General features: G+C 52.4%; 81 protein-coding genes (1 of these 81 running past the window's edge). 53 read left to right on the top strand and 28 right to left on the bottom strand.

Translation table 11 applies throughout. The features are described from left to right. On the bottom strand, positions 1-327 hold the 5' portion of the coding sequence (locus tag Pla144_RS06675) for a superoxide dismutase [Ni] (protein WP_146449274.1). 120 nt of this gene lie to the left of the window's left edge; only the first 327 of its 447 coding nucleotides appear in the window; the start codon lies at positions 325-327; the stop codon falls past the left edge of the window. Between the two features lie 115 nt (positions 328-442). Continuing rightward, a complete protein-coding gene (locus Pla144_RS06670) occupies positions 443-2131 on the bottom strand; it encodes a hypothetical protein (RefSeq protein ID WP_146449271.1) in 1689 nt (562 codons plus the stop codon). Positions 2132-2346: 215 nt separating this feature from the next. Between Pla144_RS06670 and Pla144_RS06665 the strand changes: the two genes are divergently transcribed. Next, on the top strand, positions 2347-3237 hold the full coding sequence (locus Pla144_RS06665; RefSeq protein ID WP_146449269.1) for a dienelactone hydrolase family protein: 891 nt from the start codon (positions 2347-2349) through the stop codon (positions 3235-3237). Positions 3238-3300: 63 nt separating this feature from the next. Here the strand turns inward: Pla144_RS06665 and Pla144_RS06660 are convergent, their stop codons facing one another. Together Pla144_RS06660 and Pla144_RS06655 are read right to left on the bottom strand one after the other, a co-directional pair. After that, positions 3301-6474 carry an efflux RND transporter permease subunit gene (locus Pla144_RS06660; RefSeq protein ID WP_146449267.1) on the bottom strand — a complete coding sequence of 1058 codons (3174 nt, stop codon included), beginning with the start codon at positions 6472-6474 and terminating at the stop codon, positions 3301-3303. 9 nt (positions 6475-6483) lie between these two features. Further along, complete coding sequence (locus Pla144_RS06655) at positions 6484-7728, bottom strand: efflux RND transporter periplasmic adaptor subunit (RefSeq protein WP_231936230.1); 1245 nt, start codon at positions 7726-7728, stop codon at positions 6484-6486. A gap of 431 nt (positions 7729-8159) precedes the next feature. Here Pla144_RS06655 and Pla144_RS06650 point away from each other — a divergent pair, with 431 nt between their 5' ends. From Pla144_RS06650 to Pla144_RS06635, 4 genes are all read left to right on the top strand, one after another. Further along, positions 8160-9767: an efflux transporter outer membrane subunit gene (locus Pla144_RS06650; protein WP_146449265.1), complete on the top strand. Its 1608-nt coding sequence runs from the start codon at positions 8160-8162 to the stop codon at positions 9765-9767. Between the two features lie 229 nt (positions 9768-9996). Further along, the gene (locus tag Pla144_RS06645; protein ID WP_197530443.1) at positions 9997-10467 is read left to right on the top strand and encodes a DinB family protein; all 471 of its coding nucleotides are present in this window, start codon (positions 9997-9999) and stop codon (positions 10465-10467) included. A gap of 63 nt (positions 10468-10530) precedes the next feature. Further along, positions 10531-11904: an arylsulfatase gene (locus Pla144_RS06640; protein ID WP_231936229.1), complete on the top strand. Its 1374-nt coding sequence runs from the start codon at positions 10531-10533 to the stop codon at positions 11902-11904. Positions 11905-11959: 55 nt separating this feature from the next. Further along, positions 11960-13981, top strand: coding sequence for a glycoside hydrolase family 97 protein (locus Pla144_RS06635; protein WP_146449258.1), 2022 nt, complete (start codon positions 11960-11962; stop codon positions 13979-13981). 96 nt (positions 13982-14077) lie between these two features. On the opposite strand, the gene Pla144_RS06630 is transcribed toward Pla144_RS06635, so the two are convergent. Together Pla144_RS06630 and Pla144_RS06625 are read right to left on the bottom strand one after the other, a co-directional pair. After that, the gene (locus Pla144_RS06630; protein WP_146449256.1) at positions 14078-14491 is read right to left on the bottom strand and encodes a diacylglycerol kinase family protein; all 414 of its coding nucleotides are present in this window, start codon (positions 14489-14491) and stop codon (positions 14078-14080) included. Then, positions 14488-17523: an LPS-assembly protein LptD gene (locus tag Pla144_RS06625; RefSeq protein WP_197530442.1), complete on the bottom strand. Its 3036-nt coding sequence runs from the start codon at positions 17521-17523 to the stop codon at positions 14488-14490. The genes Pla144_RS06630 and Pla144_RS06625 overlap by 4 nt, the downstream gene beginning before the upstream one ends. A gap of 475 nt (positions 17524-17998) precedes the next feature. Between Pla144_RS06625 and Pla144_RS06620 the strand changes: the two genes are divergently transcribed. Beyond that, on the top strand, positions 17999-20191 hold the full coding sequence (locus tag Pla144_RS06620) for an efflux RND transporter permease subunit (protein WP_146449251.1): 2193 nt from the start codon (positions 17999-18001) through the stop codon (positions 20189-20191). Positions 20192-20424: 233 nt separating this feature from the next. On the opposite strand, the gene Pla144_RS06615 is transcribed toward Pla144_RS06620, so the two are convergent. Beyond that, the gene (locus Pla144_RS06615; protein WP_146449249.1) at positions 20425-22785 is read right to left on the bottom strand and encodes a DUF4159 domain-containing protein; all 2361 of its coding nucleotides are present in this window, start codon (positions 22783-22785) and stop codon (positions 20425-20427) included. Between the two features lie 329 nt (positions 22786-23114). Here Pla144_RS06615 and Pla144_RS06610 point away from each other — a divergent pair, with 329 nt between their 5' ends. From Pla144_RS06610 to Pla144_RS06570, 9 genes are all read left to right on the top strand, one after another. Next, entirely contained in the window at positions 23115-24071 is a 957-nt protein-coding gene (locus Pla144_RS06610) for an AAA family ATPase (protein ID WP_391580964.1), read from the top strand. 6 nt (positions 24072-24077) lie between these two features. Beyond that, positions 24078-24563, top strand: coding sequence for a type II toxin-antitoxin system VapC family toxin (locus Pla144_RS06605; RefSeq protein WP_146449247.1), 486 nt, complete (start codon positions 24078-24080; stop codon positions 24561-24563). A 193-nt stretch (positions 24564-24756) separates the two neighbouring features. Then, positions 24757-25656 (top strand): DUF58 domain-containing protein, encoded by a 900-nt coding sequence (locus tag Pla144_RS06600; protein WP_146449245.1) that lies wholly within the window; start codon positions 24757-24759, stop codon positions 25654-25656. 3 nt (positions 25657-25659) lie between these two features. Then, entirely contained in the window at positions 25660-27798 is a 2139-nt protein-coding gene (locus Pla144_RS06595) for a vWA domain-containing protein (protein ID WP_146449243.1), read from the top strand. Then, positions 27795-30074, top strand: a complete 2280-nt coding sequence (locus Pla144_RS06590) for a glutamine amidotransferase (RefSeq protein ID WP_146449241.1) — start codon at positions 27795-27797, stop codon at positions 30072-30074. Before Pla144_RS06595 ends, Pla144_RS06590 begins: the two co-directional genes overlap by 4 nt. Positions 30075-30157: 83 nt before the next feature. After that, a complete protein-coding gene (locus Pla144_RS06585; RefSeq protein WP_197530440.1) occupies positions 30158-31468 on the top strand; it encodes an MBL fold metallo-hydrolase in 1311 nt (436 codons plus the stop codon). Positions 31469-31511: 43 nt separating this feature from the next. Continuing rightward, the gene (locus tag Pla144_RS06580; protein WP_146449237.1) at positions 31512-33083 is read left to right on the top strand and encodes a YcjF family protein; all 1572 of its coding nucleotides are present in this window, start codon (positions 31512-31514) and stop codon (positions 33081-33083) included. Continuing rightward, positions 33076-34434, top strand: a complete 1359-nt coding sequence (locus Pla144_RS06575) for a YcjF family protein (RefSeq protein ID WP_146449234.1) — start codon at positions 33076-33078, stop codon at positions 34432-34434. The genes Pla144_RS06580 and Pla144_RS06575 overlap by 8 nt, the downstream gene beginning before the upstream one ends. 299 nt (positions 34435-34733) lie before the next feature. Then, positions 34734-36305 (top strand): hypothetical protein, encoded by a 1572-nt coding sequence (locus tag Pla144_RS06570; protein WP_146449231.1) that lies wholly within the window; start codon positions 34734-34736, stop codon positions 36303-36305. Between the two features lie 273 nt (positions 36306-36578). Here Pla144_RS06570 and Pla144_RS06565 read toward each other — a convergent pair whose 3' ends face one another. Continuing rightward, positions 36579-36863 carry a DUF1678 family protein gene (locus Pla144_RS06565; protein WP_146449229.1) on the bottom strand — a complete coding sequence of 95 codons (285 nt, stop codon included), beginning with the start codon at positions 36861-36863 and terminating at the stop codon, positions 36579-36581. Positions 36864-37327: 464 nt separating this feature from the next. Then, positions 37328-39946, bottom strand: a complete 2619-nt coding sequence (locus tag Pla144_RS06560; RefSeq protein ID WP_146449227.1) for a sulfatase-like hydrolase/transferase — start codon at positions 39944-39946, stop codon at positions 37328-37330. Between the two features lie 932 nt (positions 39947-40878). Between Pla144_RS06560 and Pla144_RS06555 the strand changes: the two genes are divergently transcribed. From Pla144_RS06555 to Pla144_RS25475, 3 genes are all read left to right on the top strand, one after another. Continuing rightward, positions 40879-45534, top strand: a complete 4656-nt coding sequence (locus Pla144_RS06555; RefSeq protein WP_146449225.1) for a G8 domain-containing protein — start codon at positions 40879-40881, stop codon at positions 45532-45534. A 699-nt stretch (positions 45535-46233) separates the two neighbouring features. Beyond that, the gene (locus tag Pla144_RS06550) at positions 46234-49647 is read left to right on the top strand and encodes a sulfatase family protein (RefSeq protein WP_197530439.1); all 3414 of its coding nucleotides are present in this window, start codon (positions 46234-46236) and stop codon (positions 49645-49647) included. Positions 49648-49966: 319 nt separating this feature from the next. Further along, positions 49967-50047, top strand: a complete 81-nt coding sequence (locus tag Pla144_RS25475; RefSeq protein ID WP_391580963.1) for a PEP-CTERM sorting domain-containing protein — start codon at positions 49967-49969, stop codon at positions 50045-50047. 34 nt (positions 50048-50081) lie between these two features. Here Pla144_RS25475 and wbaP read toward each other — a convergent pair whose 3' ends face one another. Next, positions 50082-51557: an undecaprenyl-phosphate galactose phosphotransferase WbaP gene (gene wbaP / locus Pla144_RS06540; protein WP_197530437.1), complete on the bottom strand. Its 1476-nt coding sequence runs from the start codon at positions 51555-51557 to the stop codon at positions 50082-50084. A gap of 841 nt (positions 51558-52398) precedes the next feature. Between wbaP and Pla144_RS06535 the strand changes: the two genes are divergently transcribed. The 12 genes from Pla144_RS06535 to Pla144_RS06480 all read left to right on the top strand — a co-directional run bounded on the left by Pla144_RS06535 (position 52399) and on the right by Pla144_RS06480 (position 66304). Next, positions 52399-53904, top strand: a complete 1506-nt coding sequence (locus tag Pla144_RS06535; RefSeq protein ID WP_146449214.1) for a lipopolysaccharide biosynthesis protein — start codon at positions 52399-52401, stop codon at positions 53902-53904. Between the two features lie 37 nt (positions 53905-53941). Next, a complete protein-coding gene (locus Pla144_RS06530; RefSeq protein WP_146449211.1) occupies positions 53942-54862 on the top strand; it encodes a class I SAM-dependent methyltransferase in 921 nt (306 codons plus the stop codon). 111 nt (positions 54863-54973) lie between these two features. Next, positions 54974-56035: a glycosyltransferase family 4 protein gene (locus Pla144_RS06525; RefSeq protein WP_197530436.1), complete on the top strand. Its 1062-nt coding sequence runs from the start codon at positions 54974-54976 to the stop codon at positions 56033-56035. A 169-nt stretch (positions 56036-56204) separates the two neighbouring features. Continuing rightward, entirely contained in the window at positions 56205-57128 is a 924-nt protein-coding gene (locus Pla144_RS06520) for a class I SAM-dependent methyltransferase (RefSeq protein WP_197530435.1), read from the top strand. 470 nt (positions 57129-57598) lie between these two features. Next, positions 57599-58657 (top strand): NAD-dependent epimerase/dehydratase family protein, encoded by a 1059-nt coding sequence (locus Pla144_RS06515; protein ID WP_146449204.1) that lies wholly within the window; start codon positions 57599-57601, stop codon positions 58655-58657. A 129-nt stretch (positions 58658-58786) separates the two neighbouring features. After that, positions 58787-60109 (top strand): O-antigen ligase family protein, encoded by a 1323-nt coding sequence (locus tag Pla144_RS06510; protein WP_146449202.1) that lies wholly within the window; start codon positions 58787-58789, stop codon positions 60107-60109. Positions 60110-60220: 111 nt separating this feature from the next. Then, positions 60221-60952 carry an FkbM family methyltransferase gene (locus tag Pla144_RS06505; RefSeq protein WP_146449199.1) on the top strand — a complete coding sequence of 244 codons (732 nt, stop codon included), beginning with the start codon at positions 60221-60223 and terminating at the stop codon, positions 60950-60952. Between the two features lie 167 nt (positions 60953-61119). Then, positions 61120-61791, top strand: a complete 672-nt coding sequence (locus tag Pla144_RS06500) for a hypothetical protein (protein WP_146449197.1) — start codon at positions 61120-61122, stop codon at positions 61789-61791. A gap of 1 nt (position 61792) precedes the next feature. Then, positions 61793-62917, top strand: a complete 1125-nt coding sequence (locus Pla144_RS06495) for a glycosyltransferase family 4 protein (protein ID WP_146449194.1) — start codon at positions 61793-61795, stop codon at positions 62915-62917. Positions 62918-62982: 65 nt separating this feature from the next. Then, positions 62983-63876 carry a sulfotransferase domain-containing protein gene (locus Pla144_RS06490; RefSeq protein WP_146449192.1) on the top strand — a complete coding sequence of 298 codons (894 nt, stop codon included), beginning with the start codon at positions 62983-62985 and terminating at the stop codon, positions 63874-63876. A gap of 37 nt (positions 63877-63913) precedes the next feature. Then, positions 63914-65119 carry a glycosyltransferase family 4 protein gene (locus tag Pla144_RS06485; protein ID WP_146449189.1) on the top strand — a complete coding sequence of 402 codons (1206 nt, stop codon included), beginning with the start codon at positions 63914-63916 and terminating at the stop codon, positions 65117-65119. Positions 65120-65314: 195 nt separating this feature from the next. Beyond that, a complete protein-coding gene (locus Pla144_RS06480; RefSeq protein WP_146449187.1) occupies positions 65315-66304 on the top strand; it encodes an NAD-dependent epimerase/dehydratase family protein in 990 nt (329 codons plus the stop codon). Between the two features lie 83 nt (positions 66305-66387). Here Pla144_RS06480 and Pla144_RS06475 read toward each other — a convergent pair whose 3' ends face one another. Next, positions 66388-66837: a heavy-metal-associated domain-containing protein gene (locus Pla144_RS06475; RefSeq protein WP_146449185.1), complete on the bottom strand. Its 450-nt coding sequence runs from the start codon at positions 66835-66837 to the stop codon at positions 66388-66390. A 34-nt stretch (positions 66838-66871) separates the two neighbouring features. Beyond that, positions 66872-67633, bottom strand: a complete 762-nt coding sequence (locus Pla144_RS06470; protein ID WP_146449183.1) for a hypothetical protein — start codon at positions 67631-67633, stop codon at positions 66872-66874. A 292-nt stretch (positions 67634-67925) separates the two neighbouring features. Here Pla144_RS06470 and Pla144_RS06465 point away from each other — a divergent pair, with 292 nt between their 5' ends. The 6 genes from Pla144_RS06465 (at position 67926) to Pla144_RS06440 (ending at position 74240) form a co-directional block, all read left to right on the top strand. Next, the gene (locus tag Pla144_RS06465) at positions 67926-68738 is read left to right on the top strand and encodes a hypothetical protein (protein WP_146449181.1); all 813 of its coding nucleotides are present in this window, start codon (positions 67926-67928) and stop codon (positions 68736-68738) included. Between the two features lie 101 nt (positions 68739-68839). After that, the gene (locus Pla144_RS06460; RefSeq protein WP_146449179.1) at positions 68840-70240 is read left to right on the top strand and encodes an FHA domain-containing protein; all 1401 of its coding nucleotides are present in this window, start codon (positions 68840-68842) and stop codon (positions 70238-70240) included. A 48-nt stretch (positions 70241-70288) separates the two neighbouring features. After that, the gene (locus tag Pla144_RS06455) at positions 70289-72247 is read left to right on the top strand and encodes a serine/threonine-protein kinase (protein WP_146449177.1); all 1959 of its coding nucleotides are present in this window, start codon (positions 70289-70291) and stop codon (positions 72245-72247) included. 20 nt (positions 72248-72267) lie between these two features. Further along, positions 72268-73137, top strand: a complete 870-nt coding sequence (locus tag Pla144_RS06450; protein WP_197530434.1) for a hypothetical protein — start codon at positions 72268-72270, stop codon at positions 73135-73137. Between the two features lie 40 nt (positions 73138-73177). Continuing rightward, complete coding sequence (locus Pla144_RS06445; RefSeq protein WP_146449173.1) at positions 73178-73816, top strand: RNA polymerase sigma factor; 639 nt, start codon at positions 73178-73180, stop codon at positions 73814-73816. 7 nt (positions 73817-73823) lie between these two features. Further along, positions 73824-74240, top strand: a complete 417-nt coding sequence (locus Pla144_RS06440; RefSeq protein ID WP_146449169.1) for a hypothetical protein — start codon at positions 73824-73826, stop codon at positions 74238-74240. Positions 74241-74333: 93 nt separating this feature from the next. Here the strand turns inward: Pla144_RS06440 and Pla144_RS06435 are convergent, their stop codons facing one another. The 7 genes from Pla144_RS06435 to Pla144_RS06405 form a co-directional block, all read right to left on the bottom strand. Next, complete coding sequence (locus Pla144_RS06435; RefSeq protein WP_146449167.1) at positions 74334-75734, bottom strand: cytochrome b N-terminal domain-containing protein; 1401 nt, start codon at positions 75732-75734, stop codon at positions 74334-74336. A gap of 12 nt (positions 75735-75746) precedes the next feature. Beyond that, the gene (locus Pla144_RS06430; protein WP_146449165.1) at positions 75747-76286 is read right to left on the bottom strand and encodes a QcrA and Rieske domain-containing protein; all 540 of its coding nucleotides are present in this window, start codon (positions 76284-76286) and stop codon (positions 75747-75749) included. Next, a complete protein-coding gene (locus Pla144_RS06425; RefSeq protein WP_146449163.1) occupies positions 76283-76498 on the bottom strand; it encodes a hypothetical protein in 216 nt (71 codons plus the stop codon). Before Pla144_RS06425 ends, Pla144_RS06430 begins: the two co-directional genes overlap by 4 nt. Beyond that, complete coding sequence (locus Pla144_RS06420) at positions 76495-77313, bottom strand: cytochrome c oxidase assembly protein (RefSeq protein WP_197530433.1); 819 nt, start codon at positions 77311-77313, stop codon at positions 76495-76497. Before Pla144_RS06420 ends, Pla144_RS06425 begins: the two co-directional genes overlap by 4 nt. After that, on the bottom strand, positions 77310-79538 hold the full coding sequence (gene ctaD, locus Pla144_RS06415; RefSeq protein ID WP_146449159.1) for a cytochrome c oxidase subunit I: 2229 nt from the start codon (positions 79536-79538) through the stop codon (positions 77310-77312). The genes Pla144_RS06420 and ctaD overlap by 4 nt, the downstream gene beginning before the upstream one ends. Beyond that, positions 79535-80476 carry a cytochrome c oxidase subunit II gene (coxB, locus tag Pla144_RS06410; protein WP_146449156.1) on the bottom strand — a complete coding sequence of 314 codons (942 nt, stop codon included), beginning with the start codon at positions 80474-80476 and terminating at the stop codon, positions 79535-79537. Before coxB ends, ctaD begins: the two co-directional genes overlap by 4 nt. A gap of 438 nt (positions 80477-80914) precedes the next feature. Beyond that, complete coding sequence (locus Pla144_RS06405) at positions 80915-82105, bottom strand: AI-2E family transporter (RefSeq protein WP_197530432.1); 1191 nt, start codon at positions 82103-82105, stop codon at positions 80915-80917. 150 nt (positions 82106-82255) lie between these two features. Here Pla144_RS06405 and Pla144_RS06400 point away from each other — a divergent pair, with 150 nt between their 5' ends. Both Pla144_RS06400 and Pla144_RS06395 read left to right on the top strand, forming a co-directional pair. Beyond that, the gene (locus tag Pla144_RS06400; RefSeq protein ID WP_146449151.1) at positions 82256-83266 is read left to right on the top strand and encodes a glycosyltransferase family 2 protein; all 1011 of its coding nucleotides are present in this window, start codon (positions 82256-82258) and stop codon (positions 83264-83266) included. Then, entirely contained in the window at positions 83263-84786 is a 1524-nt protein-coding gene (locus Pla144_RS06395) for a hypothetical protein (protein ID WP_146449149.1), read from the top strand. Before Pla144_RS06400 ends, Pla144_RS06395 begins: the two co-directional genes overlap by 4 nt. A 39-nt stretch (positions 84787-84825) precedes the next feature. On the opposite strand, the gene Pla144_RS06390 is transcribed toward Pla144_RS06395, so the two are convergent. From Pla144_RS06390 to Pla144_RS06365, 6 genes are all read right to left on the bottom strand, one after another. Continuing rightward, positions 84826-85554, bottom strand: coding sequence for an RluA family pseudouridine synthase (locus Pla144_RS06390; RefSeq protein ID WP_197530431.1), 729 nt, complete (start codon positions 85552-85554; stop codon positions 84826-84828). A gap of 63 nt (positions 85555-85617) precedes the next feature. Beyond that, positions 85618-86406 carry an SDR family NAD(P)-dependent oxidoreductase gene (locus Pla144_RS06385; RefSeq protein WP_146449144.1) on the bottom strand — a complete coding sequence of 263 codons (789 nt, stop codon included), beginning with the start codon at positions 86404-86406 and terminating at the stop codon, positions 85618-85620. An 8-nt stretch (positions 86407-86414) separates the two neighbouring features. Next, positions 86415-87740: a GTPase HflX gene (gene hflX / locus Pla144_RS06380; protein WP_231936265.1), complete on the bottom strand. Its 1326-nt coding sequence runs from the start codon at positions 87738-87740 to the stop codon at positions 86415-86417. A gap of 275 nt (positions 87741-88015) precedes the next feature. Beyond that, complete coding sequence (locus Pla144_RS06375; protein WP_146449140.1) at positions 88016-93301, bottom strand: choice-of-anchor Q domain-containing protein; 5286 nt, start codon at positions 93299-93301, stop codon at positions 88016-88018. Next, the gene (locus Pla144_RS06370; RefSeq protein ID WP_146449138.1) at positions 93273-93497 is read right to left on the bottom strand and encodes a hypothetical protein; all 225 of its coding nucleotides are present in this window, start codon (positions 93495-93497) and stop codon (positions 93273-93275) included. Before Pla144_RS06370 ends, Pla144_RS06375 begins: the two co-directional genes overlap by 29 nt. Positions 93498-93712: 215 nt before the next feature. Continuing rightward, complete coding sequence (locus tag Pla144_RS06365; RefSeq protein WP_146449136.1) at positions 93713-95134, bottom strand: BBP7 family outer membrane beta-barrel protein; 1422 nt, start codon at positions 95132-95134, stop codon at positions 93713-93715. 937 nt (positions 95135-96071) lie between these two features. Between Pla144_RS06365 and Pla144_RS06360 the strand changes: the two genes are divergently transcribed. The 15 genes from Pla144_RS06360 to Pla144_RS06290 all read left to right on the top strand — a co-directional run bounded on the left by Pla144_RS06360 (position 96072) and on the right by Pla144_RS06290 (position 113255). Then, positions 96072-100994, top strand: coding sequence for a S8 family serine peptidase (locus Pla144_RS06360; protein ID WP_146449134.1), 4923 nt, complete (start codon positions 96072-96074; stop codon positions 100992-100994). A gap of 140 nt (positions 100995-101134) precedes the next feature. Further along, positions 101135-101707, top strand: coding sequence for an RNA polymerase sigma factor (locus tag Pla144_RS06355; RefSeq protein ID WP_197530430.1), 573 nt, complete (start codon positions 101135-101137; stop codon positions 101705-101707). Further along, positions 101694-102074 (top strand): hypothetical protein, encoded by a 381-nt coding sequence (locus Pla144_RS06350; protein WP_146449132.1) that lies wholly within the window; start codon positions 101694-101696, stop codon positions 102072-102074. The genes Pla144_RS06355 and Pla144_RS06350 overlap by 14 nt, the downstream gene beginning before the upstream one ends. Before the next feature lie 268 nt (positions 102075-102342). Then, positions 102343-102747, top strand: coding sequence for a GxxExxY protein (locus Pla144_RS06345; RefSeq protein ID WP_146449130.1), 405 nt, complete (start codon positions 102343-102345; stop codon positions 102745-102747). Between the two features lie 151 nt (positions 102748-102898). Further along, positions 102899-103900: a type II secretion system F family protein gene (locus Pla144_RS06340; protein WP_146449128.1), complete on the top strand. Its 1002-nt coding sequence runs from the start codon at positions 102899-102901 to the stop codon at positions 103898-103900. 11 nt (positions 103901-103911) lie between these two features. After that, entirely contained in the window at positions 103912-105105 is a 1194-nt protein-coding gene (locus Pla144_RS06335; protein WP_197530429.1) for a type II secretion system F family protein, read from the top strand. A 4-nt stretch (positions 105106-105109) separates the two neighbouring features. Continuing rightward, positions 105110-106216 carry a type II secretion system F family protein gene (locus Pla144_RS06330; RefSeq protein WP_146449124.1) on the top strand — a complete coding sequence of 369 codons (1107 nt, stop codon included), beginning with the start codon at positions 105110-105112 and terminating at the stop codon, positions 106214-106216. Then, the gene (locus Pla144_RS06325) at positions 106213-106701 is read left to right on the top strand and encodes a type II secretion system protein (protein ID WP_146449122.1); all 489 of its coding nucleotides are present in this window, start codon (positions 106213-106215) and stop codon (positions 106699-106701) included. The genes Pla144_RS06330 and Pla144_RS06325 overlap by 4 nt, the downstream gene beginning before the upstream one ends. Next, positions 106698-107204 (top strand): prepilin-type N-terminal cleavage/methylation domain-containing protein, encoded by a 507-nt coding sequence (locus tag Pla144_RS06320; RefSeq protein ID WP_146449120.1) that lies wholly within the window; start codon positions 106698-106700, stop codon positions 107202-107204. Before Pla144_RS06325 ends, Pla144_RS06320 begins: the two co-directional genes overlap by 4 nt. Continuing rightward, positions 107201-107629: a hypothetical protein gene (locus Pla144_RS06315; RefSeq protein WP_146449118.1), complete on the top strand. Its 429-nt coding sequence runs from the start codon at positions 107201-107203 to the stop codon at positions 107627-107629. The genes Pla144_RS06320 and Pla144_RS06315 overlap by 4 nt, the downstream gene beginning before the upstream one ends. A 4-nt stretch (positions 107630-107633) precedes the next feature. After that, positions 107634-108503: a DUF1559 domain-containing protein gene (locus Pla144_RS06310; protein WP_146449116.1), complete on the top strand. Its 870-nt coding sequence runs from the start codon at positions 107634-107636 to the stop codon at positions 108501-108503. A 164-nt stretch (positions 108504-108667) separates the two neighbouring features. After that, positions 108668-109219, top strand: a complete 552-nt coding sequence (locus tag Pla144_RS06305) for a hypothetical protein (protein ID WP_146449114.1) — start codon at positions 108668-108670, stop codon at positions 109217-109219. 19 nt (positions 109220-109238) lie between these two features. Beyond that, positions 109239-109550 carry a hypothetical protein gene (locus Pla144_RS06300; RefSeq protein ID WP_146449112.1) on the top strand — a complete coding sequence of 104 codons (312 nt, stop codon included), beginning with the start codon at positions 109239-109241 and terminating at the stop codon, positions 109548-109550. 408 nt (positions 109551-109958) lie between these two features. Beyond that, positions 109959-111737 (top strand): hemophore-related protein, encoded by a 1779-nt coding sequence (locus Pla144_RS06295; RefSeq protein ID WP_146449110.1) that lies wholly within the window; start codon positions 109959-109961, stop codon positions 111735-111737. 36 nt (positions 111738-111773) lie between these two features. After that, positions 111774-113255 (top strand): sulfatase family protein, encoded by a 1482-nt coding sequence (locus Pla144_RS06290; protein ID WP_146449108.1) that lies wholly within the window; start codon positions 111774-111776, stop codon positions 113253-113255. A 256-nt stretch (positions 113256-113511) separates the two neighbouring features. On the opposite strand, the gene Pla144_RS06285 is transcribed toward Pla144_RS06290, so the two are convergent. From Pla144_RS06285 to Pla144_RS06275, 3 genes are all read right to left on the bottom strand, one after another. Further along, positions 113512-114372, bottom strand: coding sequence for a PEP-CTERM sorting domain-containing protein (locus Pla144_RS06285; protein ID WP_146449106.1), 861 nt, complete (start codon positions 114370-114372; stop codon positions 113512-113514). Then, complete coding sequence (locus tag Pla144_RS06280) at positions 114330-114962, bottom strand: IS630 family transposase (RefSeq protein ID WP_146449104.1); 633 nt, start codon at positions 114960-114962, stop codon at positions 114330-114332. The genes Pla144_RS06285 and Pla144_RS06280 overlap by 43 nt, the downstream gene beginning before the upstream one ends. Then, positions 114890-115270 (bottom strand): IS630 transposase-related protein, encoded by a 381-nt coding sequence (locus Pla144_RS06275; protein WP_146449102.1) that lies wholly within the window; start codon positions 115268-115270, stop codon positions 114890-114892. The genes Pla144_RS06280 and Pla144_RS06275 overlap by 73 nt, the downstream gene beginning before the upstream one ends. Between the last annotated feature and the right edge of the window lie 73 nt (positions 115271-115343).

Genomic DNA, 115343 nt, shown 5'->3' with positions numbered 1-115343 from the left:
TGTGAGCTGTTCGACATAATTCTCTGCTTCAGGCTTGATCCGCTGCGCCATAAAGTATTGAGCAATCGTGTGCTGAATCTTCGTAGCGTGCTCTTCTTTAGTTGTAATCCAGCGCCCCATCTGATTGATATTGTTCGGATTGGGTGTCCCTGCCAGATCCTGAAGAGCATTAATTCCCTTGAGTATCGTTGTAGAGTCTTCCATCATCGCAGCAAATCGTGCCCCATCGTCAAATATTCCACACGGCACTTCACAATGGCCAAAGCTGCGCGACTGAGGAACAAGTGCAACGGCTACCAACAACGCACACGATAGAAATGTTTTCATGAGAATGGACTCCAAGGGGGTGAGATGGATCAACACATCGATCCTACATCTACATGTTAGGTGGGTCAATCGCCGATTGATTCGACTCGCGTTAGCCGCGACGCGCCTGACGAGTCTAACGAGGCGGAGCGGAACGCGTCCCTTTAGCCAAGCACATCCTCATCCCACCTACTACCATCAACGCAATCCAATGAACCCACCCACTCGGCTCAGGCACGGACAGAATGACCGCACTCCCATACTGAGCCTGCCAATCGGTCAGATCCCCTGCGGTAGGATTGCGCTGCCATACTAGAAAATCCCGGCCGTCCACATCTCGGTCCCCATCAAAATCTCCTGTGCCTGATCTCAGCATTTCCACTGCACCAACATCCGGCGAGACCCCACGTAGATTTCCCAGGATGTCGTCCAACGGTGCTTGCGCGGCAAGCGCATGGTCAACGCCTTCGCTACTCGCTGCCGGCACGCCATACTGCATCACGAGTTTCACAAACGCCTCGCGAATATTCATCGAGCCGTCGGCAAACATCCCCGTTGCCGGATTCCAGCGAGGCAAGGTCAACCCCGCTTGCGATGCCAAACCTGGATTGCCAGCGATTCGATTCGGGTCGTCGGTGTAGTTGATCGTTTCGCTCGCATCGGCTGGAATGTTGGCTCCCCCGTTGTAGTACTGATTGTTCACAAGGGTCCAATTGGTTACCTCACCCGGTGGGGAATCCGAAAAATCGTTTCCACTACCAAACGATGCCCCCATCGTTCCCGTCGGATCGGACCAGATGTTGTTATAGAAATGGATTTGCTCATTGGTCACCACCGAATTCTCCACGTTGACTCGCATCGCATATGCCAGAGCCGGTAGATCCCCTGCGATCGTGTTATTTCGGAACGTGATGTTTTCGCCACTCTTCACCCCCACGGCGGCTCGCATTACGTTCGTGGAATTGCCCAGCATAAGATTGTTTTCAAACATCACATTACGGGCTTCGATAAATGGTTTGGCATCCTCGCCGACCAGCACAAAATTCGACCCCGTACTTCCTTCCCAATTCAGAAACACGTTGCGCTGAACCGTCACGCGATCGGACCCCAGGAAGAAATCCTCGTTGTCGTTGCTGTCTTTTATGACGATGTAGCTGGAAGTATTGTTGCTTTTGGTCCTCCCTGAGCCCGCGAAATCATTGAAAAACACATTGTCGCTGATCGTGACATCCTCGACTGAATTCACGTCGATATGCTCGTCTGAGCCAGTCTGGTTGTAAAACATGTTTTGCTCGACAACCACATTGGTCACGCCATTGTTTACTTTTAAGAGGTCGTTGTTGTAGCTATCGTGAATCACATTGTTGCGCACGGTTAGATTGCCAACGCCATTGTTTCCGCCTCCCCCGTCGATATGAAATACTAACGGCGAAGCTCCCGGCCCCGAATGTGCGATGTCAAAACCCTCGAAAGTAATTCCGCTCGCCCCCCGGCCATTCACATATGCAACAACTGCCTGACTGGTGTGCCGCAACTGCGCCTGATAAGGCACCTCTGAGCGAACGGTCACTCCTTGCGCAAACGTACCAACCAAGGATTGCCGCCCTGTGTAGATCCCCGGACGCACCAGCACAGTGGCGCTGTCGAAATTTCCATCATGCAACTTCCCAAGTGCTCCCCCAATCGAAGCCCACGGGGTTGCCAAAGAGCCATCACCGGTAGCGTCATTCCCATTCGTCGCCACATAAAAAGTCTGAGCCAAGACGGTTGTCGAAAAGATTGCACTAAACAGCCAAGCTAGCCAAGCACGATGGATCCGATCCATGTCGCTTTCCTCCGAAAGAATTACCCCGTAGCTCCAAAGTAATGAATTAGAACAGTGGGGTCAAACTAAGACATTTTGCCACATCTGGATGCCAATCCTGGGGAGGTCAATTGCGTTCAGGCATCCAATTTCCTTATCATCGTGCAAGCGAACCAAAGAAGACTGAAAAAACCAGACAGACCCGCCGATCCCACTTATACTCTCGGAGATCCATCATGGAACGACGAACAGCCAATCAATTCGATCAAAGAGTTCTCGATCTCTACGACGACTACGCCCACGGACGGATGACACGCCGTGAATATATCGGGCGACTAAGCGCCTTTGCCGTCGGAGGCTTGACAGTCGAAATATTGCTTTCCAGCTTGAGTCCAAACTATGCATGGGCACAGCAGGTAAAGCCTGACGATCCTCGTATCAAAACGGAAACGATCACTTATTCATCTTCCGCGGGGGGTGGCGAAATCAAGGGACTGCTGGCACGGCCAAGCGAAGGAGAAACTTTTCCTGCGGTGTTAGTCATTCACGAAAACCGCGGCTTGAATCCTTACATCGAGGATGTTGCCCGACGCTTGGCAGTGGAAGGGTTTATGGCCCTTGCTCCCGATGCGCTGACTCCGCTCGGTGGCTATCCCGGCAACGACGACGAAGGCCGGGCGATGCAGGCCAAGCGTGACGGCGAGGAAATGACGGAAGATTTTATAGCCGCAGCGAAATGGCTTGACGAGCATGATATGTCAACAGGACAACTTGGAGTCGTTGGATTCTGTTTCGGGGGCAGTATGGTCTATCGACTTGCCGTTCGCATACCTGAGTTAGTCAACGCTGGCGTTCCATTCTATGGTCGTCAGCCAAAGCTTGCCGATGTTCCCACCATCCAGGCTCCGCTGCTGATTCACAACGCCGGTCTAGACAAGCGGATTCTTGATGGCACTGCTCCCTTTGAAGCAGCATTGACGGAGAACAAGAAGCCATTCGAGGCCTATGTCTACCAAGGGGTCAATCATGGCTTCCACAACGATACTACTCCTCGCTACGACGAAGATGCAGCAAACCTCGCCTGGAAACGTACGGTTGCATTCTTCAAGAAGCATCTCGCCTCGTAAAAAAGTCAATCGTAGTTTCGCAGGAATTAACACCCTGCAAATGGCCAAAAGGTTTCAATTCCGCTATTGCGGATTGGTAACTCGTTCGTTTGAGTTGTCTCGAAGGGGACGGAAGTACCAGTCTCTGAACTGCAAAAGAACCTTTTTCCAGTCATCTGCAATAAGCAGCGAGCAGGGGATTAAAAACAATGTCACAGTCGTTGCAAACATCACACCGAATGCCAGAGACACCGCCATAGGGATCAAGAACTGAGCTTGCAGTGATCGGTCCAGCAGCAGTGGCATCAATCCCGCAAAAGTAGTGATCGACGTGAGCATGATGGGACGAAACCGTCTGCTACCCGCTTCCAACGCTGCTTGGTAGAGTGTGGCGCCTTTGCTGCGGCGTTGATTTACGTAGTCGACCATTACCAATGTATCATTGACCGAGACGCCGGCCAGAGCCAGCATGCCGAAGATCGACAGATAAGAAGGAGTGATGTCTAATACGATATGGCCCAGCAGTGCACCAATTATCGCAAAGGGAACGGCCAACATGACAAAGAAGGGTTGCCCCAGCGACTTCAGTGCGATGGCAAGCAGACCGTAGAGTGTAAAGGCTAACAGCAGTGAGCCGAGTATGGTTTGCTTTCGAGTGTCTTCGGCTTCAGCGACGTAGCCAATGTATTGGAATGAAAGATTGTGCGGGCGGCATAACGCCTCGATACGAGGGGTAATCTCCTTGGCGATTGCCAAGACGTCGACCGTTTCGTCGACAGGCTGAGCACCACAGCGAAGTATCTCCGCGCCATCCTTGCGCTGGACCGAGGAGGGAGCCTTGGTAAACGCTATCTCTGCAACTGTGGAGAGCGGCACGTCGGCGCCACGCGGCGTGCGAATCCTCATCCGGTCCAGAGTATGGAGTGACTCGCGTTGCTCGCGCGGAAGACGAACCATCACGCGGATATCATCTATTCCCCGCTGCACACGTTGCGCTTCCTCTCCAAAGAATGCTTGTCGAATCTGCTGTGCTAAGAGTTGCTGCGTCAGGCCCAACTCGGCAGCCAGTGGCTTCATCGTCAGTTCCAACTCGTCTTGACCATAGTTGACGTTCGCCCAGGTGGAGCTGAAACCTTCATATTCATCGAGTATGGCTCGGATATCACGTGCGACTTCCGCTTTCTCTGGAGACATAGGACCGCGAAGTTCAATGTTGAGATTTTCGTTGTCAAAACCTCGGTCATTGCTCATGCCGGAATCCGCGCGCACCCTGAATTCAGACGCCTCGGAAATGGGACCGACAAGCTCCGTCAGACGGGTGACAAGTTCACTGTTCTTTGGCCCGGGTTCACTTCGCTCAGAAGGCGCCATGACTTCGAAAGCGATGGCTCCACGCGACTTGTCAAAATCCCGGTGAATCCTTTCTGCACCAACTATTTTCGAAATGCTCTGCACCAGTGATTCGCCACTACCTGGGTCAATGAATTCTTCTCTAAGTTGATGCAACGCCTTTTCGATCTTGTCCATGTATCTGGCGGTTACTGTCAAGGGAGTATCGTCTGGCATGTCTAGTTGCGCCGAAATCCGCTGCCGATCCACCGAAGGAAAAGCAATGAATTTCATGCGTCCGCTTACACCATAGCCTGCCATCAGTAATCCAATTGCGATAAATCCTGCGATCACCGATGCACGGTGTCGGACGGAAAATTCAAGCGTCGGCTGATAGAATCGTTCAATGAAGTATTCCAGACCGTTGGCAATTGAAGTCTGAAAGCGCGTAAATGCGTTCTGCCTCGGCACAGGTCGCAAGTGCTTCAGATGCGCGGGCAGGATTAGCTTCGATTCGATTAGCGAGAAGAACAACACTGGCGCAACCACAGGAGGCACCTGCCGAGCGAAATCGCCCCACATTCCTTCAAAAAACATCAATGGAAGGAACGCCACCATTGTGGTCAGGGCACCAAACGTCACGGGAGTCGCGACCTCGTGTGTTCCGTCTATCGCAGCTTCGAGTGGCGGCACGCCGTTTTTTATTTTAAGAAAGATGTTCTCGCCAGTCACAATCGCGTCGTCGACCACAATGCCCACGACAATAATGAATCCGAAAAGGCTCATCACGTTGGCCGTGATGCCAAACCATGGCATCATCATCACACCTCCAGCGAATCCGACCGGAATGCCTATGACGATCCAAAAGGCCAGCGCAGGACGAAGGAATAGTCCCAGCAGAAGCATCACAAGTACGCTTCCCTGAAGTAATGATTGGGTCAACGTACTCAGCCGCCCCCGTATGGAAATCGACTCATCGTCCCACACGAACAATTCGATGCCTTCGGGGAATTTTGAGCGAGACGTACGGACGTACTCGCGTACTTTGTTGGAGATGTTGATTGCACTTTCTTTACCGGTACGTAAGACCTCAACAAACAATGCAGGTTTGCCGTTGAACTCTACCGTTTTCTCCCCTTCCTCAAATCCATCGTTAATTGTGGCGATCTCGCCTAGGAGTACGTCTGCTCCGTTCGCAGCACGAATCGGCACTTCCTTAAAATCTCGCTCGGAATATGCCTGGCCGCGCGTACGAATAATGAACGTTCCGCTTTCGCTATCAATTGCGCCGGCAGGAAGATCGATCGAAAACTGGCGAATGGCATCAGCAAGGTCTTGAAAACTCAATCCATAGGAGAGTAATTTCCTGGAATCTACCTCGACAGAGATTTCGTAACGTCGATCCCCTTGTACCTGAGCCCGACTCACTCCCGGCAGTGCCAAAACATCTTCCTGAACACGCCGAGCTACTTCCCTAAGTTCATGGGGACTAAGTTTTCCCGTAACCGCAATACTCAAAACCTCCCACCAATTTGAAGAGTCGGGGATGGAAATTCGCGGTCGTTCCGTCTCGTCGGGGAAGGTGGTGATTGTATCGATACGGGCGGTGACATCATCCATTAAGATTCGCAGATCGGTTCCAGGCTCAGCATTGAGAAAGAATCGTGCTTCACCGCGCCAAGCCTGGCTATTGAATTCTTTGATTCCATCAACCCCTTCGAGCGCTTCTTCGATGGGAATCAAGATTGCTTGCTCGACATCTTTGGCGGTTGCGCCACGGTAGGTCATTTCTACCATGATCATGTCGAAACTGCGTTCGGGCGACACTTCCAGCGGAATGCGGAAAAGGGCCGTATAGACGCCAGCGATGAGTATCGCTAGCATCAAAAAGTTCGCAGCAATGCCGTTAATTGTGAACCAGCGGATCATAATACATCACTAATTGGCGGCGCTTTCCGAACCGTCTTCCGAAGTGGATTCGGCAATCGAGGCTGTCGGAGAGGTATCGGGTATGATTTCTACCTTCGCGCCTTTGGGTGTGAATACCATCGCAGTGGTCGCGAGCCACTTTCCTTTAGGGATAGCAGACCCAGGGACAATGACGTGCTTCGCATCGGACCAGATCGATTCTACAGAAAGGGGCAAAAGTGTCCTCTCTGTTTGGTCAACCAAGACGATCTTGTCTAATTGGCGAACTGCACCCCGCGGCAATGCGATAACGTCCTGCAAAACGGTTCCTTCGATCGCAGCGACGACTGGCTGCCCGATACGCAGCGGCGGATGGTTCGACTCCCGTCCAAAGGGATCATCAATGCGCGCAATGGCAAAAAGTTCGCGAGAGTTTTCGTCGAGGACACCTTCGGTGCGAACTAACTTTGCTCGCCACGTGACGCCGGAAGCTTCGTTGATGGCATCCTGCAAGATCACTTCGACGGGTGAATCGTCTGCAAACTCAGGTAGATTAAGATACTGAAGCTGCCGGCCGGATATTGGTAGTCTCACCTCCGCAAAATCAACCGAGAAGATCTCTCCTAAAGGTGAGTTAGGGCTTGTCATTTGTCCCAAACCGACTGATTTTGCTTGAACGCGACCGTCAAACGGTGCCAACACTTTGGTGCGTTTGAGGTCGAGCTTTGCTTGCTCCACTTGCGTTGCTGCCAGTTCTGCATCCGCCTCGGCTTGTTCTCGTGTAGCCGACGCTACTTCAACTTCCGCTTGGGAGACAGCATTCGATTTGATGAGTCGCAGCTTCCGTTCTTCGTTCAAGACGGCCAACTTTAAGGCCGATTTGGCAGCCGAAAGTCGCGACTCGGCGATGGAAAGTGCTGTGGCATAGTTTTGTTCGTCGATTTCAATAAGCGTTTCTCCCTTTGAGAAATAAGCTCCCGTCTCGAAGGACGGGCTTACCTTTGTCACGGCGCCTGCAATTTCGGCAGCCAAGGTAACTTGATTGTGCGCCTGCACGACTCCGTGAGTCTTGATAACGACCGGATAGTCGATCACCTCGAGTTCTTCAACTTTGGTACGGAGGGTTCGCTCATCCGCTGCGGGAGCTGGCTTTTCCTCAATCTGCACAGATAGTTTCGAGAAACCAATCCAACCACCGGCGAGGATTGCGCAAGGCAAGGCCGCGCGCAGGAGCAGACCGCCAGTTTGCCGCATTGTTCCGCTGGATGTCGCCATAAGAAATTAAATGAATTGATCGAGCCGGGGGGAGTTGCTCTGGTAAGCCAGCCACTGCCAAATGACCTTGAATTGGCAATTATACCCGGTCTTACGTCCCTCCGCTCCCCATCTTGGAGCCCATTTGCATTTCAATTGTGGTGAATTCAACCAAAATCGCCACGCCAAGCAGCAGTTTTGCCAATAAGGACAAAGCTCGTGGGAAGCCACTTTGAGTAGCGGAAATCCACGGACTCTCGAATCTACCTCCCGGCAATCCTTGGCGACTTTAACAATTCTGGCGGCAGAATAGATGTTTATTTGAGCTTAAAGTTAAGCTTTTCCGCCCCCGGCAACCAATCTGTACAGTTGATGCCGGAAATAACGAAGAATCTGAAGATGAGGAGTATTCCGAATGTAAAGGGTAGCGGTGCGTCCATGCGCACAAGCAAATGCAAATCGATCACGTCATTTTCACGTCAAAAGGCAGTCAACGTAGACGAGCCCGCCTCTATTGGTCGGTTGCGTGGATGACGCTGTTGTTCGCTGGTTGTACCAGTACCAGAAATTGGATTTCCAATGGATTCAAGGTGGGACCAGAGTACTGCACCCCTGGTGCCAGAATCTCCCAGGATTGGATCGATGCCGACGATCGACGCGTCATTAATGACCCGGTAGATCACGCAGCGTGGTGGACCACGTTTAACGACCCTGTGTTGAATCAATTGGTTGCTGAAGCCTATCGCCAAAACCTTACGCTAAGCGAGGCGGGAGCGCGTATTATGGAAGCGCGTGCCCTGCGAGCTATTGCCATCGGGACTGTCTTCCCTCAGCAACAGGACGTTACGGCGCGGTATTCCCACAACTTGGCAAGCGGAACTGGCTTCGACCGTCACTTTAGCATCTGGACCGGTCAATTCAACCTAGCCTGGGAAGTCGATTTCTGGGGCCGGTTCCGCCGCGCTGTTGAGGCAGCGGACGCCGATCTTGATGCGACCATCTTCAACTATGGCGACGTAGTCGTGACGCTGGTGGCTGATGTCGCTGCGACTTACATCGATATCCGAACCTTGCAAGTGCGTTTGGAGCTTGTCAAACGAAATGTGCAAATCCAGCGGAACACATACGATCTGACAGCGACTCGCTTCCAGGGAGGTGAGACGAGCGAGATTGATGTGCAACAGGCCAAGTCCAGTCTCGCGCAAACTGAGGGATTTGTTCCCCAACTGGAGATCGCTCTGCGGCAGGCGCAAAACCAGCTGTGCGTATTGCTCGGCATGCCCCCAGAAGACCTCGCTCAACGGCTTGGCGAAGGTGAGATTCCTGATGTGGAACCGAACATTGCCCTCGGCATTCCCGCCGAGACATTACTCAGAAGACCAGATGTCCGCCGCGCCGAGAGAGAATTGGCAGCGCAAAGCGAGCTGATTGGCATCGCCGAATCGGAACTGTACCCTCACATCAGCCTCACAGGCAACGTTGGCGTAACCGCGAATCAATTCGGCGACCTGTTCCGCGACGGTTCTTCTTTCGGATCTGTCGGCCCGATCTTCCGCTGGAACATCCTCAATTATGGTCGCATTCTTGGAAACGTTCGCGTCCAGGAAGCAAGGTTCCGGCAATTGCTTGCACGCTACCGGCAATCGGTACTCGTGGCGAACCTTGAGGCCGAAAATGCCATCGTCGAGTTTCTCAAATCACAAGAGCGATTTAAGTGGCAACTTGAGGCAGCCGAGGCAGCCGACAAGACGAACGACTTGATTACGCTGCAACTGGATGAAGGAGAAGTCGATTTCAATCGCGTGTTCAACGTGCAGAATTTCAAGACACAGCAAGAAGAAAATGCTGCCGTGGCCAAGGGCGAGGTTGCGCAAAGTGTGATAGCAATATATCGTTCACTGGGTGGGGGTTGGCCCTCTCCATTCTTAGGCGAGGCAATCCTCGAGTTTCACTCAGACGACAAACCAGAAGTTGCAGAAGAGGGCGAACCTCTGTTGGAAGAACTGCCAGCCCCGGACGATTTGCCAGAACTCCCCGCTGCTCTTGCACCCAAGCAGTAAGAACAAAAGTTTGCTTGCCTCTTCATAGCTGTCGTGCAACGCTCGACCGTTTCTCTCACAAGTGACACCTCTCCGCATGCCGGGCAGCCACCCTGGCCGTCAGTTGGAATCACAGGCTAGAAGCCCGCTCCACGTAGCTAGATTGCCAATCAGCACCCGAATCCCTTATCCTGAAGGAAGAATACAAAGACTATGCTCTTCCCCACATTCTAAAACGCGCCAGCAAGCAATGACCAACATACCCATTCTCATTCAGGCCTACTCAGCAGGCGCGCAGCTACTCCGCGATGCGGTGCGACCCACTTCCAACGCCGACTTAGACGCCAGACCCATCGAGGGGAAATGGTCTATTCGTGAGCTCGTGTGCCATCTTGCCGATTCAGAAATCGTCTACGCTGATCGTATGAAACGAGTCCTCGCTGAACAGGCCCCCACTTTCTTTGACGCCAATCCCAATTTGTTCGTCCCCGCGCTGCATTGCTCCCAACGCCAGTTGAAAACTGAAATAGCCGTAATTGAAACAATCCGAGCCCACATGCTCCCCATCCTCCAGTCCTGCGACTCGAGCGACTTCCATCGAACCGGCGTCCACTCTACCGATGGCAATGTAACACTCCAAACTCTTCTCGAACGCATCGTAGCCCACATCCCCCATCACATTGCATTCATCGAAGAGAAACTAGCCCTCCTAAAACCATAGATACTCGCCGAACTCTTTATCTTCGCTCATGCCTACCCAAGCTAAACTGTGAGGAATCCCATCGTGAAACTCTTGACCTTTATATTGCTCATCGTTCTGGCCAATTCGCTTCCTCTGCGCGCTTCGGAACCTCCCAACATCATTTTCATTCTTGCAGACGACTTGGGATATGGCGATTTGGGATGTTTTGGTCAGAAAAACTTTCAGACACCCCATCTAGACCAACTGGCGAGTGAGGGGATGCGTCTAACGAACCACTATGCTGGGTGCACTGTCTGTGCTCCATCACGTGGATGTTTGCATACGGGTTTACACACCGGGCATAGTTATCAACGTTTCAACGGCAAAATTGAATTGCGTCCCGACCCCCAAGATATCACTGTAGCACGCCTGCTAAAGTCTGCCGGCTATCACACGGCCTTGATTGGTAAGAGTGGACTCTCTGGCAACACAGCCAATGGCAAACTGCCGAATAAGAAAGGATTCGACCATTTCTTTGGGTATACCAGCCATGCTGCAGCCCACCGATACTATCCAGAGTGGCTGTGGCGCAATGGCGAGAAAATCACTTATCCTACGAACCACGGCAAAGAAGGCGGAGAGTACTCCGGGGATCTATTTTTGGCAGAGGCGCTCGACTATATCGAACAACATCGCGAGGGTCCGTTTTATCTCCATCTCTCTTTGCAGCAGCCTCATGCCGACTTGAGCGTGCCGCAAGAGTGGAAACAACCGTTCCTGGGTAAGTTTGAAGAAGTCCCCTTTAAAGGTGATCACTATCGCTCCGAGCAGCACCCCAAAGCAACCTTCGCAGGGATGGTGACTTACTTGGATCATTCCGTGGGACAAGTGATCGCCAAATTGAAAGAACTCGACATCGATAACAACACGCTTGTCATTTTCTCGAGCGACAATGGCCCCATGAGCGAAGGAGGTTGGCACAAGAACTATTTTGATTCAGACGGTCCTTTAAAAGGTGGCAAGCGAGATTTCTATGAAGGAGGAATCAGGGTCCCCACGATTGCCTGGTGGCCTGGAGCGATTGAAGCAGCCTCTGAATCAAACCACATCTCTGCTTTTTGGGACTTCTTGCCTACTGCTTGTGAACTGGCAGATGTAGCAACACCTCCTGGTCTGGATGGCATCAGCTATTTGCCGACTTTGCTTGGCCAACCGCAACCCGAACATAAATACTTGTACTGGGAGTTCTACGAACAGGGCGGCAAGCAAGCCGTCCGTTGGGGCAATTGGAAAGGCATCCGCCTGAACGTGAGTGCCGACCCCAACGGCCCCCTGGAAGTCTATGATCTTGAGAACGATCTGGCAGAGACCACAAATGTTGCTGATGCCAACCCCGACATCGCCAATCAACTCGCGAAGTTCATGGAAGAAGCACACGTTGACTCGGGATTGATCAGCTTCAAAAAGAAAAAATGATTTCTGATGATTGTCACCCCCTTTTGTTTCCTCTTACGCATTCAAAAACTTCGCCATGATCCTTCGCCACATTTTCTTCTTTCTAGGAATCGGGATTTACATCACATCGCTCACGGCATTGGCCGTCGGCGATGAGTCATCTCAGACGATCGTTGAATCTCCTGATGGCCGCAGCGCGATTCAGTTACACGCCAGTGGTGACGCGAAAAAGCCTTTGCAATACTCGATCATTCGCGACGGCAGGCCGCTCTTTGGTCCCTCTCCTTTGGGGCTGGTACTCAAATCCTCCGGCCCGCTCTCTGTCGGCGCAAAGCTCGACGCAGTGTCGCAAACCCATTGCGACGGGAGTTTTTCACTTCCGTGGGGTAAGACGAAATCGGTCATAGATCTTTACAACCAAGCCGAAGTGACAATCACCAGTGGCAACGGGATCCGCTGGAGTCTCGAGCTACGGGCATACAACGATGGCGTCGCCTTCCGCACGATCATTCCCTCACAAGATGCCTTATCAACCATTGAGATCCGTGGCGAAGCGACCGAATTCGCACCCGCCGGCAATCCAACGGCGCATTTCATGCCGCTCGAAAGTTTTACCTCCTCACACGAAGCCCTATACCAGCAGAAACCTCTTGCGGAATTGCCTGCTGAGACACTCTTCGATGTCCCACTCTTGTTGGTCTGGCCGAACGGCCAGGCGGCGGCGATTGCTGAGGCCGCCCTCTGGAATTATGCCGGCCTGTATCTGGAAAAGTCGGTCGATGAAATTCCCGGAGCGCTGTCGGTCAGGCTATCACCGCTGCCGGACCGCGAGAATCTCTGTGTCGTCGGCAAAGCCCCGCTTACCAGTCCGTGGCGCGTCGTGCAACTTGGAGACCATGCAGGCGAATTGATCGAAAGCAATTTACTCTTGTGTCTCAACGACCCTGCCAGTGAGGAATTGGGAGATTTCGCCTGGGCTTTACCTGGCAAAACGTCATTTCACTGGTGGGCCGATGAGTTTGAGAAAGACTATCAGCTCCCTTCCGATTCGACCGAATATCTGGAGCGGCATAAGCACTACATCGACTTCTGCGCGGAAAACAACATCGCCTATCACGCTGTCTCCGGAAATGGCCTTTCCTGGTACGTGCAGTCGTCGACCGACTACGGCAAGCCATCTGAAGATGCGGATGTCCGCCAGCCACGCCCAGGCATGCATTTGCCAGAGATTCTCGCCTATGCCAAAGAGCGCGGCGTAGGCATACGTCTCTGGGTGCATTGGCAACCGTTGAGCAAGAACCTTGAAGAAGCATTTACACTCTACCAGAACTGGGGAGTCCAAGGATTGATGGTCGACTTCCTCGACCGCGACGATCAAGAGATGGTCGACTTTACCGAGCAAATGATGGAGAGTGCCGCCCGCCACAAACTTCATATTCAGATCCACGGTTCCACGCACTACAGCGGCGAACAGCGGACCTTCCCAAACCTGTTCAATCGTGAAGGGGTATTAAATCTGGAGTACGTCAAGTGGAGCGATTTGTGGTCACCGGATCACACGGTCAACGTCGCATACACGCGTGCCCTGGCCGGTCCGGTGGATTATCACTCAGGCGGATTTCACTCTGTTGCGCGCTCCGAGTTCGAACCGCAATACTCAAACCCGGTGGTCCTAGGCACCCGCTGCCACCATTTGGCCACTTATGTGATATTCGAGAATCCCATGCCCATGGTCGCCGACAAGCCTTCCCGCTACGAGGGCCAAGCCGGTTTCGATTTTATCGTTGAAGTACCCACTACTTGGGACGAAACTCGCTTCGTCGCCGGCGAGCCCGGCGAGTATCTCGTACTAGCTCGCCGCAGTGGCGACACGTGGTATCTGGGCGGCATCACCGATTGGACCAGCCGTAAGTTAGAAGTCGCACTCGATTTCCTCGGCGACCGAACCTACGAAGCCCACCTCTACGTCGACGGCTCCCTGAAAGAAAACGAGCCGAACGCAATCACAGAAAAGCATCTTCCGGTCACCAGTGCGACTCCGCTCAAAGTTTCTCTTGCCCCCGGCGGCGGCTTTGTGGCAGTGCTCCGACCCAGATAGCATCAACCGCTATGAATCAGCACACAACATCCCAGTGGTACTCAGAGTCGAAATAAAAAAACACCTCAAGCGACTCTCGACCCTCATGGTTTTGGCTCAAGACATCATGGCCAACAGAGGTCGGCCCAGAACGATGACCCCCACCACGGCCGCACTGAGAGAGGCGGCTAAAACTGCACCGCTCGCGATATCCAGCGCATCGCGGATTTCCTGGTGTTCGGCTTGAGTGATTGCTCGGGCTAGGCGTTCAATGGCTGTATTGCACAACTCGGCTGTGATCACACCGGCTATGGAGAGCACCAGCAGACACCATTCGAGCCGCGAGATCCCGAGTTGCAGGCCGGTCATCAGAACGATCGCCGTGACAAATAAATGGACAAAGAAACTCACCTCGGCCCGCACCGCGACCTTGATTCCGCGAAAGGCATTGCCGAACTTTTGCAGCCAACTCCCCGACCGACGCGGGTCGGGAGCCGCTGCTTCATCGATTTCTGTTTCGTCATGCATCATTCGAGTCCAAACGCTCCTGCGGGGGGAACCTCGATCCCCGTGCGGCTGGTGAGGCTAAGCTTCGGCAAGAACCGTGGTTCGACCATGAACTGAAATCCAAAGTTATCTTGCCCTGTATTGGAATTGACTCCCGCGGTCACCAACAACGATTCGCCGATCCGCGTTGTCGAAAGGCTCTGTCCGATGTTACCCGTGTCGCTGAAGTCCATAGAGACACCCGCCGACGTGATCCACTTAGGACTCAGTCGATAATTGAAGCTGGCCAGGAGAGCGTTGCTCTCGATCGGCCCAGTGATCGAACGTACCCCTAGGTAGGTATTTCCCCGTGTGGGTCGATTGATGATCACGCCTCCAGCAATGGTGCGCAGCCCTTGCCCAAAGAAGTCGGCAGCCCCATCAGAGACGACCGTGAACCGATCCCCCAGATGCCAACGCAGATAGTAGTCAAACAAGCCGAAGTCCTGGCCAAAGTTGTCCCGATTGGCGTCGGGAAAGTAAGTGATATTCGAGTCGATCGTGAGCCAATCGATGATATGTTGTCGACCGGGACCGCCACGTTTGGTCTGCCATCGATGCCGCATCCCCGTTCGCACGGCCATCAGATCGTCAGCAATTTCGGTGGTGGGCGACGTGACCCATCCTTGGATGCCGGAACGAAATGCCCAGAAGCGAGCATCGGTCTTGTTGCCAGAAATCGTGGGAGTGAGCGCCGTTCCGTACAACCGACGATCCATTTCGATTATCGAGATGTCGTCCAGCGGATCGTACAGCGGCAATTCAGTGAAGTCGCGATTCGCATCGGCATAGGATGCTTCGACATCGAACACTACCTTATGAGACAAGCCATTGAGATTGAACAAGGTGTCACGGACGTTGGGATACACGGCCCAAAAAGGCACACTGGCTCGCACGCCTGTCTGGAAGTACGCCCGTTGCAAGCGATCCCCGGTGAAATCCTCGCCCCATTGGGCCAACTCACCAAGTGCGTAAGGTACGACTTTTACTCCTCCCACGCTAAATGGCAAATCAAGTTCCTGTCGTGTGACGAGTCGCTCTCCTTCGAGCGTGCCGGTGGCTTCCCAAGGCAGGCCGGGGATCACTTGTGATGCGAGCGTCGGATTCGTCGGAGGATCGTAGTAATTCAACTTGGCATAAGCGGCCTGGGAATGCTCGAACCACGTCAGATGATCCCCCAGTAGGGATTCACCAAGCCAATAGTGATCAGCACGTGGGAGCCATTCCGTCTCGGTGAAAAAGTCGTTCACCTGGACGTTCCCCTCAATCGAGAATGTCCGGTTGTCCACCAGACGTTTAGCCCGCAGACCCGAGGTCGGAATCGGATTCTCGTCCCACTCTTGTTCGTAGTATTCCTCCAGGAACGTTCGATCGCTGAGCCAACCCGTTCCGCCAGTGATGTCCCAACCACTGTTTAGGCGTTGACGATGTTGGCCAAACAAGCGGAATCGATAATCTTCTTCGGGGACTATGTCTCTCCTTCCAAATCCAAGGTTGTCAGATCCATTGTCAGAGATTCCCCAGAAATCATACGCTCCTTCGGCAGGCCCTTCGAATCCAAATAATTCATTGCGTTCGTAAGAGAAGTCGGTCCCGTAGCCAATTCCTCGCTTACTGAGATAGTCGAGGCTCAGTCCCCAATCGGTTCCAGCGGGTGCGTTGCGAATTCCGAAGAGTTGATAGGCATTAAAATCAACCATCGTTTGAAATCCAAACACCCGATCGTTGCCGAAGCTGATGTTGTCGATGAAGAAACTTGGTTTGCTCAGATCGGTTGCAATCGTGGGCCAGTAAAAGACGGGTATTCCACTCACATAGACGAAGTTCCCATTGCTTTCAGCCAACTGGCGATGTTCGGTGGTGACACTCCCAGTGCGAGGATCGAAGGACTGGGTTTGCAAGTCCTGGAACGTGATCTCCTCAGCACCAAAGGCATAGCTCGGTTCCTCTAGGCGGCTGGTGGTCACGAGGGCATCTGTGGCAGTGAAGCGGGCTTCGTCGAGTTGTCGAATCGCCGCCGCTCTCAAACGTACCAGGCCTTGGTATTCGAAACCTTCCGTCTGGGGAAGCGGAGTGAGCAATTCGGCATTGAGGATCACACCAACCTGCCGGCGCACGTCGTAGAACATGCGGTCCGCGTATACTACGCGATCCCCCTGGCGGAATTCGATGTTGCCCTCCATGTATATTTCAAGTGGCGTGTCTTGGTCCTGCGTCGATTGTCCGCCGTATCTCAGGTCTCCACCTGCGGTCCAGATCACTGCTCGATCGGTCGTAAGATCGATCGTTCCTACTGGGCCGAATGCTGCTGGAACCGAACTGCTAGAGAGTCCCTCGACCAAAACGCGGATACCACCAGAGGCGACAATTGCACTTTCTCCGTTCGAGAGTTTTCTAGATTCGATATCGGGGAGTACATCGCTACGCCCAAAAATTTCGACCCGCCGCATCCCCGAGGCGCTAGGAGGAACCAACACCGCCGGAGGCACGAATTCGGTGTACTGCGCCATCAGCAATTGCTCCTGACGTGCAGGATCGAACTGTACGAGTCCCCGCTGATAAATCTGCGGGGGGGCATTGGTGTACGGAACCGCCTGGGGCAACTTCATCTTCAGCGAAGCAGTAGTTTCCAATCGCTTAAACCAAGTGGGTAAGTTTTGCCGAGTTGACGCATTCCGCGAGGATATATTTTCTGTCGGGTCATCGACAACAACGTTCCCATCTGCTCCAGACTCAAAATAGGCGACCACTTTGGTAGCTCCAAGCTGTGCCTGGCTGCTGTCTATCCATAGCACGGCTTCCGGAGCGCGGGCATAGGTGAGCCCCTGGTTGATGTAGCAGTTACCGCGCAGATGCCAGACTTCGTAGTTTCCCTGTTGCCAATGACAACACCAATCGGCGGCAATTGTGACCGGTTCCGTGCTGACGCTGACAGCATGCTCAGCAGCTGAAGATACAGCAAGTATCGTGGGTGATAAACTTGCCAGAATGCAGGTAAAGAGAAAGACGAACCGCACCACTCGCGCGCAGAGCGAAACTGTCCGCTGAAGGCGGAGGAACTGCGAGCAACGCATTGTCGTGCGCGCGGTGTTCAGAGAGTTCTTCTTCCTGGCGTCGTGCTCGAGGGCTGGCTGCACCCAACAGCAAGTGGCGCATCGGGTTACGAAAAGTTACGACCCCCAAATTGGGGCGGCGGATTATAGGTGCCAGTCAACTAGAGGGTCAAGGCACCTTATGTCTCTGATAGCGTTTCCTAAGGTGTTGTAGCTAAACAAGTTACGATGACTCGCCTCGGCTAGGATACGCGCATTTCGCCCTTGCTTGACGAGAGCAGAGATTTGCCAGAATCCCGGTAACAGAAACTCGTTCATCACGCTTAGTCAAGCGAAGTGCTAGTTTCACGCTCCATCCGTGTTGTTGCCGTTCCCTCTCTCAAAGTCCATACTGCCGAATCCCATAGTTGGCCACACCCCTCCCAGGAAGAGCGATTGCATGATGGAGAATCTCTCGCAACGCTTTCTGGAATGGCTCATCGACAACCGATGGTGGCTGCTGGCACTGGCGATCCTCGGTGGCGCCGGGGGCGCCTACGTCAGCCGCGATCTTCGCATGGATCGCTCATTGGAACGGATGTTTGCTCCCGACGATCAGTTGCTCGCCCCCTACCGACAATTGCAGGAAGCCTTTGGTGAGCATCCTATTGTGCTGGCCATTTATCAGGATCCCGACCTGGCGACCCTTGCGGGACTTGAGCGAATTGGCAAGCTATCCACCTCTGCCCGCGAGATTCCTGGCATCGTGGCAGTGGTTTCGCTCCGTGACGTGCCGGGGTTGTTGGATGCCGAAGGGGAAGCAATCAAGACGGATGATCGCGCGCAGCGACTTCAAGAAGTCTTTGCAGGCTACACCCATAACGAAGCAATGGACTCGGTTGGCATCGTCTGTCTTTTGGGCGAATCGAAGCTCTCGACTGGTGAGACGGTCGATCAGTTGCGCTCTCTCATTCATGCCTATCCCGGCGGAATTCTAGTAGGCGAACCCGTGCTGCTCGGCGAAGCGTTCGATCTTTTGGAAGCAGATGGCAGACGGCTTAATACGTGGTGCCTGGGTTTGTTGCTCGCGACGATCTTCGCCTGCTTTCGCGAGCTGCGTTGGTTGGTGTTACCACTCGTTCTGGTGCAGGTGGCACTTGCGCTTACGCGTGGTTTGTTGGCCATGCTGGACTTGCAACTTAGCATGGTCAGCTCGATGCTCGCTGCAATCGTGACTGTGGTCGGCGTGGCGACAGTGATGCATGTTATCGTACGATATCGTGATGAACTCGCTGCGGGCTTCGTGCCTCGCGAAGCTTTGATGCGGGCCGGGCAAATACTGTTGGCACCGGTCTTCTTCGCGTGTCTTACCGATGCAGTTGGCTTCGCGTCGCTCATGATCTCTGATGTGAAGCCGGTCGTCGACTTCGGGCTGATGATGGCGATCGGTAGCCTAATGGTGCTGGTCGCAATCGCACTGACGGCGCCGGCAATCATCTTGTTTCGGGCAGGCAAACAGCAAATCCGGGGCAATCATCCGCAATCACGTCTCACGAGCCCTTTGCAAGCGATTTACGCTTGGAGTAGTCAACATCGATTGTTGCTCACGATGGTGACTTTGTTCGTTACCAACGGCGCCGTCATCGGTGCGACTAAACTCTTGCAGGAAACGGATTTCACCAAAAACTTTCGTCAGCAGAGCGAATTGGTTCAATCCTACGAGTTCGTTGATCAGGAGTTCGGTGGTGCAGGTGTGTGGGATATCCTCATTCCTGCCCCGAGGCAATTGGATAAAAAGTACCTCACGAAGATTCTCGATTTTGAGGCCAGGCTTCGCAAAGAAGCACCGGGACTCACCCAAGTGCTTTCGCTGGCCGATGCCCTGGATGCTGGGAGCGGAGGAATTCGCAAACTAAACTTCGGGGCCGACATGGCGATTCGTGCCGGGGCGGGTCTGTTACGTGGGAGGATGCCGGAATTCATGGGGGCGATTTACAACCCCCAGGCACCCCAAGACCAATGTTATCTCCGCATCATGCTTAGAGCTCCTGAGCGATTGGGTGCCCGACAAAAGGCGGAGCTAATCGCCCAGGTCCGCAAGGTGACGGCGGAGGAGTTCCCGCAGGCGCAGGCTACGGGCTTCTACGTGTTGCTCACCCAATTGATCGAGAGTTTGCTCCGCGATCAATGGACGACATTTGCCGCGGCGACCGTAGGTATTTTCGTCGTTATGGTACTGGCGTTTCGTAGCGTGCCATTGGCACTCGTCACGCTGATTCCGAATGTTCTTCCCGTGGTGTGGCTGTTCGGTGCGATGGGTTGGCTGGGCGTACCGATCAATATGGGAGCCGCCATGATCGCGGCCGTTTCGCTCGGCTTGTCCGTCGATGGGTCGATTCACTACGTCAAGTCGTACCAACGCTTGCGTGGACTTGGTGAACCCATCGAAGCGGCTTTGCAGTCGGTGCAAGCCACTGTAGGCCGCGCGGCTGTGCTGGGAACCCTTGCCCTGGTGATCGGTTTTACGACATTGGCAACCAGTAATTTCATACCGACTGTCTACTTCGGTACTTTGGTGAGTTTGTCGATGGTTGGCGGGCTCATTGGAAATCTGGTCGTGCTGCCGTTGCTGATTCGGGCGGTGGAGAGATAGTGGCTGGTGGCTGAAGGCTAGAGATTTGAGGTGGCACGTTCTTAAACGATTCTTCGGGAATAAGAAGCCTTGCCATCCTGGCATATCAGTAGTTTGAGGGATGTATCTGAAGCTGCGATTGAGGTTGCATGGATGAATTTCTCCACTGCATCGAGCCGGATTCGGCAGGCGCATAGCGGCTAACCAGCACTCATACAGAGTTGTGTTCCCGGCCGCCGAAGCAACCCAGGTCGTCATTCGGCATCGGGGCTTAGTGTGTACATCAACACATTGAGTCCAATCCTGGCGGCGTCTTCGCGAGTGTATCCGCGGCATTCCATGGCTTCGTGTTGCTCTAGGGCACAGCTGATGTCGTAGGGTGAAAATATTACTGCCCAGCGGCCTTCGATCTGGATACCCATCAGTTCGGGTTCGACTTCGCGAGTGCGGGTGGCTAGGGGTTCGTTGGCATTCCGTTCGACGGGGTCTCGCCGTTTGACTTTGCGGATGTCGTAACCGCCAGCCGTGTCGCGGAATAATGTGTCTGTCACCGGTATGCGCACGAGTTGGGCATCGGGGAGGACCTGTTTGATCTCACGCTCGAATGCGGCGGCAAACTGGGGGCTGGCGCAAATGCTGTCAGCAAAGAGTGTGCCACCGTTGGTGAGATACTCGCGCAAGGCTTGTTGTTCCCCTGGCGTGAAGCGGAAATCGTGGCGACCATGCATGAAGGCGAGAACGAAGCGTTTCAGGCTGGGGTCATCGGGTCGAACGGGGACCTCAGCCGTGGAGATCTGTAATTTGAGTTCCCCCTGTGCGGCGGTGCGGAGCAAATTCACGAGCGCTCCGGGGGCGTCATTGCAGCCCCCCCCATGTTGTAGTTTTGCAATTTGGATTGTGCCGCGACTGCCGACGGCCGCAAGTTCTGCTGGATCGATTGCAGCGACAAAGGAAGCTTCTTTGCCCTTGGGCTCGCGATTGGTGGCATATGCCAACACGTTTACCCCCACTGCCATGGCATCCGTTAGTCGTTTCTCAATCGTTTCGGGAAATTTCGGGCGCCCTGTGCGGCCATAGAGTTCCCAATAACAAGAAAGGTCGATCTCTGAAAACACAACGCAAGTGCGGCAACCATACTCGACGGTCCAGAGTCGCCCCACATAAGGCGATTCGGGGCGCACGAGTTCTTCTACCCGCCACAGGGGATGCTCTGGACCAGCACGGCGGAGAAGGTATTCCTTCTCAGGAAAGACTTTGTCTAGGTATTTGCGAAAACCTTCTTCAAAGCGACTGCCATCGAGACAACACGCCTCGGCAAATAGGAAGCCACCGCGATCGAGATAGTCGCGCATCTTCTGTTCGGTGCCTGCTAGTTCCGGCGATTTGCTCCCAGAGAGAAACAGCACCGGGGCTTGGAGCAGGTCGTCAACCGTGGCCGACTCGAGTTTCAGTATCTGCCAAGTCAGGTCGATGTCCCACAGTTTTTCGACACGAGCCGTAAGATTGGCCATGTCGTTCTCGTGGTTGTTCCAATCCTCTCCCGGACCATGGGACAGCTTGGCCATCAGAACAGGCCGACGACCCTTAGAGAGAAACAATAGAGCCATCGGAGTGGCGACGTGTGTGCTATCTTCCGCGGTGTTTTGCCCGACCCAATTGTGGCTAAATGGGTCTTGCTGACGGATGAGATACTCAGCTCCTTCGCGGTACCAATCGTGATCGCCAATGAAGCGACGCGCAGTGAGACGTCCCACGCGTTCCAAGCCATAGAGATAGTAGAAATGCCAAACCTGGCCCATGCCCCGCCGGCCGGGATTGCGTCGGACGGAGAAGTTCCGGCCCAACCAGGTAAGTGCCCGCTCCAGCGAATCATCTTCTTCGTGAGGCTGGCAACACTGTACCAGGCCATTTTTCACGTCGGCGTCGGCAGGTCGAGCACGCTCATTGCAAATCACTGTGGCACCGATACCTGCACAGGTCATACTGCCTAGTCCCTCATCCCAGCCGATCTTGTAGCCCCACGAACCGTCAGGATTTTGGGCTCCGCTCCAATACTCCGCGGCCCTCTTCCAAGTTTCAGGTTTAACCTGGGCACCTGCCCGTTCGGCTTCGTGTAGCGCGAGTACGGCGAACTGGGAATTGCTGTTGTCGCCATCACCAGAGGGATAGGACCAGGAGCCGTTTTCCAGTTGGATCGATTCGAGCCAGTTCACGTTTCGCTGGATAAGCAACTGATCGCGTTTCGGATCCGCCGCGCAAAAGGCCATCGTTTGCAGAGCGACACTATAGGTCTTGGTTGGTGGGATATCGCGCAGATAGGCAAGGGCAGACAGAATCTGTGGGTTATTGGGTTCAACACCTGAGTTCAACAACGCAATTGTACAAAGGGCCGTCACGCCGCCGGGATAAGGAGCTAAATCATTCCAGGTGCCACGGGCCTGGTTCTGTTCTTCTAGCAAATATTTCACGCCTCCATTGATCGACTCGCGGACTTGTTCGGCCGTGAGGGGCTCAGCGAGGTCGTCAAGAAACTGGGCATGGAGCGGACGCGGCGCTGACAACTGACCGACTACTATCAGTGTGAATATCAGCAAACTACGTCGATGTCGCATCATGCTTGACCCTTTGATGAAAAGAAATTGGCCCGACACATTCTATCGTAAGCTGCGATAACTGGGAAAACAATGAGGCGGGATTTCGAGCAGTATTTCTCGTGCATTGTCGGCCTGTGAGGGGGGCTATAGAATTGGGCGGAGCATTGTTCTCAGCAGCGATGAATTAATTTAGTCATTACCGTCCTTCCCGCGCAGGCGGGAATCCAGAGCTTGTACGTGCAAACTGGTTTCGCGCCTACGCGGGAATGACGAAAAATTCGATAAGGAAAAACTCAGTGACGCGTAACCTTGGGGATATTCTCAAAGACTTTCGTCAGCATCGACTGGTCATGCAGCAGGAGCTGCAAAAGGTGATCGTCGGCCAGGATGAGGTGATTGAACAGATTTTCGCGGCAATATTCACCCGCGGTCACTGCCTGCTAGAGGGTGTACCAGGTCTAGCGAAGACATTGATGGTCAGCACGCTGGCACAGATTTTGGATCTGGGATTCAAACGGATTCAGTTCACGCCCGACTTGATGCCGTCGGATATTACCGGCACGAACGTGCTGGAAGAAGATGAACACGGCCGACGGAGCTTTCGATTCGTCGAGGGTCCGGTCTTTACAAATATCCTCTTGGCCGACGAAATCAATCGAACGCCGCCAAAGACGCAGGCTGCTTTGCTCCAGGCAATGCAAGAGCGCGAGGTTACCATCGGGCAGACGACTTATGGCTTGCCCGATCCCTTCTTTACGATTGCCACGCAAAACCCGATTGAGCAGGAAGGAACTTATCCTCTCCCCGAGGCCCAGCTTGACCGGTTCATGTTCAATATTATCGTCAATTATCCATCAGCCGAGGAAGAGCAGAAGATCTTGGCCACAACCACGCGGCAAGAAAAACCGGAAGTGAACAAGATACTTTCCGCGCGGGCGATTTTGAACTTGCAGAAATTGGTCGGTTCAGTGGCCGTGAGTGAGTTGATTATTAAGTATGTCTCGTCACTTGTGCGGGCAACTCGCCCGAGCGACACATCGGCCCCCGACTTTGTTCGCGAGTTGGTCGATTGGGGTGCGGGACCGCGTGCAGGACAGTTCCTGATTCACGGTGGTAAAGCACTCGCTGCGATGGATGGGCGCTTTACCGTAGCAATTGAAGACGTGCAGAAAGTGGCGGTTCCTGTACTCCGCCATCGCATCAGCACCAACTTCCAAGCCCAGGCCGAAGGGATGACGACCGAGAAATTGATCTCACGGCTGATGGAATCGATCCCGGTGCCAGAGATGCCGAAGTACGCGGGGTAGAATTGCATGAAATCACAAGTCTACATCGAAACAACGATCATCAGTTACCTGACTGCCTGGCGAAGTCCGCAGCTCGTGATGGCAGCTCATCAACAAGCCACTCGCGAATGGTGGGATAACGAGCGGCAGAACTTCGAACTTTTCGTGTCAGAAGCTGTCCTTGAGGAAGCATCGGCAGGGGACAACGAGGCCGCACAGAAAAGAATGGATATAGCCCGAGAAATTCTTGAACTGCAAATCACTGATGAAATCCGCGATCTCGCCAAGGCCTTGCTAAAGCACGGTATGCTACCAGAGAAAGCGGCGATCGATGCTTTGCACATTGCCACGGCAACTCTAAACGGCATGGAGTACTTGTTGACGTGGAATTGCCGCCATATTGCCAACGCCACTCTGCAGAAATCAATGCGAGAAGTCTGCGAGAGCGCCGATCTGATTCTGCCAATACTTTGTACGCCACTAGAACTCAGGGGATCTTATGATGACGAATGACGATCCAATTATACAAGAAGTCCGTAAAGCGCGGGATGACTATGCCAAGAAATTCAACTACGACCTCGATGCCATATGTAAGGACCTGCAAGAAAAACAACAGCGGCCCGGTAAACAAGTGGTCTCTTTCCCTCCAAATCGACCGGCAAAAACATCAGGTTGATGGAAACGTCCCTGGATCCATTCAAATTTGATGTCTTCTACCGTTGAAAAATATCTGAAGCCTGAAGTTGTGCGGCATATCGCGCGGCTGGATTTACGCGCGCAGTTTATTATCAAAGGCTTCTTTCAAGGGATGCACGCTAGCCCGTTTCATGGGTTTTCGGTCGAGTTCAGCGAACATCGCAAGTATGTGCCGGGAGACAATCCTTCGGACATCGACTGGTTGGTTTATGCCAAAACCGATAAATACTATGTGAAGAAGTTTGAGGCCGAGACGAATCTCACCGGCTATCTGGTCATGGACTTGAGTGCATCGATGGCGTACAGCCACGAGCAGGAACTGACCAAGTTTGAATACTCGATCTGCCTGGCGGCGGCATTGTGCTATTTGATGATTCATCAGAACGATCCGGTTGGATTGGTCACGTTCGGCGAAAAAATCGTCGATTGCCTGCCACCGAAATCGAAACGGCAACAGATCGGCAACATTCTCTCGGTACTGGCGAATCTCACGCCGCACGACCAGACGAATGTAGCCCAGAGCATTATCCAGCTCGCAGCCATGCTGAAGCACAGTAGTCTCGTGATGATCTTCAGTGATTTACTGGTGGATCCCGAACCGGTAATCGCGGCACTCAGGCGACTGCGGCATGGAGGGCACGACGTGATTCTGTTTCATATCTTGGACCAAGCCGAGGTGTCGTTTCCTTTTGAGGGGTTGGTGGAACTGCGTGATCCAGAATCACAGGAGACTATCGAGGTGGATGCCGACGCCTATCGCGCGGATTACGTGGATGAAATCCGCCGGTTTCGTTCCCAGTATGAGAAAGAGTGTCGGCAGAGCGGCATCGACTATGTGCCGCTCGATACGGGGATGCCGTTCGATCGCGCGTTGACCGAGTATCTGATCAACCGGCGCAATTGGGGATAGACCATGGGATTCCTGACGCCTGCATTGCTTGCCGGAGCAGGATTGGTTGTCGTGCCGATCATTCTACATCTGGTGATGCGCCGTCAGCCGAAGCAGGTGACCTTTCCCGCATTGCAATTCGTCAAGCGACGGCAGCAAGCGAATCGACGGCGACTTAATTTCCGGCATTTGCTGTTGCTGGCACTACGCTGTCTGTTGATTGCGGGAATTGCAATGGCACTTGCACGACCCACCTTGCGCGGCAGTGGATTGCGTGGCAAGGAGGGAGCTCCGTTGGCGGTGGCTGTGGTGCTCGATAACTCACTTCGCATGCAATATGTCGAACGGAATCAAACGCGACTGGCGTCTGCTAGTGAGTTGGCACAGTCGTTGATTAAGCAACTCCCCGATGAATCGATGATCTCGGTTATCGACTTGAGTCATGCCACGAGCAACTTTGTGGCGGACAAAGGCACGGCCGAGTCGCGTCTTGCGAGCATGCCACTCGAGAGCAATCCCCGGCCATTGGCTGATGCAGTCCGGAATGCGATCGAATTAGTTGCTGAGCATGATGATCGTCGTCAGGAGGTCTTTGTATTCAGCGATTTGGCTGCGGCTGATTTTGACGAAGCTGCTTTGGCCACGATCAAGGAATCGCTCGACGAGGCCGCTGACGTACAGATTTATGTAGTGGACGTGGGGGCTGAGTACCCGCAGAATTTGTCGCTCTCCCCGTTAAAGCTTAATGCGGTCTACCTCGGTCCGGGGGAACAATTGCGTGTGGAAGCCGAAATTCAAAGTGTTGGATATGACGAAGAGCCCCTGCTGGAATTATTTCTCGAAGACTCGGCAAACAAGCTCGTGAAACGGGGCCAGCGAATTGTGGAGCTTTCTGCGACCGGCACTGGGCAAACAGAATTCGTCTTGGGTGACTTACCTTTGGGGACTCATCAGGGAGTCGTTAAATTGGCCGCCACTGATCCCTTGCAATTTGACAATCAGCGATATTTCACAGTTGAGGTGCGCCCTGGTGCAAAGGTGCTTCTGCTTGGGGAAACAGACGCGGATACACTGTTTCTGCGTGAGGCGCTCAGCCCATCGCTATTGGGTGAGAACGTGCAGAAGAGGTTTGACATTGTCAGCGATCGATTTGCTAATGCAGCCAAGATCGACTTCGCCGAATATGACGCTGTGTGCCTGCTTGATCCCCCACCACTCACAGACGAGGCCTGGAATCATCTGGCCGACTTCGTTCGCGCAGGGGGCGGAGTTGGAATCTTTCTCGGCAATCGAGCGACCCCTAGTGGTTTCAATACCTCTGCAGCTCAGCAGTTGATGCCGGGATTGCTAAAACTCCGTTCGCGGCAGGAGACGTGGTTTCGACCGAATCGGCTCGACCATTCTGCATTGTCCGCGTTGCGGAATTATGCCGAGGAGATTCCCTGGCAGATTTACCCCGTCTGGCGCTTTTGGCAGATTGACGACTTGGCGGGCGATTCCTACGTCGTGGCCCGATTTGCCAACAATCAACCTGCTCTCATTGAGCGACCTCTCGGCCAGGGAAGGGTGATGACACTCACGACGCCGGTTTCTGATCCATTGCAACCTGCAGGTCGAAATCCATGGAATCTGCTTCCCACGCATCCCGAACCGTGGCCGTTTGTCGCACTAGCGAACAATATCGTGGGCTATTTAGCCCACAACGAAGATCACGAACTCAACTACGCTGCCGGCGAAACAGTCAACTTGAACTTGTCAGCTCGGCAGCATGTGACCGATTTCGTGTTGCGAGAACCTGAGGGTGAGGGGATCCGCCGCACGCTTCCTCCTGGCGAAGACACGATTCGGATCAGCACCACGGAGCAGCTTGGCAACTATCGGGTCGCAGCTGGCGGCCGCGAGGGCACACTCGATGGGGGATTCAGCGTGAATGCCGCCGCTGAGTTGAGTCGGCTTGAGCGCGCCGATCCTCAGGTAATCGTGGCAGCTTTTCCAGCAGGGAGAGTCCATCTGGCCAGATCACTCGACGACGTGGAGAAGTACGTAGATGTCGGTCGTAGTGGGCGAGAGCTGTTTTCGTGGGCGATCATGTTTGTAGCGCTCGTATGGGGCAGCGAACACTTGCTTTCCAATCGCTTCTATCGTGAGGAGCGACCCGCATGACCAATTGGTCCGTCGATCCAGTGGGAGGGATGTGGGTCACGGCAGGAGTGGCTGCGCTGCTTCTACTGGCGCTGTTTGTGGGACCGCGAGGACGATCTCTGCCGCCGCGACGTCGCATGACCCTCCTTATCTTGCGAGGTCTTACCGCGTTGTTACTGCTGGTGGCCATGCTGCGGCCGACTTTGGTAACGACTATTGTGAATAAAGTGCCAGGCTCACTCTTGCTGCTGGCAGATAGCTCCCGCAGCATGTCGATTGAGGATTCGCTCGGCAACCAATCTCGCTGGGATGCTCTTAAAGAGTCACTAGCTTTGGCGGAGGATCAGTTCGCCGAACTGGCTGAAAGCTGGGACGTGAAGCTCTATCGTTTTGCCGAGGAAACGGATTTAGTGAAACGCGATGACTCAGGATTTCAGTTGCCCGAAACGGCCGATGGATCACAGACGGCGATGGGTTCTGCCATCGCTGATTTACTCGACCGCGAATCACAGCAACGAATTGTAGCGATGCTGGTACTCAGCGATGGTGCGCAACGGGCGTTCCCGCCACGAGACGAACCCCCGCAAGTTGCCGTTGCGAGGCTGGCGACGGATCGTATTCCACTTTATACATTCACCTATGGCAAGCCTTCGCTGGGATTGCAATCCGATCTGCGAATCGATGATCTGCTAGTGAATAATGTTCTGTTTGCCGAAGCTCCAGCGACCATCCAGGCAACCGTCACCGCCGACGGCTATGCCAACCAAACAGTCAAGGTTCAACTCTTATGGGAAAATGAAAAGGGAGAGATGGAGGTCGTCGCAACCGAGCCTTTGCAGATTTCCGCAAATAAGCGTCAGTATCCGGTAACCCTTACGCATACGCCCCAGTCACCCGGCGAGTTCAAAATTGCCGTTGCCGTGGATGCCCCGGCGGGTGAACTTGCGACGACGAATAATTCGCAGAGTTCATTCGTCACGGTGATGAAAGGAGGGGTCAACGTACTCTACTTGGTAGGCGCACAGCGAGTCGGTGGTGGCCCCGGGATCGAGCCGCGGTTTGTTCGCACGGCACTCGCCACCTATCCAGACCTTCATGTCCGCTACGAACTAATCAATTACCGCCGACAGCAGTACGATCTACGTGAACAGCTACGCGAGGGAAATTTTGATGTGTTCCTCGTTCAGAATGTCGACTATGCGGGGTTGAGCCGCGAGACTTGGGAGATGGTTGCCGACGAAGTCGGCCAAGGAGCGGGGCTGGCGATGCTGGGGGGCTTTCACAGTTTCGGCCCAGGCGGATTTCGCAATACACCGATGGATGACATTCTTCCGGTGATCATGGGACGTGCCGAGCGGCAGAATTTTGGCGAGCCTCCCCGTGCCGATATGCACTTGGCTGGTCCCGTACGAATGAAGCCTCTTCCAATGGGAACGAGTCTGCATCCGATCTTTCAGCTAGCCGACGAGGATTCCGCCAAGCTCGATTGGAGCAAGTTGCCACCGCTGGATGGGGCCAATCGATTCGATCCTCGAGGACTCAAGCCGAATGCGGCCGTGGTTGCCGAGGCTGACGATCCTCAGCGTTCGCCGCTAGTGGTCGTGGGGGCCTGGGGGAATGGCCGGACGGCTGCTGTGGCGTTTGACACTACCTGGCGGTGGCAGATGGAGGGGCACCCTGAATTGCAAGAGCGATTCTGGCGACAGCTGGTGCTGTGGCTTTCCCGCAAAGACGATACGGGCGGCGAGGCGGTCTGGGCGCATCTCGATCAGCGTCGGTATCAGCGTGGCAGCCGCGTTGAGTTTGCTGTCGGTGCTTCCGACGAGAAACGTGAACCAATCGCATCGGCTCAATTTCAAGTGGAAATCGAAAAGCCCGATGGGAGCGTCGCGACGGTACAAGTCACGCCACGTGGCAAGGAATTCGTCGGCAGCTTCGACGAGACAACATTGCCCGGTGACTATCGTCTCACCGTTTCGGCCACATCAGGTCAAGATTATCTTGGTACCACTGAGGCCCGCTTCACGATCCCGGATCGTGACATGGAACTCGATCAACCCGCCGCGGAACCGACCTTCATGGCTTCTTTGGCCAACCTGACCTCTGACTCGGGGGGGGCAGGTCTCGCACCTGAGGAGTTGCCCGACTTGCTGGAACGCCTGCAAGAACGCTTCGAAGAATTCGAGGAAGAGGTTTCTACCCAGCAAAGCCTGTGGGATAGTTGGCCCATGCTTACGGCATTAGTAGGACTGCTGAGCACCGAATGGTTTTTACGGAAGCGCTGGGGGTTGGTGTAAGCGACATAGGTGCTGCCGCTGCGTCAGCAATTCCTGTAGACTGGTGTCTCGTCAAGACCACAACTGAATTCAGAGAAATCCAAATGCGAACCATTGCCTTGACCTCGTTGTTCTGGCTATGTCTTGGCCTCCCTTGGTCACAAGCCGAACCGGGCAAACCCGTTGCCGTGCGATGGTGGGGTCAGGCAATGGTCTCAATCGAGACCTATTGGAACTTCAATATTGTCATTGATCCCTTTAGCTTGAGTATAGGCTACGAAGATCCTGGTCTCTCGGCTGATTTGGTCCTGATTACGCACAATCATCCCGATCACAACAATCCCGACATTATCAAGGGAGAGCCAATGCTTGTTCGTGGCTTGAGGGAATCTGGAGAGTACGCTGGGATCTATCAGGTTCTAGATCGTTTTCCCAATCAACAGGATAATCGCTGGACAGATGCAAGGTTGAGAATGGCCCGTTCTCCTCACTCGGTTATCGTTACCAGCATTCCCGCTTGGCATGACGACGAGCAGGGCGCAAAGCGCGGGGCCGATACGATGTTTCTCATCGAAGTCGATGGAGTACGGATTGCTCATTGCGGTGACATTGGTCAGTCCCAGTTTACCGGTGGTCAGCTCAAGGCCATGGGTAAGGTAGACGTGCTGCTGATCCCCGTGGGAGGGACTTATACGGTCGACGGTGCTCAAGCGGCCGTGCTTGTGGAACAAGTCAAGCCCAGGATCGTAGTGCCCATCCATTTCAAGACCAAGGCGCTCAAAATCGATCTGGCCGGTGTCGAGCCGTTCCTTGCTGCGTTGGGGTCAGCCTACGAAGTTGTTCGCCCCGTGGGCAATACACTCGCTGTAAGTGCAAATAATGAAAATGTAGAATCCCCAAAAAATCGTGTCGTGGTATTAAATTATCTCCCGTGGGAAATGCCTGAGGAACTTTCTGAACTTTTCGATCTCAAAGAGGCTGCTAGCGCAGCAACGCAGGATGTCTTCGCACCTCTTAGTGCCAACCAGATGAACTTTCGCCCGTCCAACGGCACGCATACACCGCGCTGGAACGCCGAGCATATGATGGGGCGTGAATTAGGTTTCTTTACCGAGATTTTCTCCAAAGTTGACCCAGCAATTGCGAAGATCGACTTGAACCCAGCTCAGATGCCTCCTGATTACGAAGCTTCTCATCCAGACTGGAACGGCGCTGAGGAGGCCCGCCAAATCGAGCGAGTTTCGGCTCTTACTCGGCGATTTGCGTATTTGCTGGCCGAGTTGCCTCTGGACGATCAAGCCCCCGGCAGCCGCTGGACACCGCGTAAATTGCTCGAACAAATGGCCCGACATTACGGCGAGCATACGGAAAATGTAAAGCTGAAATTCGAACTTACTGACTGGCCGCAAGAGTAGTGACTATGCTGGAACTAGGCACTATTTCCTAAACATTAAGCCCATGAAATTTCCCCGAGGAATGACACTGCTGGTAATCATCTATCTCGCTATCGCGGGATATGTGCTCGTGGCTTGGCTGCCGACAATTGTTGGCGGGTACCGTACGATTTCTGATTCCTATCCGATACTGGGATACGTCTATCTGGCAGTCGTCGGGATTGGTGCTGCGGTCCTGCTGGGTGCTTCAGTTTACCTATTCCTAAAACTTTGGCGCAACTCTCGCAATAAACACCGCACCCGCGAACGGCGTCAACAAAACCCTAGTGAACTTAATAGCTCTCAGCAGCAGGCCGAGTTGCGGGAGAATATCAGCACCAGCCAGAATTTTGCCCTCGACGAAGGGGTCTCCGCTGAATTGCGGGCCGAGATTGAACGGGCGCTAGATGCGATTGAGAAGAAACATGCCGAGTGTCGGCTGGAGATTGTCGCCTTTGGCACGATATCGAGTGGGAAGTCGACACTGCTCAATGCTCTTGCGGGTCGAGAGGTATTTGCCTCGGACATCGTGGGAGGGACCACCTCCGTGCGGAGCGAGGTCCCCTGGCCGGGGAGCGAGCAGGTTGTGTTGGTCGATACACCGGGACTTGCCGAGGTCCGTGGCGAGGAGCGAGCCACCGTCGCAGCTTTGGCCGCCAAGAATGCCGATCTCGTGCTTTTAGTCGTTGATGGACCGCTCAAGTCCTATGAAGTCGATCTCGTAAAACATCTCCACGAGATGGAAAAGCGAATTATCGTCTGTCTGAACAAGGAAGATTGGTACGATACCGACGACGAGGTGCATCTCGCCTTGCAGATTTCCCAGCAACTGCCGGGCATCGAAGCAGATGATGTGGTAGCCGTTCGGGCGGCGACTGTCATGCGAGAGCGTATTCGCGTGACTTCGAATGGCGAAGAAATCGCCGAAGAAGTCGAGATGCCACCCAATGTGGCCCCGCTGGCTGAGCGACTCATGCAAATTGTTCAGAAAGACGGGCGACAGTTGCTGCTGGCGAACCTCCTGCTGCAATCGCGAGGAATTGTCGACGAATCAAAGGAGCGTGTGCGGGCGGTCCTCGATATACGGGCCAACGAAATTATCACGCGATACATGTGGGCTGCTGGTGGGGCGGCGGGAATCAATCCGTTTCCCCTTCTTGATCTCGCCGGCGGAAGCGCGATCACGATCAAAATGGTGATCGAACTGGCTCACGTCTACAAGCAACCTATCGACGCTGATGGCGTGGTGAAGATGCTCGAACAACTGGGCAAGAATCTCGTGGCGATGGTCGGGGCCACCGCCGCATCCCCCGCAGTTGCCGCAGCGATTGGCTCGGCCTTGAAAACCGTACCCGGCATCGGCACGGTTGCCGGAGGACTCGTGCAAGGAATTGTGCAGGCCCTGGTCACACGGTGGATCGGCAACGTTTTTGTGGAATACTACCGCCGCGACATGCAGGCTCCCCCCGGGGGAATGGCCGAACTCGCGCGGGACCAATGGCAGTTGCTCACTCGACCCGAAGCCTTGCGTAAACTAATTCAGCATGGCCGCAACGAGCTATCAAAATCCTTTAGCGGCGAGAGTGACCATGAATAACTCGCCCAATCCCCGCGATTCGCTCGTCACCAAGGAGGTCGACTATCAGGCAGCTGTGACCTCGGTCCGCAGGGCCATCGAAAAATATCAGGGCTGCACCGAAGGCGAACGCCGGGTGCTGGCAAGTGACTTCGACGAACTGCAGCAGATGGCCGAGAAGCTGGAAGCCGGCCGGGTGGATATTGTCGTCTTCGGTGAAATCAGCACGGGTAAGTCGGCACTGATCAATGCCTTGGTGGGGGACACCATCACCCAGGTCAACGTGCAGGGGGGGTGGACTCAGGATGTTTGGCAAGTCCCCTGGGAGGGAATTGGCTACTCTGTGCCGGGGCTGGCCAACTCGCAGGTCATGCTGGTCGACACACCTGGCCTCAATGAAGTGGACGGCAGCGCACACTCTGAGATTGCTCGTTCCGCAGCTGCACGGGCTGACTTGGTACTTTTTGTCACAGACTCGGATCTCAACGATACTGAGTACTCGGCGCTGCTGGAACTGGCTGCCAGCCATAAACCAATCATCCTGGTGCTCAATAAAGCAGACCTGTACTCCCGCCATGACCTACAGCAACTGTTGGAGTTGTTCCGGGGACGGCGGCTTGTAAACGTCGTCGATCCAGAAAACGTGGTCGTCACGCAGGCCGATCCCCGCGAGATGGAATACGTAATTGAGTCGGCCGACGGCAGCACCCGCACCGAGTGGCGAAAACCACAGCCCAAGACGAGCGAACTAAAGGAACGGATTTTGAATGTCCTCAATGCGGAGGGCAAAGCACTCATTGCGCTCAACGCCGCGATGTTTGCTGCCGACAAGGGCGATCGGATGGGTGCGATCCGTATCAAGTTGCGCGAAGCCGAAGCGTCAAAGATAATCTGGAGTTTCGCCGTTACTAAGTCGCTTGCTGTTGCGCTTAATCCTGTGCCAGCGGTCGATGTCCTCGGCGGAACTGCCATCGATGCCACCATGGTCGCAACACTGGGCAAGATCTATGGCATGAACATTACGACCTCGAATGCGCGGGCGCTGGTTACTTCGATCCTCAAGGCCGCCGGCTGGGTGATGCTCAGCGAGGCAGTGGTGAGTTACGCCTCAAGCGTATTCAAGGCACTCACGGTAGGAGTTGGCACACTGGCGACAGCACTCCCTCAGGGTGCCGCAGCGGGTTACGGTTCCTACATTGTCGGCCAGGCAGCCCGCTACTACTTCCAACACGGCGCAAGTTGGGGCGATGAATCTCCCAAGCAGGTGATCACCCAAATCCTGGCCAACACGGACAAAGAGTCAGTCCTAGAACGCTTGAAAACTGAAATCGGCAAAAAGATTTCACTCAATCGTTACGCAGGGGAGGAGTAGGGGTGGAATGCTGGTTAGCGTCTCAGACTTACTAGCGTAGGCACTGGCCCTGAATGGGGCTTCTGCTAGGATGCAATGTGAACACGGCTGACAAGTTTACTTGCCCCCAGCTTCTTACATTGACACTACTGGACCAATTTTCAGGTAGATAAATGCGCCAACACAGGACCAACCTATGCTCGCTTCTTTTAGTGTTTGTCTGTTTATTGGTCGCCTGTGCTTATTGCTCTGAGGAATGCATTGCCGGGGGGGGGCCAGAGAATCTGTTTCTGGTGGTTAACAGCAACAGTCAAGATTCGATGACTGTAGCCAATCACTATATCAACTTCCGCAAGATTCCTGCTACGAATGTCTTCTATCTCGATTACCCTGCAGGTAGGATTTCTGCACCGAGTTCTCAGTTCAAGAAAAGAATACTTGAGCCGGTACTTACCCAAATTAAAGATCGAAAACTTACTAGTCAGATTGATTACATTGCTTACTCTTGTGATTTTCCGTGGAAAATCAATTTTGCGGATCAGTTCTCTACTGAAACTTTACCGCGGCAGCAAACACCTTGGCTGTCACTCCCTGCCGCAACCTATCTATCTGCATTTGTCTTGGCTGACCGCAAGGAAATGCTAGGGGCACTTTCCAATTTTTACTGTACTCCCGTCAATAACTTAATCGTTGTTTCACGGGGTTTCCGTTCGAGCTACCGGTGGTCGCTCGGGGGAAGAAGAGCCGGAGCCGAGGGCTTGCCCTATATGCTGTCGGCCATGCTGGGGGTCAACACCGTTCCAGGAAATACAGTCGATGAGATAGTATGGTATCTCAAGCGGGCAGCAGGGGCTGATGGCACTAAGCCCAAAGGAACTATTTACTATGTCAAGAATAAGACGATCCGCTCGACAGTACGCGATAAAGACTTTGCAGAGGCAGCTCGCCAGGTACGCTTGGCTGGTGTCAATGCGGAAGTCATCGAAGGTTTTTTCCCAGAGAACAAGCAGAATGTCGCGGGCGTGACATGTGGACGTCACGTTGTGAATCCAGCTGGCTCGCATTGTCGTTTTTTGCCAGGTTCGTTTTTCGACAATCTCACCAGCGCTGGTGGCCAATTCTTGCCTCAGAATAAACAGACATGCATTAGCGAGTTTTTGCGAATGGGAGCCGCTGGAGCATGTGGGACCGTGGTAGAACCTTTGGCACTACCACCCAAATTTCCCAACGCGACGTTGTTTCCACACTATGTTCACGGGTGTTCGATGGCAGAGTCCTTCTATCAGTCCTTGGCTGCACCGTTCCAACAGATCCTGGTTGGAGATCCACTCTGTCAACCTTGGGCTACGATTCCAGAGGTTTCACTGGACGGCATCACCGAGGGTTCTTTTGTTGGAGGAACTGTTAATATTACCCCTCGTGTCTCAAAGATCGAAGGAGGGGTGAGTACGTTGCGTTTCTTCGTTGACGGCGTGTTCCAGAATGAATGTCGGGACGGTCAGGTTTTTGCCTGGGACACAACCAAGTTCTCAGATGGTTTTCATGAAATCCGGATGGTTGCAACTGACAATACTCCCATCGAAACCCAAGGGCGTTGGATGGCTGAGATAGCTATCAAGAACGGTACCGAGGCAGTTCAATTGAGCGTAGAAAAAGATTCTTTGGAAGCTACCTCGGATTATCTGATTGTCGCGGTGAACTCAACAAATAAGGCTGAGACCTCAGTTTCTTGCAATGGGTTAGAGCTGGGCAAGGTAGAGTCGGGAAACGGGCAGATTTCTATTTCCAAAGCAAAGCTGGGAACTGGCCCACTCACCCTCGTTGCCACTTCGAAAGGGTCCCCAGGCCTCCGGTCCCGGGCCTTAGATATTGTGCTGCCAAATCAGAAATAGCTAAGGCAGAAATTCTACCCCGGAAGGACTTCTAGTGAGTCTATAAGAAAAGCCAGCGGTGCCTCGATACGGCAAATGCGATTTTCCAGAGTACCTTCTATGAATTTTGACTTGGACAAACGCGGATTTAGCGGGTGACCGCAGATCATTTCAATTGCATACGTTCTTCTGAGATCTGCGTAAATCCGCGTTCATCTATGTTCCATTTTCCCAGCCCCTAGCCTCCGAATCCTAACTCCTTCATTTTCCTCCAACCGTGGAATTCCCAGCCTTTCATAGTGAATCCGATTTTGGCGAGTTCTTGTTCCATTTGGTTTTCGACTCCCTCAATTGTTGACGGGCCTTGGTTAATAGACTGTCCATATAATGCCGCTCCCTATCGGCTTCGAGTTTTTCGTGCATTATTTCCAGGGCAAGAATCTGCTCGGATAGGGAACTTCCGATATAGTAAGAACGTTGTTTGCCATTTTCGCGGTAGCGAAAACTCATATAAGGGCCATAGGTCTCTCCGCGCACCTGGCGATAGCTCATCTGTACCAAGCCAGTCGTCGTCGACATGCGATCATGGAGGAAGTGAAGTTTTTTCCGAGTTTCTGAGGATTAGACAGCGATTTGGGATTTGGTCAACAAAATCTTGTTTTTCCCTATTGGGTGCTCGGGGAGGGGTTTGGGAGGTTTGGGGTACCTGTTGGCCGAGGTTTAACGCGGTATTCTCGCGAGGCCGTCATCCTTTCGTAATTCCTGGATTCGCGTTAGTAACCCGGCTACGGCTAACTTCGCTCCAACGACTCGCAGGTATTGATCAAGACTCTCACGATAGGAAACCTGGGTAATAGTCCCGGTGATTTTCTCTTTCTTCGGTTGAAATGACCGACCTCTTTGGTATTCACACAAGGCCACTTTCCACATTAAAGCTACTTGAACGGAATACGACCATTCGTGAAAGTTGATAGCACACTCATTTCAATTCCAGGCAGGCAGCAAGGTTAAGGATTCTTCCTGCGATGTTGCCACTTGAACTCTCAGCAGCCACGCCGTCTCCTTCGCAGGAAGGCTACCCCACTACAGAAAAGAGAGAGGCAATAGAGTGAAGTACTAGGTTCCGGCACGACAGCCGCAGTAGCAGTCGCAAGAAGCGCTAGACTATTGCCAAATTGCCGCTGCCATGCCAGGAAGTCTTGCCCATCCACCAATCCATCCAGGTTTGCGTCCCCCATCGGTCCGGATGTGCCATAATTGGCCTTCCAGATTGCCAAATCGTTGCCGTCGATAAAGTTGCTGTTGTCGAAATCGGCATTAACGAACGTGAGGATAAGATCACTGGCATTGGCGACTGATTGGGAGAACCAAATTCCATCTGGACCACCCAGGTTTAGACCGTTGTCTAACAGGCTGCCAGCACTAAGAACTGTAAATTGCTGTCCAGCAATCGGGATGAAACCATTCATCAGCTTAGGTGCCAATATCCCCGCAAGCATGGCGCTATCCTGTACGTTGAGGAAGTCATAGCTCATCCCGGCGATGCCACTGCTGTTGAATAGGTCAATTTGCAAGGTTCCTGACGGCAGTTGACGGAAATCACCCTCGATGGACAAGAGCCCTGGAGTGGTAGCGTCATAGCCGCCGAAAATCTCCACGCTGCCACTGTTAATCACAGTCGGCTCTAGCAGGCCTTGGCCGGCAAATTCAGGGATGCCGGCAAGGAGTGACTGCCAACCAGTAATCGTGCCGCTGCCTGACAGCTTGCCGCCGGGCCGCACTTCGACATCTCCAACGGTCTTGAGCGTGCTATTTACTAGTCGCACCATCCCGCGATCGCCGATCCGGACACCGTTGTAAGCATTGAGCGTAATGCCTGTATTGACTGTCAAATGCATTCCTCCAGCACTGCCGACCACTTCTAATCCCAGCACGGTTGCATCCTGGCCCACCCAAGTGTTGCGAGTTCCATCCAGATTATTGTCCACTTTGGCTAGCCAGTTCGAGGCGGGGCCTGTATTCCAGAACAAAGCATCGGGGTCCGTATCACGGTTGAGTTGAGTTCCACCGCTCCAGTTAGCTGGGTCAACAAACAGATTGGCTCCTGCCCCTGGTACCCAGTATTTGTATTGAGTAAAGAATACGTTTTGTCCTTGGGATGTATTTCCGATTGCAAAATAGGGCTCATCTAGGACCCCTTCCTTCTGAGCAACAGCTTTGAATGCCGTAACCATATCGATTCGGCTGGAGGAGATGTTTGTGGTTTCGTAGGGATCGACCTCAATGTGGTAAAGTTCTTCGGTATTGGTTAAGACACGATGGATGAATTTCCACCCTCCCATTTGAATTGCATAACTTGCTTGGTTAAGGCCTGCAAAATTATCTTTGTCTGTCCAAACGATTGCGTCAGTACGTGGTGGATCAGGCTGGCCAAGGATGGCGGGTAACATCGACCTGCCATCAAGACCAAACGGAGTATCCTGACCGGCCAGTTCAGCGAAGGTTGGGAATATATCGGCAAAGGACCCAACATGGGTGGAGTTTACTGCGCCAGGCGTCGTGACGCCGTCCCACCGCACCAAGAATGGTGTAATTATACCGCCCTCGAGCGTATTCGATTTCTGGCCGCGATAAGAGCCATTGCTATCGAAAAACTCAGTGTTGAAACCCGACACATGAGGCGTCCATAAGGCCCCATTGTCACTGGTAAAAATAACCAGCGTATTGGCAGCAATACTGTCTGATTTGTCTCCGTCACCATTGGGATCCTCAATTGCCGCGATAAGGTCTCCCACGTTTCGATCTAGTCCGGTGACCATGTTGGCATAGCGCTCCTGAACATCAGGCCAATTATTCGGTTCGTATTCACCAGGGCCGAGCCGATCCAATGGATCATGAACCGCTTCGAATGCAACGTACATAGCAAACGGATCTGCCCCGTTCGCATGATTGCGAATGTAGTTTACCGCGTGATCAGAAGTGACATCTTGACTATAGCGATAGGATGGTCCCGGCCCAGGCCAAGAAGGATCGGGAGCGACTGGCGTATATTTAAGACCACCGTTCCCATCGTTTTCCCAGAGCCTGCTGACCCGATATCCCCCATGCATTGACCCAAAAGCAGTTTCGAATCCTTGTTGGGTTGGAATTTGAGTGAAATCAAATATCCCTTGGTCATTTGGAGCCCCTGAGGAATTGACACCTCCCAAATGCCACTTGCCCCACATTCCAGTTTTGTAACCCGCGTCTTGAAGCATTTGGCCCCAAGTCTTGTCATCGTCTTGACCGCTTCGAAACCCATTGAACTTGTCGGTATGTTCTTTGATTACATGATTGATTTCGAAGCCGGTTAAGAGCGATGCTCGAGAGGGCGAGCAAATCGGAGCCCCTGAATACATTCTTGTGAAGTTGACCCCGTCGCTGGCAAGCTTATCAATATTGGGGGTGCTGATCGCAGGCAGGTTCGCCGCGGCACGGGCAATCTGGTTAGTGTATCCAAGATCACCGATACCCAGATCATCTGCCATAATGAAGACTATATTTGGCCGAAGTGCTGCGGATTCAGCATGCACTGGCAAATGACAACTAATGCTTAGAGAGACCCCTAAAGCCAAGGCAACGCAATTTGAGATTGTGACCCCACCCGGTTGATTTAGATACATTGAGGTTTCCAAGCAAAAAATCCGTACATTAAGGGGGCAGAGAAGGAGAACGCTGCGTCCTCGCTATGGATTTCTATTTTAGACGAAAGCTACGTCCAAGCAACTAATTCGTAATTGTTGCCATGTTTTACCGCTCCTCTCAGGGCTCAGGGGCTCAGGGATTGACTGGATTGATGGGCCTCTATCGAACATTACTGGAAGGCTTCCAGGAGGTTAAGGCAGGTTCGAGGGAGCTTTGGTTTCCGGACATCTTAATGAACCGCCCGGACCTTCCACCCATCTCGCAGCAAACTGAAAGTTGGCATTCGAGTGGAATTATCAGTACTGCTAAGGCTGAATAGTCAGGGGGGAGACAGTCCTGATCCACACTTGTGGGGGGGTAGGCGAAGCTTCGGCCATCGTGGAGACTTTTTGCCAAGAAAATCTTGAACAATTTAATAACCCAACTAGCATGGCTTTGCATCGCATAGTGTTGTAGCACAATGAATTACGTCAATAGTCCAGTTTGCTTAGACTAGCATAGTGCCTGCAGAGGACCCCAATCCCCCTTTCCCAAAACCCCTGAACCTGTCAAGATACGCTTGCCTTTCACATTAAGGGGATAGAGCAGATTTTAATGGATCGGCTAAGTTAGAAGGAATGGACTTTCTTTCACTTAAGGCAAGAGGTTAAGAGGCTTCTTTTAGTTAACTGGCTTCGAGACGAAGGATATCTGCAACGCTGCTTCTCTAGTGCGTGCAGTCGACTCGCTGTGCTAGTCGCCAACTAGTTTTACAGGTATTTCCACGGGCGCATGTTCAAAAGTGGAACTAGTGGTCTTTTCGTGCGATGAAGGTTTTTAAGCTCGGTTACGAACCCAGCAGTGGGTTGGCAGTAAGACCGAGTGTTCACGCTGATTTGCTTCCTTAAACGATTAATTGGGACGAATCCTTATGAGCATTTTTCCATTTGGCAAGCATCGTAGTTCCAACAAGTCTCGAAATAAAGGATTGAGGTTTGAAAGCCTGGAAGAGCGCGTTGTTCTCTCGACAACGTATCTGACCGTAGACGAACCTACCCCAGCAATAGCAGCCGTTGTGAGTACGATCACAACTCCCATCGAGGACTGGGTCCACTCGCTCACGTTTGAGCGGTTTGCGCAATTGACCCCCGAGCAGGTGATCTATCTGCTGCCAGAACAGTTGGCCACGATCCCGAATCATGGTTCCTTTTATGTGTGGTCTGCAGAATCTCGCGCGGCATTGACCATTAACCAGGTTCGCGCTTTGCCAGTGGATCGGTTGAGTACGGGGCTCCTGACAAACCAACAGGTTACCTGGTTGACTCAACCGCAGGTGCAGTCGTTAAATATAAGCACGGAAGTAATTCGACTTCTTTCCCCCACGCAACTGGGTTGGCTGACGACAGGACAAATACAGTCGCTCAAATATTGGGATCTCTCATATATCTATCCCGCTCAGATACCTCAGGTCTCAACGGCACAAATTGCTTCAATTCCCAGTGTGGAGATTCTTAAAAGTTGGTCCTCGGCGGTGAGAGGCGCTCTGACTGTGCAGCAGGTCCGGTCCCTGAGAGTAGATTTGATTGGGATCAATTTATTGAACTCGAGTCAAATCGGTTGGTTGACCGCATCGCAGATACAGTCGCTGAATACAGCCCAACTACCTTTTTTGCAACCAGGGCAGATCCAGTGGCTCACTACCAGTCAGTTCTCTCAGATCGATTCACATGGAACCTTCTCTCAATGGAGTCCTGCGCTGCGAGCAGCTTTAAATCTCGCACAGGTACGTTCCTTGCGAGTCGATCTATTAGGTACGAGTCTCTTGACCGATCAGCAGGTTACTTGGTTGACCCAACCGCAGGTACAGTCGTTGAATATGTCGACGGAAGTGATTCGACGTCTAGCTCCAACGCAACTGGGTTGGCTGACTACAGGACAGATACAGACGCTCAAGTATTGGGACCTTTCTTATCTCTATCCTTCCCAGATTCCACAAGTATCAACGGCACAAATTGCTTCTATTCCCAGTGTGGAGATCCTGAAGAGCTGGTCCTCGGCGGCACGAGATGCTTTGACTTCACCGCAGGTTCGGGCTTTGCGGGTCGATCTTATCGGCATCGGTTTGTTGAACTCGACTCAAATCGTGTGGTTGTCAGCAGCCCAACTTCAGTCGTTGAAGATACCTCAGCTTCCACTTTTGCAACCAGCGCAGATCCAGTGGCTCACCACCAGTCAGATATCTCAAATCGATTCTCACGGCACGTTCTCTCAATGGAGTCCTGCGCTGCGGGCAGCGTTGAATCTTGCCCAGGTACGTTCCTTGCCGGTCAATCTATTAGGCACGAGTCTCTTGACTGATCAGCAGGTTACTTGGTTGACCCAACCGCAGGTACAGTCGTTAAATATGGGCACGGAAGTAATTCGACGACTTTCTCCCACGCAACTGGGTTGGCTGACTTCAGGACAGATACAATCTCTCAAGTACTGGGACCTTTCTTATCTCTATCCCGCTCAGATACCTCAGGTCTCAACGGCACAAATTGCTTCAATTCCCAGTGTGGAGATCCTGAAGAGCTGGTCCTCGGCGGCACGAGATGCTTTGACTTCACCGCAGGTTCGGGCTTTGCGGGTTGATCTTATCGGCATCGGTTTGTTGAACTCGACCCAAATTGGTTGGTTAACCGCATCGCAGATCCAGTCGCTAAATATTAGCCAGTTGCCTTTTTTGCAAGCTTTTCAAATACTTATCCTGACAAGCAATCAGCTAGCTCAGATTGACTCTCACGGTGCCTTTTCTCAGTGGAGTCCTGCCCAGCGAGCGTCGTTGATTTACAACCAAGTTAGATCACTGCGAGTAGACTTGTTGAGTACGGGCCTACTGACGGACCAACAGGTAACCGAGCTATCGCAAACCCAAGTGCAATCTTTGATTATTGCAACCGAGGTCATTCGACGACTTTCAACGACTCAATTAGAGTGGCTCACGGTGAGTCAAATTCAATCACTCAAATACTGGGATTTCTTGTACCTGGATCCTTCTCAGATTCCACTGCTGACTCTGCAACAAGTGGCCTCGATTCCATCACGTCAGAATTTCGCAGCGTTGTCTCCATCTGCAAGGGCTGCACTCACGATACCTCAAGTACGAGCACTAGATGTAGCTAAAGTAAATATTGATCTGTTGAATCCAGGGCAAATACAGTTCTTGACGGTGTCACAAATTCAGTCTCTTAAATCGATCGACTTTGTCCACCTGTCGATCACGCAGTTGAAACTAGTCACATCTGCGCAATTTGCAGCTGTTAGCAATCCCTTGCACGTAACTTTGCTTGATCCGGAAGTGAAAGAAACGCTTTCCCGCGAGCAAATCCTCAGTATGCCACTGGATATCTACGCCGAATTTGTGGGCATTCCGATTAACTTGGGAGGCATAGAGAATTATGTGCCAGTAAGCGAGTATGCGAAGGCTGCTGACGGACTGGCTAGTGACCCACGTACGATGATGGAATGGATGGGGATTCTTTCTCTCGTGCCCGATAGTTCAGCCACGCATTTCTCAGTGGCCAGCGGGAGATGGTCTAATCCTGCTACTTGGCTCAATGGTCAGGTGCCTAGTGCCGGTGCGAAGGTCGTCGTTGCCTCGGGCACGGACGTTTATTTTGATGCCACGATGAATAGCTCGCTCGCCACGTTGCGAATCGATGGAACCCTGCGATTTGCACACAACCAGAATACGCTGCTCTGGGTGGACACGATTGTAGTTGACACGTCTGGCACTTTGCTTATCGGCACCCAGGCCCAGCCGATCCAGTCGGGAGTTACTGCTAGAATCGTATTCCCGACAGAGACGCCGATTGATATGACCTGGGACCCTCGCCTGCTAAGTCGTGGCATTGTCAGTCGTGGAACCGTCAGAATGTATGGCGAAGAAGTGACCCCTTATGTTGGGTTGGTGAACGATCCTTCCAAGGGGGATTCCATCTTGCGACTGGAGAGTGTGCCCACTCACTGGAGAGTGGGAGACCAATTAGTGCTCACAGGGACCAATCCCTACACAGATGATTTTGGTACGGAAGAGCGAACCATTCTGGCAATAAACGGCTCCCAGGTGACTGTTGCTCCGCTTGACTACGATCACCATACTCCGGCGGGCCACGACTTATCTGTTTACGTCGCCAATAGGTCGCGCAATATCACTTTGGCTAGCAGTGATCCCGATGCTGATTTTACTGTTCGTCCCCATATCATGTTTGTCCATAATCCTGACATCGAATTGGTCAACATCGGTGTCTATGGATTTGGTCGCACCAATAAACTCATTCCAATCGGCACGCCTATTAATGGTGGCACGCAACCAGGAACGTTGATCAATGCACGCGGTCGTTATGCGATTCATTTCCATCGCACAGGGGTCGACGCGGCTTCCGATCCCGCGATCGTGCGTGGCAGTGTGGTGGATGGCAGCCCAGGTTGGGGATTTGTGAACCACCAGAGCTACGTCCTCATGGACGACAATGTAGCTTATCAGGTGAGGGGCGCGAGCTTCGCAACCGAAGATGGCAATGAAATTGGTCATTTTATACGAAATCTGTCGATTGCTTCGGCAGGTTCTAATGAAGCAGCGCGGAGTCGGATGGACATCCATGACTTCGGCCATGCCGGGAACGGTTTTTGGCTCCAAGGACCCTTGGTGGAGGTAGTCGACAATATCGTTGCGGGAGCCAGCAGCGACGCCTATGTAATCTTCTCCAACTCTTCTCAGGTTCTTTTCTCCGCTGCCGATCTGGAAGATCCGAACTTGGCTGGGGGCCAGTCCAGGGTTGCGGTTAGTGCCCTTCCCTTGAAACGGTTCGAAGGGAACGTGGCCTTTGCTTCGCGGGGCGGGGTGGAAACTTGGTATATCAACCGCAATATGACTGACCGAAAGTCAAACATCGAAGATTTCACCGCCTGGAATGTTGCAAATCCCGGGGTGTTTCTCGAGTATACTGGGCGGATTGATGTCAATGATGTCGTACTACTCGGCATGAATATTCCCGACAGTCCTGCGATTTTATCGAATGTCCATTCTCACGACATTACCTATGATAATGTTCACATCGAAAATTTCGACGTGGGCATTCAAGTTGATGGAAGAGGGAAAATAACGATCCAAAATGGATTTTTTAAGGCGAGAGTTGCACTCGATATCTTGGAGAAGGCTTCTCCGTATCGAACCGTAGAGATCCTAGGCAATCCTGTGTTCGCGTCACTCACAACCGCGCAACTTGGAGGTCGCACTCAATATGACTACTATCTCTCGAATGAATCGAGATTTCCTTACCAGTATGAGGAAGATTTGGTTAGTCATTCGACAGTATATGTCAATACGCAACAACTCCCCAGTGCCGAGCTATATTCTTATTTACAAATCTCAAATGCGATTCCGTTTCCTTCCTCGATTTCTTATGGCTACGTTCGTGATGAATGGCTTGATCTCACGAATCAGCAACTGTGGCAACAGTTTGGTGTGGCCTATGGCGGGGCAATTGCTCCGGCGGATTCTGTCATTGTGCCACGCATCTATGGGTTGGTGTATCAGCCGTAAGTCAGCATTAGAAAGTAAGATATTTCTGAAATTTCTAATGGAGCTTACTCAAGCTTGTCTCGCCCGTGAAATCGCATTGTCCCCCAGATGATCAGATAGGGGGTTGGGATTTGGACTGGGATGCAGCGCGATTCAAGAAAACGACAGTGAGCATTGTCTTCTTGGCAGGACTATCTCGCTACATTCTGGTCTAACCAAATTGTTTAGCACCGTCGGGCCACAGGAGTTGAGTAGCAACATGTCCCTGAGAAACGCAATGTTAATTTCTTGGTCTTACGCCACGCATCGGTAGTACAGCAGACAAATTCACGAACTTCTCTCTCCTGGTTGGAAATACTTCACTGAATTCGCTGAAGTCATTGGGAGTCAGCGTAATCAGCATACAGTGACGTTGGACTAGAGGCTCCCCAAGAGCCTAGTCCTTTGTCATTGCTAAGATTTAGGGTGCGAGATGTCGCAAACTTTTAATTGCAAAAGAGTAATGACACCTCGCACCCTAGATTTAAGAGTTGCCAAAGCACTAGCTCTATAAACCATTTGACAAGCTTGCAAGCCCTTGTATGATACACTTAGCGGGGTCTTCACCCCCAATTAAGTCGCTTATTCAGGACCCCCCACTCTCTTTTTCCGTGCTTTAGCCCAACTATGTCTAACACTATGCTCAGTTGGGAGGCTATTCCCAGAAAGAGTTTTTTCTTTTTGACATTGCTTAGCTGGTTGAGTTTGTATTTTTCTGAGTTCGATGTAACAACTGCTGCACAGCCAAACATTGTCCTCATCTTCTCCGATGATGCTGGCTACGCTGATTTTGGTTTTGCCAGTAACTACTTGGGTCGCACAACCGAGTTTAAGACGCCAAATCTCGACCGGCTTGCTTCCGAGAGTGTCTTTGCTCCCAAAGGGTACGTGACTTCTTCGATCTGCGCAAACAGTCGAGCAGGTATGTTGACAGGCATTTATCAGCAGCGGTTTGGATTTCACTACAACGCCCTTGCCACCGATTTCCCAAATGAAGGAGTACCGGCAAACGAAAACTTAATTTTTGAGCAGATGAAATCCCAAGGCTACTCGACGGGCGTGATCGGGAAGTGGCATATTGGACAGTCGGATGTAGCCTGGCAACCGCAAAACCAGGGGGTCGATTATTTTTTTGGCATGTGGGAAGCGGGCAGCAACTACTATAATCAAATCGGGACCAATGTCATTCGACGCCAAGAGAATTTGGTCAACTGGGGATCGGAACCTTCCTTCAATAATATCCCGCAGTCTTCCCCAGGTCGTCATCTGACGGATGCCTTTGCCGATGAAGCAACCAAATACATTGCGGATCATGCGGCGGACGCGAATCCATTTTTTCTCTACACAGCATTAAATGCACCCCATGGCCCATTGTCTCAAGGCAAAGCAAGCGATTTAGCTCAGTTCAATGGCACTTCACTCACCGGTGAGCGGAAAACGGTCGCCTCGTACACCTATGGAATGGACCGAGCGATTGGGCTAATTTTGGATCGACTGGATGACCCTAATGGTGATGGCAACACTTCTGATTCAATCGCCAACAATACTATCGTAATCTTTACTAACGATAATGGTGGGGAAGTCAATGGTTTCTATGACAATGGTCCGCTCGCCGGCTTTAAAGGAAGTGCCTCCGAAGGAGGGATTCGAGTGCCTGTGCTTGTGCGTGCCCCAGGTCTGGCGCCAGGCATTTACGATAAACCTGTTAGTACTCTAGATTTCTTTCCCACCTTTGTGAATGCTGGCGGTGGAACTCTGCCTTCAAATCTGGACGGTGTGGACCTGTTGCCCTATCTCAATGGAACGAATACTGGAACTCCCCACCAGTATCTGTATCAACACAATCGCGTGAATTTCTCTGCAATTCAGGACGATCAATGGAAGTTGGTCAAAGCGCATGCGTTGGATACATGGCACTTATATCAATTGAACCCAGATGGTTCTGGCGAAACTGTTGACGTAAAAGACCAGTATCCTGAAAAGGTTTCGGAATTGGTTCGTGAATTTGTTGATTGGGAAGTTCACACGGAAAAGGCCCTTAACAGCACTGACGTTTATGTGAATCACACAGATACTTTTCTATTTCGCAATGATCTTTTTCCCATCTCTGGTTGGCGTAGTTCAAGTGGTTGGATCAATGGAGATACGGGGATTCCTACTACTTTGAGAAAGGACGATTCGACATCAAATACCGTATTGGTGTTTCAAACCAATAATAATGCTGATTACGTATCAAGAAATGTTATCAATCGGGCAGTGGGCGTCGCGTATCCGCTGTTGGATAGCGGTGTTCCTGATTTGCCTGGATTTGCTGAATTCCTCCTCAATGAGATGCGATTAGAAGGTTCCTTCCATGGCACCCAGAATCGCAAAGCTACTCTCGACGGTAGACCAGTCATGTTTGCAAATAGCCGGACGGGGAGACCTGCTCAATTAGGGCTACACGCAGCCGACAATAGTCCAACAGGCAACTACCTCTTCAAGATTGATATGGATATTGTGCTGTATGACGACCTGACGCTCACCGGAAATGGTAATGTTGATTTTGAAATCAGCGGCGATATTAGCCAATTTCATCGCCAACGTTCTCTTATCAAAGATGGCACAAGCAAAGTGCGGCTTACCGGGCACAATACTTTTACTGGCGACATAAGTATTCTTGGAGGATCACTAGAAGTTGGAGGACCTGACGGGCAGATAGATAATGCTCAAGATTTGGCCATAGGACTGGGCTCGTTCTTCAAGCTCACCGGGGGCCAGGCATCGTTCGAGGCAATCATCAATTCAGGAAACATTACTTTTACAGGTGGAATACTGGAAGCCAAGAGCGTAATCGGCAGCCTCATTAATGACGGTGGTAACTTTGCCCTACATCCCGAAAGTGGAATCGTTCACGTGACTGGCGACTATACGCAGAACGCTGGTCATCTAAGCTTTAGTATCGGGGGAACAATCTTTGGAAGCGATTACGATCATTTGAAGGTAGATGGACTTCTGACTCTTGGAGGTGTTCTGGATGTAGCCTTGACGGACGGTTTTGTCCCCACCGTCGGAGATAACTTTTGGCTGTTCGACTCAGAGCAGCTCGGCAATCAATTTACTAGTTATAATCTTCCAGTTCTTCCCAACAATCTTCTGTGGGACACAACCCAACTGCTCTCTTATGGGACATTGAGTGTCACCACATCCGATGTCCTCAACACGGTTGGTTTTGCCAACTACTTTGAGGGTAGCTTGACGGGTCAGGCCCAGAGCGTAGTTCAGACCGGGCCCCCCCCTAACACGATCCCCCGCAACTGGACAAGTGCTGGCAATGGCGTCAGCACCGCGATGGTTGCCAGTACAGTCGGTGTTGACTCGTCGAGAGGAGTCGAAGTCCAGCGTGGTGCTAACTCCGATGATCGGTGGGCGGTGCCGGTCGGGGGATTGGGTTTTCCTGCCAACGGACACATCATTATCGAATGGGATATGAAGGTTCTCGGCACGGGGGCAACAAGCGGGTTTGGTCCGTTTTTCGGGGTAGATACCTACGATGACACGAATGGGCCCAAAGTCTTAGGGGCTCTCGGGGTGGATGCCACAACTGGCGACGTCTTGTATCAACTCGAGGGGACTGGGATCCTGGCTGAGACTGGTGCCACGGTTTCCTTCAACCAGTGGAACCACTTTCGGATTCGCCTCGATTTTCAGGCCGACACCTACGGGGTGTTTGTGAATGGCCAGCAACTGGGGACCACGCAAGCCTTTGTGGATGGGGTGTCGGACACGTTCACAGACGCCGCCTTGGCCGCCTTGGCCGCCTCTTTTGATGCAGCTTCGCAAAGTCGCACGGGGACTGCCTATTTTGACAACTTCGTCATCCGCGACATCTTGCCGGGAGATTTCGACGAAGACGGAGATGTGGATGGCCACGATTTCCTGGTGTGGCAACGTGTGAATTCTTTCAATCCCTTGAGTTCGCAAAACCTTGCCTTGTGGAAGGCCAACTACGGAACTGCCACGTTGGCATCCAGTTTGCTGGTCGTTCCCGAGCCGACCGTCGGCGGACTCCTGGGGTGTTTAGCACTGACCGCGCTTGCTCGGCGACGCAGATAGCCTGGCCTTCAGAAAGTCATAGACCGCAATCACCGCAAAGCTGATCAGAGTAAAGACGAAAGTTGCCCGGATCGATTCGAGTGTGTTCCCGCGCCCGAGTCGATTTCTTTTGCAGACTTGATCAAAGATTCGATAGCAGATAAGGAGCCTAAACGTCTGGTCCACCTCGTAAAGTCTGCATGCAGGAGCGGGCGATGTGAACTGAGACTGGTGGGTTGACGGCAATGACTTCTTGATCTGGCAGCGATTATTCACTAATAGTCCATCTGGCCCAAGTTCGGAAAAGTTGCAATCCACTTTCGAAATAGCACAAACATCAGTGCCCGAACCGACTAGCCTATTCTTGATCGCAACAGCCTTGTCAGCCACACTTGTTCGACGTAAAGAATCGAACGGCTGAAGAAAAAGAATGTCACCAGAGACCAAACAACGAACTAGTAAGCGCCTTTAGTGAACAAGACGGTTCCAACAGTGCGGAACATCAAGTAAAAGTCTAACCAGAGTGACCAATGGTGGATGTAAAACATTCCCAGTTGAATGCGTTCATCGAAAGTGGTGTCGTTTCGCCCGCAGACCTGCCACAGACCTGTGATCCCTGGCAAGACGGTGCAAAAAGCCTCATAGTGAATGCCGTAGGTCTCAATCTCATTGGGAACAATCGGTCGCGGACCGACGATACTCATTTCTCCGGCAAGCACATTCCAAAGTTGAGGTAATTCATCAATGCTCCACTTCCTCATAAACTTGCCTAGCCCCGTGACTCGTGGATCATTTCTGAGTTTATGTTCCCGTTCCCATTCTTCACGTAATTGTGGATGCTTCTGGAGGTACTCCTCTATTAGCTGCTCAGCACCATTGATCATCGTTCGGAACTTCCAAGCTTTAAAACGGGTGTCACCTTTACCTACCCGCTCGTGGCCATAAAATACTGGTCCTTTTGAAGTAAGTTTGATCGCAATCGCAAGGCTGACGAATAGAGGCAGCAGCAAAATCAAGGAAATCATGCAAATCGTGATATCCATGCCACGCTTCACTAGTTTTGGAATCGGTAGAAGTAAATGCTGCTCAATCATGAATCCAGCCAACCCCTCATCCATTTGGTGGCGACTCCAATGGGTCGGGATCCCGGTGAGATCGGATACCACAAATGCATGCGGAATATTGCCTAAATAATTCTCTACGAGGGAACTAGCGCTCTGTTGGTCTCTATCCGTTTCAACGACAACAGCCCAATAGACATCTTGTTCCTCAGCCACATGGCGGGCATCATCCCATTCCCCGATAAACCACGGGGCGTCACCGTTTATCTCAATTGCACTTGGATCTGCGATGACTCCAACGGTGCGTAATCCCAGTCGGCGATTAGCCTCGATCCACTCTCGGACACCGAAGACGGTCGCATCGTTTCCACAGACTAAGGTGGGAAATCCCCACCAATTCATAGCGCCCAATTTGCGCCGTACGTAACTCCGTACGATCGGTGCCAGTACTATCATTAAAGAAGAAACTGCTAATAAGAAAACAAGTCGATGAGCAAAAATCGGGGAGCCGATTCTCAATGTGGCAGCGAGCACTAGCGTAACCATGCCAATCGACAAAAAGAGCCTTCGAATCTCATCGACTAAGCCTAGGCATACACCTGGATAAAGCCCTTGGGTGGCATTCAACAACACATAGGCTATGGAAGCGGGAATAAACCAAGTCATCGCCGTGGAAGTAGGGTCATCAGGATTGAGCCAACTATAGCCGGTCAAGCTAACCAAGATAGGTACGATAAACAGCACTGCAAGATCGGCTACGACAAGCGGCAAGGTTGTCAGTAGGAGTTGTCTCACGTAAGACGCATCACCATGCGCCCGCGCGACATGGGAACGCACGTTCGTTTTAATACTTGCCCGGTGGCGTGGCATGGAGGCATGACTTCTGTGAGTGCCCTGTATTTGAGGGTATTCTTGCTCTATAGTCAAAGTGTCCTGCGGTGACACGGATACCGAAGTAGAATTGAGACTATTCTCGCGATCTTTGAAACCAACACTCATTCCTGCTGTCAATGATTCATCCATCTTTTGCACTTCATCTCCACCGTACAAGTCAATCAAGGAGCAATATCATAGCCAAGGGACTCCAAGCTCTTCGTCAACGAAGAGAACGAATTTCGCCAAAAAGGAGGCTCCGAATTCCGCTGCTGGACTATTAAACCGACGAACGAAGCAAGAATCGTGCCAAAAAGAGCTTCTGTCCCTGTGTTTTTGCCGTACTGTTCATGCAACTTCATACTATGCTTACGCAATTATTCTGTCAAACAACTTCCCGATTAATTCGGGACTCCCCCCCCAATGGGCCCAGGTCCCGGGCAAGAAACGATGCAAAAAAACATCTTCTAGAGTGGGATTAACGCTAGCAATTATTAAAGATGCTCTGTATCCAGGAACTTCAGAGTGTTGATAATTCACCACCCAGTGCGATAAGGAAAAACAGCATTTCCATCAATTAGAACTTAAGAAACTAGTTGTAACTTTAGCTGCAACAGCCCTATTCCCAATTAAGGTAGATTGGCGTGTTGGTGCGGTTGTGTCAGTCGAGCAATTCGGCATGAGAAATGCGAGAACAAACTCCTCTATATCATGGTACGGTTATATCACAGTACGGTTCACCAACTGGCCGCAATGTGTTTTTCTGACTTCTATCCGGATACGAGAACTAACACTTATTTTGCAAGCAATTGTTGCTCTCCAGAGTTGAACACCCCCGATGTCAACCGAAGCCCCGTTAATCAACAAGCAACCTTCCGACGTAGTGGACAGCGTAGCTATGTCCACAACGCATAGTGAGGCGGGCTCCTCAAGAACCCTCCGCTCTCGACTGCTATCTGGTGCATTTTGGTCGACATTGGGAAGGATATGTTCGGTAGGTGCGCTGTTTGCAACTGAGATTTGTATGGGACGCACGCTCTCAGTAAGTGATTGTGCCGCTTATTTCGCCGTGTCCGCTTTCGTGGTTTTGTTGGCAACGGGGGTTTTATTCGGTACTCCCCAAATTGTCATACGCGCGATTAAGGATAATCTTAAGAATGGCAATACTGAAGATTCACGAACTGTAGTTCGCAAATGCTTTGCTGCGATCACAATTACTTCGGCAATAGCGTTAGCAATAGCAATTATGAGCTCATACGCAGTAGGGGATGAACCGAAGTGGCGTGCCGTGAGAGAGTTGTCCCTTCTGGTTGGCATTTGGGCATGTTGCTCGGCTGCTTGTCAGATCGCCGCGGGGGTACTCCAGGCCCTGGATGATTTTCGCTCGGCCGTCTTGATAGGTGCGCGGCAGGGCGGTGTTGTTGCTAACAGCCTCTTTCTAGTAATTTCTCTGCTGGCTTACCAGGCAGGCTATCTCAGCCTAGGTTTTGCCTTGGTGCTGCAAGTCTTGCTCAACGCAACGGCTCTAATCATCGCTTGGTGGTTGATCGAGCGTGCACTCAACAATAATCAGGAGCGGTGTCGTACGGCAACGGATATGCCAACGACGACCCATTTGCCGCAACGTACGAACTACTCGGTGCGATGGATTCTCCAAGAAAGTTGGCCGAATTTCCTCGTGCAGATGACTTCTATGAATATTGTTTATATCCAGGTGCTGGTATTGGGATGGCTGGCCACCGCGCGTAGCACTGCCGACTATTATGCCGTTCTACGTCTGGTGAGCTTGGTGCAGGTGGCACAACTATTGGTCGTAGCGACGTTGGGGCCCTTCATCGCTGAGCTCTTGGCATCCAATCGTATCAAGCAACTTGAGAGGATCATGCGAGGCGTTGCCACTCTGGTAGCGATTCCTACTTTGTTGGCAACGTTGGTGCTGGTTGTTTTTCCCAAAACCGTCATTCACCTGACTTTTGGAGATGATTTTGTTGGCGCTGCTTTAGCACTGCAAATAGTAGCTGTCGGAACTGCTATCTCAGTGATCACTGGCTGCAATAGCGTAGCCATGGTCATGGGAGGCTATCAAAGCCTGTTAATGAGAATCTCTTTGCTGGCATTCGTGGTACATTTCCTCTTAATCGTCCCCATGATAGATAAATGGGACATCGTTGGCGCCGCTTTGGCTGCCACAATCGTATATGGAATCTATAATCTCTATGTGACCTTTCTCGTCAAGCGAAACCTTGGCTTCTGGTCCTATCCGTCACTTTCGCCCCAAGCCATTCGAGAGACATTTCGCGCTCTTACACAAAGAAGAAACAAGCCCGAGTCACATCCGGCTTGATCGTCGATCGCTGCCAACACTGTAGAAAGAGATTCTTGTGACTAATCAGGTTCGCCGCAATTTGTGTCCGATTTGCTCTGCAAGCGAATTGACAGATCGGGGACTTATCGTCCACCCGCAGCCTTCCGAGATAGCAGGGATCGAGGTCGATATGAGCGGTACCGAATATCATCTCAAAGCTTGTCTTCGCTGTGGCTTTGAGTTCAAAGACCCACCGATTGACGAACAACTTTTGATGAAGTGCTATGCTCAGTCTTCTTTCGACCATTGGCAGGACCAACCCGATCCGCTAGTTCGCCAGTTTGATCGATTTGCCCGGTTGATTGAGAGTGCAACAAAAAGTCGTAGAATACTTGACGTCGGATGTTTCAACGGGGCACTCTTGGATTACTTGGGACCTGAATGGAATCGTTACGGAATCGAGCCCTCTATTGCAGCTGCTGAAATTGCTCGGCAACGAGGGATCAATGTGCTCTCTCCGAGTTTAGAGAGTCTCGACAAGAATACGGAACCCTTCGACGTGATCATGGCCATCGACGTGCTGGAGCATATTGTTGAACCTGTTTCATTCTTCCAGTTGATCCAGAAACATCTAAAGGAGAATGGCATTTTCCTAGTCTCCACAGGGAATGCCCATGCGTTTTCTTGGAAGATGCAGGAAAGTCTTTACTATTACACTCGAATTCCTGAACACGTTTCTTTTTACAGTAAGGCCGCCTTTGATCAGATAACCTGCCAAATGGGTTGGAAATGTGCGGCATATCAGTTCATCCCACACAAGCGGCTGCCGACGAGTCGTAGGATCAAAGACACGATTAAGAATACGGTCTATACATTAGGTTGCAAATGTCGAGGATTAGGAATTAGTCCCTTGAATAGGAAACTGCGTAGCGGAAGGGGCCCAACGTATTTCTCCGCAAAGGACCATCTCATATACGTCTTTCAACAAGCTGGCTGAACGAGCAAGTATCGGTCGGCCTCTTCAAAAGCTTCCCCCACATAGACCTTTCTCTTGAATTTTATGAAAATCTGCTTCCTAACTAACAGTAATCTGAAAAAGCACGCCAACATGAAACGTGCCTTCAGCATGTCGAAATATCTGGTGGAAGCAGGCCACCAGGCAACGATCATTCTGCAACACCACGAAGAGAATCTAAAGGCCGCCGAAATCTACCCAGGTATCGAGTATCTGTACTATGAGCAGGGAACCACTCTGAGTGAGAATCGCGAAAAGCGCGCGATGATTAAAAGCCGCCATGATGACGTGATCGTCGTCTGTGGCAATTCCGCGAGGAATTTTGTTTGGCGATTTGGCAAGTCTCGGCCACTGATGGTTCTCGATCATCCAGAAGTCATGTCAGCTTTTGAAGAGTTTTCCTATTTGAAGCGCTGCTTCGAATACCTGCGTGAATGGATCGAACTATTTCTATTCGATGGTCATCTCGCCGTAAGCCGTTACATTGAACGCCGGTTGCAGAAGAGACTAAACCTGCTCCATTTGAATGCCGAGGTGCTGTATTCTCCCTTTGCGGCGGAGGAAGACCTGAAAAGCTGGAACCCCGTGGCAGCCAAAAGCATCCGGGAGCAATACGGCAAGAAAATGGTGCTTTATTTGGGTTCCTTCTTTGCCGCCTATGGATTCTACGAAATCCTGCATGCGGCGGCGCGGCTTAGGCAAGTCCGAAACGATTTCGTCATTGTCATGGCAGGTGCCGGTCCCGAATTAGAAGGGGGCCAAGCATTCATTGCGGAGAACGACCTTCAAGAGACGGTCTCATTTCCTGGTTTTCTCTCAGGCGAAACGATGAAGAATTATCTACATGCCGCCCATGCATTTATCTGCCCATTAGCCGATACCGTGCGAGATTGGGCCCGGAGTCCTGGGAAAATCTACATGTATGCCGCCACACGCCATCCGATTGTTACTTGCAAGATCGGAGAGGCAGCAGATACACTTGGAGAGGCCGGATTTTACTATGAGCAAGGCGATGTTGATTCACTGGCAAATCAAATCTCGCTCACTCTCGATCGCGACGATTCGCCGGTCGAGGGGATTGATTACGAGAGACTATTTTCCAAGAGCCGCACGAAGGAATTCCTGGCCTGGTTGCACGAAAGCTTTGGTCTCTAGCTCAAGCTGAGATTAGGAACCCACGACATATTTCCTATTCGATCAGTGCTTCAGGCTATTAGCAATCAGACATCAGCTTACAAATTCAAGAATCACGTCACCTCCACAAAAAATTTGGTGGCTAGCAAATAGCTGCCTGATTTCCCTCTCTTTGTGCTGAATGCAGTTTATGAAAAAACTCAAAATCATAGCAAAGCGGTTACTCGCCAAGGGGTTCATAGCGGGCCAATCGCTCGGAGTGGATATCCTGCCCCGGCACTTTTATTCGGAAGTCCCATTCATATCTCGCCTCAAGAAAACTCAAAGTTGGCGAAAACCCCTTTGTCTTGATGAAGTCTTGGGAGCCAACGACTTCGAGGGGCAGGCCGAGTTCCTCAATAGCATCGCAACCGAGCGCGCGAAAGAATTGCTAAAGCAAAGAGACGTCCACAAGGAAGCCTGCGACCGTAATGGAGCGGTTGGCTTCGGGCCGATTGAATCTAATTGCTTGTATGCCTTCGTCTTTACCAAACGACCGGCCACGATCGTGCAGGTTGGTTGCGGAGTCTCAACGGCGTTGTGCGAAATGGCTGCCAATGATGCCGGATTTTCTCCAAGAATTATCTGCATTGACCCCTTTCCGACCGATTTTCTGGTGCGGGCCGCGCGAGAGAATCGGATTGAGCTAATCTCCCAGCCGGTTGAAGATACCGACATCAGCGTACTTTCTAAGTTGCAGACGGGGGATCTCTTCTTTGTTGATTCCACTCACACCCTTGGGCCTGCTGGTGAAGTCACTCGCATCACACTTGAGATGTTGCCGCAAGTCCCCCAGGGGGTCTTCGTACATTTTCACGATATCTGGCTCCCATACGACTACTCTCCCATTATTTTTGAGCAGCCGCTCTTTTTCTGGCACGAGACAGCTTTGCTTGCCGCCTATTTAAGCGGCAACAACCGTTGGCGCGTCCAGTTGTCGCTATCCATGCTGCACCACGGGCGACCTGAGTCATTGAGCCATGCTTTTCCCATCTATAAACCAGCCTCGATGAACCAAGGCATCAAGACTTCGGAGGGGCATTTTCCAAGTTCGATTTATCTTCAAACACAATAAGCTACGATCACAAATTTCTCATGCAAAGACGATCATTCTCAACATAAACGCTTCAGGACAGTGTTGCACGAGAAGTGTCCACTAATGCCAAATTCACCTCCCCTAGGCTGGATCTCATAGATGCAAGACCAGGCATTCCATTACCTCTAGATTGCGTCTGGAGGATTGTTCCTATTTCACCAATAGGAGCAATCAGCCGGATCATAGTGTCTATTGGCAAAGTGCATCATATTCCGGTTCCTAGATGCACTCATGCACATATCCAATTGTTTTTGGCTTCTTGAAACAGTTGAAATCATGGTATAATTAAAGATTATACTTGAAGTGAAGTGGCCGAAAACCTAGTCCCGATCCTACTTGGCTCTAGATTTCATCTTCTATCGTTTCTCCAAGTACCATTATTCGTTTTTTGGAATTCTACAATGGAATTCCTCCATTTGACTTGCCAACTCTAAGATCAAGACAACCCTATGGCTGCAGACGATTTACTTCTTGTGACCGGTTCTAGCGGCTTGATTGGCAGTGAGATTGTCGATTTTTTCTGTCAGCGAGGCTGGGAGGTTCATGGAATCGACAACAATATGCGTGCCGATTTGTTCGGACCTGCTGGTGACACCAGTTGGAATTGCCAGCGCCTGCAAGAAAAGTTCCCCAAGTTCAAGCATCACATGCTAGATATTCGGGATCGGCAAAGCGTGCTGAAATTTATGGCTGAAATCCGCCCCACGCATCTTGTCCATACGGCAGCTCAACCGAGCCATGATCTGGCAGCCAGCCGACCGTTCGACGACTTCGATATCAATGCGGTCGGCACAATGAATTTACTCGAATCGGTGCGACTCAACTGTCCCGAAACGCCGTTCGTCCATTTTTCTACGAACAAAGTTTATGGCGATGCCCCTAACCGTATTGCCCTGAAAGAGCTTGATACTCGTTGGGATTATGAAGATTCAAATTATTCTGAAGGTATCGCTGAAGATTTTGATATCGATCAATCAAAACATTCTCTGTTTGGCGCCTCAAAAGTCTCCGCAGATATAATGGTACAAGAGTACGGGCGTTACTTTGGCATGAAGACTTGCTGCCTAAGAGGAGGATGCTTAACAGGCCCTAACCACTCAGGTGTCGAGTTGCATGGTTTTCTTAGCTACCTCGTTCAATGCAATCTCCTTAAGAAGCAATACACTATTTTTGGTTATAAGGGCAAACAGGTTCGCGATAATATCCATTCCTACGATGTGGCCTCTTTTGTGAACGAGTTCCTGGAAAATCCTCGGTCTGGTGAGGTCTACAACTTAGGGGGCGGTCGTGACAATTCAATCTCTATTTTGGAAGCCTTTGGCCTGGTAGAGTCGATTTCCGGCAACAAAATGGAGTATGTTTACGATGAAACCAACCGCGCTGGAGATCACATTTGTTACATCTCGAATCTTTCCAAGATTAGAGATCACTTTCCCAATTGGCAACTTACTAAGAACCTCGAATGCACGTTTGAAGAGATTCATGCAGCCTGGCAAGGGCGGCTTTGAGTTGCACTAGGCGAGAGAATGGGGCACAGCTTTTAGAAGAATGACAGGAATCACGGACGATATACTTTGCGCATAATAGTTTCCAGATACATCTGAAAATATCAATCTTCTAGTCGAGAAACTACGAACATGAGTAATGCACAAGTCATGTATCCGACTTCGATGCCGACTTGGAGAAATCCGCTTGCGGCCACGATTGCCATGCCATCGGTGTCGATTATTAGTCCTGTTGGCATCATTATGCTCTTGTTGGGAGCATCTCTAGCATTTCCAGTCCACATCGCGGGGCGAGCCTATCTAGGCGAATTCTTTTTGGCAATCTTGGCCACCTATGGCTTGCTCCAGTTGCTATCGGGTTCCAAAGGCCTCGCAAAATCGTTCCTAGTAATCTTAGTCGCGATGCTTCTGAGCCTATTGGGTTACGTCCTGAGTGACCTGCACCAGCAGACACCTCCTTCTGATTATCTTCGAGGGTGGGCTCGCTGGGCATTCATGATAACTAATTTCATTGGACTTACCTGGATTGTCTCTCGAAATCCTACTTACTTATACATACTTCTTGTGGGCTGGGCTGTTGCGAGTCCTATGGCGGGATGGCATCTTGGATTACATGCTCCAATGTCACTTTGGAAGTTTTTCGGCGCTTCTCAATTGCCGTTTGTGGTCTTATTCTTTGTTCGGTATCGTAGTCCTAAATTCATCACAGTCGCTTGTCTGGGACTTGCCGCACTGAATGCGGCGCTGGATACACGATCGAATGCTCTTATTTGTGCGGTTGTCGCTGGTGTCGTTTTTTTAGCAGGACGACAGAGTTCTCCTTATTTGAATAAAGTTTCTCTGTCACGCTTTATTAAGTTTATAATCATATTGGGATTGTGCTTCGGCGTGGCTGTGTTTTCTGTGAAATGGTATAGCGACCAATATGGTTATGAACGTCGCCAATCGGGGTCGGACACAAAACGCTCGGTCTCTGCTCAAGTTTGTTTTCAGGCAATTATGGACTCCCCGATCATTGGATACGGTTCTTGGGCGAAGAGTCCTGAATTGGCAAAACTACGAGATCGACTAATTGAAAAGCAAATCAATAGCCACGTCTTCAGGGCAGACGCCCAGGAAGACCGTATTGTCGCCCATTCGCAATTGCTGCAAGGCTGGCTCGAGGGAGGCCTCCTGGGGCTCTTCTTCTTTGCTTTCCTGGGAGTTCAGATGGCGATTAAAGGGACATTTCTTACTATCGAACGCGGGTTTGATAGTATGACCCCGTTATTTGCCACTTCTCTCTTGTTGTCTGGATGGCATCTGATCTTCAGCCCCTTCAACGGAGACCAGCGCATGCTGATTGCTGCCGCCTGTGCCGTATTATGTTATCTGGCCAATGAGAAATATGTCTTGCGAAACAATCGCAACTATTACGTGATGGCTTCTTCTCAGCGGCCCATGGTAGTGCAATGACTTGGTTAAGAACGATCCGCAAGATCAGAGCACTTTGAAGTATTTGGAATCTAGTTTCATTGTTTTTATCCGATTCCCACAGTTCTCGCATTTCGACTTTCGATCTAATCTATGAGCATTTCTAAAGAATTGATTCGGGGCGTGAAAAAGCGGATGCAAGGAATTGGCATCGATCTCGCGCGTTATCAAGCATCTTCCCATCCAGTTGCGAAGCGTGCGCAACAGTTGCGCGACCATAGCATAGATTGTGTACTCGATGTAGGTGCAAACACCGGTCAATATGCCAGAAACTTGCGAGACTTAGGATATCGGGGCCGCATCGTATCATTTGAGCCCATGTTGAAAGCTTATGGGACACTTATTAAGAATGCGGCAAGCGACCGAAATTGGGAAACACTTAATATTGCACTTGGTGAGTCTTCGGGCGAAATGACTATTAAGATCGCTGAAAACTCTTGGAGTAGTTCCCTGCTTGATGTTAAGGATAGCCACATCTCCGCCATGTCCTCCGCCCGCTGCGTCGGCAGCGAGACGATTGAAGTTAAACGGCTTGACGATGTCCTGGGCGGAATCTGCAAGCCCGGCGAAAACATATTCTTGAAAATTGATACTCAAGGTTTTGAAAAGCAAGTTCTCGAAGGCGCTCAGCAGAGTCTCCCCAAGATTGACATGTTGCAGATCGAAATGTCGTTTGTGGAACTCTATGAGAATCAAGCACTCTTCGTGGAAATGTACGAATTGGTTTGCAAACAAGGATTTCAATTGACTTGCTTGGAAGACCTTTGGTGGGATCAAAATACCGGGCAGCTGATGCAAGTCGACGGTGTCTTTCAAAGGGCTTAATTCTCTCACTTCAGGCAACGATACCCAGCAAGCTGCTTCAGCCAATAGCTGGGAAGCTAAATCTCTCATCACAGCCTTTAGGGAATGCCCACTTTAACGAGTCACCGATGAATCCTATCGCAAGAATTCTTGAATCCTGTAAGCGGAATATTCGTCGAAGCCCACGAATGAACCTTCTGTTGGGTCATCTACTTCCCCTGTATCGCATCTTATCCGTCAAGCCGGATACCGAAATCGTGATCGAAGGGTACCCACGGTGTGCGAACTCATTTGCAGTCGTTGCATTTGTACAAAGCCAACCTCGAGTAGTGAAAATCGCCCATCACTTGCACTCGCTTGGGCAGGTTCGGCACGGACTTCAACGCGGAATCCCTTGCTTGATTCTATTGCGGAATCCCCGAGATGCGGTGCTCTCACTCGTAATCCGAAAAAACCTCAATGATATGGCCTTGCCGTTGAGGGAATATATCGACTTCCACAAAGGTATTCTCGAGCTATGCGACAAGGTAGTGATCGCAGGCTTTGCTCAAGTCACGGGCGATTTTGGAGCCGTGATTCGGCGAGTTAACCGACGCTATGGTGTTAACTTTGCCGAATTTGACCACACCGATGAGAATGTCGCAGCGTGCTATCAAGAGTTGGATCGCATCGAGAGAGGATTTTCGCCTAATGATAGCGTGCGCTCCACTCATGTTGCACGCCCCTCTGAAGATCGTGCCGCACTGAAAAAGGATTTGGAAGCCCAACTGCTCAGCGGCAAGGCACATTCACTCCTGCAGGATGCAACAGCTTTATACGAAGCGATTCTCCCTCACACGCTAGATTCCGACGAGAAATAGTATGGGCGAGACAACAACCGAGCCTAGTAGTTGTCACACAATTACCTTCGTTGGCCCTCTGCCGCCACCAGTGACGGGAATGACGGCAATGAGTGAGGTAATAGTTCAAGCATTGGCGGAGCAGGGGCCGTTGAAATGTTTCAATTGGTCACGAGAGAAATCACTCAAGGGCTTTCGTTGGAAACTGGCCAGGTTGTGGGGTGCGTTTTGTTCATTTTGGGGGCTCTTGCAACGAGGTCGGCAGCCAAAACAGCTGCTTTACTATCCGGTCAATTCTTCCTGGGGGATGCTCTACGACTTCGCCTTGCTAGGACTGGGTAAGTTACTAGGATATCGAATTGTTTTGCACCACCATGTCTATTCCTATCTGAATGAGTTCGACTGGCGTATGGGGCTCATCAACAAGCTCGTTGGTTCTAATGGCGCTCATGTCGTACATTGCCAGAAAATGGAAAACGACTTTCGGGCACATTATGAGACAACAGCACGATTTCTCTTCATCCCTCCAACGATTGTCTCACCAGAAATCACCTTTATTCCTCGTAAGTTAGAACTGACATCGGATAAGAAACCATTTGTCCTTGGGTTCCTCAGCAATTTAACGCTAGCCAAGGGATTGCATCTTGTGATCAAGACTTTTGAAGCGGCTATTGCAAAAGGGCTAGACGTTCGCCTGATTCTGGCCGGTCCGTGCATGCAGCGAGAGGCTGAAAAGCTTATTCAGGATTCTTTGGCTCGGTGGCCACGACAAGTGGAATATCGGGGACCTCTTTATGGTGAGGCCAAAGTGGAGTTTTATCGAGAGTTGGACACATTTCTGTTTCCCACTCAGTACAAGAATGAATCTTGGGGGATCGTACTCACGGAAGCATTGACTGCCGGATGCCCTGTGATTGCGTATGATCGCGGTTGCATCTCTTACATTATACAAGACGGTTGTGGCAAAGTAGTGCCACAGAATTGCGAGTTCGCTGCTGAATCAGTTCAACTGATCGGGCAGTGGATTTCAGCCCCAGAAAGTTTTCGCCAGGCCAGACAACATGCAGTCGAGCGGAACCAAACACTGCAACACGAGGCGGCCGCTCAGTTGCCCTTATTTGTGAATCAAATGTGGACGATGAAATGATGTCTTTCAGCGTGCGATACAATATCTAGTCCCGATTTCCATACTTTGTCAAACAGCCCGGTCCTATGATAGCGTCCTTAGAATCTCTTCTTCATCATCGTAGTGGCATAGTGCGGAAAGGAAGCACTCTCTTACTGCAAATTCCCAAATCGATTGCGCGAAGCAGTGATTCTCCAGAAAAACGCGCTGCCAAGCCCCCTGTGTTTGCAAACTCATTTCCCAAGAGTGGCACGCATCTGCTTGATCAAATAGTCGAAGCGTTTCCCGGCATGCGCAATTTCGGTTCTTTCCTGTCGTCCATGACAAGTTCATTTCAGTTCCGCGAACGTACTAGACAAAGCACCCTCAATTTCATCTCTTCGACAATAGCAGGCGAATTAACCCGCGCTCATTTGTTTTTCTCAGAAGAATATGCTGCGGCCCTCGCCAAGCGCAACGTCATCCATTTTTTCATATACCGCGATCCACGCGATGTTGTGATCTCCGAAGCTCACTATCTGCGTTCGCTTAATCGCTGGCATCGATTGCACAAGGTATTTCGTTCCACGCCAACACTCGATGACGCTATCATGCTGTCGATCCAGGGATTACAGGACTGTAACGGCTCCCTCAATTACCCCGACATTGGCACGCGGTTTGAGCGATATGCGGGGTGGATCGGCAGAAGCGACGTCTATTCCATGCGGTTCGAAGATTTAGTGGGCGACTTGCGCGATCAGATTCTCGATGAAATGATCGACTTCTATCAGCAAGGAACTCTTGAGCTGATGGGAGAAAATTCCGCTGACATCAAGGTCAATATGATTACCAATATCGCACCAGAACGATCCCACACTTACCGCAAGGGAAAGTCAGGTGGGTGGAGAGATCGACTGAAAGTGCAACATCGCGAGGAATTCAAGCGGGTTGCGGGTGATCTCTTGATTCAGCTGGGTTATGAACAGAATCTAAATTGGTAAGCTGCAAAACTGGGCCGAATTCCTAGAGACTTGTTTTATGCGATTCTTGATACACGATTACGCCGGACATCCCTTTCAGGTTCAGATGAGCCGCAAACTCGCTGCGCGGGGACATCATGTTCTGCACGTCTACTGCGCGTCAATTCATACGCCTCAAGGGGCTCTGAGTCGCCAGAGGAGCGACCCCGAGGCATTTCAATCGGAAGGTATCGACCTGGGTGAAATGATTCCTAAGACTGGTTACCGTCGTCGCCTGCAGATGGAAAGGGAATACGGGACTTTACTCGAAAGCGTATGCCAGAGATTTGCTCCTGATGTGGTGATCTCAGGCAATACACCCTCTATCCCTCAGCGGCGACTAGTCAAATACTGCCAGAGAAACCGTATTGGTCACGTTTTCTGGGTCCAAGACATTTACGGTCTGGCGGCTTATAAACTCCTCAAGCGACGCGTTCCACTAGTTGGACCTTTGATAGGAAGGTACTTTATTGGATTAGATAAAGCCTCAGCACGCAATAGTGATGCTCTCGTGGTTATTACCGAGGATTTTATACCGATCTTCGAAAGCTGGGGCCTCGAAAAGAGTCGAATTCATGTGGTGCATAATTGGGCTGCCATAGATGACCTACCGCTACGACCGCGTGACAATTCATGGTCTCAGGCACAAGGGATGTCCGATGGTCCTCGCTTTGTTTATACCGGCACGATGGCGATGAAGCACAATCCCAACTTGTTGCTTGCCCTAGCCAAGATGCTCGACGAAAAGGATTCTGGTGAAGTGATGGTAGTGTCCGAGGGAATCGGAGTCGATTGGCTAAAGAAGGAGTCAAAAGAGCAGGGGGTCCGGTCGTTACGATTTGCGGGTTTCCAGCCTTTTGAAGTCATGGCCGACGTTTTAGGAAGCGCTGATGTGCTGATCGCCGTCTTGGAAGAAGATGCTGGGGTGTTCAGTGTTCCTTCCAAGATACTTAGCTATTTTTGTGCGAGCCGACCTGTACTGGCAGCTATGCCATTGAACAACTTAGCAGCCAAAACAATTGTCAAAGAAGGGGCTGGGCGGGTCGTTGCTTCGGATGATTTATCGGGATTTTGCTCTGCAGCGAGCGAACTCATCCAGTCTCCCGAATTAAGAGAATCGTGTGGTGTGGCAGCGCGTAATTATGCAGCCGAGCACTTTGACATTGAACAGATTACAACGCGATTTGAAGAGATATTGCAGGCCGCAGTACCGCACAATCGGTAAGAACTGGCCTAACCCGATCCCGATTTACCGGGGCCATACACGCAATCAGCCGAATTTCGCCCAAAATCTTTTCATTCTCTCGTCGTGGCCGTTAACTCAGTGAAAAATACTGCTTATAATGAGGGTTTTCCCTCTCGCCCAATTTAGGATCAGTGGAGTGGGGACATTGTTTGATGCAGATTAGGAATAAAATTCATGAGTAAGAAACCAGTTCTCGTTGCCGGTGGCGGTGGATTCATCGGTGGGCATTTGGTCGCACGGTTGCTGAAGGATGGTCATCAAGTGCGCAGCGTGGATATCAAGCCTATGGAGGAGTGGTATCAGGTGTCCGATGAAGCAGAAAATGTTGTTGCCGACCTCAAGGGCAGCGACAACTGTCATGCGGCCTGCAAGGACGTGGGGGACATCTATAACCTGGCTGCCGACATGGGTGGTATGGGTTTCATTGAAAATAACAAGGCGCTTTGCATGTTGTCGGTGCTGATCAACACGCACCTCTTGCAAGCTGCCAAAGAAGCCAAAGCCGAGCGTTATTTCTATGCCAGTAGCGCTTGTGTCTATAATGCCGACAAACAAAAGTCGGAGGACGTCGTGCCGCTCAAGGAAGAAGACGCTTATCCTGCAATGCCCGAAGACGGCTACGGGTGGGAGAAGCTATTCTCCGAGCGCATGTGCCGCCACTTCCGTGAGGATTATGGGCTTTATACCCGCGTGGCTCGTTTTCATAACGTCTATGGCCCCTTCGGCACTTGGGAAGGTGGCCGCGAAAAAGCCCCCGCTGCGACATGCCGCAAGATCATCCATGCTAAGGAAACGGGTGCCACGGAAGTCGAGATTTGGGGTGATGGCAAACAGACCCGCAGCTTCATGTACATCGATGACTGTGTGAAGGGTATTCTAGCCATTACCGATAGCAATATCCTTGAGCCGATCAATCTGGGTTCTGACGAACTCACGACGATCGAGGGTTTGTATGACATGGTCGAAGAGATTGCGGGTGTAAAGGTCAAGCACACGCATAACCTCACTGCCCCGAAGGGTGTCAATGGCCGCAATAGTGATAACACTAAGATCCAAGAGTACCTCGGATGGGCCCCCGGCATTCGTCTCCGCGACGGGATGAAGAAGACTTACGACTGGATCTACGGCGAGTACCAAGAGAAGTACGCCGGCCAGCCTGCTTGATAAGTCAATGACTTTACACGATAAACGCCCAGGGATTACAATCCCTGGGCGTTGACGTTTAGTGTGATGCGTTCTGAATCCTTCTAGCTAGTTTTGGTCTGTTCGGCCGCGTGATCATGAGGCTTGGAGGCCTCTTTTTTGGCTTCTTCATCGGCCTCGATAACCCCTGCTGGGCCAATCAGCTTTATGGGCAGGATCCCCGATTTTTCGGCAGCAGCCCACAGTGCCTTGGCGTCGAGTTGCTGGTTTTGCTGCGGGGTGACAATGGCGACGTCGATCTTAAGATCGGTGCGGACCTTGGTGACCCCTTTCACTGCGTATAGCTTGCGGGCAACCTTCTTCGCGCAGTTACCGCAGTGCATATCACCGACAAAGATGGCCGTCTCAGCGGGTGCCATCTTAAGGGCTTTTTTCACGGCAGGAATGTCCTTTGATTCCGAGAGAGGTGCCTCGTCGGCAGCTTGTACGGTTGCTGCACAGTTAATCAGAATGGCCAAGAACAAAATTGCAATACGGGAAACTGATTTCATCATCGAAATCCTTTCTGAGTGATTGAACTGACGGGAATTACTTGCGGACGAAAATGCCCGTGGCTTTTACGATCATCATGCCACCTTCAAGGACTTGGGCTTCGCCCTGGACGACTACCATATCTTTCACGTTAAGATTGAGCAACTCTCTGGCATCGAAGGGCAGTACCTGGCCTTTCTCGTCGACCAGTCGTACTACCGCTAGGAGTTCAGAGTTTTCTTCGGCGTGGGCCGCACAGAACGCACATTCCTCGCCAGGGGCGTGGGTGTGGCCCTCAGCCTCGTGTTCGGCGATTGCTTGAGGATCGGCTAGAAAGAAAACTGCCTGGCTCTTAGCAAACGGGAATTCAGGCTGGGTTTCTTCCCAAGGATTGGCTAAACCGCCTATCTGCCCAACCATGGCAATATTCTTCGGCTCAGTCGTCTGCACGACTTCCGTTACTTGGTGCTCATGTTCATGTTCTTCACTTGAATGCTCGGCTGCATCGCCATGTTCGTGCTCATCGTGCTCATCTTGGTCGGCATGCTCGTCATGATCGTGCCCGGTTTCCTCGCCGTGGTCGTGATCATGATCTTCATGGTCGGCGTCACTCACTCCCAGGAGAGTCTCGCGGACCTCGAAGACGGTCTGCACTTCGGCAGGTTCCGAGGTGAGGGTGAACTGCTCGCGATACTTGGCCAGGAGGGCCGGATCGGCAGTTGACTTCGAGCACCCCTGCAGCCCGCACAGGATTAGGGCTCCGAACAGCAAGTAAAATGCTGAGCATACGAATTTCTTGTAGAGAGAATATCGAGTCATAGGGCTTTACTCAGTGAATGGCGGGATGTGGAGGAAATAGGGCGGGAGGCTACGCATGTATTGTACGCAACTCCGCTAGAACCGCCAGAAGACTGGTTTTCGCCCCGCTCGTCAACAGCGGTCCGGCCCAGTGATAGTGGCACCGCAGAGGCTCAATTTTGCAGCATGAATAATTTTCTGGAATTATTCCAAGATCGCTAGCTGGGAGGCGAAATTCCTACTAGTGATCGATAGAGGGGCTTCCATTACCGGATTTTTGGCCTCGCGGAACCTTATTTGGAGGATATTAGAAATGATCAAGAAATTAGTGCTAAGTGTGTTAGTTGTGGGACTGCTGGGGGGCCTGCTGTTGGGCAGAGGGGCTATGAGCTACCTCACTACCTCCTACGAGCGAGCGAGTCAGACAGTCGAGGAGAGTGTACCCCTGGAATTCCAGATTGATCGCGCACGGAAGATGGTTCGCGATCTGGAGCCAGAGGTTCGTCGCTCCATGCATGTGATCGCCAAGGAAGAAGTCGAGGTCGAGTCGCTCGATAAGCGCATTGATTCGGCCGAGGCCAAAGCTGGCAAAGAGAAGTCGGAGATCATGCGATTGCAGTCTGATTTGAATACGGGAAAAAACGTTTTTCGGTATGCAGGAAACAGCTATTCCACTGAGGATGTGAAGCAGGACCTCTCGCGGAGGTTTATCCGCTACAAGACTTCAGATGCCACATTGGGAAGCCTCACCGACATGAGAAACGCCCGGCAACGGAATCTCGAAGCAGCCCGCGAGAAGTTGGCCGCTATGATGAGTTCTCAGCGTCAGCTTCAGGTGGAAGTAGAGAATCTCGAAGCGAAGCTTAAGCTTGTCGAAGTGGCTCAGGCATCCAGCGACATGAAGCTCGACGACAGCCAGTTGGCTCGTGCCAAGGAACTGATCGTCGATATTCGAACCCGGCTGGACGTGGCTGCGAAGCTCGCGAATGCGGATACAAATTTCGCAGATGAAATCCCGCTCGACGAGCCAGTCGCGGAAAATATCACCGATCAGGTTGCCGAGTATTTTCAACTCAACAAGGCAGCCGATTCGGACGTGGCCGTGGTAAACTTTGAGCAGAAGTAGAAGTCTCCCCTCCCTAGCCCCTCCCCGCCAACATAATTGCAAGTTGGCTGGGGAGGGGGATTCAATGGACCTTAAGAATGTTTCCAAGCTGGCGACTAAAAATGCGAGCGGCTCAAGTGGCCTTCGACGAAGGGCGGTGCGAAGAGGCATCGGCCCTGTTGAGTCGAGAAACCTTGCGCGGGTTTCTTCCCGCCAAGCGGCTCTCTCAAGAGGTGGCCACTCGGTTGGTGGACCGTGCTTCGGAGAAGATTGCCACTGGCGACAGCGTCGCTGGTTGGCATGATATCCGACAGGTCGAACGGCTCGGAGGATGTGAGCAATTAGTCGACGAATTCCGTCAGGAACAAGCTCGGCGAGGGATTGCCAATACGCGACGATTGCTGGAATGCGGAGAAACAGCCATGGCCGAAAGGCAAATCGTTAAACTACAGCAACATCGATTGGGTGGCGACGAGCGTCGGCTCTGGAAAACTATAGTGCGTCTAATAACCAAAGCCAAAGCCTTGGCTTACTCAGGTGATTTCACTCAGGCGCGAGCAGAGTTAGACCGAGTTGAGCGACTGCTGCCCGCAGGCAACGTCCAACTCGCTGAACAAATCTCATCTCGTCAGGCAGAGTTAGCAGTTGACGCTGCGAAGTGTCCTCCCCTAATCAAAGCCTTGCATGATGCGATCCAGCGGCAGAATTGGACCGAAGTTCTCACCAAGGCGGAGGCCGTGTTAGAATTGGCACCAGAACACGCTCCTGCTCTGGCGGCCAGGCGGCGCGCCTGGGAGGCAGTCGGTTTGAAGGCCACCGCCAAGCATGTGCAACCTCATTTCCGCTTAGCCGGTGGGAAGGTTCGATCTCCACTCGCTAAGAGTACTCTCGCCTGGCGCAATTCCGCAACTTTAGATACCATGACCACCGACCACCAACCTGGAAAGCGGCTGATTGCCTGGATCGACGAGATCGGCGGTTACATGATTTGCCTTAATGACGAGGTGTTCATCGGCCAGCCGACACCTGAGGGTGGTGTCGATATTCCTGTGCGGGCTGATCTCTCTCGGCGCCATGCTTCGATCCGCCGTGAACGAGAGAACTACGTGCTCACTCCGATCCACACGACCAAGGTGGATGGCCAGACCATCACTGGTCCGATTGTCCTCCGCAACCAGGCACTCGTCGAGTTGGGAGATTCACTTCGGCTTCGCTTCACAAAGCCTCATACTCTCAGTGCAACCGCAGTCCTGCTCGTGGAATCAAAGCACAAGACCGAACCAGCGGTCGACGCCATCGTGCTGATGAGCGAAAGCTGCGTGCTGGGACCCGGGTCACATAGCCACATCCGGTGCCCCAATTGGAAAAGCGATATTGTGCTCTTCCGTCGGGGCGACGACATACAGTTTCGTGCCAAGGAATTAGTAGAATTCAACGACCATCCTGGCACGACCAGCGGCATAATTACCGCAGATTGCCGAATTAGCGGGGAAAACTTCGCCCTCAGCTTTGAGGAGATTTGAGTGTCCGACCCGAATCAAGTTAGAATTAAATAGAGAAAGAACAAGCAAGTGTCCGCACTAGCCACCAAACCAGCCATGACTGCACTTTATCCAGAACCTGAATCCGATGATCGGCCCAAGGCTGGTCCGCGCTTCACTTACCCGAGTGGTTCGCGGCCCTTGGATGGGTACACGATCAAGCGTGGAGTCGGCCGAGGTGGTTTTGGCGAAGTGTACTATGCTGTAAGCGATGCAGGCAAAGAAGTAGCCCTCAAGTTGATTCGTCGCAATCTCGACGTTGAACTTCGCGGCGTCACGCACTGCCTGAATCTTAAACACGCCAATCTGGTCGCCGTCTACGACATCCGCTCGGATGAGAATGACGATCGCTGGGTGGTCATGGAATATGTCTCTGGCGAGTCGCTCGAAAATGCTATCGACCGCCACCCGAATGGAATGCCAGCCGACCTGGCGATCGCGTGGTTCTCAGGGATCGCTGCCGGAGTGGCCTACCTGCACGACCATGGGATCGTCCACCGCGATTTGAAGCCGGCAAACATTTTTCTGGACGAAGATACCGTCAAGATCGGCGACTACGGCCTGTCAAAATTTATTTCCTGCAGCCGTCGTAGTGGCCAGACCGAGAGTGTCGGCACAGTCCATTACATGGCTCCCGAAATTGCCAACGGTCGCTACGGACGCGAGATCGATACCTACGCCCTGGGGATCATTCTCTACGAAATGCTCACGGGACATGTTCCGTTCGAAGGAGAGAGTGTCGGCGAGGTGCTGATGAAGCATCTCACAGCTGAGCCTGACCTGGGAGCCCTTGCCGAGCCGTATCGAAGCGTCGTCCAGGGAGCCATGAACAAGGATCCCGAATCACGGCTACGCAGTGTCGCCGAGATGTTGCATTCGATGCCCAACTCTAGCAGTAGTCTGGGTGGCACAAACGGCGAACCCTACATTGCCCCAACGGCGCAGGTTGGCCAGTCTGAACCAGACGCAAGTCCTCCTCATGAAGAGCCAGTCTTAGCAGCGATTACGAAAGAATGGCAGGAGGCTCGTGCGCGTTTTAATCGTAGTCCAATGCACCCCTTGTTTAAATCGGCCATACTGGTTGTGCTGGCAATTGGCTTGCTGGCCACCTCCACTGAATGGGTACCGATCGGGATTTTCTTGGGGATCACCTACTTTGTTTATCGAGTTATCAGGACGATCGTCGTCCAGCCTAACAAGGCTACAGCAGGGAGCCTACCTAATTCGTTAGCGCCGCAGCGGTCCCCCCGTTACAATTCGGAAGTTGCTACTCCTTCCAAGAAGGTTACACCACGGCAACGCCGCCAGAGTTGGCAACGTCAACTTCGAAAACATGCAGCCGCCAAGTCTCTTCACGATCGACTGGCAGAGTTGGTGGGAGGTATGTTTTTTGCCTCAATCGTTTCGGCTGTTGCCTCATTGGTCGTTTGTTTGATCATGGCCTCCCCCTTTAGTTTGGGCCTGTTCGCTTGGATGACAGCGGTCTCGTCGCTCGGCTGCTGGGCAATCATGGTTCCCACAAAAATCAGCGAGGGTAAGCTTGAAGACCAGGCTCCCCATCGATTTATCCAGTTGCTCGCGGGTGCCGCTGTCGGCGTCATGGCCTGGGCGATCGCCGATTGGCTGATGCTTTCCCAAGGAACATGGAACAGCATGGGGATCAACGCCGGGGATAGCCTGCTGAGTGGAACCTTGGGAATCAAAGACGGTGCAACTGGCCATTTGCCACTTCAAATCTACGCTGCCTATTTTGCCTTCTTGTTTGTGCTCGTGGCGTGGTGGGAGCAAGCAGAATCAACCCGCTCTGTCCGTGTAAGCGTGTGGTCGATTATCTGGTGCGGTTTCCTGGCATGGCTGCTGCACTTCGTTTGGTGGTTCCCGCAACCCTTGGGGATGCTGGTCGCGGCCATCACCTCGTTCACCTTGCAATTCGCCAGCCCCTGGCTCTCACCGAGCCGGCGCCGGGCGATTGCTGAGCAAGGAGCGTAACGATGGTGGCAATGGTTGGTATGAGTATTTCCATCTTGGGAATCATTGTCTTGGTAGGTCTGCCAATGCTAGTGTTATTGATGTTATTCAGACGAAAACAGCATGCCTTTGCTTTGATGTTTAGCCTTGTGGGCATTTTGTTGCTGCTGGGATTCCTATTCGTTGGATACACCAGGCAGGCTACACACGTGCCCCTAGAGATCATCGGGCAATACGAGACAGTAATGTCACGTGCCGATGGCGGCTCCCACGATCCCTCACTCGATGTGCTGTGGGATAAACTTACGAAATCGCAGATCAATCTTTCGGAAGACATTCCTGAGGGTGAGAACCGCAAGAAAGTGGAGAGCAGTTCCCTCCCGCAATGGGTGACCACTCCTCCGAAGGCGATCGGCAATGTATATCGGGTGAGCGTTGCCTCAGATCCGTTCTTCACCGAAGAAGAATGCCGCCGGCAGTTGGAAGCTGAGCAACTTCCTCACGCCGTCTGTCGCCGGATTGAACAACTTGTGGCCGGCGACGCTGGATATCCAGTTCAGGTGGCGAGTCCACTGCCACTGGGAATTGGCCCAGATTACATCTTGCGCGAAATATGCTCTGACGATTTCATGGAAACGGTCGATTCTTCCGTTGGAGAGATGGAACAAGTGCATGTTTTGTTGGAATTCAATAGCAGTATCGACAATCAACTTCGTCAGGCATGGCTCAATTACGAGCAGACACGCCGATTGGAGAGTTTTGGCAAATATGCTGGCTTTGCCTTTATTGGACTGGCGGCTGCTTATGGCCTGTTGCGAATCGACACCTGGACGCGAGGATATTACAGTCAGCAGTTGCTTTGGGGGAGTGCAGTTGCGATAATCGCGGTAGTGTTTTTGCTCGTCAGATAATTCCGTGCGTTGCGTTGCAACGCGGATGATTTTCTTGCCTATGACTGATTCTTCTCAGCCAAACGTGTTGCTTGTCGAGGAGATTCGCCGGGGGAAACCTGACGCGTGGGACCAGTTGATTGCTCAGTATGAAGGGCGGCTGCTTGCGTTTGTTGACAGTCGCTTGCGCCGTCGAGCTGCGAGTGAAGATGTCGTACAGGAAACTTTTATTGGGTTTCTGACGAGTCTGCCGAATTACGACCCCCAGCGATCGCTGGAAAGTTGGCTCTTTTCGATTGCGGCTCACAAGCTCACCGACTACCTCCGGCGCGAAGGTCGCCGACCTGCGATACCCCTTTCAACAGGCGAGAACTCCTCTGGCAACTGGGAGTTGGCCGGCGATGCCCGCCAAGCAAGCAGTATCGTCCGCAGTGGCGAACGCCACGGTATAGAAGACGGTGCTATAGCCTCAGGCATTGCTGAGCAGGTTGAGCGCTGGCAGACCGCAGGCGATTGGCAGAAGATTCAATGTATGGAGCTACTATTCGTGCTGGGGTGGGCGAATAAGCAAGTTGCCGAAGAACTGAATCTAAGTGAGCAGCAGGTAGCGAATTTCAAATACGACTTTCTCGAACGCTTGCGTAAGATCGTTCGTTCCCAGCGATTGAACGAAGACGTGTTTCCTGAACTCTATGCGTGAGAACCCGATGGCCGAAACATATACCGACGCAGAACTATCGGCTTTTCTAGACGAGGATCTGCCTCAGGATCGGATGGCTGGGATCGAGCAGGCTTTACGAAATGACTCTGCGCTGGGCGAAAGATTGACTGCTATTGTTGGCCAGCGAGACGCCGGGCTGCATGCGCTGGGTGCAATCTGGCGACGGGAACGGCTCAGCTGCCCTTCGCGGGAGCAGTTAGGGAGCTTTCTCTTGGAAGTTCTCGAAGATTCGCACGCCGACTACATTCGGTTTCATCTGAACACGATCGGATGCCGGGTTTGTAATGCGAGCCTAGATGACTTGCGAAACCAACATGCCACCGAAGAAGATGCAGCAGCTACTCAGTCGCGGCGGAGGAAGTATTTTCAGTCGAGTGCGGGGTATTTGAGTAGCGATGGGTGACGATTAGTTCTGGCGCGAATTACGCGCTCCGCTCTGGCGAGCTCCACTCGCCTGGCGCGTCGCGGCTAACGAATCGGTGCGAATCGGCTAAACTTAGGGTTCGACTCTTGTCATGAGGAAGTCGACTATCTTTGAGAGCTCCTGCGAGTTAACGCTTCCGGCGAATGAGGGCATGTTGTAGCCACCGTTGTTTATGCGGATGATGAGGTCTTCACGCGTGAGTTGCTTGCCGATGTTCGAAAGATCAGGCCCACGATGTCCTCCGTAGCCGTTGATAGTATGGCAATAGAGACAACCCTTGGTATGAACGAGTTTCCCTCCCTCAAATACTGGGCCTTCTTTTGCGCCGATTACACTTTGTGGCAATTCCGGGACGCCGAAATCCGGTGACCAGGGTTCTCGGTATCCATAGATGGTCAAAACTATAAAACTGGCAAAGGATGCAATCACGATCCCTACTGCCCAAGGTCGCTTGCTCGGAGCGCGGTGGCCCTTGTTGGAAAGAAGCGGCAAACAAAAGAGCACCAAGAAGCCAAGGATCGGTACGCCTAGAATGAACCAGAGCTCATATGAGGGAGGCAATAAAGACAAGACGGCGAAGTACCACCAAAAGTACCAGTCGGGCATCGGGTTGGCATGGATATTGGCCGGATCGGGTGACGCGTCCAATGCGGGAGGACCAAAGATGGCGGCACAAGCGACAATCACTCCTACCACGAGCGTCGAGAAAACCACGTCGCGCCACATCGCGTTGGGCCAGAAGGGAACCCCCGTTTTCTTGAGTCGCTCTTCGTACTCTTGCTTGTAAGTGGCCGGATCGACGGGCTGGTCGACGTTAGGCATTTCGGACACACCATGCCGAAACAGCAAAAATAGGTGCAATCCAACCCCCGCGAAGATCATCCCCGGTAGGATGAACACATGGTAGGCGAAGAATCGAGTGAGCGTAGATCCCCCCACAGTTTCTCCCCCCAGCAAGAAGTGGGAGATCACAGGTCCAATGTAAGGCGTGCGGGCTGCCATTTCTGTGGCAACGAAGACCGACCACACCCCATTGGCATCCCACCGGAGTAGTTGGCCCGTAAATGCCATGCCCAATACGACAAAGAACAGCACCACGCCGGTCATCCAATTTAGCTCGCGAGGGTATTTGTAGGTCGCATGGAGATAGACTTGTACGAGATGAATTACCACGAGCGTGACCATAGCCGAGGCCCCGTAGGCATGCATGCCACGGAGTAACGAGCCAAATTGAGCCTCGTCCGTAATGTATTTGAGGCTTTCGTAAGCCTCGTCTCCTCCCGGGACATACGCCATTGCCAGGCAAATGCCGGTGCAGACCTGCACGATGAAGGCGGTTAGCGTAGCGCTCCCAAGGACATACCACCACCTGGCATTGCGGGGGACCGTGTGCGCAATGAGCGGCATCACGCTATCGGAAAAACCGATGCGATCGTCGACCCAATTCCAGGCGGTTCGCAGTCTTTGGTTCATTAGTTTTTTCGATCAGGACTCGTCAAAAGTCAGAGTGGTTGTCAGCGGCACCGCAGCCGTATGGATTTCCACGGCGCCATCGCGGACTCGGACTTGATAGCGGTCGAGTGGTTCAGGAGGAGGCCCTCCTGCGACGGTACCATCCTTGTAGTACACGCCGCCGTGGCAGGGGCACATGAACAATTCTGGCCCTTCGACCCAACGGACAGGGCAACCCAAGTGGCGGCAATTGATCGAGAATGCAATGAACTCGGATTCATCGACCCGCCTCAGCCAGGCAGCCGTTTTCGCCGTGACGCCGGCCCACACTTCGGACGAAGGGTCCTCGAAATTGACAAGAACCGTCGCCCCTTCTTTGAAGTCATCTACCTTTCCCAACATGCGCCACTTTTGATTCGTTTTTTTGAAAATCGGTGCGAGCACGAAACCTACCCCTGGCAGGACGATCAACGCGCCGATAATTGCCGACAGGATCATCGAAAGCCGGGCATGGAAAGAGCGGCGGTCGGACACATCTTGGCAACAAGGCTGGTTGGTTACGTTTTTTTTCATCGGTCTATTTCCCATTGTCGTACTATTTCGCCAATCCAACTCCTAATCGCCCATGTCGAGAGCCCCACACCGGCAATCGACATGAACCACATCGCATTGATGTTGAGGCTCAAAGCCATGAGTCCCCAGGTAGACATGGCAATTCCCATTGCCAAGGCAATAGGTGCGTAAGTAGGTCGTGGGACCTGGTCAGATAATTCATTTTCTTTCATAGCGACACTCCACTGGATTTGGCGGAGCCTGGGACAAATTCGGTGGTCGAGTCAGTGATTGAATACCAACGGCAAAGCAAGCTAATAATTGCGCCGACATAGAGAATACACGGAGGCACCCACATCATTAGCCCGCCCAAGTGTTGATCGATCCCTGGCGTGAGCCCGGCATCGTAAAGCGAATTCAAAATGCCAATGCGATCGACGGGACTGGCGAACACAGGGCAAACAGAGAGAGGGGCAAACGTGATATAGATGCCTAGAAGCGTGCAACCCAGGCAGGCCGAGAATAGATAGGCGATTCCTCTGAGCGGATCAAGCCGGTACCGCTCACAGGGGGCATAGATCGGCCACCAGAACGCGAAACCAGCGAGGACGAGCGAGAGGTCGCGCACCGCTCCAAGTGATGGTCGTTGGGCAGCCGCGCTGCAAAACAGGGGTACGTGCCAAAACCACATCGCCCCCACCCCCGCAATCCAGCCAATCGAGGCCATTGCCAGCAGGCGGCCCACTCGGTCCCTTCTTGGCGACTGGAACCACTTTGTGGCCTTCACCCGGGGTAGGCTCAACAAGATGCAGAGCGGCACAACCTGGAGCAACACAAGGTGCTGTACCATGTGCGCACTGAAAAGATACCCGTCGGCCAACACACCTACGGGAGAGACAAATGACAACACCAGTACACACAGTCCGAGGAGATAAATCGCCAATTGGTTTTGCGTCCGTCCTCGCCCCACGATCAGGTAGCCGATCAAGAGCACACCTACCACAAGCCACACCGGCGAAGTCCAGTTCCATAGCTTTTCGCTGATCATAATTTGAATGCTCCTAGATAGATGATTGAGAAAACTAGGATCCATACGACATCTACAAAATGCCAGTACACGCCGATCGCTTCAAATGGCTTCGAGTGCACTTTTGTCAAATGATTTTTGCGGCCCAATGTGAACATGATCGCCAGGGCGATCAGTCCTGCAGTGACGTGAAGCCCGTGGAACCCTGTGACCGTAAAGAAGGTCGAGGCGAACAGATTTCGGTCAATTGTCACGTCGTTGGAGATAAGTCCTGCGTATTCCCAACCTTGGCCACACAGAAAAACAATGCCTAGCAGAATTGTCGTCCCCAGCCAAAATAGAAATGTCTTGCGGCGACCTGCCCGCAGACTCCGCTCAGAGAACCAAAAGGTCAGGCTGCTGGCGAGCAAGAAACCGCTGAATATGGCGGTACGAGGTACGTCAAGGACGGTTTCCGCCGAAGGGCCGTCGTCGCTGGCTTGTGAGTTGAACACGACATAAGTCACCAACAAGAGCACGAAAAAGACGGCTTCAGAAATCACGAAAGCCCAAGCACACACTTTGGCTCGATCGGGCCGGCGACCACTATCTTCAGGAGTTTTCGCGAACTTCCAGTCGGCATACTCAGGGTGTTGTTGATCCCAGACAGGCCGACGGCTCTTGATTTCTGGCAATGAGTCAAAATTGGTTTCCGGCGGCGGAGATGTTGTTGCCCATTCCAGCGTGAAGGCATCCCAGGGATTGTTGCCGGCTACTTCTCCATGGAGCAGGCTTTTGACGATATTCCAAATCAACACGATAGTACCGACCACCATCAAGATAACCGAGGCGGAAGAAATGCCATTGAGCAGTGCCCAGCCGGGATTATCTGCATAGGTGTAGACGCGCCGAGGCATACCCATCGCACCGAGGAAATGTTGAACCATGAATGTGCCGTTGAACCCAAACAACCAGAGCCAGAACTGCCATTTGCCGAGTCGTTCGTCTAGCATGCGCCCGGTCATTTTTGGGAACCAGTAGTAGGTAGCGGCGAAAATGGCAAATACCACGCCGCCGATCAGCACATAATGAAAATGGGCAACGACAAAATAGGTGTCTGTCATCTGCCAATCGATTGGCACGGCGGCGAACATGATCCCTGTCAGGCCGCCGATCACAAACTGAATCAAGAATGCGATGGCAAACAGCATTGACGTGGAGAAGCGAATCGACCCGCCCCACATTGTCGCAGTCCAGTTGAAGATTTTCACTCCTGTAGGCAAAGCGATTAGCATTGTCATTATGGAGAAGAAAATATTGGCGCTGGTCCCGAGCCCCACGGCAAACATGTGGTGGGCCCACACTCCGTAGCTCAACAAGAGAATGACGGTCGAAGAACCGGCCACGAACGCGTAACCGTAGATAGGCTTGCGGGAAAACACCGGGATGACTTCCGAGACCATGGCAAATGCTGGCAAGGCGAAGACGTAGACTTCCGGATGGCCAAAGATCCAGAAGAAATGTTGCCACAACAGGGCCGACCCTCCACGGACCGGTTCAAAAAACGCCGCCTCCAGCCAGCGATCAACACAAAGCAGTGCCAAGGCAGAATTTAAAGGCGGGATGGTGATCACGATCAGCATCGCCTGCATCAGCATGATCCACACGAAGAGGGGCACGCGCTGCAAACTCATCCCAGGGGCTCGCATACACAGCACAGTCGCCACGATGTTGATGGCCCCGGCGATCGAGCCAACCCCCATCACGATAAGCCCCACGAGCCAATAGTCGATTCCTGGACCGAGGCTGTAGGGCTTTGTGGAGAGGGGAGCATAGGAAAACCAGCCTGCGTTCGGTGCTGCGCCGGTAAGGAAGCTGAAGTACAGCAGGAATGCGCCAAACGGCAACATCCAAAAGCTCATCGCGTTCAGTCGGGGGAAGGCCACATCCTTCGCACCGATCATCAGGGGAACCAGGTAGTTGGAAAAACCGGTGAAGAACGGCATGCCCACTAGGAATACCATCGTCGTGCCGTGCATCGTGAATAGCTGGTTGAACACCTCCGGCGAGAGGAAGGTGTTACCTGGAACGGCCAACTGCATGCGAATCAATACAGCCTCGATACCGCCGATTAGCAAGAAGAAAACGGCCAGAAGAATGTAAAGAATCCCAACTCGCTTATGATCTACCGTCGAGACCCAGGAGAGTAATCCCGTCGTGGAGTCCACTTCAATGAGTTCGTATTGTGTGGCAACTTCGGTGCTCAATTTAGGGACTCCAAATAAGCAGCGACTTGCCGTGCCTCGTCATCACTAAATTTGAAATTCGGCATTTTGCATCCCGGTTTGATCGCCTGTGGATTCTTCAGCCAGCGAACGAGGTTTTCGGTTGAGTTCTCGATCGCCCCCCCGGCGAGTTGTTTGCGAGATGCGACCCGAGTCAGGTCGGGACCAATGGTCGCCTGGGCGACAGTGCCCGCGACTGTGTGACAATTTGAGCAGGTATGTGCAAAGAAGAGTTTTTCACCAGCGACCGCAGCAGGTTCGGCTGGCGTGCCAGGGGCAACCTTTTCGCCGGATTCCCACTTTGCGAATTCGTCGGTGGTCAAAGCATAGACCTTGAAATTCATCCAGGCGTGTTGGTTTCCACAGTATTCGGCACATCGACCCTGGTAGACGCCCGGTTTCCCGGCTTCGAGCCAGATGTAGTTCTCGCGACCAGGGATGACATCCATTTTCCTGGCAAGCTGAGGTACCCAGAAGCAATGAATCACGTCAGCTGACTGGAGTTTGACTCGCAGCTTCTTACCCGTGGGAATGTAAATCTCGTTGGCCTCGACGATACCAGATTCGTGATGCTCGATCTCCCACCACCATTGGTGACCGGTGACGGTCAGGTCTGCCTCGGCCATTTCGTCGCCTGGTGGTTGTATTTTTGGAAACGCATTCACTGTGAGAATCAGCTTGGCACTGATCGCTGTGATCCAAATGACAATGAGAATAGGCCCCACCATCCAATAGATTTCTCTTTTCTCGCTCCCAAAATCTTGCTTCGGTAAGATTGCTCGGGAACGACCCCGCCATAATGCAACAGCAATCAAGCCTGCCACAATGATAAAGATGGCGGCGCTGATCATTAGCACCAGTATGAAGAGGTCGTAGATCGCCTGAGCTTCTGGAGATTCCGGCTGAAATACAGGAAACATGACGTCCGTCTTTCAGTGCTAAGCTTGTCTGATGACCCCTGAGAAAAAATGCCTGATTCGACTAAGTGTTGGACTGCAATAGCCGCATTACAAAGGAAAGACCTAATGTCAGAAGCAGACTTCCAATGATAGAAATGTGCAAATGAAAGAAGAAATTGAGCCCCATCAATACGAGAACAAAAAAGATGAGTTGGGTTAACACGCTCTTGTTCATTGAAATATCCCCAACATGATTAGCTCGGAGTATTCGACTTCTGCGATTGTCCACTTGAGACCAAGCGAACCCAATATAGCTATCAGGTCGATTCCTTCAAGAGAGTGAATTGAGAAAAGTATTACTTTCAAAGGAAAAAAGGCATACTTCAGACTCAAACGCTGCGCTCTGCCTGTAAGGATTCTATTTGAATGGTGGGGCTTACGGATTGCGGTTAACTAGTTCTAACGCTTGCGCTTGGAAGATGGTTTTGGTTTCTCCTTCGTGAGTGCTTCCTGCAGGGCAGCTACGGGTTGGTCGCCCATTTGGCCGAGTTCTTTGTTGAGCATGTTCAACAGAGCTTGCAGGAACGCCACGAGCATCGGTCCGACCAGGATTCCAATCGGGCCAAGAACTTGCACACCACCAATCACGCTCAAAAGAGCCAGCAGCGGATGCAGATTGGCCTGGCCGTGGAGAATGTAGGGCTTGATGATATTATCCACCATCGATACGACTCCGGCACAATACAGCGCCAGCACCCAGGCGGCAGTTGTGCGATGGTCATAAAAGTGCAGCCAGGCACAAACAGGCACCCACACTGCTGCAGCACCCACAAAGGGAATCATCGCCATAAACATTGTAAGTCCCGTAAGAAAAAAAATGCGATCGCTGCCAACAAAAAAGAACCCAATGCCAGCCAATAGCCCCTGAACGATGGCCGATGCTAGTGTTGCCAATACCACCGAGCGACTGATGTCGCTAAATTTATCGAGTAACTCTTGTTCGTATTTGTCGTCGAGCGGCGAGAGTCTCATCAATCCAGCGGCCATGGCTGGTCCGTCTGCGAAAAAGTAGTAAGTGGTAATTACCATGATTGCCAGTCCGACCAGACTACTGACGATAATTCGAAATCCGCCGACTGCCAGTGGGGTTGCCATTTTACTGAGACTGTTCGTGATGTCTTTCATCACCAAATTCGCATCCAATGAATAGGGGATCTGAAATCGCTCAAGCAGGGCATTTGCTTGATCCACAAGTTGAGTAATAAACACCTTGAAAGATTTGGCCTCCTCATGAGCTTCCTCTTCAACTGGAGGTTTGGCCACAAGCGGTGGCACTTCGCCATTCGGGACAGCGGCTTGATGATTGGCTAATTTAGTGACCAATTCCGCACCTTCTGAGATGGCACGCACAGTTAGAGCAACCGTTGGTAGCAGCACGATCAAGACAATGGCCGTCGTTGTGAGAGCTGCAGCCAGTCGTACGTGATTCTTGACCCGAGCGCTGATCCATAAATGCAGTGGTTTGAAGATCACAACCAGAACCGCTGCCAGAAACAACGGGACGATGAACAAGATCATGACTTGAAAAAACTTCAAGCCAATCAAGAGGATAATCGCCACCAAGACAATGAAGGAGACGACGCGTGGCACGGTGGAAACCTTTGAGATGGGAGGAATTGGGTAATAGGGGCTATTCTAAGGAGGAATCGATTCTTAGCGGAAGATGGGTTTTGGTCGGAGAGCGAGTTTCTGCTATTCTGGAGGTAGGTATATTCCTCGGTCATACTTGTTCAATTATCCATGATCAGCGTCGTAATCCCCACTTTGAACGAAGCCGCCAGCTTGGAGCAACTGCATGCGCAGCTTTGCCAAGTCGCAGAGAGTGAGAATTACGAAATTCAAATGATTGTCGTGGACGATGGATCCACGGATAATTCCTGGCAGGTCATCGAAAAACTTGCTCAGCAAGATTCTCGCGTCCTGGGAATACGCTTTCGGCGGAATTTTGGAAAGGCGGCAGCACTGAGCGCGGGCTTCAATGCTTCGATGGGAGAAATCATCGTCACGATGGATGCCGACTTGCAGGACGATCCAGCTGAAATCCCCAATTTGATTGCTCGACTAAACCAGGGCTTTGATGTGGTCAACGGCTGGAAGCAAGAACGGCATGACCCGTGGCACAAGACTTGGCCCTCAAAGGTGTTCAATCTACTGGTAAGTTGGATGACTGGAGTGCGACTTCACGATCACAACTGTGGCCTGAAGTGTTTTCGCCGGGAGGTGATCAATGAGGTTCGACTCTATGGAGAGCTTCATCGATTCGTTCCCGTGCTGGCGGCTGCCCGCGGATTTCGCGTGGGTGAGGTGGTCGTTAAGCATCGGCCCCGCAGATCAGGGAAATCGAAATATGGTTGGTCACGAATTCCCAAGGGGCTATTGGATCTTTTAACCGTGCGGTTCATTACGCATTTCAATCAACGGCCCCAGCATTGGCTGGGAATGGGGGCGCTAACGTCCTTGATGTTAGGGATCCTGGGCATGGGGTATCTAGCAATGCACTGGTGCGTTTCGCGACTACCAGGGCACACACCGATTCATTTGCATGAAACAGCTGCGCTCTATTACTCGCTGGTGCTTTTGTTGATAGGGGCACAACTTTTGGCACTTGGTTTTGTCGCAGAGTTGATTTCGGCCCTGTTCTCACGCGACAGCGATGCCTATTCGATTGCCGAGCATACGCAGCCCGACAAAAAAACTGAGCAAATACCTTCTCTAGAAGTAAGCCACTCCGCCGAAAGTCCACCTACATGAGCGATCTTGGCAGTGATCCTCAGCGGAAACTTCGCTGGGCCGTCTATTCTATATTTATTACCGTGGCAGTAGGCAATATGACCGGCCGACTGATGTCGGTGAATTCGGTCAATCGGATGGATATCGAAACGCATCTCATCAATCGCCAGCTGGGACCCATCGAGAAGGAACTGAAGAGTCAAAATCTGTCAGAGGTAGAACTGGCAGAGAAGGTTCAGCAGGCCCGTGAGAAGCTCGTTGCCGAGCATACGTTGCAAAGACCATTCTTGAGCGCAAACGACCGCAGCCGATGGCTAGCAATCAGGGCTTTGGTGGAGCAAGGAACCTTTGAGATCGACGATTTACTCGATCGACATGTCTGGAACACGATCGACATGGTCCAGCATCGGGGCGACGATGGCGAGTTGCATCTCTATTCCAGCAAGCCTCCGCTGCTAATCACTTTGCTCGCGGGTGAGTACTGGGTGATTCACAATCTCACAGGAATGACGTTAGAAGAGCATCCCTATTTTGTCGGGCGGCTGATGCTTCTGACTGTCCATGTTCTTCCTTTGGCGTGGATGTTTTTCATAGTTGCTCAGTTGGCTGAGCGATTTGGTCGAACCGATTGGGGACGTATCTTTGTTGTGGCTGCGGCATGCTTTGCCACGATGCTCAACACGTTTGCCGTCGTGCTGAACAATCACATTATTGGTGCCTTGAGTGCAGCAGTGACACTGTGCTACTTTGTGCGAATCTGGTGCGATGGCAGCACGAGACGATGGGACTATGCTGCCTGCGGTTTAGCGGCAGCTTTCACTGCGGCAAATGAGTTGCCCGCCCTCTCGATGTTCGCCCTGGTGGCGCTTGCCCTTCTGCTGCGAAATCGTGGTGCTTGGCTGACTGGTTTTTTGCCAGCGGCGGTCCTGGTTGCGGCTGCGGCATTTGGGACCAACTACGCCGCCCATGGGACATGGTCCCCACCCTATGCCCACCGCTACGCTTCAGACAGCGAGGAAAACTGGTACCAATACACCTACGAGATCGAAGGTGTCAAAATTGAGAGCTACTGGGCGAATCGCCAAGGGATCGACCGGGGTGAGCAGTCCAAGTGGGTCTACGCTTGGCACTGTTTGCTGGGGCACCATGGAGTGTTCTCGTTGACCCCCGTCTGGTTACTGAGCATCGTAGGGCTGATTATGTGGAGTCGCCATCCGCATACCACAGAAGGACAAATCGCCGCAGGGATTGCCCTGGTGTCGGTCGTATGTCTGGTGTTCTACCTGGGAATGCGACCACTGGAGGATCGCAACTACGGCGGCATGACGAGCGGCTTCCGCTGGATGTTTTGGTTCGCGCCGCTCTGGCTTTGGGGAATGCTGCCAGCGGCAGACTCACTTGCGTCTTCGCGCGGAGGCAAGCTGCTGTGTCTCTTGTTACTGGCGATGTCGGTCTTCTCGGTGAGCTATCCGACTTGGAATCCCTGGACTCAACCTTGGATCTACCAAGCGATGGAGTCGGCGGGCTGGATTGCCGGGTGAAGCTGACAGAATCAAGACCGGTGATTCTTTGACTCGCGGTTATTGCAGTTCTGCTGGCAATTCCAAAGCCTTCCAATCGGGTGACAGAGGCGCCACAACACTAATCGGGTCTTGGGTCATGGGGTGTCGAAAAGAAATCTGCCGGGCATGAAGGGCAATGGGACGCTCACGGGGGTCTTCCTTGGGCTGTCCGAACATGTGCTGGCTGCCGTAGCCTTCGTCGCCGGCGACGGGGTAGCCTCGCGAGGCGGCTTGAATGCGGATTTGGTGGGTACGACCGGTTTCCAGTTCAATTTCCAGCCAAGTGCCCCACTCATTGTGCCAAAGCACCCGATAGTGCAGGATCGCGTGTTTGGCTGCCGGATGGTCGGCGGTGACGATTTGAGGCTGTGGAATTCCGTGCCGCTTATGGAGATAGTCGGTCCAAGTGTCTTCATCGGGAGTGACATGACCCTCGACAAACGCCCAGTAGATTTTGTTGACGGTTCGATCAGCAAACTGAGCGCAAATGCGCTGGGCTGCGCGGACATGCCGGGCAAAGATTAGGGCACCCGTGGTGGGCCGATCCATGCGATGCGTGATGCCGAGATAAATGTTCGCATCGGGTGGTTTGCGTTCCTGACGTCGATAATAATCCTTGACGCGGACCTCCATGCTATCGATACCTCGCGGGGCTTGGGTGAGCACTCCGGCGGCTTTGTTGACAACCAGACAGGGGCCTTCTTCGTAAAGGATTTCTAATTCGCAAGGTGAAGGGGACAGGTTCATATTTTCGGTCATCGTCCGTTGAAATTCAAAGCTTGCTGGAAGAAAAATGGACCAGACCCCGGGCTAACCGAAGCGATTCATGATCCGATCGACCAGTTTGGGGACCCAGCGATTTACGGCCACTAAGAGTCGGCCTCGCCAATTGGGGTAGATCTCGGTGCGCCTGAGCTGCATTGCCCGGACTACTTGCCGGGCGACTGCCTCAGGGGGAATCCCTTTCTGTTTGCCCCAGGGTAGCGAATCGCTCTTGGCTAGCAAGTGGTCGAAGAATTCGGTGTCGGTCGTGCCGGGACTTACGACGAGAACTTCGATGCCTCGGCTGTGAAGTTCCGTCCTCAGGGCCTCGCTCCAGCCTCTCAATGCAAACTTGCTGGCCGAATACTCACTATTGTGAGGCATACCACGATGCCCCAGGATCGAACCAATATTCACGATGAGTGAGTCTTGCCCACCATCCAAAAGTGGCAAGGCTAATCGAGTCAGCTCAGTCGGGGCATAGAAATTTACTTCCATGATCTGGCGCAGGACTTGTTCTTCGTGGCCCGCGAACCGGCCGTGGGCGCTCACCCCAGCGTTGTTGATCAATACATCGAGATATTTCCAGTCGCTACGGACACGCTCCACAATCGCCTTGCGAATGGCCGGATCGGTAACGTCGCCAGCCAAGGCCTCAGCGGAGGCTGCACCCTGTGATTTCAGCTCGGAGACAAGTTTGTCTAGCTCCAGACTATTACGAGCGACGACCAGCAAACGGGATTTTTGGCGGGCTAGTTCCAAGGCCAAATGACGACCGATGCCGCGGGATGCGCCTGTAAGTAGAATCCGGCTGTTTTCAAGTACCCGTCGAGCCATGAAACTCGCTACGCTACTTCGTCGACGTTGGCCGGAGGGAGCATGTGACCGTTGGTTGTTACAGCCGGCGTAGGATCACCACTCTTGTAGGGACGAATCTGCACGTCCTCTTGCCCACGCAGCGGTCCAAGATACTTTTGGGGCAACTTGCAGTGGACCACGGTCCGATCCTCGACATAGGTCCGGCTGAGTACCTCACCGTACTGGGCCAAGAAGGCGAGCGTCTTGCCATTGCTGGCCGACAGGTGGATCTCCAGATCGAGAAAGTCTTTGCTAAGAGCCTCGCTCACGGCACTTGCCAGCCGAGGGAGACCGTCCCCTGTGGCGGCGCTTACCAACACGGCATGAGGATAGCGCGAACGGAGCGATTCGAGCGCGAGTGGGTCTGAAACACGATCCACCTTATTTAGAGCCAGGAGCGTGTCTTTCTCGTCGATGCCAAGTTCATGCAATACTTCGTAGACGGAGGTGATCTGGTCCAGCGCTGCCGGGTTGCTTGCATCCGCCACATGAATCAGCAGATCCGCCTGACGGGTCTCTTCGAGAGTTGCCTTAAAACTGGCGATCAAATGATGCGGCAGATCGCGAATAAAACCGACCGTATCGCTCAAGAGCACGGGCCCCCAGCCTGGCAATTGCCAGCGGCGGGTGCGAGTATCGAGCGTAGCAAAGAGTTTGTCCTCGGCCAACACATTAGCGTCAGTGAGCTTGTTCATCAGAGTGCTCTTGCCGGCGTTGGTGTAACCGACCAAAGAGACAGTCATGCGATCGCTACGAGCCGCGACGGCCCGTTCTTTCCGCTTTTCGATTTGTTTAAGATCCGAGCGCAGATCGTTGATTCGTTTTTCGACCAGACGACGGTCTGTTTCCAACTGCTTCTCACCAGGGCCGCGCATACCAACACCCATCTTCATGCGCGAGAGGTGGGTCCACATCCGTTTCAGACGGGGCAGGGAATACTCAAGTTGGGCCAGCTCAACCGCCAAACGGGCTTCGTGAGTTTGCGCCCGCGCAGAGAAAATATCAAGAATAATCTCTGTACGATCGAGCACTTTAGCGCCGATCGTTTCTTCGAGATTTCGAATCTGGGCCGGGGAAAGATCGTTATCAAAAACAACGACATCGGCGTCTGCAGCCTCGACGAACTGTTTGAGGCTTTCGACCTTGCCTTGCCCAATGTAAGTAGCGGGATCGGGAGTAGGCCGATTCTGAGTGATGCGTCCGACGACTTCGGCTCCTGCGGTTTCGACTAGCCCGGCTAGTTCCTCCAAGAGGTCGCCGCTAATGGTGCCGTTAGAGGCACGGTCGCTGGATAAATAGACTCCCACCAGAATGGCGGATTCGCTGTCGATACCTGGTTTGCGGTCGATAGAACTCACCGGCTAATTTCTACTCCTGGCATAGCCGAAGTGGTCATACAGATTGAATCTCTCAAATGCAGAGCCTCATGAATCAGACTGGGTTCGCGCTGAAGTAATGTTTTGATTACATATCTCTATTATAGCACTCTAGGAGACAAGTAGCACAGATAGCCCAAAACCCGTGGGGCAGCCACCTTTGCTGTCATTATAGCCTCGATCCACGATTCTAGCGCCTCTCGTGAGGAGCTTTAGAAAGCACCGCTGCCGATCAGGCCAAAGACTTCATCCGCGGCCTCGAAGTCCTCAGCATCAGATTCTTCCCCTCCAAGGGGAGCGAAGTCGTCAAGCTTGGACTGACCTTCCGTGCCGTAGGGAGCCAAGTAGCCCGAGTAGACTGCATCGGAAAGGGCTGCCTCAAGAATTTTCGCTTCACTGGCAACAGATGCATCCACTTCGGGTTGCGACGCAAACAATGCCGGAACCCCCCAACCAATTTGAAGCGAACGGCTGGTCGTAAAAGTGGAATCAGATCCCTCGGCAGCAGGTGCAGTGATCGGTGCTAGGCTGACTGGTTCATTGCTAATGGCAGAACTTACCAGCGTACTCTCGGGCTCTTGCTGTTCAACCTGCAAGCTGGCAACGAGTGCGGATTGAGAACCATATTCATCTTGCCAGATTACGAGATCGCTACCATTGACTATCCCATTGCCATCAGCGTCGCCTTCGAATTTTGCAGCACCCGACTTCCCGAAACCACGTAGCCAAGCGAGGAAATCACGGCCATCTACATCGCCATCGTCATCAAAATCACCTTGCAATCCAACGCTTAGGGGTAAAAGAGCAGACTCGACCGAACCGATATCAATCCGACCGGCCTGTACTCGCGGAAGACCTCGTTGATCGAATATCGGCACATTACCAACTCCTGCCATATCAGCAGGGTTGCCCCGATTGACTGCAGGGCTACCATCCACCGGAAGATGCGTTAGCGTTGGTCCTCCGTTGGATTGCAACGGGCTCAAAAGCGGATCGGAGACATTTGCAAGACTAGTAGTATCGACTGGAGCTGCGAATGCATCCGTAATTCCGAAGCCAATCAGGTTGTAACCTAGAGACTTAAACGTGTCCTGAAAACTGCCATTTACTCGATCGACATCACTATCACCATTGCCTGCAATAATTGTCGAGTACACGTCAGTACGAGTGGTTGCACTGTTGCCGAAGCTTGCTATGCCACTCCCACGACCAAAGAGCGGCGCGGAGTTGTTCGTGATCGTACTGTGGGCAATTGAAGTAACACCATCTGCGTTGTAAATACCGCCACCATGATCTTGAGTACTGTTCCCAGAAATCGTGGAATTAAGAAACGTCGTACGTTGTCCAGTCGAGTCAGTAGCCAGATTAGTATTAGTGAAGACAGCACCTCCCTTGGACCCAATTCCAGTCGTGGAGTTTCCGCTCAAAGTGCTGGAGTTGACAGTCAAGTTTCCATTGATGGTATGAATAGCACCACCATGAGCCCCATTACCTGACGTGAAATTGCCCTGCAAAGTACTATCAGTAATGGTGACCGTACCGCCATTGATGGCCAAACTACCACCGTGAGAACTGTTACCTTGAGTACGGTTCTGAGTAATGAAGGCATTCACCATGGTCAAGGTGCCACCATTCAGGTATAGAGCCCCCCCTTCCGAGCTTGTGCCGATGGTCCGATTGTTGGTCAAGACGGAAAAGTCACCATATTTTCCTTCGAGGAGTAGATTGGCATTCTTAGCGAAAATACCGCCACCCTCGGAATTAGAGCCGGACGTGATGTTGCCACTGACCACGGAGTTAGTCAGGGTGACTTGGTTGCGCGGGTCGGCTAGCGAGAGCCCACTATTATCGATGAAGATACCACCACCATCTGAGGCACCCCCGGAAACCAAATTGTTAGTGATCACTGCGTAGCTTGTGGTGAGTGACGAATTAGAGAGAAACAACCCTCCACCATGAGCGAGGTTGAAATTAGTCGAGTTCCCAGAAATGGTTGTATACGAGATCGACACGTCCGTATTCTGGGCATTTATCGCGCCACCCGCTGTGAAGGCAGAATTGCCGGTCATTGTCGAGTCGGCAATGGTCAGGCTGCCACCTGCCTGGTTAATCGCTGAGAATGACGCGCCTGAGAAAACAAGGTCGGTCAGTGATAGATCCTCGCGGCTGACGATGGTAGCCCCCAGCAATGACATACCACTTATCGCGACAGCTAGATCAGTCAAGGGATCAGCATCATCAATCTCGAATGCCGTTTGGTTGATGGGGTCGCCACTCGTCAAGAATAATGCAGGCGCACCGAGGCCAGAGATCGTCAGATGGTCGGTTATTGAGAGTGGGTTTACGAAGATTTGAGAACCCAACAACATGGGATCAAATTCGATGAAATCAGGCCGCGGGCTGAAGTTGGACAAGTTGATCGCTTCACGGAGCCCCAGAAATCCCACACCGTAGTTTCCATCATCGAAATCGTCTGTGGTATCAACGATGTAGGTATTTCCCTGCAACTCATAGGAACCAATGTCGATTCTACCATCGATTACGCGCTCATAGGGGGTGCCACGCTGATCACTATCGGGAGGCCCTACGAAGGCAGGATCTCCCGCATTAAGGGCTGGACTTGTGTCCATGAGAACGTGCACTTGCGTCAAACCACCGCCGAATGTCAGAGGTTCCAGCTTTGGATTCGTGATACCAACCAAATCACCGTTAATCGCCATGAAACGAGAGGAGGCGTTGCCATTCCCGATCAGGTTGAATCCTCCGGAGATAATATCATTGACGGCATTATTGTTGGCATTGACCAATCCTTCCACATCAAAAATAAAATTGCCGGAAACGATTGTAGAGTAAAGTTCAATCCTAGAGGAGACCTGCGGAACAGACACAGTTCCGAGCGCGGTAGGATGATTCCAGACGCCGCTGCCCCGTGTCGATGCGGACTGGTTGTTGGTTATTGTCGAATGTTCCACGAGCGTGTCGTAACCACGGTTAAAGATTCCTGCGCCGCGATCACCAGCAGAGTTGCCGGAGATGGTTGAATTGGTAATCGTCACGGGACCGCTATCGAAGTTGATGTAGAGACCCGCACCGTCGTCGGCAGCCGTGTTGCCACTGATCGTGCTGCTGTCGATCATGAGCGAACCGAAACTTTGGAAGAGTCCTCCCCCGTCCAGGCTTGAGCCACTTCCTTTTAGTGTCATACGGTTTAAGGTCAAATCACCAAAATTTTGGATAGCTCCACCATTACCAAGCTGATCTCCTCCTAGGAAGGTCAGATTGGAGATCGAGACCTCCGTACCGGGAGATACGAAGGCAACGCGGTGCCCGTCATTGTTCTTGAATGCCGGAGTCGGATCGTTGGCGTCGATTTCCAAGACAAACTCTTGTGGACCGACTACAATCACACTGTGATCAAACGACAGTTGACCAAGTTGCAGCAGAATTGTGGGAGAGGGTGAAGGCGTAGGATCTGTGTTGAGCGAGGGATCGACCAGATCGAAGGGTGAAAAAGTGATCGTGTCGAGTTCGGGATTCTTGCGTGAAAAATCCAATGCCTCACGCAGGGAAAAATCACCCGGCGTAGTGTAATCATAGACGATTACGTTTGTGCCATTTGGCAAGACAGCTTGATCGGGCGTGGGAAAGGTGTCCCATACACGCGAATATTGTCCGTCGTTCTCATCTTCCAACGCATCCACGACGAACAGTCCCTGCTGCACTTCAACAGCACCGATGTCGACGACTGGGGTGCCGGTGAGTAAGCCATCCGCGACGCGCCGGAAATGTCGCCCGCGTTGTTCAGATCCAGCGGCCAGAAACTCCGGATCTCCCGCATCGATCGCCGGACTTATTTCCGTAAAATCCTCGTCAATGATGGTATTGGGATAGTAGACAGGTGTAGATCCACCGTAGTTATCCAAGGGCCGTAATACCGGATCAACGCCAAACATATTAGTACCCGAGTCGAACTCGATGACATATGCGATCGGCTTGAATTCATCTGCAGGATCATTTTCGAAATCTCCCCAGGTCGCAGTACGCATAGTATTGTCCATACTATGGAATGCGAGGCGGTTTTCGGCGAGTTCAGGAGGATCCTCCGAGGAAGTTGCAGCACCATCATCAGGTTGCCCCGCATCCCAGATCCCGACAAAGGGAACCATGTTATCCGGGGCGACCCACTCCCAACCTTCCCCAGGACCATCCCCTTCGTTGAGCTGGATACCACCGATCCAGGGACCGATATTTTGCGCTGGGCGCATGTCGTCATCATCTTCTGGCTCGAAACCCTTCCAATAGAGAGGATCGTCAATTAGTAAGAAGACATCGTCATTCTCCTGAACGCTTGTGAGAGTCGCTAGATGCGAAGTACCGAAACTGGCGGCCAGATTTGCAGAGTCCCAATCAATACCTTCCGGTGCCGATATTACAAGGTAAAAGTGACCGTTGGACCCTAATGCACCGGCACTTCCTCCACCCAAGTTACCAATTATGTTGTAATTAAGAATGTTCAGCGTAGGGACAAGCGGCATGGGCATGTCCGCTGTGTCAAAGTAGATACCTGCCACATCGTTAGGGTTACCTTGGACCGTGTTGCCGTGGGCGATCGTATAGTTCAGATTGGTAATGATTGGCGCATCCATGGCTGGGTCACCAACACCGTAGGTAGCGACCCCCCCTCCTTGAACCGTGGCAGTGTTTTCGGAAATCGTGCTATGTTCGATATTCACCGTCCCCCGACGGTTAAAAACGCCGCCCCCGAAACCGGGATGGTCCATAATGCTGAAAGTGCTGTTGCCAGAAAGTGTCGAGTTGGAAATGGTGATTCGGCTGTCAAGCGTGCCATCTTCGGAACCATTGAAGATTCCGCCACCGCCCCCACCTGAATCGTTGTTTGAGACCAAGCTGTTTTGGAGCAGAATTGCGCCGAAGGGTTGGTAGATGCCTCCTCCGCCATCAAACGCGGAATTGCCGGTGACAACGGTTTCGATCAGAGTTAGCGCTTCTTGATTAAAAATACCGCCACCGCGACCATCTCCTTCAAATATGCTTCCTCCGCTAATTGTCATGCCACCTAGCGTCACACTGCGGAATTGATTGTCCCCATCGATGTTAATATTGAAGACGCGTTGTCCTACAGAACCACTGACGGTCAATACCCCTGACCCCGGACCTAAGATGCTCACTTGATCAGTTATATTTAAGGTTCCACCATTTGCCCGGCCGTCCAGGCTTATCGTGAGACTGCCACCATCAAACAGGTAATCTTCGAAAAGGATCGTGTCCGTGATGTCAGGTGTACTGTTGGAGAGATTCACGGCCTGCCGCAGAGTGCCGACGATTACATTCCCATTGCCATCGAGATCGCCTGGGTTGTTGACCACATAGGTGGCCAACAAACGACGGTCCTCAAGTTGCTCCATGCGGAGTGAACGGCCGAACTGCTTTCCGGGCGCATCGCCAGCATTAGAGCGACCACGGTTCTTCGTTGACATGTTTGCGGATCGCGCAGTGCGACCACGATACCTTTTTCCATGTGCCATTACGGGTGTTCCTCAAAATGAGATGTTCGACAGACATTGCTGCCTGGGATTCACGTTGCCAGATTGCAATGTTGGCGAGTACCTGTAGTTTCTCGCCCCTGAGAGAAACTACCAGCATGTCGACGTAGGCAATGAACCCAGCCCCCATTGTAATTGCTTTGAAGCAATTAGGCAAAAACTGAGTAAGGCAAAAAGTCCGCAAAAACGGATTTTTGATGAAAAATGTGCCTGATCGGGTCGCAGAAGCCAACGCCCAGGGATTGCAACCCCTGGGCGTTCCCCAAAAGCGCATAACAAAACAGGCCCTCATCTTGGCAGATGAAGGCCTGTTTCGATTGGAGATGTCTCTTTATCGAGCCCGGCTTACCAGACGTATTCGGTTCCCACATTGAAACCGTGATACAGTAAGTCGTCTTCGACGAAGAACGTCGCAGGCACAAAGTTCGTGGTGTCGATATTGGGTCCCACAATTGCCAGATTGTCCATGTACAGGACTTTGTAGCCGGCCGTCAGTGACCAACTTGGCAGCAGGTCCATTACCATGTTGACACCGAATTCGCCAACGAACGCCAGATTATCGCCCGAGGTGGACAAGTTGTAGTCGTCCGGGGAATTCCCAATGTCAGCGAAGTTACCGATAGCCGTGAAATCATATCGATTGTTGTAGACGCCCGCTTTGCCATCCAAGCCGATTCGCAGGCCTTGCCGTAGCCCGTACCAGCCGTCGCCACCGAATTGAAAACCCAAGATGTCGTTTCCGCCGCCCCACGAGAGTGAGGTGTTCCCCAGCAAGGCCTCGGAATCGAAGTTGAACTGCTCGGTCATGCGAACATAGCGGAAGCCGAGCAGATAAGTCCCGGATAACCGACTACTGTTGCCCACCCAATAGCGGCGATAGCTCAATTCGGTGCTCTGGAGATCCGACTGATAGTCGGCGGTAAGGTTTTCAGCATCGTCCAGGCCATCGATCGGAAATGGCACGCCGAAGTTGGAAAACACCGTGAACAACTGATTGGGCTGATTCGGTGGGTTTGTCGTAGCTTGATTCGAGTTGACCGTGTCTGTGTAGCCCATGTCGTAGAGACCCATGTAGGTTGCCTCGAACAGCGAAAGGGGGCCCAGATCGTAGCGTATCGCTACTTGCCAGCCAGCATCGTAATCTCCCAGGTCGCTACTAGGATCCAGAATCCGCGGAGCGGCGGGACCGGCGGTGATCGAGCCTAAAGGGCCAACGCCGGCCATTAAGTCGTCGGTTTGGAGGAAGACCGCTCCGAAGGAGAAATCAAAGTAGTGCGGCCCGATCTGGTCTTCCGTGTAGCCGCCGAAGTCGACAGCCATCGGGTCACCGTATCCGCCGCCACCCATGCCTCCCATCCCACCGGGGCAATCACCATAACAACCCTCAGGTCCCGATGGGCAATAGCTGGTCTGCATGACAATCGGATTGCCGTAGACATCAGTGAATTGATTGCCCTGGGCCGCCGCAGGACCACCCGCTAGTGGGGAAGCCATATTCACAGGCATGGATGCCTGCTGGATTGGCCCATTCTGGGGCATAGGTCGCTGAGCCATCTGGCCCAACCCCATCTGCCCCATTCCCATCTGGCCCATACCCATTTGGCCCTGCATCATCTGCCCACCAGGTGGGTAGTTGTTGCTGCCGGGCAACCTGTACTGCTGCGCGTCCACCTGGCCAATCGCCAATACGGCCAGCGCCAGTCCCCAAACGGAGCGCGCCAGCTCTAGCCGCGCAGAGAATCGTCGCTTCGCAGAAAAACATTTCATCGAGAAATCCCCCCTAAATTCTCCCAGCGAAGACCCTCATGGTCTGCTCACAGGAGAATGTGCCGTGCCCTAGCCGGCACGCATTGGCTTGTTTAATTGATGAGCATCTAACTCAAGTAGACCTCCTGTGCGTTGGGCAGCAATTCAAGCAGCGCACCGCAGAACAGTCCGTCTGATAGGGTTTATCGGACCAGTGAGACCGGAATAATCAGATTTTTCGCTACAAGCGGTATTTTTTACGAAATCGATTTGGTTGGGGGCTGGGGACTGCGGACAGCCGACAGCGGACAGGGATTCCCCCATTCCTTCATTCCCCTGTTTCCACTTCCCCTGAGACTCGCCCCTAGTCCTAATAAATGGAAAATTTCCTGTCTCACTGTGTGACCTGCGGCTCAAATCACGACCTTTTAGATTGAGAGTCCGAAGTGGGGTGCTCCGTGCGCGCCGCCGACGAAATCCGTGGAGAAGTAAAGGATTTGGCAAAATTTTGGTTTATTGACGGCGCAAACAGGCGCGAGAAGTTTGACGAGGATTGGGAAGCTAAGTAATATGAATAGCTGGGTGAGCGATTTGGGGGACTTTGGCCAGTTACCCCCTGAGGCCAGTCGCCATCCATCAAACTGCTAGCAGAACCCTCTCACGAGGGTTTCCATTCAGAGGCGTGGAATCTGTTAGCCCCACCAATCGGAACAAACTTATTGCAGCTGGAACTAGAAACTGCTTCCTCGGCTTTTCAGAAGCCGTCGGGAAGTAGCATTGCTCCAGCGTCGTGCTAAACCACAGTTTTCTTCTCCGGCTCAAGGTGCGCCTTCGGCCAGTGGACATAAGAGAACTTGAAGTTGAATGTGGAGAGTCTCGGCAGAGGACTCACATACAGAGCTAGGGGACTAACTTGCGCGGCTTCACCCAGAAGTCCATCCAATCGGGAAAACTAAACATGTCATTGCTGTTTAATCGCAACTCCAATCAACCACAAACTTCCGCGAAAAGATCTCGCCGGCCAGCCGGGATCAGTCGCCGTAAGAAACGCCAATTCGGTTTCGAAACGCTCGAAGACCGCCGTGTCATGTCGGCCCAGAGTCTCGTGCCAGAGTATTCAGCGGTATCTTATTCTAGTCTGACGCCCGAAGGGCAGCAGGCGATTTTGCAACAAGAGTTGCTCTGGTATGCTCTGCAGGCTTCCCAAACAAATGGCCTGGCTAGTGAAGTGAGTACGCTGTCGATTCCCAGTGATCCCCTGCTCAACATGCAATGGCATCTGATTAATTCAGGTCAGCAAGTGGGCAATCCGGACTATCAAGTGATCTTTGGCGTTCCAGGCGAAGACATCAATGTCGCCCCGGTGTGGAACGAGGATAGATTTGGCTCGGGAGTTGTCGTAGCCGTGATCGATTCGGGTGTCCAACTTGATCATCCGGATTTAGCGGCCAACATTGATTTGACTTTCCAACTCGATGCCTTGGCTCAGGATGGCGATGCCAGCCCTGAGATAGGGCAGTTCGATCCTAATAACCCGCAATTCTACGATCCAACCAATGCACACGGTACCGCAGTGGCGGGAATTATCGCTGCCGTAGCCAACAATGGGATTGGTGGATCAGGTATCGCACCAAACGCACAAATTGTTCCCATCCGATTGATCGATACTGGGCAATTTGAGCAAGCTTTTGTTGATACCTTTCGCTACCGGACTCAGGAAATCGACATCACTAATAACAGTTGGGGCCCTGGAGTCGTACGGGGTCTCGATGGCCCTACGGCTAACGAATTGCTAGCTCTTCGCGACTCAGTTTACTTTGGACGCGGAGGTTTGGGAGTGATCCATGTTTTTTCCGCTGGCAACAGTGGTCAAGGACTGGATACTTCGTCCTACAACGGCTGGGTCAACACCCGTTACACGATTGGAGTGACGGGCATCGATCACGATGGCCAGTACAACAACGTCGATGGGACCATCACCAATTATCCAGAAACAAGCGCATCGGTCCTGGTAGCGGCTCCGACAGGTTCAGTAGCCCTCACTGTTGGAACCGAAACGGGCACAGGTAGCGGTATCTGGACAACGGACACTACCGACGACAGTGGCTTCAACGTCAATCCCGATGCGGTGACTGGGCAAGAATTCGATCGCGACTTTGCCTCCAATGAGGCATTTACTTCCCGATTTAATGGCACCTCTGCCTCGGCGCCGATGGTTAGCGGTGTAATTGCACTCATGCTCGAAGCAAATCCCAACCTCAGTTATCGGGACGTGCAGGAGATCCTGGTCCGTTCTGCACGCCAAGCCTCAGAGTTTGCCACACTGGCGGATGGCGCCGACAAGGCGGTCGGTTTTGAGTATCAGAGCCCCTGGATTACAAATCAATTACCGCTTTTCCACGATCCTGACATTTATGATCCATTGATTCCCAGTTCCACACAGCTTGTCAATCCAACTCTTGATCCACGTCTGAATGCTGGGTTGAATGCCCTGCACTATGCGCCGACGCCTCAAGTTTTGACTAATGGAGCAGGCTATACAGTCAGTCAGGGGCGTGGTACGGATCGCGAACAAACAGGTCTGGCCCACGGTGTTGTTGACGCTGAATTGGCTGTCGCGCTTGCGAAACAATGGACCACTAAAGAACAAACACTGGCTGATGAATTGACATTCACTACCCGTCTTGTCTCCTTCATCAACAATCTCCCGGCCGCCGAACGAGTCGTGGACGTCTTTGGACCGAATACTGCCGACCTGATTGTACCCGGGGGCATCGGTGGATTAGCTGGATTCAGTGCGTACTGGGATGAGTATTTAGTCGACGATCCTGACTTCGCTCAGGCATTTCCGGTTCGTGCGGTACCTGTTGAGTTGACTGTCCCCAGCCCTAATGACATGGCAGTAAGAGATGTCGAAATCAAGGTCCAGGTTGCTGCAGACACGGATATGAACGATTTTCTGGACAATGTCCGGATGGTCCTTGTGTCGCCTAACGGAACGCACTCGGAACTTAACTATTATCACGTCGATCCTGCATTCGCTGACCCAGATGATTTTCACCAAATTGATCCAGCGCTTTCACCGGCCTATTCAATTAATGGATTCAATGCGGTTTCGAGTTTACCAGGAGATGCTTTTAATGCAGGTGCCGTCGATACTGGAGTTCGGACATTTTCTTTCTCTACCAACCGCATTTGGGGCGAGCGCTCCGATGATGCGTTAATCTTCGATCCCACGACTGGTAATCCGATAATTAGTCCCTTTGGCGGTGGCAATATCTTCAATGCCATTCCTGGAGAATTTGGCGACTTATTTTCCCAAGGCTGGCAGGTCTATTTCGAAAACTACAGTCCCACACAATTCACAATTCCGGGACTTGAGATTACTTGGCATGGCACGCCTCTTGGTGCCAACACGGAGCGAATTCAGGGTCTCATTGGCGTAGATGACAACGAAGATGACTTGTTTAATTACAGTCGCGTTACTCCAGCCACTTTCGATCTGGACAGTGATCCCACGCGAGTCCGTTTAGGTGAAGTTGCAAACGCAGTTGATCTCAGCCATGAGTCAATGGCGGCAAATATAACTGTCATCGCGACTCGCGTGAGCGACGGAGCCATAGTGGATCGGTTTGTCACCGGGGCAGACGGCAATTTTTACTTCGACTTGGTGCCTGACGAATACGTTATCTCGATCGAAGATCCACTGGGCCGGGTAGCACTGGACGATGGGTCGACAACTGCAGGCTTCCTGCGGCATTTTCAGTCCGAGTGGCACATTACGCCTGAGTTCTTTACTGCCTGGAGCCACACGCCTAATTTGGAGGTGCCAATTGACATTCAGGGAAATCCGCTCCCGTTCCTCGATGGCAGTGGCCAGAGCGTTCAGTATGGGATGACAGGAATCAATTTCTTGCTCGATCCAGGTCCCCCGGTTGCACCCCAGATTCAATTCAGTGGCGTGGTAATGGCCGACCTCAATGGCGATGGCATCTTCAATGGCAATGATGTGAATGTTCCGAACGCCACTGTCTTTGCCGATGTTAATCGCAACGGACAGCTGGACGCCGGAGAACAACTCGTTCAGACGGGTACAAATGGTCAGTACAGTCTAACGGTACCTACTACGATCGCCAATGTCATTAACATTGGAGTAATCAAGCCGGCAGGCTGGACGTTTAGCAATCCCACTGCAGGAGTTAATGCACTTTTTGGCGAGCCAGGGGATGTGTTCACCGGGATAGATTTCAAGATGCAGCCACCTCTAGGAGTTGGCGCGGGCAATGGAACGAGCCAATCGGGCTATCTCCTGGGGAATATCTACGAAGACGTGAACAACAATGGAACCCGCCAGGCCAACGAATTGGGAGTGCCTAACACCACGGTTTTCATTGATGTCAATAACAACGGCACAAGAGAAGTGGGTGAACCGCAAACGACTACCAATTCCAATGGGGCCTACATATTTGCCAATGTCGCACCGGGAACCCATCGGGTGCGTGCGGTCCCCACGGCGCCGTTCATGAACATTAATCCTGGGCCGGGAGTACCACGCGTGGTCACCCTCGCAGGGGGCGGAACCGTCTCACAGATAGAGTTTGGCATTGGCTTGGGTAGCAACCCCAGCGGAGCGAATCTCGACTTCGGTGACCTGCCGGCGAGTTACGGAATCACCTTACTCAGCGAGAATGGTGCCCGCCATGCTAGGAGTGCCTATTACTTAGGGGCTTCGATCGATGTCGATCTTGATGGCAATCCTTCTGCGAATGCCGACGGGGACGACACCACTAACCTAGACGACGAAGACGGCATCGTGGTTGCCCCGTTGATTCCTGGTGCAACCGGGAGCCTGATCGCCACGGCAAGTCGCCAGGGCGGCAACCTCCAAGGCTGGTTCGACTTCAACAACAACGGCGTCTTCGAGGCTTCCGAGAAAGTGATCTCAAATGAGGCTTTGGTGACGGGGCCTAATGTGGTTACTTTCCAGATTCCTGTGGGAATGTCGCTGACGAATATCTATGCCCGCTTCCGCTACGGCGAATATGGCATCAATAGCGTGACCGGTGCGGCGTTGATCGGAGAAGTCGAAGACTATCTGGTCCAACTCGATCCCGGTAGCGTTCCCGCCGTGATTGAGCATGGCCCCGACTTCGACGAAGATGGCGATGTGGATGGCCGTGACTTCCTAGCTTGGTTGCGCGGGTATGGGACCAACAGTGGCGCCGCTCCAAGCCAAGGCGATGCCAACAGCGACGGCAAAGTCAACGGTGTCGACCTGCAACAGTGGCGCGTGGATTACGGAACTTCCTCTGCTCCGATTGTGGCAGCTGTCACCGCAGGTGGAAATGATGGAGAAGATTCGTCCAATGGCTTCAACACTTCGGATGTCGACGCCGAGTTGGTGGTGCTGCCAGCGCCGGTCATTGCTCCGCTGTCGACCGTTGGAATTACGGTCCCAAGCTACACGACTGAGCAATCCTTCTCATCCTTGAGCCAGGTGGTTAATTTTGGGAGCAGTTCCAAAAGCTCGAGTCTTTCCTCGAATACAACAGAAGTATCGGCTCAAGAGTCAACGGCCACTCGCCCCAGTCAACGGATCTTGAATGGGGTAGCGAACGAGGTGGTAAATCGACGCGCTTCCTACCGTCCCCCCACGGCATCGATTGCAGCCCGACTCGAAACCCATCGTATCGACCAAGTCTTTGAACAGTCGAGCGAGGTAGCCGAAATCGGACTGGCCTTGCTGGAAGGCACGAGCCGTCGTCAACAGGGTAGTTCGCATTTTCGGATCGATCATGAGCAACTCGAGTCGCGAGACGCTCACGACGAGAATGCCTTCGACTTGGCCCTGAGCGAAGAAGTCCTCTGGCGCGCGATGTAGACCATCAGTCAAGAGCGAAGAGTCGAGTGTCCAGAGCCACCCCTCTGACCCTTGACTCTCAGCTCTCGACTTTCCAGTTTTTTTCGCTTTTTCTCAAAAAAGCTAGACAAATCACGTTCGATCGCGCATCCTCACGATTAATGGATGCTTCTCTCATTTTTTCGGAGCAGGTTCACGACTGTGCTGTGCGCATGGCCGAGAGCGGCGTCTCAGCATTAGGGGGTCTGTTCGATTTAACCTCGCAGCGGCTTGTTCGCTATGCGGCGACCATTACTCGCAACCAACACGATGCCGAGGACGCGGTCCAGGCAGCGTTGGTCCGGGTTGCCGGCCGGATAGGTCTACTTTGTCAGGCAAGCGACCCATGGTCCTACCTGTTGCGAGTGGTGCGGAATGAAGCGCTCGTAATCTTGCGGCGCAAGAAACGCTGGGTGTTTGTCGCTAATCTCTCAGATCTCTTGACTAAGCGGCTGGTAGACGAAGCTGAGCGGGAAGAATCCCACCGGGCGATTTGGACTGCGCTGCGTACGATCCCCACCGAGCAGGCTGAGGTCGTCGTACTGAAGATCTGGGAAGAAATGACGTTTGACCAAATTGGCGAAGTGTTGGAGGTATCGGCATACACTGCTGCGAGCCGTTATCGCTATGGCATGGAAAAGCTATCCCACAAACTCGTGTCCGAGAAACCAGAGGTGATCCATGAACGAGTTTGATCTGAACCAGCGTGGTGACCGGTTTGCCGGGCTGGAAGAGTCCATCCGTCTAGCGGGAAACTATATCCAGCCGACTGACGATCTTCGGCCCAAGACGCTTGAGGCGGCCCGATCGGCGAGTTATCAGCGGCGCACGAATTGGCGTGCCGGTGCGATGATTGCCGCGGTACTTTTGGTGGCGATCGGTCAGGCGACCAACCAATTTGGCTGGCCGGTTCGGCGACCTATCGCAGCTACAGCGATCAATCATGAATTTGCCCAACGGCAGCAAGCTCTCGAGCGGGGCATCAATCCCGGCTGGGGACTCTATGAGGCATTCTGCGAGTTACGCAGCAAGCAAGCCAATCTGCTCAGAGATTCTTTGTAATCTTCTGGCAGAATTCTGAACAAATCTAACGACGTGGCGCATCAACTCTCATAGGCCGGAAAGAGCAACGTGTTTTTCCGGCATTGCACTTCGCCAAGCGCAACATTGGGAGCGGCTCATGAATAACTTCCCCATTTCGCACGAATTATTCGCGTATTTTTTGAATCAATAGGAGGATCACGGGCCTTGAATGAACAGAAGGAAACAGAGGCAACGGAGAAATGAACACTCCGTTTCCTTTGTCTTCTCTGCGGGAAAGTCCTCCAAAATGCACCCTTTGTTTTCACAAGCCTCTGAATTAACTCATGACGTGATCGGCGCGGCGATTGAGGTACACATGGACAAGGAACCCGGATTATTGGAATCGATATACGAGCGGTGCTTGACTCGAGAACTCGAAGTGCGAGGCCATTTGGTCCAAAGTCAAGACAAAGTAATTATTCGACATAAGCATTTTGAACGCGAAGATCCGCTGAAATTCGACTTACTCATTGATAAGTGCTTGTTTGTTGAGGTCAAAGCCGTTGAAACCGTTCACCCAATCCATAAAGCCCAGTTGCTCAGTTACATGAAACTACTTGATATCCCTTTAGGATTGATTATCAGCTTCAACGTACCCAAGCTAACCAAAGGTCTGTCGAGGTTGATCCTCCCAGGAGCTAACTTAGAGTGAGTGAAAAGAGTAGACAGAGGAAACGGAGTAATTGCCCTCTGTTGTCTCCCTTACCTCCTGTTCAATCCAACCTAGTACTGCCGGAAAATGCCGTAGTTACTATTGAGCCGTTCCTTGCCGGAACTCGTGAAACTCGTTCCGGCCTACAATTATGACCAATGCTACCTTTCAAACTGTGCAGGCGATCAATCGGGAAATCGCTTCCTTGGCTGATGCGGGGGTGCCGATTTGCTTGGGGCCGAAGGTCACCTCGACAAAGCGTAAACTCGAGCGAATCAATGAAAGCCTCGAGCTAAGAACCAGCCTCGGACAAGACATCGAAGCTGCGATTACCAATAATCCTGACCTGCCGAGCATATATCAACACGCGCTGCGAGCCGGTCTAGAGTCCAATGCGCCGGAATTGACACTCTCTGGTGTGACGCGCGAGTCCGCTGCGCGAGACGAATTGCGATCTGCTGCGGCGCGAGCCATGGTCCAGCCATTGATCGTTCTGGCCCTGGCTTATTGCGGATTCATTTTGTTGTGCGCGTTGTTTGTGCCTGAATTGACCAACATCTACGAGCAGCTTCGCCAGGAGCCGAGCGTCCCTGTAAGGATACTGGAAGCCTGTCGCGCGACGATGAAGATCTGGATTCCGCTCGTGCCGATCTTAGTGTTGCTGGCGTTTGTGCTCTGGCGACGTCGGACTGACGAGCCACCCAAGTGGATTCCCGGAGCGCGCCGCTATTTGAAGTCTGTCAAGCATGCGTTATTTGCGGAGGAACTTGCCCGGCTTGTTGGTGCCAAGATGCCACTCGCCGAAGCAGCCCAGTTGGCCAGCGGCACAACGGGCGACGCTGCCCTGATGGAAGCATGTAATGTGTTGACAAGTGACGAGGATCAGAACGTGCACGCCGATGATCCACGTCTTGCGGTGTTGCCACCGCTGGTGCGTTGGGCACTGACTGGAAACCTGGGCGACGAAACGCTGCCAGGAGTCCTGAGCTTCGCCGCTCAGACCTACCGCCAATCTGCAGAGCGAATGGCTGTCGTTTGGCAGACGGCCCTCCCCATCTTACTCGGCGGGTTTCTGAGTGGGGCGATTGTGATGATGTATGGATTGAGTTTGTTTTGGCCCTACGTCCAGATGATGAGAGACTTGGCTAGTTGATGGACAATCTTATGCTCGAATATGACTATCAGGCTTTGAATGCTGAAGGGCAATCGATCACCGGTCGAATTGCGGCCCAGAGTGCTGCGCTGGCGACTGCCGAGTTGGAGGGGCAAGGCCTTACCGTTCAATCGCTGCAGCAAGTAGAGATTGCCGAGCCTGTTCAAGCAATTGTGACACCTGTTTCGCAGGACGCTTGTGACCAAGTCTTGATCGAACGGTTAGACCAACTCATTGCACAACGCGAGATGTTGGTTCCAGCGCTAGCGGCGTTTGCCGCGGAATTGCCAGCCGGTCGCCCTCGGCGCGAGTTGCGCAAGCTCGCTTCCCTGTTAAGCGATGGAGCCAGCGCCGAGCAAATCGTACGAGATTCAGATCTGGCCATCTTGTTGCCACTCGTAGGTGATGATGTGATGCGGGGTACGCACCGGTCCCTCGACAACTTGTTATCAGAGTCGGCTCAGAGAAACCGCACGCGGACAATGCGAGTACGAACCCTTATCTACCCAATGATTGTTATTGCGACGGCGCTGGTAGTTTTAATGTTTTTAGCAGCGGCAGTTGTTCCCTCCTTTAGTGATATTTATGACGATTTCGATCTCGATTTACCTGAGTTAACTGTGCTCCTCGTAAAGTTCTCGAACGAGTTACTCAATCATCCGCTGAGGTTGCTAACAGTGATCGTGCTCGTGGGGGCGGCCTGCTATTATACAATTCGCTTTCTCACATCGTGGGGCCTCCCTGGTCGAGTTTTCCGGTTGCTTACGACCGGTAGCTCAAGTCAGCTCTCGGCCCTGTCGATATTCGCGCGAACGATGGCCGAAGCCTTGGGGGCGGGATTCTCTCTTTCTTGCTCTTTGCGGATGGCAGGCCAGTGTAGCAATCAGCAATGGGTCCGCATCGAAGCGGACAGACTCGCTGCGTCTGCCGAGAATGATTGGTGTCTTTCTGAATCCGCAACTAGCGAGGCACGTTTGCCAACAACTTTATCTTATGCTTTGCGAGCAGGACCCTCCGGTGCGCCGAGCCTGCCCTTATTGCGCGAGGTTGCCGAGCTGTATGCAGAACGTATCCGCAACCGGTTCGATTGGAGTACTGGGTTTATGCCCCAGTTCATGATTCTCTTAGTAGGGATCGTCGTATTTGGGGTTGTGATGGCTCTCTACTTGCCACTTGTTTACCTAATCAACGGACTCACAGGATAACACCTTGCAAGCCAAGTTTCCCACCTTTGTGCGACTCATACATGGAGTGCAGCGGCTCTCGCCGGTACTGACCACACCTTGGTGGCCGGCAGATCGGCTCGCGTCGAAACAGCGAGCCCTGCTGCGAATTCTCCGGGTGGCGGCTACAGAGCGAATGGAAGCAGCACCCTTGGTGGAAAATCTGGCCGCGGAACATCGCTTTCGTTTTCGACGTCGCTTGCGACTCTTGGCCCGGCGTTTGGCTGCGGGCACTCCGCTGGCGGATGCCTTGGAGCAAACCCCCGGCGTGGTCTCGGATCAGCAGCAGTTGGCGATCCGGTTTGGCGAGCAAGCTGGCACCTTGCCGGCTATCCTCACCAACCTGCTTGAGCGTGACGACACGACTACGAAGCAGACAGACATGCGACTCCGGCAAATCGCCTTCTATGCCACAATTACTACGGCCATTTTTGTGTTCGTGCTGAGTTTCATATTGATCAAGATTATTCCTAGCTATCAAGCCATCTTCGATGATTTCGACTTGGAACTACCAAGACCAACGATCCTCATGATTGGAGTGAGCACTTGGGCCGTTAATTATTGGTATCTTCTCGCTTTGCCAGTCGCACTAATGGTCTGGTTGATTTTCTCGGAAAGATCTCGCCGATTCTTTCGTCGAAAACTCTGGTCACGGATTTTACCACCCGTTGCCCAATTGCGCAGTGCCGACTTGCTGAGCCTACTATCAATCTCAGTGCGAGCTGGGAGACCTCTGGCCGGGGCGATCTCTACATTGGCTCGATACCACTTCGACACCCTCGTGAGGCATAAACTGCTGTTCGTACGCAACGAGATAGAGCAGGGTACCGACGTCTGGGATAGCATGGCTACGGCTCGCTTGCTCTCACCACAAGAATCATGTGCGCTCGACAATTCCACCTCGTCCGAATCACGTGCCTGGTCAATGACGCAACTTGCTCAGCTGAGACAAGGTCGCGTGGCGGGACGGATCGAAATTGTGGTGACGTTCCTCCAGGCGTTGGTGATTCTGCTTTTGGCCGGGGCGGTCTTGCTCGTGGCAATCGCCTGTTTGTCGCCGCTCATAGACATGGTTTCGGGGCTCTCTGGATGAATAAAATAAACTTAAGTCGAGAGGCAATTAGAGGTTTACCCGTAGAACGGCCACTCTTGGCCGTTGAACCCACGACAGGCAAGTGTGCCCGTCCTACGCGCCATGGTAGCACCATGACCGAGCTATTGGTGGCCGCCACGCTCTTGATTGGGGCCATGGCCTTTATTGGTCCGCTATCTGTAAGGAGTGGACGACTGCGCCAGGACACCCGTCACTATCAATCAGCTCTCGAAGAAGTCTCCAATCAACTCGAGCGACTCACTACCCTGGAGGGAGACGAGCGAACAACTGCACTTGCTGAGTTGGCACCCTCTCAAGCTGCTCAGTCCAGTTTGCCCAATCCGCAACTATCTGCCGAGACGATTGACGACGCCGATGGCTTGCGGATCGCTCTGCAAATTCAATGGGACCGGTTGGGCAAGCCAAAACCGCTCTCCCTTGTGGCATGGATCAAGCCTCCTGAAGTCAAGGAGGAAGATCAATGATTCGCCGCAAAGGTTTCACGCTTGTTGAGGTAATGGCGGCCATATCGGTCGGCAGTGTGCTCTTGGTGCTGTCGTTAGGCGTGGTGCATCGTGCCTTGAATTTGGAATCGAATTCCCGCGATCAGGCCCGTGTAAGTCATAGCCTCACCCGGCTAAGCCATGATTTTCGTCACGACGTACAGCGAGCAATGGATGTTGATCTGGGGCAAGAAGCCGCGCTGGTCCTCTCAATGGCCAACGAGTCGACAGTTACCTACACAATTGCAGAAAAATATTTGCTGCGTGAGCAGGTACTTGATGACGGAGTCGCTCAGCGGGAGTTCTACGATTTACCTCCCGAGGCAGTCGTTCAGTTCCTTGAAAGTGAAGCGCCGAGTCGATTGGAACTATCCATCACCCACGACCTGAAACTCTTCGGTGTCGAACCTCGCCCAATCTTGCACACCGTGGTCGAAGTAGGTCGGCTCGTGCGATTGAGCAGCCCCCAGGAAGCAGAACGATGAGTGTGATTTTCCGCAAACGCCGAATACTACGATCTGGTTGCCAAGGAGCGATCCTGATTTGTGTGTTGGCCTGTCTGGTAATCATTACCTCAATGGTTACGGCAACGATCCGATCGGCACTGAGATCTCACCTTGAGGTCCGCCAGCAGCGCAACTTGCGACAAGCAGAGTTAATCCTAGAAGCGGGCATCTTGCGTGCTCGCCAACAGGTCTTGGCTGATCCAGACTACAAGGGAGAAGTCTGGCAGTTGGCCGTCGACACAATTCCAGGGACAGACTCCGCCACCATTGAAATCGCAACGCAACCTGCCGTAGAAGCTCGCCAAATCAACGTCACGGCTCGACTTGGTGAGGATTCCCATCGGCGTATCCAACGAACCTACACATTTACTTTCGATCCAACTTATGCCTCCAACAAGGAGTAATCCCATGACTCGCCCAGTTCGTTCTCATGCAGTTTCCAAATCAGAAAAAGCTTTCACCTTAGTAGAACTTTTGGTAGTGATCGCCATCATCGGCGTTCTGGTAGCGCTGTTGCTGCCGGCGGTGCAGGCGGCACGCGAGGCTGCCCGGCGTACGAGCTGTTTGAACAATATCTCCCAATTGGCCCTGGCCACGCACAACTACGAGTTCGGAGTCGAACATCTGCCCGCTGGGGTCATCAATCCCACGGGACCGATCCGCAGTGAGCCGGACGGCCAGCATGTTAGTTGGATCGTACAGATTCTGCCGTACATGGAGATGCGCACCGCCTACGAATTGTTTGACATGAAGGCGGGCGCTTATGCACCGGTCAATGCTCCAATTCGGGCGGTGTCGGTTTCACTGTTGATGTGCCCCTCTTTTCCTGGCAACGAGAAAAATGAAGACGAAACCGTCGCCTTCGGCACGTACGCTGGTTGCCACGATGGGAGCGAAACGCCGATCAACTCGGACAACAACGGAGTCCTGTTTCTCAACAGTAACATTCGTTATAGCGATATTCTCGACGGGAGTTCGCAGACTTTGCTCCTCGGCGAAATGTGGCCATTTGAGAGCAGTCTTGGATGGGTGAGTGGCACCCGCGCGACGCTACGGAACACGAGCAAGATTGGTAAGCTCACGTGGGGACAACGAAAAGATCAGCAGGCTGATCCTCCAGGCCCCTTAGAAGTTGGCGGATTTGACAGTGCCCATCCCGGAATAGTGAACACTGCCTTGGCCGATGGTTCTTGCCGAGCGTTAAATGTGGACACAGATGCCAAAGTGCTCGAACAACTGGGCAACCGTGCCGATGGTGTCTTGCAGAAAGAGTATTGATCGTTTCTCGTTGCCAAGTCCCTCCGAGTCACGGATTTATGGCGACGCGGTCGCAGTATTCACTCTCAAAGAGATTGAAAATCCCTTTGGCTTGCTGCCATCGGCTATTGAGGAGTACAATTGCGTTGTGCGATTGTTTTCTTTGATTCCACAGGAGGCCTCTCATGAAAGCTCGCTGCTTGGCCTTGTTACTTTCGACAACGATGTTTAGCTACTCCAATGCCCAGGTAACTCAGGTCCAGACGGTTCAGTTGCCGACGTTTCACTATTTCGGAGTTTCGACGACCGTCGTCGTGCCCACTCGGGGGACAGTTTCCTTGGGAAGCATTGGCGGAAGCACGCGGACTCGGTTTGATCGCGTCGGCAGCCGCTCAGTGGGTACAAGTGCCTTCGCGGGAGGACTGTCAGTGAGTGCAACCGTAATCGATCTCGCCGAGATGGATAGGGAAGTCTTGGCCGAGGCCGCCCGTCGACGAGGGGCGAAGCACGATGTGCTGGGGCGCCCTGTTGATACGAGCGCAACGAACTGGCTCGAAGCCCAACGGGCCGCCACCTATTTGCGGCGAGGTCAGACAGCTGAAGGGGCAGGGCAGGCAGAGTTGGCCCGAGTCTTTTATCGACGGGTTGCTAAACACGGCAGCGAGAGCGAACGCCAAATTGCCGAGGCGCGACTCACGGCGATTGAATCCTCACTAGCGGTTCGTCCCCGCCAATAATCCCAAGAAATCTCGCCACATGGCTGCCAAGAAATGGAAAAACCCGTTCTATACGTTGCTCATCCCAGTGGGGATGGTGTTCGTAGTCACGGTGTTCGCCTATGGCTTCATGGCTTTTCTGGCGGTCAATGGCACTAACATCGAAGCCACCAGCCAGTCAGGCCATCCCCTCTTTGCCTGGCTTGATAAGCACGGCACGCAACTGGTGCTGTGGGAACTCGCTGTCTTGGGAGTCCTGACCGTAGGAGCGATCGCTACGGATAGTTGGTGGATAGCTCAAAGCTCGTCAGACAACCCATCCAAAGACAGTTCTGAATATTCGAATGAATAGCAGTCAAGTGAATAGCTCCAAGTTTTCATTCTCTCTCCCAGGGAAGGCTCAATAGTAACCTCGGTATTTTTCGTCAGCCCATGGATTGGTTTGAACAGAAGGGAACAGAGGCAACGGAGGGCAATTTCTTGGTTTCCTCTGTCTACTCTTCTCACTCACTCTAATTTAACTCCTGGGAGGATCAACCACGACACCTCAATCGCCGCGCCGATCACGTCGTGGGTTATTTCAGAGGCCAGTGAGAACAAAGAGTGCATTATAGAGGACTTTGAAGCAGAGAAGACAAAGGAAACAGAGCTTTCATTTCTCCGTTGTCTCCCTTTCCTTCTGTTCAATCAAGGCCCTTACGCTGTTATGGATCCCAAAGCCATTCTAAGAACTCCTGCTATCAATATAGGAAAGTTATTCATGAGCTGTTTCCTCGCTTGCTTACTGCTTTTGACAGAGGTGAGTGGAGCGGAGGCGAACCTCTGGCCAGGATTCGTTGCTCAAGGCTTCCACCAGGAGCAGGTCCGGGAAATCCGTTTTGCAGAGGACGCCCGTGCGATTGTTATGGCACCGGCGCCAGATCGCGTGGATCCCAATCAGCCGATCTTGCTGATTATCTATGCCACTCCCAACGGCAACACCGCCGAGCAGACACTAGGTTGCCAATTGACCGAGGGAATGGACTGGCATTTCGATATTCAGCACGTTGCTGCCCAGTGGAGGCAGTTTGCTACTTTGGAGCAAGATCGCACGGTGGTGCTTGCATGCGTGCAGGCCAATGCTCTGAGTTGGCCAAGCTGGAAGAGTCAAAGAATCAAAGGACCACAAATTATCCGCGAAATCGTCGAAGCCCTCGCCGTGAGTCTCCCCTCCAAGGAAGTTGATATCGTGCTGACCGGTCATAGCGGGGGAGGCAGTTTTCTTTTTGGATACCTAGATTCCGTCGAGCAGGTTCCTCAACAAGTTGAACGTATTGCGTTCTTAGATGCGAACTATAGTTTCGATGCTGACCAGCAGCATGGAAAAAAGTTGATTTACTGGCTAGAGTCTGACCCCTCACACCATCTCATCGTCTTAGCATACGACGACCGCGAGATCGAATTCAACGGCAAGAAAGTCGTCGGGCCTACTGGTGGGACCTTTCGCGCCACCCAGAAGATTGTAGACGATTTTAAGACCCAGATCCCCATCGACGAGTCCGTCCAAGGTGCGTTCAAGAAGTACGTCGGCCTTGACGGCCGGTTTGTCTCGCTGGTTCATCCCAATCCGGAAAACAAGATATTGCATACGCGGCTCGTCGGTGAGATGAATGGATTGCTCGCTGCGCTCACGATCGGAACACCTCTTCGCGGAGCTTGGAGCGAACTGGCTCCTACTCGGACCTATACCGAGTGGATCGAATCAAGCCCGCTCCAGCCTGCTGCCTTGCACGGCGTAGCACCCGCTGTGCAATCTCGACGGGCAGATGCACCCGAAGGCACCACTGTCGTAGAATCGCTTATTGATGCTTCTCCTTCGCAAAGGGAGGCGGCCCTTGTCAAGGTAATCTTGCAAGGCAATATCCCCGAGTGGTGGCGAGACTTTCAGAAGATTTCAGCGGAGATTCAAACCGAATCTGGCGATGTCCATAGAATCGTCTATCGGGTGTCGCCCGACTACTTGGCAGTTGGTGGGAATGAGGATTTCGTCCGCCTGCCGCTAACTCCCTACACCGCACAGCATTTAGCCGACATGCTGGGCTGCGTCTTACCCACTCGAAAAATGGTGGATGATATTTACAACGCTGCAACGGTGAAGCTGGCGCCTCAACCGTTGACCGCGAATCGTGAAACCTTGTCCACTTTCAACCATCACAATCAGCTCATTCAAGGACAGCTGGACAATCGCGTCTCAGGTCCGCTGCTCGCGGGAATCAAAAAAGATGTCGTAGTGTCTAACGAGCTTGCGGATCGCCCTGGGCACGTGGCAATCTATGGTTGGCATCAACTCGATGGAAAACCGATTCAGCCGCTTACGACGATTCACGTCGATTGGTATGTCGATTACAGTCATGGCATTCGGCTGGTCGATCAATGGGCAGAAGTCGATGGAAAGCCCATGCTAATCGAGGATGTGCTACGCGACGAGACGCTTTGCAGACTGTTGTCCGATGAAGGAACTGTCTTGCAAGCGAAGTACGAATTACCGAAGATGGAGTAATTGAACTCAAATCATCAAATTACGGAAAGTTGATCAATGCTTGGAAGTCATTCTCTTTTGCGCGTCCCTGTTCTTGCATTGATCCTGACTTGCCTCTGGCTCATCCAGGGATTGCGAGCCGCCGAAGAACCCGCTGCGGACCTGCCGAACATCGTCATCATTTTCATCGACGATATGGGCTATGCGGATATCGGCCCGTTCGGTGCCACGGATTATCCCACACCGAATTTGGACCGCATGGCCAGCGAGGGCCGCGTGTTTACCGATTTCGTTTCGGCGACGGCGGTCTGCTCAGCTTCAAGGGCCGCCCTGCTCACGGGATGTTATCCCGAGCGGGTGAGCATCCTGGGTGCGTTATCACCCGATGCGAAACATGGAATTAATTCCGACGAACTGACGATGGCGGAACTCTGCAAACAACGCGGCTATGCCACGGCGATCTTCGGGAAATGGCACCTGGGACACTTGCCCCCCTTTCTACCTCTGCAACATGGTTTCGACGAATATTTTGGCCTGCCCTACTCCAATGACATGTGGCCATTGCACCCAGATTACGTGAAGCTACCCCCGGAAGCCGCAAATCGCAAACAACGGTACCCGGACCTTCCCCTGTTCGATGGCAATCGAATCGTCGATGACGAAGTGACCGGCGACGATCAGGCCCAACTAACGACACTCTACACGGAAAGGGCCGTCGAGTTTATCAATCGCAACGCCAAGCGACCATTTTTTCTTTATGTCCCCCACTCCATGGTCCATGTGCCCCTGTTCGTCTCTAGCAAGTTTCGCGACAAGAGCGGCGCGGGTCTCTTCGGCGACGTGGTAATGGAGATCGATTGGTCTGTGGGACAAGTTCTCGATGCCATTTCTCAGAACGAACTTGACGAAAAAACACTCGTGATTTTTACCTCGGATAATGGCCCTTGGTTGAACTTCGGCAACCATGCCGGCTCGGCAAAGCCTCTCCGCGAGGGGAAAGGAACGATGTTTGAAGGAGGCTATCGAGAGCCGTGCATCATGCGTTGGCCAGGCAAGATTCCAGCCGATACGAAATGCGACGAATTGGCGTCTACGATCGATCTGCTCCCCACGGTGGCAAATCTGATAGATGTCGAATTGCCTCCCGAACGGACCATCGATGGCAAAGACATTTGGCCCCTCATGACGGGTGAACCGGATGCCGTGAGTCCGCATGAGATTTTCTATTGCTACTATGGCGGTGAACTGCACGCGGTCCGTGATCGCCGTTGGAAACTGCACTTCCCGCATCAATACCGAACCCTGGCCGGCAAACCGGGTGGACAGGATGGCGTGCCTGTGCCCTACAGCCAGCGCAAGACGGGCCTGGAGCTTTACGACTTGAAAAACGACGTAGGAGAAACGAAAAATGTGGCCCGTCGACACCCGCAGATTGTCGCACGCCTGACGAAAGGAGCAGAAACCGCCCGCACGGCGCTTGGCGACAAGCTGACCAACCGTGAAGGCACAGAGATTCGCCCCCACGGAACGAGCGAATGAGTGCGTGATTGGTTACTTTTCACTGCGCAAAAAACGCCTTTTGCGAGAACATCAGGTCGTCCGAAATTCTGCTGACTATTTCCGAAAAGGGGCTTAAGTGGGGATAACTCATAGTAGCGGAGGTCGATAAAGCCGCGGTACTTAGGGGTGGGCAGTGAAGCTGCAACGGATAACAAATTCGACGGTAATAATGCTTGATAATCCAAGCTGTAATTGTAGAGAAGCCTGTTTGAATGTCTCTGCATCCACAGCGTTCTCACAGAACGCTACCCCGACAAGCGAGTGCCGCAATACCGCCGAGTACCATTAGCAAAATTGAATTCGGCTCTGGCACAACTGTAAAGTCAATACTAGGCGAGAAAACCTTAAACAGTAAATTTTGAAACAAGAAATTTGCGTCTGAGTTAAACGTCAGTGGCGTCGGGCGAATCCAAATTGGATCAAGCTGATTGATGATGCTAAATTGGGTAAACTCGATTTTTGACGGAGCATCAATTCGCGTAAGATCGACAGTATAATCTCCAGGTCCATGACCAATGAACGTACCGCGTGGAAAAGAACCCAACTGAGGATCAGTAAAATAGGACAGGGCAATTCCATTGGGTTGTGGATTTGTCCAAGTTAGATCAAATACTTTCCCGACAGTTGCACCGTTGGACGGCGATGTAATGACTGGAGTTAAGATGTTCAAGAATTCGTCAGGAAGTTGTGGCAGTGTTATCTGATAGCTCTTCTTAATTCCATTGATTGTTTCTTCAAAAATCCAGTTCCCAGGAAGGACGTTGCTTAATTCATTCAGAGATATTCCGCTTTGCTGTATGATTATATTGTCAAACGGAGGAATACTTTCTTGATATCGAAATCCCTGGGGAGAAACGAGTTCCAAGAACTTATTTTCGCCAGAATCCTGCCTAGATATAAAGAAATCGAAGTTGTAAACTGCTTCAGCGTTGAAGCTATGCTTCCGCTCAACACTGACACCCAGACTATATTGTGCTGCGAATGTCTGAGCGATGAAAGACAGAGAAAGGCAAATCGCAGTAACGATTACTCTTGCATTAGTCTCGTCAACGTTTATTTGTAGCGGTATCCGCAATGTCGGAGGTAGTTTCGGCATTCATGTTCGGTGAATAGATCGAGAACTCTTCCACAGAGTTCGGTTAGTTTTTCTATGGTACGTTGGGCTCCATCNCGTAAGAGCTTNTTGAACTTGCTGAATGCCAACTCGATGGGATTGAGATCCGGCGAGTAGGGTGGCAAGTAACGCACTTCAGCACCCACGGCTGCGATCGCCTCGACAACTCCCTTCACCTTGTGGCTGGAGAGATTGTCCATCACGACCACGTCCCCCTGCTTCAACGTGGGAACAAGGTGTTGTTCTACCCAGGCTAAGAAGATACGGCCGTTGATTGCCCCTTCAACACACAAAGGTGCTACAAAACCGGTAGAACGCATGGCTCCCAAGAACGTGTTCGTTTGCCAACGACCGTTTGGTACATACTGCACTAAACGCGTTCCCCGCAGACTGCGGCCATAGGTACGCGTCATGTTCGTCTTGGCCCAGGTCTCATCAAGGAAAACTACTTCATCTGGGACAATAGTTAGCTGCTCGGCCACCCACTGACGACGGGCTTCTACGACGTCTTCCCGCTTCTGCTCTGCGGCGAGGAGCGTCTTTTTTTTCGCGTACGCTTCAATGTCCGGCATGCGCGGCTAAGCGTCATATCAGAGACTTCCCAGTCTAGTTCGTCTTCAGCAGCGGCTACCAATTCACGCAAATAGATATCCGGCTGTGCATCTAACTTGGCGAGAATCCAATCCGCATAAGGTTCCCAACTCTTCTGACGCTTGCGGGTAGTCGATGGAGCTAACTTCCCTTGTTCGCGCCGCTCCTGCTTGATCCGACGTACCCAAGATTCGGAGACATCGAAACGTAAAGCCACTTCACGGGTGCCACCACCTCCATCACAAGCCGCCAAGACCTCACGGCGAAATTCCTTCGAGTAAGCTAACATCGGTTCACCTCCTGTTTCTGGTGAACCTAGATTAACTAACTTACCTAGAGGGCGCTAGAGCTACATGCAACAC

This window comes from Bythopirellula polymerisocia (genome assembly GCF_007860015.1).
Classification (GTDB): Bacteria; Planctomycetota; Planctomycetia; order Pirellulales; family Lacipirellulaceae; genus Bythopirellula; species Bythopirellula polymerisocia.
This window is presented reverse-complemented; position numbering and strand designations above follow the sequence as displayed.

What these genes read in the sequence shown, in the direction of transcription:
- Pla144_RS06465 (WP_146449181.1), top strand. Translation starts at nt 67,926, where the DNA reads ATGATCAAGAAATTAGTGCTAAGTGTGTTAGTTGTGGGACTGCTGGGG.
- Pla144_RS06615 (WP_146449249.1), bottom strand. Translation starts at nt 22,785, where the DNA reads ATGATGCGACATCGACGTAGTTTGCTGATATTCACACTGATAGTAGTC.
- Pla144_RS06370 (WP_146449138.1), bottom strand. Translation starts at nt 93,497, where the DNA reads ATGGGGGCTGGGTTCATTGCCTACGTCGACATGCTGGTAGTTTCTCTC.
- Pla144_RS06505 (WP_146449199.1), top strand. Translation starts at nt 60,221, where the DNA reads ATGAGCATTTCTAAAGAATTGATTCGGGGCGTGAAAAAGCGGATGCAA.
- Pla144_RS06450 (WP_197530434.1), top strand. Translation starts at nt 72,268, where the DNA reads ATGAGTATTTCCATCTTGGGAATCATTGTCTTGGTAGGTCTGCCAATG.
- coxB (WP_146449156.1), bottom strand. Translation starts at nt 80,476, where the DNA reads ATGTTTCCTGTATTTCAGCCGGAATCTCCAGAAGCTCAGGCGATCTAC.
- Pla144_RS06620 (WP_146449251.1), top strand. Translation starts at nt 17,999, where the DNA reads ATGATGGAGAATCTCTCGCAACGCTTTCTGGAATGGCTCATCGACAAC.
- Pla144_RS06400 (WP_146449151.1), top strand. Translation starts at nt 82,256, where the DNA reads ATGATCAGCGTCGTAATCCCCACTTTGAACGAAGCCGCCAGCTTGGAG.
- Pla144_RS06385 (WP_146449144.1), bottom strand. Translation starts at nt 86,406, where the DNA reads ATGGCTCGACGGGTACTTGAAAACAGCCGGATTCTACTTACAGGCGCA.
- Pla144_RS06585 (WP_197530440.1), top strand. Translation starts at nt 30,158, where the DNA reads ATGCGAACCATTGCCTTGACCTCGTTGTTCTGGCTATGTCTTGGCCTC.
- Pla144_RS06660 (WP_146449267.1), bottom strand. Translation starts at nt 6,474, where the DNA reads ATGATCCGCTGGTTCACAATTAACGGCATTGCTGCGAACTTTTTGATG.
- Pla144_RS06395 (WP_146449149.1), top strand. Translation starts at nt 83,263, where the DNA reads ATGAGCGATCTTGGCAGTGATCCTCAGCGGAAACTTCGCTGGGCCGTC.
- Pla144_RS06285 (WP_146449106.1), bottom strand. Translation starts at nt 114,372, where the DNA reads ATGCCGAAACTACCTCCGACATTGCGGATACCGCTACAAATAAACGTT.
- Pla144_RS06595 (WP_146449243.1), top strand. Translation starts at nt 25,660, where the DNA reads ATGGGATTCCTGACGCCTGCATTGCTTGCCGGAGCAGGATTGGTTGTC.
- Pla144_RS06610 (WP_391580964.1), top strand. Translation starts at nt 23,115, where the DNA reads ATGCAGCAGGAGCTGCAAAAGGTGATCGTCGGCCAGGATGAGGTGATT.
- Pla144_RS06600 (WP_146449245.1), top strand. Translation starts at nt 24,757, where the DNA reads ATGTCTTCTACCGTTGAAAAATATCTGAAGCCTGAAGTTGTGCGGCAT.
- Pla144_RS06520 (WP_197530435.1), top strand. Translation starts at nt 56,205, where the DNA reads ATGAAAAAACTCAAAATCATAGCAAAGCGGTTACTCGCCAAGGGGTTC.
- Pla144_RS06490 (WP_146449192.1), top strand. Translation starts at nt 62,983, where the DNA reads ATGATAGCGTCCTTAGAATCTCTTCTTCATCATCGTAGTGGCATAGTG.
- Pla144_RS06340 (WP_146449128.1), top strand. Translation starts at nt 102,899, where the DNA reads ATGACCAATGCTACCTTTCAAACTGTGCAGGCGATCAATCGGGAAATC.
- Pla144_RS06470 (WP_146449183.1), bottom strand. Translation starts at nt 67,633, where the DNA reads ATGACTCGATATTCTCTCTACAAGAAATTCGTATGCTCAGCATTTTAC.
- Pla144_RS06670 (WP_146449271.1), bottom strand. Translation starts at nt 2,131, where the DNA reads ATGGATCGGATCCATCGTGCTTGGCTAGCTTGGCTGTTTAGTGCAATC.
- Pla144_RS06430 (WP_146449165.1), bottom strand. Translation starts at nt 76,286, where the DNA reads ATGAAAAAAAACGTAACCAACCAGCCTTGTTGCCAAGATGTGTCCGAC.
- Pla144_RS06315 (WP_146449118.1), top strand. Translation starts at nt 107,201, where the DNA reads ATGAGTGTGATTTTCCGCAAACGCCGAATACTACGATCTGGTTGCCAA.
- Pla144_RS06350 (WP_146449132.1), top strand. Translation starts at nt 101,694, where the DNA reads ATGAACGAGTTTGATCTGAACCAGCGTGGTGACCGGTTTGCCGGGCTG.
- Pla144_RS06425 (WP_146449163.1), bottom strand. Translation starts at nt 76,498, where the DNA reads ATGAAAGAAAATGAATTATCTGACCAGGTCCCACGACCTACTTACGCA.
- Pla144_RS06345 (WP_146449130.1), top strand. Translation starts at nt 102,343, where the DNA reads ATGCACCCTTTGTTTTCACAAGCCTCTGAATTAACTCATGACGTGATC.
- Pla144_RS06510 (WP_146449202.1), top strand. Translation starts at nt 58,787, where the DNA reads ATGAGTAATGCACAAGTCATGTATCCGACTTCGATGCCGACTTGGAGA.
- Pla144_RS06665 (WP_146449269.1), top strand. Translation starts at nt 2,347, where the DNA reads ATGGAACGACGAACAGCCAATCAATTCGATCAAAGAGTTCTCGATCTC.
- Pla144_RS06310 (WP_146449116.1), top strand. Translation starts at nt 107,634, where the DNA reads ATGACTCGCCCAGTTCGTTCTCATGCAGTTTCCAAATCAGAAAAAGCT.
- Pla144_RS06390 (WP_197530431.1), bottom strand. Translation starts at nt 85,554, where the DNA reads ATGAACCTGTCCCCTTCACCTTGCGAATTAGAAATCCTTTACGAAGAA.
- Pla144_RS06500 (WP_146449197.1), top strand. Translation starts at nt 61,120, where the DNA reads ATGAACCTTCTGTTGGGTCATCTACTTCCCCTGTATCGCATCTTATCC.
- Pla144_RS06605 (WP_146449247.1), top strand. Translation starts at nt 24,078, where the DNA reads ATGAAATCACAAGTCTACATCGAAACAACGATCATCAGTTACCTGACT.
- Pla144_RS06420 (WP_197530433.1), bottom strand. Translation starts at nt 77,313, where the DNA reads ATGATCAGCGAAAAGCTATGGAACTGGACTTCGCCGGTGTGGCTTGTG.
- Pla144_RS06365 (WP_146449136.1), bottom strand. Translation starts at nt 95,134, where the DNA reads ATGAAATGTTTTTCTGCGAAGCGACGATTCTCTGCGCGGCTAGAGCTG.
- Pla144_RS06300 (WP_146449112.1), top strand. Translation starts at nt 109,239, where the DNA reads ATGGCTGCCAAGAAATGGAAAAACCCGTTCTATACGTTGCTCATCCCA.
- Pla144_RS06560 (WP_146449227.1), bottom strand. Translation starts at nt 39,946, where the DNA reads ATGTATCTAAATCAACCGGGTGGGGTCACAATCTCAAATTGCGTTGCC.
- Pla144_RS06355 (WP_197530430.1), top strand. Translation starts at nt 101,135, where the DNA reads ATGGATGCTTCTCTCATTTTTTCGGAGCAGGTTCACGACTGTGCTGTG.
- Pla144_RS06495 (WP_146449194.1), top strand. Translation starts at nt 61,793, where the DNA reads ATGGGCGAGACAACAACCGAGCCTAGTAGTTGTCACACAATTACCTTC.
- Pla144_RS06475 (WP_146449185.1), bottom strand. Translation starts at nt 66,837, where the DNA reads ATGATGAAATCAGTTTCCCGTATTGCAATTTTGTTCTTGGCCATTCTG.
- Pla144_RS06635 (WP_146449258.1), top strand. Translation starts at nt 11,960, where the DNA reads ATGATCCTTCGCCACATTTTCTTCTTTCTAGGAATCGGGATTTACATC.
- Pla144_RS06325 (WP_146449122.1), top strand. Translation starts at nt 106,213, where the DNA reads ATGAATAAAATAAACTTAAGTCGAGAGGCAATTAGAGGTTTACCCGTA.
- Pla144_RS06360 (WP_146449134.1), top strand. Translation starts at nt 96,072, where the DNA reads ATGTCATTGCTGTTTAATCGCAACTCCAATCAACCACAAACTTCCGCG.
- Pla144_RS06565 (WP_146449229.1), bottom strand. Translation starts at nt 36,863, where the DNA reads ATGTCGACGACGACTGGCTTGGTACAGATGAGCTATCGCCAGGTGCGC.
- Pla144_RS06295 (WP_146449110.1), top strand. Translation starts at nt 109,959, where the DNA reads ATGAGCTGTTTCCTCGCTTGCTTACTGCTTTTGACAGAGGTGAGTGGA.
- Pla144_RS06525 (WP_197530436.1), top strand. Translation starts at nt 54,974, where the DNA reads ATGAAACGTGCCTTCAGCATGTCGAAATATCTGGTGGAAGCAGGCCAC.
- Pla144_RS06580 (WP_146449237.1), top strand. Translation starts at nt 31,512, where the DNA reads ATGAAATTTCCCCGAGGAATGACACTGCTGGTAATCATCTATCTCGCT.
- Pla144_RS06575 (WP_146449234.1), top strand. Translation starts at nt 33,076, where the DNA reads ATGAATAACTCGCCCAATCCCCGCGATTCGCTCGTCACCAAGGAGGTC.
- Pla144_RS06650 (WP_146449265.1), top strand. Translation starts at nt 8,160, where the DNA reads ATGCAAATCGATCACGTCATTTTCACGTCAAAAGGCAGTCAACGTAGA.
- Pla144_RS06305 (WP_146449114.1), top strand. Translation starts at nt 108,668, where the DNA reads ATGAAAGCTCGCTGCTTGGCCTTGTTACTTTCGACAACGATGTTTAGC.
- Pla144_RS06460 (WP_146449179.1), top strand. Translation starts at nt 68,840, where the DNA reads ATGCGAGCGGCTCAAGTGGCCTTCGACGAAGGGCGGTGCGAAGAGGCA.
- Pla144_RS06515 (WP_146449204.1), top strand. Translation starts at nt 57,599, where the DNA reads ATGGCTGCAGACGATTTACTTCTTGTGACCGGTTCTAGCGGCTTGATT.
- Pla144_RS06335 (WP_197530429.1), top strand. Translation starts at nt 103,912, where the DNA reads ATGCTCGAATATGACTATCAGGCTTTGAATGCTGAAGGGCAATCGATC.
- Pla144_RS06375 (WP_146449140.1), bottom strand. Translation starts at nt 93,301, where the DNA reads ATGTCAACGAAGAACCGTGGTCGCTCTAATGCTGGCGATGCGCCCGGA.
- Pla144_RS06435 (WP_146449167.1), bottom strand. Translation starts at nt 75,734, where the DNA reads ATGAACCAAAGACTGCGAACCGCCTGGAATTGGGTCGACGATCGCATC.
- Pla144_RS06555 (WP_146449225.1), top strand. Translation starts at nt 40,879, where the DNA reads ATGAGCATTTTTCCATTTGGCAAGCATCGTAGTTCCAACAAGTCTCGA.
- Pla144_RS06440 (WP_146449169.1), top strand. Translation starts at nt 73,824, where the DNA reads ATGGCCGAAACATATACCGACGCAGAACTATCGGCTTTTCTAGACGAG.
- Pla144_RS06480 (WP_146449187.1), top strand. Translation starts at nt 65,315, where the DNA reads ATGAGTAAGAAACCAGTTCTCGTTGCCGGTGGCGGTGGATTCATCGGT.
- Pla144_RS06645 (WP_197530443.1), top strand. Translation starts at nt 9,997, where the DNA reads ATGACCAACATACCCATTCTCATTCAGGCCTACTCAGCAGGCGCGCAG.
- Pla144_RS06445 (WP_146449173.1), top strand. Translation starts at nt 73,178, where the DNA reads ATGACTGATTCTTCTCAGCCAAACGTGTTGCTTGTCGAGGAGATTCGC.
- wbaP (WP_197530437.1), bottom strand. Translation starts at nt 51,557, where the DNA reads ATGCCACGCCACCGGGCAAGTATTAAAACGAACGTGCGTTCCCATGTC.
- Pla144_RS06320 (WP_146449120.1), top strand. Translation starts at nt 106,698, where the DNA reads ATGATTCGCCGCAAAGGTTTCACGCTTGTTGAGGTAATGGCGGCCATA.
- Pla144_RS06570 (WP_146449231.1), top strand. Translation starts at nt 34,734, where the DNA reads ATGACTGTAGCCAATCACTATATCAACTTCCGCAAGATTCCTGCTACG.
- Pla144_RS06275 (WP_146449102.1), bottom strand. Translation starts at nt 115,270, where the DNA reads ATGTTAGCTTACTCGAAGGAATTTCGCCGTGAGGTCTTGGCGGCTTGT.
- Pla144_RS06655 (WP_231936230.1), bottom strand. Translation starts at nt 7,728, where the DNA reads ATGGCGACATCCAGCGGAACAATGCGGCAAACTGGCGGTCTGCTCCTG.
- Pla144_RS06290 (WP_146449108.1), top strand. Translation starts at nt 111,774, where the DNA reads ATGCTTGGAAGTCATTCTCTTTTGCGCGTCCCTGTTCTTGCATTGATC.
- Pla144_RS06590 (WP_146449241.1), top strand. Translation starts at nt 27,795, where the DNA reads ATGACCAATTGGTCCGTCGATCCAGTGGGAGGGATGTGGGTCACGGCA.
- Pla144_RS06485 (WP_146449189.1), top strand. Translation starts at nt 63,914, where the DNA reads ATGCGATTCTTGATACACGATTACGCCGGACATCCCTTTCAGGTTCAG.
- Pla144_RS06535 (WP_146449214.1), top strand. Translation starts at nt 52,399, where the DNA reads ATGTCAACCGAAGCCCCGTTAATCAACAAGCAACCTTCCGACGTAGTG.
- Pla144_RS06630 (WP_146449256.1), bottom strand. Translation starts at nt 14,491, where the DNA reads ATGATGCATGACGAAACAGAAATCGATGAAGCAGCGGCTCCCGACCCG.